The 110,148-nt window shown below is 70.1% G+C and carries 96 protein-coding genes, 4 pseudogenes and 1 riboswitch (1 of these 101 running past the window's edge); of the genes and pseudogenes, 48 read left to right on the top strand and 52 right to left on the bottom strand.

Features of this window, described 5'->3' with window-relative positions; genetic code table 11:
* A pseudogene (locus J7E89_RS41240) lies at positions 1-295 on the bottom strand (hypothetical protein); the annotation flags it as partial.
* Between the two features lie 73 nt (positions 296-368).
* Complete coding sequence (locus J7E89_RS29935; RefSeq protein ID WP_214977586.1) at positions 369-3,467, bottom strand: alpha-N-acetylglucosaminidase; 3,099 nt, start codon at positions 3,465-3,467, stop codon at positions 369-371.
* Between the two features lie 141 nt (positions 3,468-3,608).
* Here J7E89_RS29935 and J7E89_RS29930 point away from each other — a divergent pair, with 141 nt between their 5' ends.
* Complete coding sequence (locus J7E89_RS29930) at positions 3,609-4,064, top strand: hypothetical protein (protein WP_214977585.1); 456 nt, start codon at positions 3,609-3,611, stop codon at positions 4,062-4,064.
* A gap of 51 nt (positions 4,065-4,115) precedes the next feature.
* Here J7E89_RS29930 and J7E89_RS29925 read toward each other — a convergent pair whose 3' ends face one another.
* From J7E89_RS29925 to J7E89_RS29915, 3 genes are all read right to left on the bottom strand, one after another.
* Positions 4,116-5,657, bottom strand: a complete 1,542-nt coding sequence (locus tag J7E89_RS29925) for a DUF1996 domain-containing protein (protein ID WP_214977584.1) — start codon at positions 5,655-5,657, stop codon at positions 4,116-4,118.
* A gap of 229 nt (positions 5,658-5,886) precedes the next feature.
* Positions 5,887-6,225 carry a glyoxalase superfamily protein gene (locus J7E89_RS29920; protein ID WP_214977600.1) on the bottom strand — a complete coding sequence of 113 codons (339 nt, stop codon included), beginning with the start codon at positions 6,223-6,225 and terminating at the stop codon, positions 5,887-5,889.
* A 36-nt stretch (positions 6,226-6,261) separates the two neighbouring features.
* Complete coding sequence (locus J7E89_RS29915; RefSeq protein WP_251061242.1) at positions 6,262-6,825, bottom strand: carboxymuconolactone decarboxylase family protein; 564 nt, start codon at positions 6,823-6,825, stop codon at positions 6,262-6,264.
* 70 nt (positions 6,826-6,895) lie between these two features.
* On the opposite strand from J7E89_RS29915, the gene J7E89_RS29910 reads away from it, so the two are divergent.
* Positions 6,896-7,354, top strand: coding sequence for a MarR family winged helix-turn-helix transcriptional regulator (locus J7E89_RS29910; RefSeq protein ID WP_214977583.1), 459 nt, complete (start codon positions 6,896-6,898; stop codon positions 7,352-7,354).
* A gap of 117 nt (positions 7,355-7,471) precedes the next feature.
* Here the strand turns inward: J7E89_RS29910 and J7E89_RS29905 are convergent, their stop codons facing one another.
* The gene (locus J7E89_RS29905; RefSeq protein WP_214977582.1) at positions 7,472-8,122 is read right to left on the bottom strand and encodes a response regulator transcription factor; all 651 of its coding nucleotides are present in this window, start codon (positions 8,120-8,122) and stop codon (positions 7,472-7,474) included.
* A complete protein-coding gene (locus tag J7E89_RS29900) occupies positions 8,107-9,420 on the bottom strand; it encodes a sensor histidine kinase (RefSeq protein WP_374196912.1) in 1,314 nt (437 codons plus the stop codon). The genes J7E89_RS29905 and J7E89_RS29900 overlap by 16 nt, the downstream gene beginning before the upstream one ends.
* A 132-nt stretch (positions 9,421-9,552) precedes the next feature.
* On the opposite strand from J7E89_RS29900, the gene J7E89_RS29895 reads away from it, so the two are divergent.
* From J7E89_RS29895 to J7E89_RS29885, 3 genes are all read left to right on the top strand, one after another.
* Complete coding sequence (locus J7E89_RS29895; protein ID WP_214977581.1) at positions 9,553-10,179, top strand: hypothetical protein; 627 nt, start codon at positions 9,553-9,555, stop codon at positions 10,177-10,179.
* A 115-nt stretch (positions 10,180-10,294) separates the two neighbouring features.
* Complete coding sequence (locus J7E89_RS29890) at positions 10,295-11,752, top strand: PepSY domain-containing protein (protein WP_214977580.1); 1,458 nt, start codon at positions 10,295-10,297, stop codon at positions 11,750-11,752.
* 278 nt (positions 11,753-12,030) lie between these two features.
* Complete coding sequence (locus J7E89_RS29885) at positions 12,031-13,119, top strand: mechanosensitive ion channel family protein (RefSeq protein ID WP_214977579.1); 1,089 nt, start codon at positions 12,031-12,033, stop codon at positions 13,117-13,119.
* A gap of 58 nt (positions 13,120-13,177) precedes the next feature.
* Here the strand turns inward: J7E89_RS29885 and J7E89_RS29880 are convergent, their stop codons facing one another.
* The 3 genes from J7E89_RS29880 to J7E89_RS29870 all read right to left on the bottom strand — a co-directional run bounded on the left by J7E89_RS29880 (position 13,178) and on the right by J7E89_RS29870 (position 16,266).
* Positions 13,178-13,753, bottom strand: coding sequence for a winged helix-turn-helix domain-containing protein (locus J7E89_RS29880; RefSeq protein ID WP_214977578.1), 576 nt, complete (start codon positions 13,751-13,753; stop codon positions 13,178-13,180).
* A gap of 333 nt (positions 13,754-14,086) precedes the next feature.
* Complete coding sequence (glnII, locus tag J7E89_RS29875; protein ID WP_214977577.1) at positions 14,087-15,118, bottom strand: glutamine synthetase; 1,032 nt, start codon at positions 15,116-15,118, stop codon at positions 14,087-14,089.
* A gap of 140 nt (positions 15,119-15,258) precedes the next feature.
* A complete protein-coding gene (locus J7E89_RS29870) occupies positions 15,259-16,266 on the bottom strand; it encodes a PHB depolymerase family esterase (RefSeq protein WP_214977576.1) in 1,008 nt (335 codons plus the stop codon).
* An 86-nt stretch (positions 16,267-16,352) separates the two neighbouring features.
* On the opposite strand from J7E89_RS29870, the gene J7E89_RS29865 reads away from it, so the two are divergent.
* The 3 genes from J7E89_RS29865 to J7E89_RS29855 are packed head-to-tail and all read left to right on the top strand — an operon-like array spanning position 16,353 to position 19,151.
* A complete protein-coding gene (locus J7E89_RS29865) occupies positions 16,353-17,324 on the top strand; it encodes a LysR family transcriptional regulator (RefSeq protein WP_214977575.1) in 972 nt (323 codons plus the stop codon).
* Positions 17,321-18,217, top strand: a complete 897-nt coding sequence (locus J7E89_RS29860) for a serine hydrolase (protein ID WP_214977574.1) — start codon at positions 17,321-17,323, stop codon at positions 18,215-18,217. The genes J7E89_RS29865 and J7E89_RS29860 overlap by 4 nt, the downstream gene beginning before the upstream one ends.
* Positions 18,218-18,239: 22 nt before the next feature.
* Positions 18,240-19,151, top strand: coding sequence for a Gfo/Idh/MocA family protein (locus J7E89_RS29855; protein WP_214977573.1), 912 nt, complete (start codon positions 18,240-18,242; stop codon positions 19,149-19,151).
* Positions 19,152-19,334: 183 nt separating this feature from the next.
* Here the strand turns inward: J7E89_RS29855 and J7E89_RS29850 are convergent, their stop codons facing one another.
* Together J7E89_RS29850 and J7E89_RS29845 are read right to left on the bottom strand one after the other, a co-directional pair.
* Positions 19,335-20,021: a septal ring lytic transglycosylase RlpA family protein gene (locus J7E89_RS29850; protein ID WP_214977572.1), complete on the bottom strand. Its 687-nt coding sequence runs from the start codon at positions 20,019-20,021 to the stop codon at positions 19,335-19,337.
* Between the two features lie 116 nt (positions 20,022-20,137).
* Complete coding sequence (locus tag J7E89_RS29845; RefSeq protein WP_214977571.1) at positions 20,138-21,568, bottom strand: PLP-dependent aminotransferase family protein; 1,431 nt, start codon at positions 21,566-21,568, stop codon at positions 20,138-20,140.
* Positions 21,569-21,615: 47 nt separating this feature from the next.
* Here J7E89_RS29845 and J7E89_RS29840 point away from each other — a divergent pair, with 47 nt between their 5' ends.
* A complete protein-coding gene (locus J7E89_RS29840) occupies positions 21,616-22,110 on the top strand; it encodes a carboxymuconolactone decarboxylase family protein (RefSeq protein ID WP_214977570.1) in 495 nt (164 codons plus the stop codon).
* Between the two features lie 4 nt (positions 22,111-22,114).
* On the opposite strand, the gene J7E89_RS29835 is transcribed toward J7E89_RS29840, so the two are convergent.
* Together J7E89_RS29835 and J7E89_RS29830 are read right to left on the bottom strand one after the other, a co-directional pair.
* A complete protein-coding gene (locus tag J7E89_RS29835) occupies positions 22,115-22,948 on the bottom strand; it encodes a hypothetical protein (RefSeq protein ID WP_214977569.1) in 834 nt (277 codons plus the stop codon).
* A 77-nt stretch (positions 22,949-23,025) separates the two neighbouring features.
* Entirely contained in the window at positions 23,026-23,385 is a 360-nt protein-coding gene (locus tag J7E89_RS29830) for an arsenate reductase family protein (protein WP_214977568.1), read from the bottom strand.
* A gap of 113 nt (positions 23,386-23,498) precedes the next feature.
* Between J7E89_RS29830 and J7E89_RS29825 the strand changes: the two genes are divergently transcribed.
* From J7E89_RS29825 to J7E89_RS29795, 7 genes and pseudogenes are all read left to right on the top strand, one after another.
* Positions 23,499-23,771, top strand: coding sequence for a hypothetical protein (locus J7E89_RS29825; protein ID WP_214977567.1), 273 nt, complete (start codon positions 23,499-23,501; stop codon positions 23,769-23,771).
* A 211-nt stretch (positions 23,772-23,982) separates the two neighbouring features.
* The gene (locus J7E89_RS29820; RefSeq protein WP_214977566.1) at positions 23,983-24,852 is read left to right on the top strand and encodes an arpA protein; all 870 of its coding nucleotides are present in this window, start codon (positions 23,983-23,985) and stop codon (positions 24,850-24,852) included.
* Positions 24,853-24,924: 72 nt separating this feature from the next.
* The gene (locus tag J7E89_RS29815; protein WP_214977565.1) at positions 24,925-25,758 is read left to right on the top strand and encodes a class I SAM-dependent methyltransferase; all 834 of its coding nucleotides are present in this window, start codon (positions 24,925-24,927) and stop codon (positions 25,756-25,758) included.
* On the top strand, positions 25,755-27,587 hold the full coding sequence (locus tag J7E89_RS29810) for a choline/carnitine O-acyltransferase (protein ID WP_251061240.1): 1,833 nt from the start codon (positions 25,755-25,757) through the stop codon (positions 27,585-27,587). Before J7E89_RS29815 ends, J7E89_RS29810 begins: the two co-directional genes overlap by 4 nt.
* A 63-nt stretch (positions 27,588-27,650) precedes the next feature.
* Positions 27,651-27,968, top strand: coding sequence for a hypothetical protein (locus J7E89_RS29805; RefSeq protein ID WP_214977564.1), 318 nt, complete (start codon positions 27,651-27,653; stop codon positions 27,966-27,968).
* Entirely contained in the window at positions 27,965-29,977 is a 2,013-nt protein-coding gene (locus tag J7E89_RS29800) for a serine/threonine-protein kinase (RefSeq protein WP_214977563.1), read from the top strand. The genes J7E89_RS29805 and J7E89_RS29800 overlap by 4 nt, the downstream gene beginning before the upstream one ends.
* An 80-nt stretch (positions 29,978-30,057) precedes the next feature.
* Positions 30,058-30,958: pseudogene (locus J7E89_RS29795) on the top strand (aminoglycoside phosphotransferase family protein).
* Between the two features lie 227 nt (positions 30,959-31,185).
* Here J7E89_RS29795 and J7E89_RS29790 read toward each other — a convergent pair.
* Both J7E89_RS29790 and J7E89_RS29785 read right to left on the bottom strand, forming a co-directional pair.
* Positions 31,186-31,452 carry a hypothetical protein gene (locus J7E89_RS29790; RefSeq protein ID WP_214977602.1) on the bottom strand — a complete coding sequence of 89 codons (267 nt, stop codon included), beginning with the start codon at positions 31,450-31,452 and terminating at the stop codon, positions 31,186-31,188.
* Entirely contained in the window at positions 31,449-31,637 is a 189-nt protein-coding gene (locus J7E89_RS29785) for a hypothetical protein (RefSeq protein WP_214977562.1), read from the bottom strand. The genes J7E89_RS29790 and J7E89_RS29785 overlap by 4 nt, the downstream gene beginning before the upstream one ends.
* A gap of 272 nt (positions 31,638-31,909) precedes the next feature.
* Here J7E89_RS29785 and J7E89_RS41235 point away from each other — a divergent pair.
* A pseudogene (locus J7E89_RS41235) lies at positions 31,910-32,307 on the top strand (transposase); the annotation flags it as partial.
* Between the two features lie 10 nt (positions 32,308-32,317).
* Here the strand turns inward: J7E89_RS41235 and J7E89_RS41230 are convergent.
* Positions 32,318-32,614: a hypothetical protein gene (locus J7E89_RS41230; RefSeq protein ID WP_251061239.1), complete on the bottom strand. Its 297-nt coding sequence runs from the start codon at positions 32,612-32,614 to the stop codon at positions 32,318-32,320.
* Between the two features lie 634 nt (positions 32,615-33,248).
* Entirely contained in the window at positions 33,249-34,658 is a 1,410-nt protein-coding gene (gene glnA, locus J7E89_RS29775) for a type I glutamate--ammonia ligase (RefSeq protein ID WP_214977560.1), read from the bottom strand.
* A gap of 231 nt (positions 34,659-34,889) precedes the next feature.
* Between glnA and J7E89_RS29770 the strand changes: the two genes are divergently transcribed.
* Complete coding sequence (locus J7E89_RS29770) at positions 34,890-35,357, top strand: RDD family protein (protein ID WP_214977559.1); 468 nt, start codon at positions 34,890-34,892, stop codon at positions 35,355-35,357.
* A gap of 90 nt (positions 35,358-35,447) precedes the next feature.
* Here J7E89_RS29770 and J7E89_RS29765 read toward each other — a convergent pair whose 3' ends face one another.
* The 4 genes from J7E89_RS29765 to lipB all read right to left on the bottom strand — a co-directional run bounded on the left by J7E89_RS29765 (position 35,448) and on the right by lipB (position 38,516).
* Entirely contained in the window at positions 35,448-36,149 is a 702-nt protein-coding gene (locus J7E89_RS29765; protein ID WP_214977558.1) for a DUF4191 domain-containing protein, read from the bottom strand.
* Between the two features lie 10 nt (positions 36,150-36,159).
* Positions 36,160-36,372 carry a hypothetical protein gene (locus J7E89_RS29760; protein WP_214977557.1) on the bottom strand — a complete coding sequence of 71 codons (213 nt, stop codon included), beginning with the start codon at positions 36,370-36,372 and terminating at the stop codon, positions 36,160-36,162.
* A 252-nt stretch (positions 36,373-36,624) separates the two neighbouring features.
* The gene (lipA, locus tag J7E89_RS29755; protein WP_214977556.1) at positions 36,625-37,590 is read right to left on the bottom strand and encodes a lipoyl synthase; all 966 of its coding nucleotides are present in this window, start codon (positions 37,588-37,590) and stop codon (positions 36,625-36,627) included.
* A gap of 122 nt (positions 37,591-37,712) precedes the next feature.
* Positions 37,713-38,516: a lipoyl(octanoyl) transferase LipB gene (gene lipB / locus J7E89_RS29750; RefSeq protein ID WP_214977555.1), complete on the bottom strand. Its 804-nt coding sequence runs from the start codon at positions 38,514-38,516 to the stop codon at positions 37,713-37,715.
* Positions 38,517-38,759: 243 nt separating this feature from the next.
* On the opposite strand from lipB, the gene J7E89_RS29745 reads away from it, so the two are divergent.
* The gene (locus J7E89_RS29745; RefSeq protein WP_214977554.1) at positions 38,760-40,217 is read left to right on the top strand and encodes a regulator; all 1,458 of its coding nucleotides are present in this window, start codon (positions 38,760-38,762) and stop codon (positions 40,215-40,217) included.
* A gap of 247 nt (positions 40,218-40,464) precedes the next feature.
* Here J7E89_RS29745 and J7E89_RS29740 read toward each other — a convergent pair whose 3' ends face one another.
* Together J7E89_RS29740 and J7E89_RS29735 are read right to left on the bottom strand one after the other, a co-directional pair.
* A complete protein-coding gene (locus J7E89_RS29740; protein ID WP_214977553.1) occupies positions 40,465-41,769 on the bottom strand; it encodes an NAD(P)/FAD-dependent oxidoreductase in 1,305 nt (434 codons plus the stop codon).
* 184 nt (positions 41,770-41,953) lie between these two features.
* Positions 41,954-42,856 (bottom strand): TIGR01777 family oxidoreductase, encoded by a 903-nt coding sequence (locus tag J7E89_RS29735; protein ID WP_214977552.1) that lies wholly within the window; start codon positions 42,854-42,856, stop codon positions 41,954-41,956.
* A gap of 183 nt (positions 42,857-43,039) precedes the next feature.
* On the opposite strand from J7E89_RS29735, the gene J7E89_RS29730 reads away from it, so the two are divergent.
* Positions 43,040-44,188 carry a PP2C family protein-serine/threonine phosphatase gene (locus tag J7E89_RS29730; RefSeq protein WP_214977551.1) on the top strand — a complete coding sequence of 383 codons (1,149 nt, stop codon included), beginning with the start codon at positions 43,040-43,042 and terminating at the stop codon, positions 44,186-44,188.
* Here J7E89_RS29730 and J7E89_RS29725 read toward each other — a convergent pair.
* On the bottom strand, positions 44,151-44,816 hold the full coding sequence (locus tag J7E89_RS29725; RefSeq protein ID WP_214977550.1) for a TetR family transcriptional regulator: 666 nt from the start codon (positions 44,814-44,816) through the stop codon (positions 44,151-44,153). The genes J7E89_RS29730 and J7E89_RS29725 overlap by 38 nt on opposite strands.
* Positions 44,817-44,946: 130 nt before the next feature.
* Between J7E89_RS29725 and J7E89_RS29720 the strand changes: the two genes are divergently transcribed.
* Positions 44,947-45,720, top strand: coding sequence for an SDR family NAD(P)-dependent oxidoreductase (locus J7E89_RS29720; RefSeq protein WP_214977549.1), 774 nt, complete (start codon positions 44,947-44,949; stop codon positions 45,718-45,720).
* Positions 45,721-45,758: 38 nt separating this feature from the next.
* On the opposite strand, the gene J7E89_RS29715 is transcribed toward J7E89_RS29720, so the two are convergent.
* From J7E89_RS29715 to J7E89_RS29705, 3 genes are all read right to left on the bottom strand, one after another.
* Positions 45,759-46,277, bottom strand: coding sequence for a DUF4240 domain-containing protein (locus J7E89_RS29715; protein ID WP_214977548.1), 519 nt, complete (start codon positions 46,275-46,277; stop codon positions 45,759-45,761).
* Positions 46,278-46,352: 75 nt separating this feature from the next.
* Positions 46,353-48,041 (bottom strand): hypothetical protein, encoded by a 1,689-nt coding sequence (locus J7E89_RS29710; protein ID WP_251061238.1) that lies wholly within the window; start codon positions 48,039-48,041, stop codon positions 46,353-46,355.
* A 66-nt stretch (positions 48,042-48,107) separates the two neighbouring features.
* Positions 48,108-48,767, bottom strand: a complete 660-nt coding sequence (locus J7E89_RS29705; RefSeq protein WP_251061237.1) for an IS607 family transposase — start codon at positions 48,765-48,767, stop codon at positions 48,108-48,110.
* A 165-nt stretch (positions 48,768-48,932) separates the two neighbouring features.
* Here J7E89_RS29705 and J7E89_RS29700 point away from each other — a divergent pair, with 165 nt between their 5' ends.
* Positions 48,933-49,868: an SDR family oxidoreductase gene (locus J7E89_RS29700; RefSeq protein ID WP_214977546.1), complete on the top strand. Its 936-nt coding sequence runs from the start codon at positions 48,933-48,935 to the stop codon at positions 49,866-49,868.
* A 34-nt stretch (positions 49,869-49,902) separates the two neighbouring features.
* Here the strand turns inward: J7E89_RS29700 and J7E89_RS29695 are convergent, their stop codons facing one another.
* From J7E89_RS29695 to J7E89_RS29670, 6 genes are all read right to left on the bottom strand, one after another.
* Positions 49,903-50,871: a YafY family protein gene (locus tag J7E89_RS29695; RefSeq protein ID WP_214977545.1), complete on the bottom strand. Its 969-nt coding sequence runs from the start codon at positions 50,869-50,871 to the stop codon at positions 49,903-49,905.
* 155 nt (positions 50,872-51,026) lie between these two features.
* A complete protein-coding gene (gene aceE / locus J7E89_RS29690) occupies positions 51,027-53,696 on the bottom strand; it encodes a pyruvate dehydrogenase (acetyl-transferring), homodimeric type (RefSeq protein ID WP_214977544.1) in 2,670 nt (889 codons plus the stop codon).
* Positions 53,697-54,095: 399 nt separating this feature from the next.
* Positions 54,096-54,719, bottom strand: a complete 624-nt coding sequence (locus J7E89_RS29685; protein WP_214977543.1) for a GntR family transcriptional regulator — start codon at positions 54,717-54,719, stop codon at positions 54,096-54,098.
* Positions 54,720-54,817: 98 nt separating this feature from the next.
* A complete protein-coding gene (gene sucB, locus J7E89_RS29680) occupies positions 54,818-56,635 on the bottom strand; it encodes a 2-oxoglutarate dehydrogenase, E2 component, dihydrolipoamide succinyltransferase (protein WP_214977542.1) in 1,818 nt (605 codons plus the stop codon).
* Between the two features lie 53 nt (positions 56,636-56,688).
* Positions 56,689-58,077, bottom strand: a complete 1,389-nt coding sequence (gene lpdA / locus J7E89_RS29675) for a dihydrolipoyl dehydrogenase (protein WP_214977541.1) — start codon at positions 58,075-58,077, stop codon at positions 56,689-56,691.
* 340 nt (positions 58,078-58,417) lie between these two features.
* On the bottom strand, positions 58,418-59,971 hold the full coding sequence (locus J7E89_RS29670; RefSeq protein WP_214977540.1) for a leucyl aminopeptidase: 1,554 nt from the start codon (positions 59,969-59,971) through the stop codon (positions 58,418-58,420).
* A gap of 315 nt (positions 59,972-60,286) precedes the next feature.
* Between J7E89_RS29670 and J7E89_RS41225 the strand changes: the two are divergent.
* Positions 60,287-60,376 (top strand): annotated as a pseudogene (locus J7E89_RS41225) (endo alpha-1,4 polygalactosaminidase); the annotation flags it as partial.
* Between the two features lie 28 nt (positions 60,377-60,404).
* On the opposite strand, the gene J7E89_RS29665 reads toward J7E89_RS41225, so the two are convergent.
* Together J7E89_RS29665 and cobS are read right to left on the bottom strand one after the other, a co-directional pair.
* Positions 60,405-63,044: a hypothetical protein gene (locus tag J7E89_RS29665; RefSeq protein ID WP_214977539.1), complete on the bottom strand. Its 2,640-nt coding sequence runs from the start codon at positions 63,042-63,044 to the stop codon at positions 60,405-60,407.
* A gap of 90 nt (positions 63,045-63,134) precedes the next feature.
* Positions 63,135-63,917 (bottom strand): adenosylcobinamide-GDP ribazoletransferase, encoded by a 783-nt coding sequence (cobS, locus tag J7E89_RS29660; RefSeq protein WP_214977538.1) that lies wholly within the window; start codon positions 63,915-63,917, stop codon positions 63,135-63,137.
* A 78-nt stretch (positions 63,918-63,995) separates the two neighbouring features.
* On the opposite strand from cobS, the gene J7E89_RS29655 reads away from it, so the two are divergent.
* A complete protein-coding gene (locus J7E89_RS29655; RefSeq protein WP_374196910.1) occupies positions 63,996-64,826 on the top strand; it encodes a hypothetical protein in 831 nt (276 codons plus the stop codon).
* Positions 64,827-65,457: 631 nt separating this feature from the next.
* Here J7E89_RS29655 and J7E89_RS29645 read toward each other — a convergent pair.
* From J7E89_RS29645 to J7E89_RS29635, 3 genes are all read right to left on the bottom strand, one after another.
* On the bottom strand, positions 65,458-67,251 hold the full coding sequence (locus J7E89_RS29645; protein ID WP_214977537.1) for a phosphatidylglycerol lysyltransferase domain-containing protein: 1,794 nt from the start codon (positions 67,249-67,251) through the stop codon (positions 65,458-65,460).
* A 75-nt stretch (positions 67,252-67,326) separates the two neighbouring features.
* Positions 67,327-68,448, bottom strand: coding sequence for a nicotinate-nucleotide--dimethylbenzimidazole phosphoribosyltransferase (gene cobT / locus J7E89_RS29640; RefSeq protein WP_214977536.1), 1,122 nt, complete (start codon positions 68,446-68,448; stop codon positions 67,327-67,329).
* A gap of 146 nt (positions 68,449-68,594) precedes the next feature.
* Entirely contained in the window at positions 68,595-69,794 is a 1,200-nt protein-coding gene (locus J7E89_RS29635; RefSeq protein WP_214977535.1) for a bifunctional adenosylcobinamide kinase/adenosylcobinamide-phosphate guanylyltransferase, read from the bottom strand.
* A 100-nt stretch (positions 69,795-69,894) separates the two neighbouring features.
* On the opposite strand from J7E89_RS29635, the gene J7E89_RS29630 reads away from it, so the two are divergent.
* Entirely contained in the window at positions 69,895-70,104 is a 210-nt protein-coding gene (locus J7E89_RS29630) for a hypothetical protein (protein WP_214977534.1), read from the top strand.
* A 194-nt stretch (positions 70,105-70,298) separates the two neighbouring features.
* Here the strand turns inward: J7E89_RS29630 and J7E89_RS29625 are convergent, their stop codons facing one another.
* The 3 genes from J7E89_RS29625 to J7E89_RS29615 form a co-directional block, all read right to left on the bottom strand.
* Positions 70,299-71,420: a S1C family serine protease gene (locus tag J7E89_RS29625; RefSeq protein ID WP_214977533.1), complete on the bottom strand. Its 1,122-nt coding sequence runs from the start codon at positions 71,418-71,420 to the stop codon at positions 70,299-70,301.
* A gap of 75 nt (positions 71,421-71,495) precedes the next feature.
* A complete protein-coding gene (locus J7E89_RS29620) occupies positions 71,496-72,239 on the bottom strand; it encodes a bifunctional 2-polyprenyl-6-hydroxyphenol methylase/3-demethylubiquinol 3-O-methyltransferase UbiG (RefSeq protein ID WP_214977594.1) in 744 nt (247 codons plus the stop codon).
* Positions 72,240-72,298: 59 nt separating this feature from the next.
* Positions 72,299-72,898 (bottom strand): DUF3043 domain-containing protein, encoded by a 600-nt coding sequence (locus J7E89_RS29615; RefSeq protein WP_214977532.1) that lies wholly within the window; start codon positions 72,896-72,898, stop codon positions 72,299-72,301.
* Positions 72,899-73,159: 261 nt separating this feature from the next.
* Between J7E89_RS29615 and J7E89_RS29610 the strand changes: the two genes are divergently transcribed.
* From J7E89_RS29610 to J7E89_RS29590, 5 genes are all read left to right on the top strand, one after another.
* Positions 73,160-73,939 carry a PspA/IM30 family protein gene (locus tag J7E89_RS29610; protein WP_214977531.1) on the top strand — a complete coding sequence of 260 codons (780 nt, stop codon included), beginning with the start codon at positions 73,160-73,162 and terminating at the stop codon, positions 73,937-73,939.
* 33 nt (positions 73,940-73,972) lie between these two features.
* Positions 73,973-74,251, top strand: coding sequence for a hypothetical protein (locus J7E89_RS29605; protein ID WP_214977530.1), 279 nt, complete (start codon positions 73,973-73,975; stop codon positions 74,249-74,251).
* A 60-nt stretch (positions 74,252-74,311) separates the two neighbouring features.
* Positions 74,312-75,583, top strand: coding sequence for a sensor histidine kinase (locus J7E89_RS29600; RefSeq protein WP_214977529.1), 1,272 nt, complete (start codon positions 74,312-74,314; stop codon positions 75,581-75,583).
* The gene (locus tag J7E89_RS29595; protein ID WP_214977528.1) at positions 75,580-76,299 is read left to right on the top strand and encodes a response regulator transcription factor; all 720 of its coding nucleotides are present in this window, start codon (positions 75,580-75,582) and stop codon (positions 76,297-76,299) included. The genes J7E89_RS29600 and J7E89_RS29595 overlap by 4 nt, the downstream gene beginning before the upstream one ends.
* A gap of 151 nt (positions 76,300-76,450) precedes the next feature.
* Positions 76,451-79,615: an efflux RND transporter permease subunit gene (locus J7E89_RS29590; RefSeq protein ID WP_214977527.1), complete on the top strand. Its 3,165-nt coding sequence runs from the start codon at positions 76,451-76,453 to the stop codon at positions 79,613-79,615.
* Between the two features lie 78 nt (positions 79,616-79,693).
* On the opposite strand, the gene J7E89_RS29585 is transcribed toward J7E89_RS29590, so the two are convergent.
* Both J7E89_RS29585 and nadA read right to left on the bottom strand, forming a co-directional pair.
* A complete protein-coding gene (locus J7E89_RS29585; protein WP_251061235.1) occupies positions 79,694-80,095 on the bottom strand; it encodes a YciI family protein in 402 nt (133 codons plus the stop codon).
* 180 nt (positions 80,096-80,275) lie between these two features.
* Positions 80,276-81,463 (bottom strand): quinolinate synthase NadA, encoded by a 1,188-nt coding sequence (gene nadA / locus J7E89_RS29580; protein WP_214977526.1) that lies wholly within the window; start codon positions 81,461-81,463, stop codon positions 80,276-80,278.
* 243 nt (positions 81,464-81,706) lie between these two features.
* Here nadA and J7E89_RS29575 point away from each other — a divergent pair, with 243 nt between their 5' ends.
* A complete protein-coding gene (locus tag J7E89_RS29575; protein WP_069929089.1) occupies positions 81,707-82,063 on the top strand; it encodes an iron-sulfur cluster assembly accessory protein in 357 nt (118 codons plus the stop codon).
* Positions 82,064-82,133: 70 nt separating this feature from the next.
* On the opposite strand, the gene J7E89_RS29570 is transcribed toward J7E89_RS29575, so the two are convergent.
* Positions 82,134-83,606: a hypothetical protein gene (locus J7E89_RS29570; RefSeq protein ID WP_214977525.1), complete on the bottom strand. Its 1,473-nt coding sequence runs from the start codon at positions 83,604-83,606 to the stop codon at positions 82,134-82,136.
* A gap of 131 nt (positions 83,607-83,737) precedes the next feature.
* The gene (locus J7E89_RS29565; protein ID WP_214977601.1) at positions 83,738-83,950 is read right to left on the bottom strand and encodes a hypothetical protein; all 213 of its coding nucleotides are present in this window, start codon (positions 83,948-83,950) and stop codon (positions 83,738-83,740) included.
* Positions 83,951-84,128: 178 nt separating this feature from the next.
* Here J7E89_RS29565 and J7E89_RS29560 point away from each other — a divergent pair, with 178 nt between their 5' ends.
* Complete coding sequence (locus J7E89_RS29560; RefSeq protein WP_214977524.1) at positions 84,129-85,103, top strand: carbohydrate kinase family protein; 975 nt, start codon at positions 84,129-84,131, stop codon at positions 85,101-85,103.
* Positions 85,104-85,206: 103 nt separating this feature from the next.
* On the opposite strand, the gene J7E89_RS29555 is transcribed toward J7E89_RS29560, so the two are convergent.
* On the bottom strand, positions 85,207-86,586 hold the full coding sequence (locus J7E89_RS29555) for a cysteine desulfurase/sulfurtransferase TusA family protein (protein WP_214977523.1): 1,380 nt from the start codon (positions 86,584-86,586) through the stop codon (positions 85,207-85,209).
* Positions 86,587-86,856: 270 nt separating this feature from the next.
* Between J7E89_RS29555 and coxB the strand changes: the two genes are divergently transcribed.
* The 4 genes from coxB to J7E89_RS29535 all read left to right on the top strand — a co-directional run bounded on the left by coxB (position 86,857) and on the right by J7E89_RS29535 (position 91,337).
* Entirely contained in the window at positions 86,857-87,825 is a 969-nt protein-coding gene (gene coxB / locus J7E89_RS29550) for a cytochrome c oxidase subunit II (RefSeq protein ID WP_214977522.1), read from the top strand.
* Entirely contained in the window at positions 87,822-89,561 is a 1,740-nt protein-coding gene (gene ctaD, locus J7E89_RS29545; RefSeq protein WP_214977521.1) for a cytochrome c oxidase subunit I, read from the top strand. Before coxB ends, ctaD begins: the two co-directional genes overlap by 4 nt.
* A complete protein-coding gene (locus tag J7E89_RS29540; RefSeq protein ID WP_214977520.1) occupies positions 89,558-89,956 on the top strand; it encodes a cytochrome c oxidase subunit 4 in 399 nt (132 codons plus the stop codon). Before ctaD ends, J7E89_RS29540 begins: the two co-directional genes overlap by 4 nt.
* Positions 89,957-90,077: 121 nt before the next feature.
* Entirely contained in the window at positions 90,078-91,337 is a 1,260-nt protein-coding gene (locus J7E89_RS29535; protein ID WP_214977519.1) for an Ig-like domain-containing protein, read from the top strand.
* A gap of 18 nt (positions 91,338-91,355) precedes the next feature.
* On the opposite strand, the gene J7E89_RS29530 is transcribed toward J7E89_RS29535, so the two are convergent.
* Positions 91,356-91,751, bottom strand: a complete 396-nt coding sequence (locus J7E89_RS29530; RefSeq protein ID WP_214977518.1) for a hypothetical protein — start codon at positions 91,749-91,751, stop codon at positions 91,356-91,358.
* A 217-nt stretch (positions 91,752-91,968) separates the two neighbouring features.
* On the opposite strand from J7E89_RS29530, the gene J7E89_RS29525 reads away from it, so the two are divergent.
* The 6 genes from J7E89_RS29525 to J7E89_RS29500 all read left to right on the top strand — a co-directional run bounded on the left by J7E89_RS29525 (position 91,969) and on the right by J7E89_RS29500 (position 99,065).
* A complete protein-coding gene (locus J7E89_RS29525) occupies positions 91,969-92,589 on the top strand; it encodes a heme-copper oxidase subunit III (RefSeq protein WP_214977517.1) in 621 nt (206 codons plus the stop codon).
* 68 nt (positions 92,590-92,657) lie between these two features.
* Positions 92,658-93,467, top strand: coding sequence for a c-type cytochrome (locus J7E89_RS29520; protein WP_214977516.1), 810 nt, complete (start codon positions 92,658-92,660; stop codon positions 93,465-93,467).
* Positions 93,464-94,516: a ubiquinol-cytochrome c reductase iron-sulfur subunit gene (locus J7E89_RS29515; RefSeq protein ID WP_214977515.1), complete on the top strand. Its 1,053-nt coding sequence runs from the start codon at positions 93,464-93,466 to the stop codon at positions 94,514-94,516. The genes J7E89_RS29520 and J7E89_RS29515 overlap by 4 nt, the downstream gene beginning before the upstream one ends.
* A complete protein-coding gene (locus tag J7E89_RS29510; protein WP_214977514.1) occupies positions 94,513-96,138 on the top strand; it encodes a cytochrome bc complex cytochrome b subunit in 1,626 nt (541 codons plus the stop codon). The genes J7E89_RS29515 and J7E89_RS29510 overlap by 4 nt, the downstream gene beginning before the upstream one ends.
* 127 nt (positions 96,139-96,265) lie before the next feature.
* Positions 96,266-97,330, top strand: coding sequence for an anthranilate phosphoribosyltransferase (gene trpD / locus J7E89_RS29505; protein ID WP_214977513.1), 1,065 nt, complete (start codon positions 96,266-96,268; stop codon positions 97,328-97,330).
* A gap of 84 nt (positions 97,331-97,414) precedes the next feature.
* Positions 97,415-97,531: riboswitch (SAM riboswitch) on the top strand.
* Positions 97,532-97,691: 160 nt separating this feature from the next.
* Complete coding sequence (locus tag J7E89_RS29500) at positions 97,692-99,065, top strand: aminotransferase class V-fold PLP-dependent enzyme (protein ID WP_214977512.1); 1,374 nt, start codon at positions 97,692-97,694, stop codon at positions 99,063-99,065.
* 127 nt (positions 99,066-99,192) lie between these two features.
* Here the strand turns inward: J7E89_RS29500 and J7E89_RS29495 are convergent, their stop codons facing one another.
* Entirely contained in the window at positions 99,193-99,474 is a 282-nt protein-coding gene (locus J7E89_RS29495; RefSeq protein ID WP_214977511.1) for an Lrp/AsnC family transcriptional regulator, read from the bottom strand.
* Positions 99,471-100,181 carry a rhomboid family intramembrane serine protease gene (locus J7E89_RS29490; RefSeq protein ID WP_214977510.1) on the bottom strand — a complete coding sequence of 237 codons (711 nt, stop codon included), beginning with the start codon at positions 100,179-100,181 and terminating at the stop codon, positions 99,471-99,473. Before J7E89_RS29490 ends, J7E89_RS29495 begins: the two co-directional genes overlap by 4 nt.
* A gap of 140 nt (positions 100,182-100,321) precedes the next feature.
* Here J7E89_RS29490 and J7E89_RS29485 point away from each other — a divergent pair, with 140 nt between their 5' ends.
* The 5 genes from J7E89_RS29485 (at position 100,322) to J7E89_RS29465 (ending at position 105,912) form a co-directional block, all read left to right on the top strand.
* The gene (locus J7E89_RS29485) at positions 100,322-100,564 is read left to right on the top strand and encodes a hypothetical protein (RefSeq protein WP_069929105.1); all 243 of its coding nucleotides are present in this window, start codon (positions 100,322-100,324) and stop codon (positions 100,562-100,564) included.
* A 36-nt stretch (positions 100,565-100,600) separates the two neighbouring features.
* Positions 100,601-101,959 carry an NYN domain-containing protein gene (locus J7E89_RS29480; protein ID WP_214977509.1) on the top strand — a complete coding sequence of 453 codons (1,359 nt, stop codon included), beginning with the start codon at positions 100,601-100,603 and terminating at the stop codon, positions 101,957-101,959.
* A gap of 308 nt (positions 101,960-102,267) precedes the next feature.
* Positions 102,268-103,296, top strand: coding sequence for a C40 family peptidase (locus tag J7E89_RS29475; RefSeq protein WP_214977508.1), 1,029 nt, complete (start codon positions 102,268-102,270; stop codon positions 103,294-103,296).
* Positions 103,297-103,550: 254 nt separating this feature from the next.
* Positions 103,551-104,594 carry an NlpC/P60 family protein gene (locus tag J7E89_RS29470; RefSeq protein ID WP_214977507.1) on the top strand — a complete coding sequence of 348 codons (1,044 nt, stop codon included), beginning with the start codon at positions 103,551-103,553 and terminating at the stop codon, positions 104,592-104,594.
* An 82-nt stretch (positions 104,595-104,676) separates the two neighbouring features.
* Entirely contained in the window at positions 104,677-105,912 is a 1,236-nt protein-coding gene (locus J7E89_RS29465) for a hypothetical protein (RefSeq protein WP_214977506.1), read from the top strand.
* Positions 105,913-105,975: 63 nt separating this feature from the next.
* Here the strand turns inward: J7E89_RS29465 and J7E89_RS29460 are convergent, their stop codons facing one another.
* A complete protein-coding gene (locus tag J7E89_RS29460; protein WP_214977505.1) occupies positions 105,976-107,226 on the bottom strand; it encodes a glycosyltransferase family 87 protein in 1,251 nt (416 codons plus the stop codon).
* 97 nt (positions 107,227-107,323) lie between these two features.
* Between J7E89_RS29460 and J7E89_RS29455 the strand changes: the two genes are divergently transcribed.
* Positions 107,324-108,478 carry a glycosyltransferase family 4 protein gene (locus J7E89_RS29455; protein WP_214977504.1) on the top strand — a complete coding sequence of 385 codons (1,155 nt, stop codon included), beginning with the start codon at positions 107,324-107,326 and terminating at the stop codon, positions 108,476-108,478.
* Positions 108,479-108,567: 89 nt separating this feature from the next.
* Here J7E89_RS29455 and J7E89_RS29450 read toward each other — a convergent pair whose 3' ends face one another.
* Positions 108,568-110,148: the 3' portion of a long-chain fatty acid--CoA ligase gene (locus J7E89_RS29450; protein ID WP_214977503.1), read on the bottom strand. It continues 216 nt past the right edge of the window; 1,581 of the gene's 1,797 nt are visible here — the last part of the coding sequence; its start codon lies off the right edge, out of view; its stop codon occupies positions 108,568-108,570.

Genomic DNA, 110,148 nt, shown 5'->3' with positions numbered 1-110,148 from the left:
CGAACACCCAACCGCCCCGAACACCGCAACCCAACGGACACACACCCACACACATAAATGCACTAATGCGCAGAAAACGGCCAGCCGTTGAACACCCCCGTGCGACGACGCGGTCGCCGTCCGTGGCCACAACGCAGTAGTTCGGGAAGTCCTCAGCCACCCGGCTCAACAGGGCGCCTGCGACCGGCTCATGCGCGATGAACCCCGGCCAGGTCTCGGCAATCTCGTAGACACGGGCGATCAAGGACGGCCGCTCGGCGAGCGCGGTGATGCGGATGCTGCCGATGTCTGTCACAGCGGGGCGCATTGTCGCAGGGGCACCACTAACGGCCACAGCTTTACTCTCAGTTGTTCGGCGACCGAGCCCTTCAGGCCGTACCCCAACCACTGAACTCAACCGTCCCCCGCACCCCACTGCCCCCATGCGCCGCACTCATGAACATCCCCGCGTCCTGAGCCGCCGCCACCCCCGGAACAGCCACCCTCGCGACCGTTCGCCACGTCGTGCCGTCGTCCGTCGAGCACGCCCCCGTGTACGACCCGCCCACCCGCGAAAGCCGCAGCAGCACCGGTGCCTTCACCCCGGTGATGCGCTGGTAGGTGTCCAGCGTGCCGTCGCCGTTCGTGTCGTACGACAGCACCACGCCATTCGCCGGAGTCACCGCGAGGTTGAGGAAGCCGGGCGACCCCGGCGTCGCCAGGCTGTTGCGGACAGCGATACCGGCGCGCGCCCACGCCCCCGTCACCTCCTGCGCGTCCACCCGCACGGTGACGCCACCGCCGTCCCGCAGCGCCCCCTCCCGGTACAGCGCGCCGAATTCCGAGGTCGCCTTCCACAGGTCCTGGCCGCCGCCGTTGACCCCGTGCTGGCCGAGGTCCTGCAACTGGCCGAAGATCGCACCGTTGTTCGTGTACGTCCGCCAGCCCTCGGCCAGCGGCCCCGCGACGTACAGGTCGCCCCGCTGGACGGTGGTCACCCGGGCCCCGCCCTCCGGACCGTACGCCGTGCTCAGCTCGTACGGCATCGGCCTCAGCGGGCGGGTCAGCGGCCCGGCCGGCGCCTTCGCGCGCCACGACACGCTGCTCGTGCCCGCCGCCGGCACGGACCGCAGCGACGCCGGGCCCTGCGGCTGCGCCTCGACGCCCGTGAGCGCGAAGTCGACGCGGCCGGTCGCCCGCAGCCCGTTGACGTTGCGGAAGGCGGCGGTGAGCAGAGCCGAGCCGCCCGGTGGGAAGGCGGCCGGGTCGGCGGTGACGGTGACCGTGCCCTGGTACGGCGCGCGGGCCAGCACGTCGTGGACGCGCCGGGCCGTGCGGTACGCGTCGTTCGGCGGGCGCAGCGGGTACGTCTTGCGCTCACGCGTCCACGGCTCCTCGGCCGCGTACCAGTCGAAGGACTTCGGCGTGCGGTTCGCGGTCAGCGCGTCCTCCAGCTCGTCCAGGTACGCCTGCCACTGCGGAAGGTGGAAGTCGCCGATGAGGCCCTGCCAGTCGCGGTTGGCGTAGTTGGCGAGGCGGCCGGCGTCGGCGGTGGGGCGGGCCGCCCAGGTGGTGACCAGGACGCGCGCTGTGCGTTCCAGCTGCTCCGACTCCGCCGACGTGGACGCCAGGCGCTTCGCGTCCTCGATCCACGGTCCGAGAAGGAACGCGCGGTGCGAACCCGTCATGTCCTCGCTCAGCCGCATCAGCTTCAGCCAGAGGGCGGAAAGGGTACGGAAGGCGATCAGGTCGCCCCGCCCGTACGCCGCCTTCAGCTGCGGCAGAAGCTGCCAGGAGCGGTTGGCGAGTGCCTGGCGGCCGAGGTCGGTCACGTCGTATCGGTACGCGTCCGAGCGCCGCAGTGGTTCGCGTACGCCGAGCAGCGCGCCCAGCGCCTTGTCGAAGTCCGCCGGGTCGAAGGCGGGCGTATGCGTCGAGTAATGCGTGCCCGACGCGGCGGACAGGCTCGGGCGGGACGCGAAGACCGAGTCGTGGGGGCGGCCGTCGCGGCTGGTGATGCGGTACGCCGTCTCGCGCAGCGCGGCGAATGCGGCGCGCGCGTTCGCGTCCCGGCCCCCGTACCGCAGATCGGCGTACCCCTCGAACCACTCCTCGCGGTCCACTGTCTCCCTTCGCCACGCCAGCTCCGAGAACAGCTCCAGCGCGGCCGGGTCGCGCTCGGCGGCCTCCGGCATGTAGGCGGTGCCGGCGAGGGCGGAGCCGGGGCGGTCGCGCCAGGCGGTGAAGCGCTCGGTCCACATGTGCGTCTTGGCGCCGATCGTCGTACGGCCGCCGAAGTTCGGGATGGTGCCGAAGGCGTACGGGGCGCCGCCCCAGTCCTTCTCGCGGTCGGTGACGGTGTCGAGGTCGGACAGGCCGTCCACCACCAGGAGGTGGTTCTTGTCGAGCGCGTCGAGCAGGTCGCGGCGCGGGTTCGCCTGCCAGCCGAGGATGATCCAGGTGGCGCCGGGGCGGGAGGCATGGAGAGCCGTCTCGACCGCCCGGGCCGCCTCGGGGACGGGCACGTCGCCCGCCGAGCCGCCCTCGTGGAGGAGGTCCATCTTGAAGTGCTGGACCGGGCCGAAGAGTTCGTACTGGTGGCGGTAGAACGACGCGGCGACCTCGCGGAACGATGCTGTGCGCGGGTCGAGCCAGTCGGGGCGGCGCAGGCCCGCCCAGTCGCCCTGCGGGACGGTGCGGGCGCCCGGATTGCGGGCGGCGAAACCGTCGGGGACGGTGCCGAAGTAGCCGGGGAGCACCGGCTCCATGCCGAACTCGCGCATGCGGTCGGTGATGCGCCGGCCGAGGGCGGCGCGTTTCGCGATGAGCTCGGGGGAGAGCGGGCCGCCGTACGCGCTCATGTTCTGCAGGAGCCACCACGGCTGGTGGGAGGGGGCGGGAAGCCAGGTGCGGGCCTCGGTGTCGGAGTAACCGAAGTCCTTGAGGAGGCGGTGGTAGACGGCCTCCTGGCCGGTCGTGACCAGCACCTCGTTGAAACCGTGCAGGGCCAGTACGTCGATCATGCGCTCCCAGCGGGGCCAGTCGGCGTACGGCGCGGTGTAGCCGTCGTGGGTGTCGTTGAACGCGAAGCGGTGCGGGACGGTGGCCGAGCGCTCCAGGGGCTCGCGGGGTGCGGGCAGCCGCTTCGGGAGGTTGAGCTGGGTGCCGGACCAGGAGATGTGCGCGCCGCAGACGTACTTGAGGTACCAGTGGACGCCGGTGAGCGCGGCGGCGGGGCCGGTGGCCGCGACCTCGATGCGGCCGGTGGCGCCGCCGACCCGGAAACGGTCGTTGCCGCCGCTGCTTTCGAGCGTGGCGAGGTGGAACTGGCCGGCGTGCTCCGGGAGCAGCCGCTCCAGGGCGGCGCGGGCGGGGGCGGTAGGGGGTTCCGGTGCGGCCATGGCCGGAATGTGCCCGCCCACCGCGGCTCCGACGCCGATGGCTCCGGCGGTGCCCAGCAGCGTACGGCGCGACAGACGGTCGGTCATCGGGAGTGCTCCTCGGTGGGACGGCGACGTCGACAGGGGCGTACCGGGCGCACGTTAATGACGGCGCGGGGGCGCAGCAATGGGGCGTGCGATGTGTTCGTATCCACCCCACCGTGTGGCCCAACGGGGCACGATGAGCAGATGCGCAACCAACGCCGACGTACAGCAAATGCCGCCTCAGCCATAGCCCTTCTGGCCCTGCTCGCCGCGGGCTGCGGCGCGGGCGGTGACGAAGAGAAGCCGGTGCCGGAAACGGCCAGGGGCAGCCTGGAGCAGCTCGCCAAGAAGGTGCGGTGCGAGCCGAACATCCAGACGGACGCGGAGGAACTGCGTCAGGCGAACTGCAAGACTGGCGACGGCCGTTACGTGCTGGCCACCTTCGCGACCGACCGCGGACAGCGCGAGTGGATCAACGAGGCCAAGGACTACGGCGGGGCGTACCTGGTCGGCAGGAAGTGGGTCGCGGTGGGCGACCAGAAGGTGGTCACAGCGCTGCGCGGCCAGCTCGGTGGGACGGTGGAGACTTCCTCGCACCACTCTGGGGACAGTGGCAGTGGGGGGAACGAGGAAAAGCACTCCGGTCACCACGGGAGCTGACCGCGCAGGTGGAGAGGGCGGCCGGTGGGGGACGGCCGCCCTAGGCGTGGGTCAGGTGCACTGGCGTCCGTCGTTCACGCAGGACACCACCTTCTGCATCAGCCGGCTGTTGAAGACGTTGATGAAGTCGCCGTGGTCGGTGCCCGGCTTGTGGAGCTGCTCGGGGAAGGAGTCGACCGCGAACCCCGGGCCCGGCGGGACGTCGTACACGATCCGCTGCACCAGCTGCGGGATGGCCTGGAATCCGTTGGGGCACGCACCGTTCTCGTCCGCGAACGCGACATGCGTGCGGTGGTTGGCGCTGTCGGTGTTCTGGCCGTCCCAGCAGCTCTGGAAGTTGAACGTACGGACGACCTGGCTGCCTTCCGGGCAGATCGGGTATTTGTCCTTGAGCTGGCGGTCCTCGAATCCGGTGCAGCTCCAGGACGCATTGGCGTTGGCGTCACCATTGGTGAATGCCTTGGCGTCACCGGTGATGATCCGAAGGAAGCGCGGCATCGCGGTGACCTTGCTGACGGGACTGCCGACGAATTTCAGCGAGACTTCGGTGGGCGTCTGAATCTCGCCTACGTTGCTGTCCTTTCCTCCGCCGTCGGCATTGGCGTCGTTCTCGTTCTGGCCGTTCTGGAGGCGCAGGACGGGCCAGTAATACGTCGACTTGTCGCCCTGGTTCTGGCAGGTGGTCTGACCGCGGGCCAGGTCGTCGTCGCTCGCGAAGGCGTCATTGGCCTGGTTGCCGACGTAGTCGTGCATATGGTGCGCGCCGTTGCTCACGCCCGGTGCGACGATGACATTGTCCGGGTTGAACTTTCCGTTTTCGTTCGTCCCGCAATTGGTGGTGAACTCGCCGCGGGAGGCGCCACGCTGTTGTTGGGGCTGCTGGACGTTTGGCTGGACGGACTGGATGTCGACGAAGTCGGCGGCGTTGGGGCCGTTGCCGGCCTGCCCGCCGTTGCCGTTGCCGTCGTCCTGGCCGGCGTCGCCCTGACCATCGCCCTGACCACCATCCTGGTTGCCATCCTGACCAGCGTCGTCGTTGTTGTCACCCTGATCGTCACCGTTCTGGCCGTCGTCCTGCCCGTCCCCGTCCTGCCCGTCGACCCCTCCGTTGTCGTCGGCGCGCAAGGTGCAGGGTGCGAGGCTTTCGAGCCCCTGGGGGCGTTCGGCCGCACGGTCGAAGGCGATGGCGATCCGGTCAATGGTGGCCAGCCGCTTGTCCTTCAGCGGTCCGAGAATGGCGTTCTGGGCCAAGTTCGGGTCCTGGGCGATCTGCTGCTGGGAATCAGCGAATCGCTTGTACGCCTCCGTGATCTGGGAGTCGAGAGCCGCGAGCTCCCTGTCGACTTCCTGGCGCGCCGAATCGGGTACCTCTTCGGGCAGGTCGTTCGCCACCTCCGGACAGTCAATGGTCGACATTTGCTGGCCGGTGCTCCGAAGCTCACCGGACTGAACCGGGTCCGGGCTGGACCAGCCTTCACCTGCGGATGCGTAGACATTCACCGCGAGCAGTCCACCCCCGCCCAGGATCAGAGCAGCCGAAGCGGCAATCGCCCGGTTAGCCAGCGTGGAACGTTTTCTTGATGCGCGTCGCATGGAACTCCTCTTAGCTTCGTTGCCGGGTGAAGGTAAGGGGGGTCCCGGCAGGGGAGAAGCGCTCCGTTCCATACGGGCGCGGTTCGCGCCCTGTTCAAACCTCTTCCGGATTCGTAGCTATCTCCATTCGCAAACAGGGACGGACCCCGACATCACAGGATGCGCGCGGCGCGCCATGGGGAGGTACGCCGCGACCGCCTGAGCCCGGCCCGGGAGGGCGCGGCAGTTGTCAGCCGGCCTCGGCCGGCGTGCCCACCCGGAGCCGGTTGCCGTCCGGGTCCCGCAGCTCGACCTCGCGCGCCCACGGCTGGTCCACCACCGTTACGCCGAACTCCGCGGCGACGGCGTCCACGTCGCGCACGCGCAGGTACACCAGCGTGCCGGGGCGCGCGTCACCCTGGTGCTCCGAGAGGAACAGGCGCAGGGGGCCGCGCGCCACCTCCACGAAGGCGGGGAAGCCCGGCTCGAAGCGGTGCTCCCACTGTTTGCCGAAGCCGAGGCGGGCGTACCAGGTGGCTGCCGCGTCGGCGTCTTTGACGTGCAGGATCGGGATGACTTCCTCGTTCATGGCCATGTTCATGAGGGTCATCCTCCCCTCAGGCTCTCAGGCGAACGGTGCGAGCTGCTCGTCCAGGGGAGCGCCGGTCATCCGGTTGGCCAGGGTCGACATCGTGTAGGCGCCTATGCCCAGGACGACCTCCAGGGCGTTCTGCGGGGTGTAGCCGTGGGCTGTGAAGTCCCGCAGGGTGTCGTCGGAGACGGCGCCGGCGGTCGCGATGACGGCCAGCGTGAACTGCCGTACGGCTTCGAGGCGTTCGTCACTGAGCGGCTGCGGCTGCGACTGGTGGTGCTGCGCCCGCAGTGACTTGATCAGGTCGGCGTCCGCGCCGAGCGCTGTCAGCTTGGCCGTGTGCATCGCGACGCAGACGTGACAGCCGTTGCGGGTCGCGATCGTCATGATCAGGACCTCGCGGGAGAGCGGGTCCAGGGTCGTCGACTCGAACATCGCGCTGATCTTCAGGAAGCCGTCGAGGAGGTGCGGGGAGTTGGCCATACGGGCGACGGGGGCGGGCAGGTAGCCCAGGCGCTTGGTGGTCGCCTCCATGGAGCGGCGGGAGGCGGCGGGGGCAGTTTCGGGGGTGTGGTCGGGGAACAGCGTGCCGGTCAAGAGGTCTCCTTGGAGGGTAAACTCGTCAACATGATTGACGAAAAGGTAAACCACATTGACGAGTTCCGCAATGGCTGAGGGGTACGAGCTTCCGCTGCTGCTCTTCGCCGGATTCCGGTCGTTCATCGACGAGTTGCACGCCGAACTGGCCGAACAGGGCCACCCCGACGTCCGGCCCGCCCACGGCTTCGCCCTCCAGGCGGTCGGCCGCGACGGTGTGACCCCAGGGGAGCTGGGCAGGCGGCTCGGGGTCTCCAAGCAGGCCGCGGGCAAGACGGTCGAGCGGCTGGAGCGGCTCGGTTACGTCGAACGGGCCGACGATCCGGACGACGGGCGTCGCAAGCTGGTGCGTCTTACGCCGCGCGGAGTCGACGTCCTCATGCGGTCGGCCGTGATCTTCGACCGGTTGCGTGAGCGGTGGGTCGAGGCGCTCGGCGCGGAGCGGGTGAGTGACCTGGAGGAGGCGCTGCGGGTCATGGTCCCCAGGAACGGCATGCGCCTGGACGCGGCAAGCTGGTTCGGCTCCTAGCGGGGCGCCGCGGCGGCCTCTTCGCCGCCGCAGTTGGCGAATTCGGCCCGTCCGGCGCTTGAGGACCGGGGTTCGGGGCAGAGCCCCGTGGCGCGGTGTGCGGGCGTAGGTGCGGGCTCAGTGGCCGCGGTCCAGGAAGGCCAGTACCGCCAGCACTCGGCGGTTGTCGTCGTCGGACACCGGGAGGCCGAGCTTGCCGAAGATGTTCGACGTGTGCTTGGCCACCGCCCGCTCGGTGACGAAGAGCCGGCCTGCGATGGCCGCGTTCGACCTGCCCTGTGCCATCAGCTCCATGACCTCCCGCTCGCGCGGTGTCAGCCCGCCCATCGGCTTGTCCTGGGCGCGGCGGGAGAGGAGCTGGGAGATCACCTGGGGATCCATCGCCGTGCCGCCGGCAGCCACCCGCCGTACCGCGTCGATGAACTGCTCGGCGTCGAAGACCCGGTCCTTGAGCAGGTAGCCGATGCCACCGTTCCCGTCGGCCAGCAGCTCGCGGGCGTACAGCTGCTCCACGTGCTGGGACAGGACCAGCACCGGCAGGCCCGGCCGCGCCCGGCGGGCCTCCAGCGCGCACTGGAGGCCCTCGTCGGTGTGGGACGGCGGGAGCCGGACGTCGACGACCGCGACGTCCGGGTTCAGCTCGGCCAGGGCCCGGGAGAGTTCAGGTCCCGACTCCACGGCGGCCAGGATCTCGAAGTCGAAGGCTTCGAGCATCCGGACCAGGCCGTCGCGGAGCAGGAAGAGATCTTCGGCTAGGACAACTCGCAAGGGATCTCCATGGTCACCATGGTGGGACCGCCCGCGGGGCTGCTGACGGCCAGGACGCCGTCGAATGTACCGAGCCGGCGTTCGACACCGCTCAGCCCGGAGCCCGGTCCGGCGGCGGCAGCCCCGCCCCGCCCGTTGTCGGTGACGGAGATCCGCAGCATGCCGTCGGCGTGGTGGATGTCGGCGTAGACGCGGTCTGCCCCGGAGTGCTTGACCGCGTTCGTAAGGACCTCGCTGACCGCGAAGTACGCTGCCGACTCGACCGGCGCCTCGGCCCGTCCCCCCGCCAGTTCCACCGTCACCTCGGTCTCGATGGGCAGGCGCAGCGCCAACGCCCGCACCGCGTCCCCCAGTCCGCGTTCCGCGAGCACCGGCGGGTGGATCCCGCGTACCAGGTCACGCAGCTCGGCCAGGGCCTCGGCGGAGGACTCCCGGGCCATCGCGAGGAGCTTCTTCGCCTGGGCCGGGTCCTTCTCGACGAGCGCCTCGATGGTGCCCAGGTTCATGCCCATGGCGACCAGCCTGGCCTGCGCGCCGTCGTGCAGATCCCGCTCGATACGCCGCAGTTCGGCGGCCGAGGTGTCGACGGCGTCGTGCCGCGTCTCGGTGAGGTGGTCGACGCGCTGGGCCAGCGTCATCTCGTTGGTGGGGCCGAGCAGCGACTTCGTGAGCTTGAAGTGGGCGCGCAGCAGCGCCGGGTTGTAGCGGATGCCCACATGGAAGATCACGAGGCCGAAGGCGACGGCGAGGAGCGCGGTCCCCTGGCTGTCGACGCGTACGGGCCCGTACCAGTACGCGTCGCCGCCGTCCGCGAACACCCGCCACAGCCCCGCCGCCAGCACCAGGCTCTCCACCGGGTACAGGAACAGCACCGCCGGCAGAAGCGCGCTGACGCTGCCTACCGTCATGTCCGCCAGCAGCCACAGGAAGTCCCGCCAGGTCGCCGGGTCCTTGAGCATCAGCGTGCACCGCTCGACCTGTCCGACGAAGCCGCCGCGCAGATCGGTGGGCATGGGGCGGTACGGGACCGGGATGCGTACGTCCGACCACTTGGCGGCGAGCAGCCGCCGCTGACTGGCGTAGCCGCGGAGCGCGGTCAGCACGGCAGGGGTGGTGAAGAGGCCGACGCCGATCACGATGAGGACGATGGAGACGATGGTGAACGTGAACAGGATGACGGACCCCGTGAGCGACACGATCATCAGTGCCAGCCCTCGGATTCCGGCAAGGAACGCGTTGCGTATTTTGGTCGCCATCATGGTGTCCAGCCTCTCCTCGGCGGCCCGTCCGCCGGGCATGTGCACAGTTTTGCCTGTGCCGCCCGCCAAGGTCATTGGGCCGGGCACCCCGGTCGGGGTGTACGTAGCACCACCCCCGCGCCGTGCACTTATTCCCCATGACGGCGTGCGGGATGGCAGCATGAGCGGACCATGACGGACGCCCGGTCGCCCCTGCGCGCACTGCGAGCCGCACTCTTCGCGGCGGTGTGCGTCATTACGGCCGCTGTGGGGCATTCGTTCATGTCCGGGCATGAAGTCCCGGTTTCGGGGCTGCTCGCGGCCTTCGCGGTGACGGGCGGTCTCGCCTGGGCCGCCGGTCACCGGCGGCGCGGGGTCTTCGCCGTCGGTGGCGGCCTCCTCGCCGTACAGGGCGTACTGCACCTCATCTTCGGTACGGTGCAGGGGCCGGGCTCCGCACACCACCAGATGCCCGTGGCGCATGATCCGGCCGGCGTCGTGTCGGGCGAGGGTTCGTCGTCGCTCGCGATGACGGCCGCTCACCTCACCGCGGCGCTCGTCTGCGGTCTGTGGCTGGCACGCGGCGAGGCCGCCTTCTTCCGGCTCGCGCGCGCCGTCGGCGCGCTGGCTTTCACCCCGCTGCGGCTGCTGCTCGCCGTCGTACGGGCCACCGGACTGCCGGAGCCGGTACGCCCCCGGGGGCCCCGCACCACGCGCCGCCACGGCCACGGCGTCGTCCTCGCGCACGCGCTGTCGCGGCGCGGGCCGCCGCGGGTGCCGGCAACCCGCGCCACGGCCCCCGCACCCCTCACTGTCTGACCGCTGCCTGACTGCTGTCCGACCGCTGTCGACCGCGTGACCAGGGGGCCGCTCCCCATGCCCCGCGCATGGCCCACCCCACGTCACACACCAGTCGACAACTCCGAGGACAGTCATGGCCATTGACGACCCCGTACAGCCCGCCCAGGAAGCGGAGGCCGCCGGTCCGGCCCCCGCCGCCGGCGAACGCGGAACCACCTGGAGCGCACTGCGCCCCCTCGTCCTGCGCGTCCACTTCTACGCGGGCCTGCTGATAGCCCCGCTCCTGCTGATCGCCGCCGCCAGCGGGCTGCTCTACGCACTCTCCTTCCAGGCGGAGAAATTCCTCTACAGCAATGAACTGCGAGTCCCGGTGGGCGAACGTTCCCTCCCTCTCGCCGACCAGCTCGCCGCCGCCCGCGACGCCCACCCCAAGGGCACAGTGACCGCCGTCTGGCCCTCCGCCGAGGACGGCGCGACGACCAGGGTGCTGATGACGACACCCGAGGTCGAGGAGGGCAAGTCGCTCGCCGTCTTCGTCGATCCGTACACCGCCGAGGTACGGGGCGAACTGACCAGCTTCGGCAGCTCAGGCGCCCTGCCGCTGCGCACCTGGCTCGACGAACTCCACCGCGACCTGCACCTCGGCGACCTCGGCCGCCACTACAGCGAACTCGCCGCCAGCTGGCTGTGGGTGGTCGCACTCGGCGGCCTGCTGCTGTGGCTCGGACGCCGGCGCACCGCCAAGCGTGACCTGGTCGTCCCCGAACGCGGGGCGAAGGGCCGCCGCAAGACGCTCTCCTGGCACGGCACCGTCGGCATGTGGGCCGTGCTCGGACTCGTGCTGCTCTCGGCGACCGGCCTCACCTGGTCCCGGTACGCCGGCGAGAACATCGGCGCGGTACAGGACCAGCTCGGCGGCGCTACCCCGGTGGTCTCCGCCGCACTCACCGAGGGCGCCGACGGTGGCGGCGACGCACACGAGGGTCACGGCGGGGGCGGCGGCGCAGGCTCCCACGAGGGCATGGCCGGCATGGACGTCGGCATCGACAACGCGCTCGCGGCCGCCCGCCAGGCGGGGATCGACGGCAAGATGTCGGTGATCCTGCCGAGCGAGGGCAGCGGTTACGTCGTCAAGGAGACCGACACCCAGTTCCCCGTCCACCTGGACTCCGTCGCCGTCGACCCCGCCGACGGCACGGTCATCGACGAACTGCGCTTCGCCGACTACCCGCTGCTCGCCAAGCTCACCCGCTTCGGCATCGACGCCCACACCGGTGTCTTCCTCGGCCTCGCCAACCAACTGGCCCTGGCAGCCCTCGCGTTCGCCCTCATCATGCTGATCGTCTGGGGCTACCGCATGTGGTGGCTGCGCAGGCCGACGAAGGAACGCAGGCTGAGCGCCGGCCGCCCGATGCCGCGCGGCGCCTGGCGCAAGGTGCCGGTCACGGCCCTGCTGCCGCTGGTGGCGCTCACCGCGCTGGCGGGCTGGTTCGTACCGCTGCTGGGCATCAGCCTGCTGGTGTTCCTTGCGGTGGATGTGGTGCTGGGGCTCGTGGCCAGGGCCCGCGCGCGTACGGGAACGGCGGCCTGACCCGGGGGAGGCCCGTTCGTACCGGTCCAGGGACGGTACGAACGGGTCTTCCCATCGCCGCACATGCCGCAGCGCTCATGACGACAGCGCGCATTCCTCGCGCGCCAGGGCGGACTGACCAGCTGTCAGGACGTCGCGACCGGCGAAGAGCCCAGGTGGGGGCACCTGCGACCGGACCGGCCGCATGCGGCAGGATGACGACCGCGTCAGACCCCATCCGTACATCCGTACGTCCAGACGCGACCGCGCATCCCTCGGACCACGGGAGTGAATCACTGATGTACCGGGCCCTCACACTGCACGACGTGATCGTCGCCGGAATCGCGCTGGCCGTCGGCATCGCGGCAGGCCTGCTCCTGAGAGCGGTTCTGCGGTGGCTGCGAGAACGGGCCAGCCGGACGCGCTGGAGCGGAGACGACGTCATCGTCGACGCCCTTCGTACCCTGGTCCCGTGGGCGGCGATGGCAGCCGGCGCGGCGGCCGGCGCGGCGGCGTTGCCACTGACCCCGACGACCGGGCACAACGTCAACATGGCGCTGACCGCCGTGCTCATCCTGGCCGGCACCCTCACGGCGGCCCGGGTGATCGCGAATCTGGTGCAGTCCGTGGCGCAGTCCAGGTCCGGAGTGGCCGGTTCGGCCACCATATTCGTCAACATCACGCGCGTCGTGGTCCTGGCGATGGGATTCCTCGTCGTACTGCAGACCCTGGGCGTATCCATCGCGCCGCTGCTCACGGCGCTGGGAGTGGGCGGTCTGGCGGTCGCTCTCGCGCTGCAGGACACCCTGGCCAATCTCTTCGCGGGCGTGCACATCCTCGCCGCGAAGACGGTGCAGCCGGGGGACTACATCCGCCTCAGCAGCGGCGAAGAGGGCTATGTCGTCGACATCAACTGGCGCAACACGGTGGTCCGTAACCTGTCGAACAACCTGGTGATCATCCCCAACGCGCAGCTCGCCGGCACCAACATGACCAACTTCAGCCAGCCGGAACAGCAGTTGTCGATCATGGTTCAGGTGGGAGTCGGCTACGACAGCGACCTGGAGCACGTCGAGCGCGTCACGACCGAGGTCGTGGAGAGCGTGATGACCGACATCACCGGCGCTGTCCCCGACCACGAACCAGCCGTCCGTTTCCACACGTTCGGAGATTCCAGGATCAGTTTCACGGTGATCCTGGGGGTAGGCGAGTTCAGCGACCAGTACCGGATCAAGCACGAGTTCATCAAGCGCCTGCACCAGCGCTACCGGGCCGAGGGCATCGCGGTGCCCGCCCCCAAGCGGACCGTGACCGTGCAGCAGGGCGAGGCGCCGATGCCGATGGTGATCCCGCACCAGCGCGAGGCGACGACCGAGCCGGCGCTGTAGCGCCGCTCCCACGTTGCCGGGCGGGGCCGACTCGCCGGTGACCGCCCGGCACCGGCCGTCAGCGCCCGGGAACGGTGTACTTGTACCCGACCCGCCGCACCGTCTGGATCGTGCCGCGGTGCTCGGCGCCGAGCTTGCGGCGGAGCCGGGCGATGTGGACATCGACGGTCCTGCCGTCGCCCACATGCCCGTAGCCCCAGACGGTCGTCACCAACTGGTCCCGCGTGTGGACCCGGTTGGGGTGCGCCACCAAGTGCGCGAGCAGCTCGAATTCGAGGTACGTGAGTTCCAGCGTCCGCCCGTCCACGGTGGCGGCGCGCTGGGCGCCGTCGATGCGCACAGGACCGTCGGCCAAGGACTCGTCCTCCCCGGCCGCCGCCGGCACGACGGCGGGCTGCTGATCGGCCGGTACGAGCACCAGGTAGCCGATCATCGGTGGCTGGCCCGGGAGAGTCGGCAGCGTGTGCTGCGGCGCGGGCAGCCAAGTGGCGCCCGGCGGGAGGAAGTCGCCCACGTCGAGGGCCCTGCCGTTACGCACGACCTCGTCCCGGTCGACGGCTCGCAGCCGGTGGCGGCCGAGGGGGGCGGGGGACTGCGAGGGTGCGGCAGCGGAGAAAGTACGGGTGTTCGCCATGAGAGGTCAGCTCTTTCGCGCGAGGGATTCGTCGAGGAGGTACGGGACGTACCGCTTCGTGCGCGCTGGACCGAAGACCGGTGTGAACGGCTTTAGAGGGCCCGCGCGTTCGTCGCGCGACAACACACCCGGTCGAAGTCGTGATGCTGACGGGAAGGCCAGAACGGCTCGAGGTCGCTGCGACCTGTCGCGGTGTGTTCCTGGAGAAGGCTGGCCATGAAGCCTATTGAAGCAGACGTCCCCCCGCCACGGCACGCGAAGGGGGCGCCCGCCGGATCGGCGGGCGCCCCCAGTCACCTGTGGCGCGGGTGTTGGCGCGGGTGTTGGTGCGGATCAGACCTGGCCGGCCTTCTCCATCGCGGTGCAGCAGGTGTCGACGATCAGGCGCGTCACGACGTACGGGTCGACGTTCGCGTTCGGGCGCCGGTCCTCGATGTAGCCCTTCTTGTCCTGCCCGACCTGCCACGGGATACGGACCGAGGCGCCGCGGTCGGAGACGCCGTAGCTGTACTCGTTCCACGGGGCGGTCTCGTGCAGGCCGGTGAGGCGGTCGTCGATGCCCGCGCCGTAGTTCTTGACGTGGTCCATCGGCTTCGAGCCCTCACCGAGCGACTCGCACGCGGTGATGATCGCGTCGTAACCCTCACGCATCGCGCGCGTCGAGAAGTTGGTGTGCGCGCCCGCGCCGTTCCAGTCGCCCTTGACCGGCTTCGGGTCGAGGGTCGCGGAGACGTTGAAGTCCTCGGCGGTGCGGTAGAGCAGCCAGCGGGCGACCCACAGCTGGTCGGCGACCTCCAGCGGCGCCAGCGGGCCGACCTGGAACTCCCACTGGCCGGGCATGACCTCGGCGTTGATGCCGGAGATGCCGAGACCGGCGGCGAGGCAGTGGTCGAGGTGCTTCTCGACGATCTCGCGGCCGAAGATCTCGTCGGCGCCGACGCCGCAGTAGTAACCGCCCTGCGCGGCCGGGAAGCCGTTGACCGGGAAGCCGAGCGGCCGCGAGCCGTCGAAGAAGGTGTACTCCTGCTCGATGCCGAAGATCGGCTCCTGGTCCGCGAACTGCTCGGCGACCGGACGCAGCAGCGCACGCGTGTTGGACTCGTGCGGCGTGAGGTCGATGTTCAGGACCTCGCACATGACGAGTACGTTGTCGCCGCCGCGGATCGGGTCCGGGCAGGAGAACACGGGCTTCAGCACACGGTCGGACGCGTGGCCCACGGCCTGGTTCGTGCTGGATCCGTCGAAACCCCAGATGGGCAGCTCGTCGAGGCCCGCGGCCGAACCCGGCAGTATCTTCGTCTTCGAGCGAAGCTTGGCGGTCGGCTCGGTGCCGTCGATCCAGATGTACTCGGCCTTGAAGGTCACGGACGCCATCCTTTGTGGTGCTGCGGCTGCTGCTGCGGTACTGCGGCTTGTGAGGGCAGCTTCGCAAGCGCTGATTTCCCGTCCGTTGCCCGATTGTGAACCCCGTGTTACTCAGGTTTCCTACGTATCACGAGTGGATATCAGGAGCGCTTGCCGGTCACAAAGGCCAAGATCGCCGCGGTGGCGTCCAGCGCCTTGCTGGTGGGGCCGAAGGCCGGGTTTCCACTGACGGCCGAGCCGGGCCAGGTGTGGCCGCCGCCGTGTACAACGATCAGCTCGACATCACCGCGGGGCGACGGGGAGTCCCAGATGGTGCGCGTGTAGCCGGTCTTCTTCTCGGTGAGGGGGGCGGAGGGTCCCTTCTTGCCCGCTGCCGCTGCCGCTGACGCTGCCGCGAAGGCCTCGGCGCTCGCCCTCGCGGACAGGGTCGGCGTGGACGGCTCGGCACCCGGAGCGGGCGGGCCCGGCTTGGGCATCCCGGTGATCGGGCGTACGGGGTCCTTGTCGCCGTAGATGAGCAGTGCGGGCACCGCGTCGGTGGGCCGGACCTCGGCGGGCTTGGTGGGCAGCTGGCCCGCTACGGTGCCGGCCGCGGCGACGAGGCCGGGCCGCTGGGCGGCCATGCGCAGGGCCATGGAGCCACCGTTGGAGAAGCCGACGACGTACACGCGCCGGGGGTCGGCCTGCCCGCTGCCGACCAGCTTCTTGATCAGGGCCGCGGTGAACCGTACGTCCGTGTCGGGGTCGGGGCGCTTGGCCGTGGGGGCACCGCCGTCGCCCCAGCCCTTGTTGAGGCCCTCGGGGTAGGCGACCAGGAGGCCGCGGCGGTCGGCGGCCTTGTCGAGGCCGCTGAGCCGGCGTACTTCCTCGGCGGTCTGGCGCCGGCCGTGGAACGCGATCACCAGCGGCTTGCGCCCGTCGCCGCTCTTGGCGGGCCGGTGCAGCAGGTAGTCGCGGGAGGTGCCGTCGACCTCCAACCGCGCCCGGGTGCCGGTGGCGGCGGGCGGGGCGGCGGCGGAGGACGGCGGGCTGGAGGTGGTGGGGGGAGAGGCGCTGTCTGCCGGTGTGGTGGAACAGCCGGTGAGGGCGGTCGTGGCCGCCAGTAACAGGGCGAGGGCGGTGCCCCGGATACGTGAGGTCGTCGTCATGCGCCGATCAGAGCAGATACTGGGCCATCCAGTCCAAGATCCGTATCGGCAACAGATCGATATCCATTTCGGTATCGTCGCTGTTCATGGACCTCCTTCGGCACGTGCGCTGCTTTGTGGCTGTTGCGGAAGAGTCACACTTCGGGCGGGCGGCCGCCCGGCTGAACATGGCCCAGCCGCCCCTGTCCCAGCGCATCCAGCGCCTGGAACGGGAGCTGGGGGTGCGGCTGTTCGACCGCAGCAGCCGCCAGGTGACGATCACCAAGGCCGGCGCTCTCCTGCTCGACGACGCCCGCGCACTGCTGGCCCGCGCCGACGCCCTCGCCGCCACCGCCGTACGGGTGAGGGACGGCGAGAGCGGGGTGCTGCGCGCCGCCCTGCCGGCCGACATCTCCAGCGAGACGGTCGCAGCGATCCTCCGCGCCTTCCAGGAGCGGCAGTCCGGCGTCGAACTGGAGCTGCGCGAACTGTCCACCACCGAGCAGCTCGCCGAACTCGCCGCCCACACCCTCGATGTCGGCCTCGTCCACCACCCGTGCGACATCGCGGGCCTGGAACTGGGTCAGGTCCTGCGCCGCCCGCTCGGCGTACTCCTGCCGCGCGACGCACCCGCGGCCGCCCTCGGCGTCGTGCCGCTGGCCGCGCTCGTCGGGTACGACCTGATCCTCTTCCCGCGTGCTCACGCCCCCGCCCTCCACGACGACATGCTCACCACCTGCGCCCGTAACGGCTTCACACCCCAGGCCGTCCGCCACGGCCACGGCGAACGCTTCACCCGTGGCCTCGTCCTCTCGGGCAGCGCTGTTGCCTTCACCCCCGAGGACGACCAGGCGGCCCGGGGGACCGGCGGAACCGACGCGGACACCGTCTGGCGCCCGCTGGCCGGCGCCCCGTTGGCGTGGCGGCACTCCCTGGCCTGGCCGAGCGGGCGCGGGGACGTCACCGTACGGGCCTTCAACGACATCGCCATGGACGCCCTGTGGAACACTGCCGGGGTGAGTGCCGACCTGCCGCAGCGCTCGCTCCACCTGCGCCCGGCAGCGGAGTACTGGCTGTGAACACCACCCGAGCACCCGACGCCCGCATCCGCGCGGCCTTCGACGAAGCCGGCGTCACGGGGTACTTGCACGCCGTCGACATCGACTCGGACGTGCAGGATTCCGCGACGCAGATTTCCGTCGGTGCGGACTCCTTGGTCGCCACCTCCAGCGTGCACAAGCTGTGCCTGCTCGTCACCCTCTACCGGCAGGCGGCGGACGGTCTGCTCGATCTCACCGAACAGATCGAGTCCCCCGGTGACGCCCGCACAGGCGGCCCCACCGGCCTGGCCGCGATGCTCGACCCGGTGCGCATGTCCATGCGCGACCTCGCCTATCTGATGATGTCGGTCAGTGACAACGCCGCCGCAGACCTCCTCTTCCAGCGCGTGGGCCTCGCCGCCGTCAACGACGCGATGACCGCACTGGGCCTCACCCGCACCCTCGCCACCCAGACGGTGGGCGAACTCTTCGCCACCATCGCCGAAGACACCGGGCAGGCCGGCGTCCGGGCCCTGGCCGATCCACAGGTCGTCGCCCGGCTGCGCGCCCTCGACCCCTCCCGCACGAACCGCGGCACCCCGCGCGACATGACCCGCCTGCTCACCGCCATCTGGCGCGACCGGGCCTGTCCGCCGGAGCACTGCGCCGCCCTGCGCCGGATCCTCGGGCTCCAGGTGTGGCCGCACCGGCTGGCCTCCGGCTTCCCGTTCGACGACGTACACGTCTCCGGCAAGACCGGCAGCCTGCCGACCGTGCGCAATGAGATCGGCGTCGTCGAGTACCCGGACGGCGGCCGTTACGCCGTCGCCGTCTTCACCCGCGCGGCGAGCACCGCCGCGACGCTCCCGGCGGCCGACGCCGTCATCGGCACCGCAGCCCGGATCGCCGTCGAGGCCCTGCGCGCTCCCTGACACCCCGGGCACACTGACAGACATGACCGACTCGTTGACCACACCGCTCAGGCCACGCATCGGACTGCTCGGCACCGGCCCCTGGGCGGCCGGCACCCAGGCACCGGCGCTCGCAGCGCACCCCGAAGCCGACTTCGCGGGAGTGTGGGGGCGCAGGCCTGAGGCGGCCGCCGCGCTCGCCGCCGCCCATGGCAGCACGGCGTACGACGACGTCGACGACCTTTTTGCCACGTGCGACGCGATCGCGATCGCCCTGCCGCCCGACGTCCAGGCCCCTTTGGCGGTACGGGCCGCGGCCGCCGGATGTCACTTGCTGCTGGACAAGCCGCTCGCGACAACGGTGGCGGGGGCGCACGAGGTCGTCGAGGCGACGCGGAAGGCGGGCGTGTCGTCGGTGGTCTTCTGCACGCTGCGCTTCGCGACGGGCACGACGGAGTGGATAGCCGAACAGGCGGCGGTGGACGGCTGGTTCACGGCACACGCGCGATGGCTGGGCACACTGTTCTCACCCGGCGCGGACAGCGTGTACGCCCGATCCCCCTGGCGCGGCGAGAAGGGCGCGCTGTGGGACGTGGGACCACACGCCCTGTCGGTGCTCCTGCCGGTGCTCGGCGACGTTACGTCGGTGAACGCGGCGCCGGGCCCCGGGGACACCGTCCACCTCGTACTGAGGCACACCTCCCAGGCGTCGAGCACGGTCACGCTGAGCCTGAGCGCCCCGGCGGGCGCGGCGGGCGCGACGGTGGAGCTGCGGGGCACGGCGGGCGTGGCGGAACTGCCGGCCTGGGGCGACGGGGTCGAGTCCTTCTGCGCGGCCATCGACGCCCTGCTGCACGCCGTACGCACCGGAGAGCCGCGTCCCTGCGACGCGGCCTTCGGCCTGCGCCTGACGGAGGTCCTGGCCGACGCGGAGACGCAACTAGCACGGCACTGAGCGGGTCTGGTGCTCCGCGCTGCCCTCAACGCCGGCCCCGCGGCGGGCTCGGGCCATTCCGCGCAGCGGCAACCTTCAGCCCGTCCGGCGTTTGAGGACCGGGGTCCGGGGCGGAGCCCCAGTTACGGGAAGGGGCGGGGTGGGGAAGAAAGAGGCCCGCCCCACCCCGCGCCCGAACCCGCCCTACCCCACGCGCTCGATCCGCGCGTTCCGGATCAGGAACTTCCCAGGCTCCCGCACCTGCTCGAACGCCGCGTTGTTGAGCAGCGCACAGCTCCCGGAAGCCGAAGTGACCTCAACCGTCGTCGACTTGGAGTTGTCGAGGTTGGTGACCTTCAGCTGCGTACCGACCGGGAACTCCCCGCTGGAAGCGGCAGGCGCCCCGCCTTCCCCGGACAGCGTGACAGTGGACCCGGCACACACCACTTCGCCGACCGCACCCTCACCCGCGCCACCCTCAGCCGGCGGCGCGGCCTCATCCTCCGGAGGGGCAGTCGCCTCGCCGGGCGGGGCAGCCTCGTCCGCCGGCGGCGCAGTCTCCTCCTCCGGAGGGGCAGCCTCGTCCGCCGGCGGAGCCGCCACGTCCTCCGGCGGAGCCCCCGCGTCACACCCGGACGCCGCCTGCTGGCGCTTGATCTGCTCGATGACGGCCTCCCGGTTGGCGATCCGCGCATCCGACTGCGCATCGGGATTGGCCCGCTGCCCGGCGATGAACTGCTCGTTGTTGCTCAGCGCGGTGGCCAGCCCGTCACAGGCCACCGAGGCCTGGCTCGTACCGGTCATCACCACGGCGGTGCCCGCGACCAGCGCGGCGGCGCCCGCCAGCAGAGCGAACTGTTTCTTACGGCTGAGGGTCTTCTTGCGCGACACGTGCGACTCCTGTCCGCGGCCGTGTGCCGTGTGCACCACGGCCGCATGGGTTTCCGTGCCGTTACGTACGAGTAGCAACCCCATCCGTCTCAATAACCTCAGCAACAACTTCCGCATCAGGCAGGCGGCAGCGCGCGGCACAGCGCGTCGAGCGCACCGGCGTACTCACGCTCAGCCGGCGTCGAATACCCCACCACCAGCCCGTCACGCCCACCACCGCGACCCGTTCCCCCACTGTCCGGATGCCGGTAGTCGGACAGCCCCTCCACCGCCAGCCCCTGCCACGCCGCCGCCCTCACCACCGCCCGCTCGGTGCCGGGCGGCAGCTCCAGTACGGCGTGCAGACCGGCCGCGATCCCAGTCACGCACACGTGCGGCGCACGCTCCGCCAGCACCTCCACCAACTGGTCGCGCCTGCGCCGATGGCGCTGCCGCATCCGCCGCACATGACGGTCGTACGCCCCCGATTCGACGAAGTCCGCCAGCGTCAGCTGCTCCGTCGCGCTCGACCACTGCTCACGCTCGCCCTTCGCCGCCACGACGCCGTCCAGGAGCCGCTCCGGCAGCACCATCCAGCCGATCCGCAGCGTGGGTGACAGGCTCTTGCTGACCGACCCGATCAGCACCACATGGTCCGGGTCGAGCCCCTGCACCGCGCCCACCGGCTGCCGGTCATAGCGGAATTCGCCGTCGTAGTCGTCCTCCAGGACCAGCCCGCCCGTCGCCCGCGCCCAGTCCACGACGGCCGCCCGCCGCTCGGGATGCAGCGGCCCGCCGGTCGGGAACTGGTGCGCGGGAGTGAGCAGCACGGTCCCGGGCCCACTTCCGGGACCGGCCAAGTCACCCACCCGCGCGCCATCTTCGTCGACCCCGACCGGCACGGTACGTACCCCTTCCTCCACCAGCAGCGCGCGATGGAACGGCAGCCCGTACGCCTCCACCGCCCACGTCCCGCCCACCACCCGCGCCAGCAGCCGCAGCGCGTGCGCGGCCCCCGAACACAGCACGATCCGCCCGGCGTCCGCCCGTACCCCCCGCACCCGCGCCAGATACTCCGCGAGCGCCTGCCGCAGCTCGGCCCTGCCCCGGGGGTCACCGGGTCCGAAGGCGTCGTTGGGCGCGGCGGTCAGCGCCCGGCGGGCCGACGCGAGCCAGGCGCTGCGCGGGAAGGCGGAGGGGTCCGGTCTGCCCTGGACCAGGTCGTACGTCGGCCGGGCAGCCCGCGTGGGCGTGCGGGCCCGCTGTGGGGGCGCGGTCGGCGCCGCCCGCTGCGCGACGCGGGTCCCGGAACCCTGCCTGGCCGTCAGCCAGCCCTCGGCGACGAGTTCGGCGTACGCGTCGGCGACCGTATTGCGGGCGAGCCCGAGGTCGGCGGCGAGGGAACGGTACGGCGGCAACCGCGTCCCCGGCGCCAGCCGCCCGCCCCGAATCGCCTCACGCAGCGCCCGCATGAGCGCGGCGCGCCGACTGCCGGAACCAGCCTTTTCCAGCTCCAGATGGAGATCGCTGCCGAGCCCCTCCGCGGAATTGACCCACGATTCTGCCACTCAAATGCACCCCTTCGACGGTCGCCTGCGTCCATAGAGTCGTACACATGACGACGACAGAGATGAAGCAGACGACGCCGGCCCCCGCCTCCACTCGCCTCAACTTCGCCAAGGCCGCCCCCAAGGCGTTCAGGGCCGTGATCGGCCTCGACGCCGCCGCCCGCGAGGGACTCGACCCGACGCTCGTAGAGCTGGTGCAGATCCGCTCCTCGCACCTCAACCACTGCGCGTACTGCCTGCACATGCACACCTCCGACGCCCGCAAGGCGGGCGAGAGCGAGGAGCGGCTGCACATGGTCGCGGTGTGGAAGGAAGCCGCGCACTTCTTCACGGAGAAGGAGCAGGCGGCGCTGGCCCTCACGGACGCGGTGACGCTGATCGCGGACGGCGGACTGCCGGACGACGTGTACGCACGCGCGTCGGCCCACTTCGACGACAAGGAACTGGCCCAGCTCCTGGCCCTGATCTTCACGATCAACACCTGGAACCGCATCGCGCTGGCCACCGCGAAGACTGCAGGCGAGGACGAACGAGTGTCGTGACCACTCAGGGAGTTCCCGGCCCCTTCCCCTGCTCGTGCGCCACGACGTTCTTGTTGACGTACGTCAGGAGCCGAGTGGCCTGCTCGGTCAGCTCCGCCTCGCGCGTCTGGGAGCCGTCCGCCCACTGCCCGTTGGCGAAGACGACCGACCGGACCGTCATCAGCCGCCTGAACACCCCCGCGGATCCGGGCGGTACGGTCGGCAGGCCGGCCCCGGGTGGCGGATCGAGCGAGACGACCTGGTAGGTGACCGGGTCCATCGAGACCATCCCGAAGACCGACGCCGCGTCCTCGGCCCGCTTGAGGCTCAGTACGCCGACGGTCACCTGCGAGCGCCGCTCGGCATCGGTGAACAGGGCGGACGTCAGCTGCAGACACCCACCGCCCTGGGCTATGAGCCCGGCGAGTTCTTGGGACATGCCGCGCTCGCACTCGGTGGTGGTGCCCACGTCGACCCGGTGGTAGACGGTGCCGTCTGCGAGCCGCACGGTCTTCACCGGGAAGGCCTGGGCGGGGCGTACGACGGGACGCGCGAGCAGCGAGGGAAGCGCGGCGGGTGCGTCGGAGGGCAGCGCGGCGCTGACCGAGGGGACCGGGGCGGCCGGGCGCGAGGACGGCGTGCCCTTCGTACGGGCCGTATCGACGAGGGAGCCGGCCCCCTGGGCGACGTACAGCACCGCACCCACCGCCACAGAGGAGAGCACCCCGACCACGGCCACCGCGCTGCCGGCGATGAGCCAGGTGCGGCGCTTGGACCGCGGGGCCGGGGGCGGGGGCGGTGGGGGAGGCGGAAACGGGGGCCGGTAGGAACCGTACGGACCATGATCACCAGAAGTCATGGCCGCGGAGGGTAGCAGCGGTATCCCGCCCAAGTCCCGTCGGGTGACGAACTACCCATATCGCCCCCTGTGCCCCCTCACCGGGACATGGCGTCCCGCACTGCCTCGTCCGTACGCGCCACCACGGCCGTACCGTCCTCCGCCGTGATGATCGGCCGCTGGATCAGCTTCGGGTGCTCGGAGAGGGCCGCGATCCACCGGTCCCGCGAACCGGCGTCCCGCGCCCAGTCCTTGAGGCCCAGCTCCTTCGCCGCCGCCTCCTGCGTACGTGTGATGTCCCACGGTTCGAGCCCGAGCCGCTCCAGCACGGCACGGATCTCGTCCGGTGTCGGTACGTCCTCGAGGTAGCGGCGCACGGTGTAATCGGCGCCCTCCTCGTCCAGCAGATGCAAGGCGCTGCGGCACTTCGAACATGCGGGATTGATCCAGATCTCCATGGCCACAACCGTACCTCCAGGCACCCGTCAAACGGCGTCTGGCCAGGGCCGATTGTCAGTGGTGGGCAGTAAAATCGAGGTAGTCAGAGAGGGTTCCCGACCGCCCCAGGAGGATGCCCATGGCCGCAGCCGCACTGTTCTCGATCGCTCCGCAACCCCTGTCGAAGACCCCACTGCCGGCCGGACGGCCGCGCGCGTGGTACGAGACCCACAACCGCCGCCTCAAGGCGATGCGCCTGGCCATCGCGCTGCTCGACACGGGTGTGTACCACCCGTCGCAGGCACCCAACCGCAAGATACGCACCACCGCGGAGCTCATCGGCATTCACCCGCCGTCGGACACGACGTGCCGGATGGTGCGCACGCTGATCCGCTACGGCCGCTGAACTGAGCCGGGGGGCGCGTCTTCGGCACGGCCGAAGGCGCGCCTCTGGCCGGAAAAGGGCACTCCCCGATCCGCGGTGGGGTCCTCCGCCATGGGAAGTGTGACGCGTCACAGACGCCTTCAACTTCATTACCGATCAGTAAAGTTGCTCGGAAATCGCGATCTGCCCACATGCGGTCTGGAGCACGGGGTATCCACGCAAGGAGATTGGGATGAGCACTTTGGAAGCCGCAGCGCTCGACCAGGTGGTCGACACAGCCCGCTATCCCCTGTCGGAACTCGAAAGCCCCGAGGGGCGGGACATCGTCTCCCGTGCCCGGCACGACCTGTCGGCTCTCGGCTGCACCGTGCTGCCGGACTTCATCCGCCCGTCGCTCCGCGACGTTCTGCGGCAGGAGTGCTCGGCCATCGCCCCCCGGGCCCACTCCGACGTCGAAACGGTCAACGTCTACAACATCGCGGTGGGCTCCGCTCTGCCGGAGAACCACCCCGGCCGGAGAACCTTCCAGCGGGGCAACGCGTTCGTCGCCCGCGACCGCATCCCCGTGGGCTCCCTCATCAGCCGTCTGTACTCACACAAGGTGTTCCAGCGGTTCGTCGCGCGCTGCTTCGGGCTGCCGGCGCTGCACGAGCTGGCGGACCCGCTCTCCGGGCTGGTCCTCAACGTCGTCGCGCCGGGGAAGGAGCACCCCTGGCACTTCGACACCAACGAGTTCACCGTGAGCATGCTCACCCAGAAGCCGCAGTCCGGTGGCGACTTCGAGTACTGCCCGAACATCAGGTCCGCGTACGACGAAAGCTTCGACGACGTCCGCGACGTACTGGACGGCCGGGGCGAGCGCCTCACCCGCCGCCTCCCCCTGCGACCGGGCGACCTCCAGCTGTTCAAGGGCCGCTACTCCTTGCACCGGGTAAGCCCCGTGCGGGGCGAAGTCGCGCGCCACTCCGCGATATTCGCCTACAGCGAGCGCCCCGGCGTCATCGGGAACGTGGCAAGGACCCAGCAGCTCTTCGGCCGGGTACTGCCCGAGCACCTGGCGTCCGAAGGCCGGGCCGTCCGGGGCGACCGACTACTGGACTAGCACTGCGCCACCGAGCCACCGAGTCACCGCGCGACACTTCGCCACTCTGCCGATCCCGGAGGAGCAAGCCCTGTGCGTTTCGACGCGACCGGAAAAGTCTCGCTCGACCACATCTACACGCAGCCCGACCCGCGCACCTACTTCAGCGTCCTGCGGCCGCTCGGCTACTGCGTTCCGCAGCTGGCGAAGCCCTACTTCACGAAGCTCATCAAGGAGTACGGGGAGTCCCAGCAGGTGGCGGAGCCGAAAGTGCTGGACATCGGCTGCTCGTACGGAATCAACGCCGCCCTGCTGAAGTACGACGCGACCATGGACGAGCTGTACGCGCGCTACAGCGACGGGGGAGACCGCCAGGCCCTGCTCGCCCGCGACCGGGAGCTGTCCCGCTCCCGCCGTCCCGTGCGCGGCATCCGCATCGTAGGCCTGGACACCTCTTCAAGCGCCCTGTCCTACGCACTGGAGGCGGGGTTCCTCGACGACGCGGTGAACGCCGACCTGGAGGAGAACGAGCCCACGCCCCAGCAGCGCGCCCAGTTCGCCGGGACGGACCTGGTGATCTCGACGGGCTGCCTCGGGTACGTAACCGAGCGGACGCTCACCCGGGTCGTCCGGGCGCAGGGCGGCCGCCTGCCCTGGATGGCGCACTTCGTGCTGCGGATGTTCCCGTTCGACCCGGTCGAGCACGCGCTGGGCGGCCTCGGCTACCGGACCGTGCGAGTCGAAGAGGTGTTCAAGCAGCGACGGTTCGCCTCCCCCGAGGAGCAGTCGCTCGTACTGGACAGATTGGCGGCCGCCGGGGTGGATGCGCGGGGCCTGGAGGCGGAAGGCTGGCTCTACGCGCAGCTCTACCTGTCCCGCCCCACCACAACCACAGGTCCCCACGACCCGAATCGAGAACAGAATTGAACACGAGCCAGGCAACAGCAGCCGTCGACACGACCTTCTCCCAGGAGGACCGCCTGCCGCGCGTGCCGCTGCCCACGCTGGAGGCGAGCTGCGAGCGGTTCCTCGCCTGGTGCGCACCGCTGCTCACCGCCGACGAACGGGCGGCCACCGAGGCGGAAGTGGCCGCCTTCCTCCGCCCGGAGGGGCCCGGACGGGTCCTGCACAGGGCCCTGGAGGAGTACGACGCCACCGACGGCGTACACAGCTGGCTCGACACCTTCTGGCCGTACCGCTACCTGGGCCGTCGCGACCGGATCGCCCTCAACGCCAACTTCTTCTTCTTGTTCAAGGACTCCGGTGAGGAGCAGGTGGAGCGGGCGGCGGGCCTCATCGCGGGAGCTCTCCACTACAAACAGCAGCTCGACCAGGAACTGATCCCGCCGGTCGTACAGCGCGGCGCGCCCCAGTCGATGGTGCAGAACAAGTACCTGTTCTCCGCGACCCGCATTCCCGGGGCGGAACTGGACACCGTCCGCAGCCCCTACTCCGAAGCGTCCCCGGGCCCGTCCGAGGCGCGCCACATCGTGGTGTTCTTCAGGGGCGGCATGTTCCGGCTGGACGTGCTCGGCCCGGACGGTGTGCCGCACAGCCTGGACGACCTGCGGACAGGCCTGCGCGCCGTCATGAAGGCCGGCGCCGTACCCCCCGCCCCCAATACCTCCGTCGGCCACCTCACCACCATGGCCCGTGCGGAGTGGGCGGCGGCCCGCCAGACACTCCTCTCGTGCCACGCGCGTAACGCCGACGCACTGAACACCATCGAGACCGCCCTGTTCTGCCTCTCCCTGGAATACTTCGCACCGTCGGACACTCAGGCGGTGTGCGACGAACTGCTGTATGGCGACCGGGGCAACCGCTGGTTCGACAAGGCCGTGTCCTTCATCGTCTTCGCAGACGGCCGCGCGGGCATCAACGTCGAACACTGCGAGCTGGACGGCACCACCATCCTCAGCTTCACCGACGCCCTCCTGAGCACCCCCGCCGACGAGCACTCCCGCCGGTCCGGAGCGTGTCCCCAGGGCGCGCCGGCCCCGGAACCCATCACGTTCGACCTGAACGACACCCTCCGCGCCCAGGTACGCTCCGCCGCCAACGCCTTCGCGCAGTACGGGCAGAACACGGCCACCAGCACCGTCTCCTTCGAGGACTTCGGCGCCGACGCCGCCAAGGCACTCGGCGTCTCACCGGACGCGTTCGTCCAGGTCGCCTACCAACTGGCCCACCAGCGCGCGAAGGGCCACCTGGGCGCCACGTACGAATCGATCGCCACCCGGCAATACCGGCACGGCCGCACGGAGGCGATGCGCGTAGTCACCCCCGAGATGCAGGACTTCGTAACGACGATGGACGATCCGACGACGGACGCACACACGCGGCGCACCGCGTTCCGCGCCGCCGCCGCCCAACACGTGACGCGCGCGAAGGAATGCCAGGCGGGCCAGGCACCCGAGCAACACCTGTGGGAACTGGAACTGATCCAGCGCCGCCGCGGCAAGGAACTGGGCGTAACGGAACAGCCGCCCCTCTACCGCACGCCGGGCTGGCTGAAGACGCGCGACGACTACCTGAGCACCAGCTCAGCCCCCTCGGCCAACATCCAGTACTTCGGCTTCGGCTCCACCAGCCCCCGCTGCATCGGCGTCGCCTACGTACTCCTGCCCCACCGCTTCAACCTCTACCTGAGCACCCCGCTCCCGGTGGCCGCCCAAATGCAAACCTTCGCCACCTGCCTCCGCGAAGCGGTAACCGAACTGCGCGAACTGCTCGCGCCCGAGAGGCGGTCGGACTGACCCGCTCCGCGCTGCGCTCGATAACATCCAACGCTCCACCCCATCACAGGAGGCAGGAGCACAGTGAACAGCAGAGCGGCCAAAGCCGAGTTCACCGTAGACGGGACGCGGTACGCCATCACCCGCGACGACGTGGAGGCGGCGGCCTCCCGCTTGGCACCGGCGGACAGTGAGGCGTTCAATCAGCACCGCGCCTGGTATGCCCTCGTAGGAACCGGCCTCTACTACGTCACGGAACTGATAAACGAAGCGGCGCACAGCGAACTGAACGACGTGAAGACCGCCCGGCTCGCACTGGACTCGCTCGGCTTTCCGGTTCTGAGCTGGGCGTGGGGCGACCTGCTCCACACCGGCCACCCCGCCCACACCGCCGCTTCGTGAGCGTCGTGGGCGCGGGCGGGAGAGTCCTGCCCGCCCGGCCGGGCGACCCCGCCCGCATAGGCCCGTACCGGATCGTCGGCCGCCTGGGCTCGGGCGGCATGGGCACCGTCCATGCCGCCCTCGCCCCCGACGGGGTGCGCGTGGCGGTCAAGGTCATTCATCCCGCGCAGGCCGAAGACCCGGAATTCCGGGCCCGGTTCAGGCGCGAGGTCGAACTTTCCCGGCGGGTCACCGGACCGTGCCTGGTCCCGCTGCTGGCGGCCGACCCGGACGCGGCCGCGCCGTGGCTGGCCACCGCGTACGTACCCGGCCCCACCCTTACCGAGCACCTGGCCGCCCACGGGCCGCTGGCCGGCGGCAGCCTGCACGCCTTCGCGACCGGTACCGCTTCCGCGCTCGCCGCCATCCACGCCGCCGATGTGGTCCATCGCGATGTGAAACCGCAGAACGTGATCCTCAGCCCCGCCGGCCCCCGCGTACTGGACTTCGGTATCGCCCACGCCCTCGACGGTACGAGTGTCACCCGTACCGGGGTGATGACCGGTACCCCCGGCTGGATCAGTCCCGAGCACTACCGCAACGGCACCGCCGGACCCGAGGGCGACGTGTTCGCATGGGGAGCGCTGGTCGCCTACGCGGCCACCGGACGGCTGCCGTTCGGCACGGGCGCGCCGGACGTGGTCGCCTTCCGCGTCATGTCGGAACCCGCCCAACTCGACGGCGTACCGGAGGGGCTGCTGGAAATCGTGGAGGGGGCCCTGGCCAAGGCTCCGGACGAACGGCCCCCGGCGGCCGAGGCCGCCGAGGAATGCGCGGGGCTGCTGGCCGCCCAGACGACCCAGGTGGTGAACGCCGGGACGGAGCCGACCATGGTCGGCGAACTCGTGGCCGTCCAATGGGACATGCCGACCCTGGACGACCCGGCCTGGCATGTCCCGCCCGTACGTTCACGCCGGCGCACCGTAGCCATGGTCCTGGCGGCCGCTGCCGTCGTGGGCGCACTGGCCGGCGGCGCGATGGCCCTCGTACCGGAGGACGACACGTCAGGCGCCCGCGCGGGCGCGCCAGGAACCGCCACTCCTGCCATTCCCTCTTCCTCGCCGGGAGCGGAACAGCCGTCGGCGCACACCGCCGACGCCAAGAAGGACGACGGAGGGAAAGGCGACGGCAGGGCGAGCGCGGACGCATGGCGCCAGGCCCGCCCCGCGCAGGGCCGTGGAGAACACGACGTGGCGCGCGCCGTCCTGCACGACATCGGCGTCACTCAGGTCGAAGGGATGGAGATCTCCCCGCAGACGGTGACGTTCCACGAGCCCCGCAAGGAGGTGTACCTCTCCTACCGCCTCACCGGCGACGAGGCGGGGCGGCTGTACGCCGAGACGGAGATCGCCGCGGCGATGTGCCTGACCTTGCAGGATGTGATTCCCCGGCTGCACCCGGACCTTCCGTACCGCAAGTACGTGATGGTGAACGGGACGCCGGGCCGGGACCCGCTGGTGACCTGGGAGGACGATTTCCTCACCAACACCAGGTGCCTGTCGGCGGCCGACGCGGACGCCGCCTCGGACGCCGCACCGGACGAGGAGGCCGCAGGTCAGGACTGGCAGCCGACTGACGCAGGGCTGGCGGAGGCCGGAGTCCCGAGCACGGACCGCACCGAGATCCAGGTCGCGGACCGGACGGCGCGGAAGATCATCGAGGCCACGAACGGGATGCGGCAGACACTCGGCACCGACCGGACGCTGGGCCACGAGGACATCAGCGTCGGCTTCGACCCCGACGGCTCGGCGATGTACGTGTGGTCCAACTACGTCATGTGGAACCAGGAACAGGTCGAGACATGGGGGAACATGGCCGCCGGCGAGACGTGCCGGGCCCTCGTACGACAGCGGCGGGCCGGGGGCAGCACGTGGCCGTACGTCCACTACGCCGTGGCCCAGACCGGTGCGTCCGGCTACCAGATCCTCCACTCGGGCACAGCCACCACCGAGACGGAGTGCCCCACCTGAGCCCCTGACCGGCCTCCGCACGGCTCTCCGGCCGGAAAGCGGTTGACGCCCGCCGGCGTCCGGCGATCGGATGGCGCCCCATGAGTGCAGGGCAGATGCACCCCGGCCAGCACCCCATCGACGACGACCTCGTACGACGGCTGATCGCCGGGCAGTTCCCGCAGTGGGCGGGGTCGGCGGTGGAGCGGGTTGCGTCCGGCGGCACGGTCAACGCCATGTACCGGCTGGGCGAAAGCATGGTCGTACGGCTGCCGCTGGTGAAGGGCGGAGCCACGGACGTATCGCTGGAGCAGGACTGGCTGCCCCGCCTCGCGCCCCGGCTGCCCACGGCCGTCCCCGAAGTGCTCGGGGCCGGGGAGCCGGCGGAGGGGTACCCGTGGCCGTGGTCGGTGTACCGGTGGCTTGGCGGGGGAGAACCCCGAGCCAGGGGCGCTGACCGAGCCCGTGCTGCTGGCCAAGAACCTGGCCGAGTTCGTGGCGGCGATGCGGAGCATCACCCTGCCCGGGGCGCCGCAGGCCCACCGCGGCGGGCCGGTCGCCTCGCTCGATGCGGAGACCCGGGCGGCGATCGAGGAACTGCGCGGGATCCCGCAGGAGGGCGTCGACTGCGATGCCGCTGCTGCCGTATGGGAGGACGCGCTGCGGGCCCCGGGCTGGGACGGGCCGCCGGTGTGGCTGCATGCCGATCTCATGCCGGGCAATCTGCTGGTGGAGGGTGGCAGGCTGCTCGCGGTGATCGACTTCGGGTGCATGGGGGTGGGCGATCCGGCGTGCGATCTGTTCCCGGCGTGGAACCTGCTGCCGGCCGATGCGAGAGACGCCTTCCGCGAGGTACTCGGCGTGGACAACGCGACCTGGACCCGCGGCCGGGGCCGGACGCTCTCGCCGGCCCTGATCGCGCTGCCGTACTACCGGAGGACGAACCCGGCGATGGCACACAACGCCCGGCACGTGATCCGGACGGTGCTGGCAGAGGCCTGAGGCCCGGCACGAAAAATGGCCGTCGGCCGCGCCTTCCGGTGAGGGAAGGGCACGGCCGACGGCCCACAGACGGTCAGCCGGAGCGGAAAACCGCTCTGACCTGCGGCTGGCCTAGAGGTCGTAGTACAGCTCGGGAATGCACTGACGGGAGCACATGCTGGGCGAGGGCGGCCGGGCTGCCGGCTACCACCCGCAAGCGGCTCCTAGCAACGGCGCTGTTGACCGGATCAGCCCTCGTCTCGGTCTGCTTCCGGCTCACCGGATGTATGGCGCCGCATACGGCTGGGGTCGGCCGCGAGTATGCCCGGGTTGGTGGCACTCGCTGGGTGGTCCCGAGAGCCGGAATCGGCACCACCGCTGAGTTCCTGCCGTACTTGCCGCCACGCGCGGATGATCTGTGGCAGCCTCGACAGCACCTCGCTGATCTGCGTCAGCAGTAGCGTGACGCAGCCGAACGCGGCGAGGATGAGCAGGGTCAAGTCGTCCCACTTCATAGCGCCGCCTCCGCCTTATGCCGAGCCGGGGCGCGCCGCGCGGACAGGCGCAGGACCGCGCGGCCGAGTCTGACGTAGATGTAGTCGCCGTCAACACGCGCGACGGCACCGGGAAGACCGACCGGCCCGCTGGTCAGCGAGGCGGCCACATCGTCGGCATAAGGGAAGCCGTTCCACCGGAGCATCCATTGGTGACCCGACCCGCTGAGCTGCTTCTCGTCCTTCGTCTCCGTTGTGGTGCCAGCCGGGGCGTTCGAGCGGGTCGGAGAACCAGTTGCCGATCGCCCATCTGCCTTGGGGTTCCTTGGCTGCGATGCGACAGACGAGCCCGGCCAGCAGCCGTTCTGCCTCTTTGCTGACCTCGGGTACCTGGTCCAATTGCGAGCGCTCGGTCTTCGTCAAAGGTCTGCTGACGGTGTGGAAATCCCATTGGGGCGAAGGACACGGTGTGCCATTCATCACACCCGGTCAGGCCGGTGACGCACCTGCATTCCCGCAGGTCATGGCGCGCTTGCGTGTTCCCCGGGCACTCGGCAGGCCCAGGACGACACCGGATCTTGTCCTGGCGGACAAGGCTTACTCCTCCCGCGCGATCCGCACCTATTTGCGTCGTCGCGGGATCCGTGCGGTGATCCCCCAGCCCGCTAACCAGATCGCCAACCGAAAGAAGCGCGGCCGGGCAGGCGGCAGGCCGCCAGCCTTCGACCGCGACGCCTACAAGCGGCGAACATGGTCGAACGGTCCATCAACAAGCTCAAGCAGTGGCGCGGTCTTGCGACCCGCTACGACAAGACCGCCACCGTCTACCTCGCCGCCCTGCACATCGCGGGCATCTTCATCTGGTCCGCGAGGTGATCCGGAAGACCTAGGTGACAGGAGCCGACTTCGGCCTCAGGCCGGCAGGGCGGTCGGCGAATGCTTTCTCCGCGTCGACCTCGTAGCACACGTTTACGCTCGAGTCACCGAGAGTTGTATCGGCGAAGCCCTGGACGTCTGCTACGGATTTCGTCTCCCAGAGGCACGTCACGACGGATCCGTCGACGTGCGGGTAGAACTGCAGCACGCGGGTGCCGTCGGGCGCTCCGGTGCCGTCGATAAGGGCCTGGCCACGGGGAAACGCCGTCTCCGGGTTCAAGATCTTGTGCTGGACCACGACGTACATGGGGTCCTCCTCGTTCGGTGTCGTGTCGTTCGACGATTCGACGCAGGCGTTCGGAGGTGGCGCCGCGTCGCACTAGTCACCAATTCCATTGTGGGCTGGATGGTCACGCCTGGCTAAATCTGCGTGCGGGGCAGACCGCCAGCCTGCCAGCAGGGGGCCGCAAGGCCGCTCGCGCGTAACCCGTGCCTCTCCACGACCTCGTCGCCGACCGCGCCGAGGAGGTCGACCGCTCATGACCGAGGGCGGCGCTACTGATGCTGTGGCCGAACGAACGTCTGCTACACCGCGCCGACCATCAGGTCGAGGAGTTCCTCTCCGTATCCACGTAGCGGTAGAGCCGCATCGGCCCCGCGTCGGGCGCCAACGACACCCCCAAACCAACGATCAGGTGATCGGAAAGAAGCGCCCTGGCGTCCGTCTCTCCAATCAGCGTCCTGTCCAGCCGAGAGGGTCAGCAAGGCTGCTGTGTGGCCGGCTAGCGATGGCCGATCGGATCAGTCGGTCGCTAGACGTTCGTACGGCATGAGTCCACGAAAAATGGCCGTCGGCCGCGCCTTCCGGTGAGGGAAGGGCACGGCCGACGGCCCACAGACGGCTCAGCCGGAGCGCAAAAACCGCTCCCGCCGGGGCCTTCCTAGATGTCGAAGTACAGCTCGAACTCGTGGGGGTGCGGGCGGAGCTGGATCGGGGCGATCTCGTTCACGCGCTTGTAGTCGATCCACGTCTCGATCAGGTCGGGGGTGAAGACGCCGCCGGCCAGCAGGTAGTCGTGGTCCGCCTCCAGCGCATCGAGGACGGCCGGGAGCGAGGTCGGGACCTGCTGGACGTTCGCGTGCTCCTCCGGAGCCAGCTCGTACAGGTCCTTGTCGATCGGCTCGGCCGGCTCGATCTTGTTCTTTACGCCGTCCAGGCCCGCCATCAGGAGCGCCGAGAACGCGAGGTACGGGTTCGAGGACGGGTCCGGGGCGCGGAACTCGACGCGCTTGGCCTTCGGGTTCGAGCCCGTGATCGGGATACGCATGGCCGCCGAGCGGTTGCGCTGCGAGTAGACCATGTTGACCGGGGCCTCGAAGCCGGGCACCAGGCGGTGGTACGAGTTCACCGTCGGGTTCGTGAAGGCCAGGAGCGACGGGGCGTGCTTCAGGATGCCGCCGATGTAGTACCGGGCGATGTCCGAGAGGCCCGCGTAACCCTGCTCGTCGTAGAACAGCGGGTTGCCGCCGGACCACAGGGACTGGTGGACGTGCATGCCCGAGCCGTTGTCACCGAAGATCGGCTTCGGCATGAAGGTCGCGGTCTTGCCGTTGCGCCAGGCGACGTTCTTCACGACGTACTTGAAGAGCATCAGGTCGTCGGCCGCGGCGAGCAGCGTGTTGAACTTGTAGTTGATCTCGGCCTGTCCGGCCGTGCCGACCTCGTGGTGCTGACGCTCGACCTGGAGGCCGTTCTTGTCCAGCTCCAGGGAGATCTCGGCACGCAGGTCGGCGAAGTGGTCGACCGGCGGGGTGGGGAAGTAGCCACCCTTGTAGCGGACCTTGTAGCCACGGTTGTTCTCGACCGCACCGGTGTTCCAGGCGCCGGCCTCGGAGTCGATGTGGTAGAAGGACTCGTTCGCGGAGGTCTGGAAGCGCACGTTGTCGAACACGTAGAACTCGGCCTCGGGGCCGAAGTACGCCGTGTCGGCGATGCCGGTGGACGTGAGGTAAGCCTCGGCCTTCTTCGCCACGTTCCGCGGGTCACGGCTGTACTGCTCGCCCGTGATCGGGTCGTGGATGAAGAAGTTGATGTTGACCGTCTTGTCCTTGCGGAAGGGGTCAACACGGGCGGTCGACAGGTCCGCGCGGAGCGCCATGTCGGACTCGTGGATGGCCTGGAAGCCGCGGATCGACGATCCGTCGAAGGCCAGCTCCTCGTTCGGGTCGAACGCCGCGGCCGGGATCGTGAAGTGCTGCATCACTCCGGGCAGGTCGCAGAACCGGACGTCGACGAACTTGACGTCTTCGTCGGCGAGGAACTTCTTCGCGTCGTCGGCGTTCTGGAACATCCAACTCCTCCTACTCCCACCCGGTGGGGATGGGGTTGCAGCTCTCCGTGCGGCCAGTGCGGTGGCACACGCTGGACCCGACCATAGGCAGACCGGATTTCTCAAGCATGACCCATTTGTTTCGCGCAAGTTAACCGGACCGGCTCCGGACCGGCTCCGGACCGGCTCCCGGCCGGCCGACGAAGGGGCCCGACCTCCAGGGTACGAAAGCGGTCGCAGTACCTTGTACGGGTGGACAACAGGCAAGCAATCGGATCGTGGCTCTCCGGGCCGGGCGAAGCCGCCAAGCAGATGGGTGCCGACACCGGGTACCGGGGCGAGCGGCTCGGACTACCGGAGCAGGGGCCGGGTGCCATCGCCCCGCTCGGCCGGCGCTTCGGCGCCCTCTTCGTCGACTGGGCCCTGTGCATGCTGATCGCATACGGGCTGCTCACCGGGGGTAACTGGCAGGCCTCGGGCAACTGGGCGCTGGGCGTTCTGCTCGTACTGAGCGTGCTCACCGTCGGCACGGTCGGCTCGACGCCCGGCAAGCGCCTCCTCGGCCTGCGCGTCGTCGCGGAGAACGGCGACCGCCTCGGCCTCTTCCGCGTCCTCGTTCGCAGCGTGCTGCTGTGCCTCGCCATCCCGGCCCTGGTCTGGGACCGTGACGGCCGCGGCCTGCACGACCGCCTCGCACGCGCCGTCCAGGTCAGGATCTGACCGTACGAACGACAGAAACGACAGAAGGGCGGCCCGGAACCTCACGGTTCCGGGCCGCCCTTCGAAGTGTGTCGTACGGGTGTGGAGGAGTCAGCGCATCTTTCCGCGCGGCATCTTCCCGCCCTTGGGCATGGGCCCCTTCGGGAGGGGCATGTTCGACATCAGGTCGCCCATCGCGCGCAGCCGGTCGTTGGTCTTCGTCACCTGGGGGCCCTGGAGGACGCGCGGCAGCTTGAGCATCGTGGTGCGCAGCTTCTTCAGCGGCACCTGACCCTCGTCGTTGCCGATGATGATGTCGTGGACCGGTACGTCCACCACGATGCGCGCCATCTTCTTCTTCTCGGCCGCCAGCAGGGTCTTCAGCCGGTTCGGGTTGCCCTCGGCCACCAGAACAATGCCGGCCTTGCCGACCGCCCGGTGTACGACGTCCTGGTTGCGGTTCATCGTCACCGCGGGAGTCGTCGACCAGCCGCGCCCGACGTTCTGCAGCACGGAGGCCGCAGCGCCCGGCTGTCCCTCCATCTGCCCGAAGGCCGCCCGCTCGGCGCGGCGTCCGAAGACGATCGCCATCGCGAGGAAGGCCAGCAGGAAGCCCAGAATGCCCAGATAGACCGGGTGATCGATCAAGAAGCCGATTCCGAGGAAGACACCGAACGTGACGATGCCCACGCCCGCGAGAACGAGACCGATCTTGGAGTCGGCCCGCCGGGTCATCTTGTAGGTCAGGGCAATCTGCTTGAGTCGCCCGGGGTTCGCAGTGTCCGCGTTGTCTGCGCGTTCCTTCCTCGCCATGCTGTGAAGTTTACGTTGCCTGGGAAGCCCGGTCGGCCACGGCCTCCAGTACGTGCTGAGCCTCGACCCGGTCCTTGGCCCTGCGCCGGTCTTCGAGCACCGATGTCCAGGCGTTGCGGCGTGCGGTGCGCTGTCCGCCGCGCATCAGGAGGGACTCGACCGCGCGCAGAGCGTCGGTGACGGACGGGATGGCGTGAGCACGGACGGGGGTCGCGGCCTGCATGGTGTGGGTCCCTCCTCGGGGCGGTGACTCGGGAACGACGGCGACTGCTGTGTGCAGCTGTGCGTAAACCTAGGGTCACTGATTGGTGTTACCAGCGCATGACCGGGCGGTCAAACACCCATGAACCCTTAACACGTACGGCTGAAAGCCCGGCCAACACCGACGCGGCCCGCGCGGTCCCCCTTACCTGCGGGGACTGTACGGGCCGCGTCATACCGGCCATTACTGGCCAGTAATGGCTTGTGCTCAGATTCACACAGTCGGCGTGGCCGCCAGCTGCTCGCGCCGCTCCATCGCCTGGCCGAACAGCCGGCCCGCGCGGTACGACGAACGGACCAGCGGCCCGGACATCACACCGGAGTAGCCGATCTCGTCGGCCTCCTCCTTCAGCTCCACGAACTCGTGCGGCTTCACCCAGCGCTCGACCGGGTGGTGCCGCGGCGAGGGCCGCAGGTACTGCGTGATCGTGATGAGCTCGCAACCCGCGTCGTGCAGGTCCTGGAGCGCCTGGCTGACCTCTTCGCGCTCTTCGCCCATGCCGAGGATGAGGTTCGACTTGGTGACCAGGCCGGCCTCGCGGGCGCGCGTGATCACTTCCAGGGAACGCTCGTAACGGAAACCGGGACGGATGCGCTTGAAGATGCGCGGCACCGTCTCGACGTTGTGGGCCAGGACCTCCGGGCGGGACGAGAAGACCTCGGCCAGCTGCTCGGGGACCGCGTTGAAGTCGGGGATGAGGAGCTCGACCTTGGTACGCCCGGCCTCGCGCTCCGCCGTCATTGCGTGGATCTGGCGCACGGTCTCCGCGTACAGCCAGGCTCCGCCGTCCTCCAGGTCGTCGCGCGCGACGCCCGTGATGGTGGCGTAGTTCAGGTCCATCGTGACGACGGACTCACCCACGCGGCGCGGCTCGTCCAGGTCGAGCGCGGCGGGCTTGCCGGTGTCGATCTGGCAGAAGTCACAGCGCCGGGTGCACTGGTCACCGCCGATGAGGAAGGTGGCCTCGCGGTCCTCCCAGCATTCGTAGATGTTCGGACAGCCGGCCTCCTGGCACACGGTGTGCAGTCCTTCGCTCTTCACGAGCGCCTGCATCTTGGTGTACTCGGGGCCCATCTTCGCCCGGGTCTTGATCCACTCGGGCTTGCGCTCGATGGGCGTCTGGCTGTTCCGGACCTCCAGGCGCAGCATCTTGCGTCCGTCGGGTGCGACTGCGGACACGTCCGGCTCCCTACGACTTCGATTCTTCGGCGCCCACCAGGGTACGCCCGATATTTGTATGGGGATTACGTCTCGCCAACCTATGGCCAGCGGTCCGCATTCCCCGGGCACTGGACGGCCCGCTAGACGGTGGCCGTCTCGACGGGGCGAGGGGCCAGGTCCGCGTTCTCCAGAACGTCGCGCAGGTGCTTCTCGACGACCGGCAGAACCTCGCCGATGCTGACGTCACGGCCCAGCTCGCCCGCGAGCGAGGCGACGCCCGCGTCGCGGATGCCGCACGGCACGATCCGGTCGAACCAGGTGTTGTCCGGGTTCACGTTCAGCGCGAAGCCGTGCATCGTGACGCCCTTGGCGACCCGGATGCCGATGGCGGCGAGCTTGCGGTCCTCGCGGCGCTGGCCGGCGTTGGACGGGGCGTACTGGGGACCGTTCAGCCTCGGGTCGAACTCCTCGTCCTGGAGCCGCGGGTCGAAGTCCAGCGACAGGCCGCCGACCGAAACCGACGGGCGCTGCTCCACCGGGTCGCCCAGCACCCAGACACCGCTGCGGCCCTCGACCCGGCTCGTCTCCACGCCGAAGTCGGCGCATGTACGGATCAGGGCGTCCTCGAGGCGGCGTACGTGCGCCACCACGTCGACCGGGCGCGGCAGCTTCATGATCGGGTAGCCGACCAGCTGGCCGGGGCCGTGCCAGGTGATCTTGCCACCGCGGTCCACGTCCACCACAGGGGTGCCGTCCAGCGGGCGCTCGCTGTCCTGCGTACGCCGCCCGGCCGTATAGACCGGCGGGTGCTCAAGGAGCAGGCAGGTGTCCGGGACCTCGTCCGCGAACCGTGCCGCGTGCACCTCGCGCTGCTTCTGCCAGGCCTCCTGGTACTCGACGGCTTCCGCGCCGAACCCCAGTCGGACAAACCGCAGCTCACTCACGGCAACGCCTCCCTCGAACGAACACCCGGCACGTTTCGCGCGCCTCAGCCACTGTACGGCCGCTGCGAATCCGGTCACCGGCCAGGTCGTTTTCGTCAGTGTTCGTCAGCGTTCCCACGAATCCTCACACGATCGGATGAATGTGGGCCGAAGGGGCCGGGACGGATGGCATATGTCGCTAAATTCGCGCCGTTCCATGAGGGCTGCTGCCCGGCGCCCAGAAGGCAGGAGACCGCACAGCTGATGACGGAACGACCCCCGCAGCGCACCCCCAACCGCCAGCTCGCCGCGCTCATCGCGGAAGCGGGATTCTCCAACGCGGGCCTTGCCCGACGGGTGGACCAGCTCGGCCTGGAACACGGCCTCGATCTCCGGTACGACAAGACGTCGGTGACCCGGTGGCTGCGTGGCCAGCAGCCGCGCGGCACCACCCCCGCGCTGATCGCCGAGGTCTTCACCCGGCGCCTCGGGCGGCGGCTGACCGCTCAGGACCTGGGACTCGACGCCTGCGCGCCCGTCTACGCGGGGCTGGAATTCGCGGCCACACCCGAAGAAGCTGTCGACATCGTCAGCGGGCTGTGGCGCAAGGACTCGGGCAGCCACGCCGAACTGCGCAAGATCGCGTTCACCCCGGCCGGGCTCGTCGTCCCGAGCCGGGACTGGCTGATCGGGCGCGCGGACGACCGGGTCGCCCGCGGTGATCCGCCGCCGGTGAACGGCGTACGGGTGCCCCTCCAGGGGCGCGTTCCCGCCGTGCCCCGGCAGCGCCAGACCGGCCAGACCGACCGCAGCCCCGGGCAGCGCGTCTCCACGGGCGACATCGCGGCGCTGCGCTCGGTCGGCGAGCTGTTCCGGACGCTGGACGACGCGTACGGCGGCGGGCACGCCCGGCAGGCGCTGGTGCGCTATCTGGAGCACGAGACTGAGCCGATGCTGCGCGGTACGTACGGGGAGGCGACGGGTCGGCGGCTCTTCGCGGCCGCCGCCGATCTGACCCGGCTGGCGGGCTGGACGTCGTACGACATCGCGGCGCACGGCCTCGCCCAGCGGTACTTCGTCCAGGCGCTGCGGCTCGCGCAGGCGGCGGGCGACCGCCCGTACGGCTCGTACGTCCTGGTCACCATGAGCCGTCAGGCGGTCTATCTCGGCCACGGGCGGGAGGCGGTGCAGCTGGCGCGGGTGGCGCAGCAGGGCGTGGGGAGTGCGGCACCCGCGGTGGTGCAGGCGCTGCTGCATTCGGCGGAGGCGCGTGGGCACGGGGTGCTGGGTGAGGTGCGGGCGTGCACGGCCTCGCTCGTACGGGCCGAGCGGGCGATGGAGTCGGCGCGGCCGGGGGACGAACTGCCCCACTGGGCGCGGTTCTTCGACCAGGCGCAGCTGGCGGACGAGTTCGGCCACTGCCACCGGGACCTCCAGCAGTACCGGGCGGCGGCGCAGCACGCGGAGCGGTCGCTGCAACTGCGGGCGCCCGGCTATGCGCGGAGCCGGCTGTTCTGCCGGGTGGTGCTGGCGACCGCGCGGCTGGGGCTGGGCGAACTGGACCAGGCGTGCGCGCTGGGGGCGGAGTCGGCGCAGCAGGCTTCGGAGATGCGGTCGGCTCGGGCGATGGAGTACGTACGGGACTTCGAGAAACGGCTGGAGCCGTATCGGGACGCGGCGGCGGTGCGGAACTATCGGGACCGGGTGGCGGCGCTGGGGTGACCTTGGCCCCGGCGGGCGTGGGGTGCGGGTGCGGGTGCCTGCGGCACTGTTCCCCTACCCGCCCCTTCCCGAAACTGGGGCAAGCCCCAGCCCCCAGACAACGCAGACGCCCTTCGGGCGTGTCCTCAAACGCCGGACGGGCTGAATTCGGCCGCACCCATCCAGCCCCTCCGGCGTTTGAGGAGCGGGGTCTGGGGCAGCGCCCCAGTTCGGGAAGGGGGCGGGGTGAGGAAAAGCCCCGCAGGGATCACGCGGCCTCGCGAACCGCTTCCGCCGCGTAGCCGGGCTGGATGCCGAAGTCCATAAGGATCTCGTGCGCGGCCCGGCGGCCCGAGTGAAGCGCGCCCTGCACCGTGCTCGTCTCGCGGTGGTCCCCGCAGACATACAGGCCGGAAAGCAGCCGGACGGGACGGCGCAGGTCGTGCGGCGCCGGCATGGCCGGGACCGCCTCCCTGTCATGGTGGACCGCGAGGAGCTCCCAGTCGTCGGTGGATACGCCGTAGAGCCGGGCCAGGTGGGCGCGTACCGCGCGGTCGGGGTCCGGCGGGGGCGTGCCCAGGACCGTGGAGGAGATCAGCGACCGGCCGCGCGGCGCGCGCGACGGGTCGACCTCGCTGAGCACGGCCGTGTGCGAGACGGGGCCGCTCCGGTCGGCGTCCAGCAGCAGGGCGGGGTCCGCCAGCGGGGAGGCGGGCGCGGCATGGTGCAGGACTGTCACCCGGTGGAAGGCCGGCACCCGCAGCCCGGGCAGCAGGTTGGCGGCGGCGCGGGCCCCGGTGGCCAGCAGAAGGGAGCGGCAGCCGAACGCGCCGTGTTCCTCGGTGGTGACCGAGGTGGTGGAAGCGCCGATCACTCGTACGCCCGTACGTACCGCTCCTGGCGGCAGCGTGGCCGCCAGCAGCTTGGGCAGCGCGGAGGCCCCGCCCTCGGGCACGCACAGCCTGCCGCGCGCGAAGCCGCGCAGCGCGAGATCGGCGCACCGGCTGGAGGTGGTGAGCTCCGGGTCGCTGAGCAGCGCCGAGAGCAGCGGGCGCAGGAAGCCGTTGACCGTACGAGGCGGGAGTCCGCGCCCGGACAGGGCTTCGGCGGCGGGCCGTTCGGGGCGGGCCATCAGCCGGTGCACGGGTGTGGCCGCGAACCGCCCGAGCGCCGCGCCGAGGCGGGCCTGGTCGAGCGCGCCCCCGAACGGCGGTCGCGAGGTGCCTGCCAGGGCGCGCGCGGCGCTGAGCGCGCCCCGCGCGCTTCCGGCCTCTCCCGCGCGGTAGCGGCGGCCCTCGCTGTGCACGAGCACGCCGGGCGAGAACGTGCGCAGCGCGAGCCCTTCGAGGCCCGGTGTGCGGAGCAGCTCCGGATACGCGGTGCTGAGGACCTGGCCGATGCGGTCGAGGCGGAAACCGTCGACCTCGTCGGTGGCCATCCTGCCGCCCACGTAAGGGGCCGCCTCCAGGACGCCGACCGTTACTCCGGCGCTGGTGAGCTGGTGGGCGGCGGAGAGTCCGGCGACCCCGGCCCCCACTATGACGACGTCCGCGTGGTGTGCGGTGGTGAGCACGTGCCCCTCCCCGAGGTCGGCGCGACTGTGGGGGACTCATGCCCTCAACAGATCCACGGAATGCCCGAGTTCGAGTTGAAGCGTAGAAGCGGATGCGGGCGGGCACAGTCGCGCACCGACCGGGGCATCGGAGCACAACCGGAGCACAATGGTCGTACGACGGACAGAAAGCGATGAGAATCGGTCAGTTGCGCAGTGCCGCCCGCAGCGTGTCGTCGATCCCCGGGAACGCGAACGAGAAGCCCGACTCCTCCAACTGCCGCGGCAGCACCCGCTGGCTTCCCAGCACGTCCACGGAGAGTTCGCCCAGCACGAGCCGCAGCGCCGGCGCGGGGACCGCGAAGAGCGTAGGCCGCTTCAGCAACCGCCCCATCGCCGCTGTGACCTCCCGGTTGGTGACCGGCTGGGGCGCCGTGAGGTTCACGGGGCCCGAGAGCGACTCGGTGTCGATCAGATGGCGCAGCGCCGCGATGTGATCGTGCATCGCGATGTAGCTCCAGTACTGGCGGCCCGACCCCAGCCGCCCGCCGAGCCCCGCCCTGAAGAGGGGAAAAAGCCTTCCCCAGGCCCCGCCCTCGCGTGCCACCACAAGTCCCGTACGGGCGAACACTGTCCGTACGCCCGCCTCCTGCGCCGGAGCCGCTGCCTCCTCCCACTCCACGCACACGGACGGCAGGAAACCGTCGCCGGGCGGCGCTTCCTCGTCCACCGCGCGTTCCCCGGTGTCGCCGTAGAAGCCGATCGCCGAACCGCACACGAGAACCTTCGGCGGCGCGTCCAGGGAAGCGAGGGTTTCGGCGATCGCGGCCGTACCGAGGACCCTGCTGTCGCGGATCTCCTTCTTGTACGTCGCGGTCCAGCGGTGGTCGCCTACGCCCGCCCCCGCGAGGTGGACGACCGCCTCGCACCCGGCGAGCCCGTCGGCGTCGACATACTGCCGTTTCGGGTCCCACGTCACTTCCTCCCGGGTGCTCGCCGCACGCCTGACGAGGCGCACCACCTGGTGTCCGTCCGCGCGCAGCGAGCGCACGAGCGCCGTACCGATGAGACCGGTCGAGCCGGTGACCGCAATCCGCATGCCGCCCATCCTGCCCCGCATTCCGCCGCACCGGGGTGCGGGGGTACGGGGTGCGGAGGTGTATGACGTGTTTCATGGGTCGTGCGCTGAGGGGCGTGCGGTAAGCCGCTGAGCCATAGTGGGAGGGGTGAAGGAGCTCCGGATGCCGCCCACGTCAGCGACCCGCGCGATGTCACGCGGGCCCTTGGCCCGATGAGTTCGGCGCGGGCCAGGGGCGCGGAAGAGGCCCCCGGCTGGCTGCGCGGAACGCCGCAGCCGCGCTGGCTCAGGGCTTTGCCCGCAGTGATCCTCGCACTGCTCGTCGTCGCCGAGATCGTCACCCCCCAGACCATCGAGCTGGGCTTCTTCGTCGTCGCCGTGACACCGCTCGCGGCCCTCACGTACGGCCCGGCAAGCGTCGCGGCGCTCGGCGTCTGCACCCTCCTGGCGCTCGGCCTGCCGTACGGCCGCCGGATCTGGGACGTCGAGACCCCGGACCTGCTCGCGGTGCTGGTCGTCGTCGTGCTCAGCGTGGTCATCTCGTGGGTACGCGCCCGCCGCGACCAGCAGCTAGTGACGGTCCGCACGGTGGCGGAGGCCGCGCAGCTCGCCGTACTGCCGCCGCTGCCCGCCGCTGTGGGTCAGGTGCGGTGCGCGGGGCTGTACCGGTCGGCGCAGCGCGGGCTGCTGGTGGGCGGGGATCTGTACGACGTACGTGAGGGCCCCCACGGCGTACGGGCGCTGGTGGCCGACGTACAGGGGCACGGGCTGGAGGCCGTCGCGACAGTCGCCGCGCTGCTGGGCGCCTTCCGTGAAGCCGTGCTGGACGCGGGGGACCTCGCGCTGGTCGCGGCGCAGCTGGACAGGCGGCTGGTGGTCGACTCCGTCGCCGTGGAGCACGCGGAGCTCTTCGCCACCGCGGTCGTGCTGGAGTTCCCCGCCGACGAAGCCGTTGTACGGGTGGTCAGCTGCGGCCACCCGCCGCCACTGCTGCTGCGGGGCGGGACCGCGCGCGAGATCGCGGTGGATCCGGCGCCGCCACTGGGTCTGGGCCTGGCCGCGACGGTGCCGGTCACGGCAGTGTCCGTACCGCTGGAGCCGGGGGACCGGATTCTGGCCCACACGGACGGGGTGACGGAGGCACGCGACGCCGAGGGCACCTTCTATCCGCTCGCGCAGCGACTGCCGGCGCTGGCCGCCACCGTGCCGGCGGATGACCTGATGGCACTCAACGAGGCCGTTCGCGAGGACCTTGTGCGCTTCGCCGGCAACGCGGAGAACGTGCAGGACGACATGGCCCTGCTCACCCTCGGGCACGGAGAGATCATCGACCGGGAGCCGGCAGCCGCATCCCGCCCATGAGCTCGTTCAGGCAGCGCGCGGCGAGTTCGGCGGGGGAGCCGGGGCCCGAGACGGGGGCGTCCGACACCGACCACGTCTCCAGGGCCGTACGGACCGCTGCAGTGGCGGCGGCCGCGGCGAGCCGGACCTCAAGGGGGTCGGCCCCGGCGCCGGCCAGCCGGCCGAGGACAGGCACCAGCAGCTCCTCCGACTCCTGATTCACGCGGTACCAGACGGCGCGCAGCGCCGGGTCGCTCTCGGCCGCGCGGAGCAGGCCGCGCGTCCAGTCGAGCTGCTCGGCGGCCTGCGCGTCGGGCGTGGCGAGCGCTTCCGCGACGGCGCCCTCGAGGGCCGTGAGGACGCCGGTGCCGGGCTCGGCGGCTGCGAGCAGGCCGCGCCACCGGTCGGCGCCGCCGGAGAGCAGCGGGGCGACGGCGTCCTGTTTGCTGCGGAAGTAGCGGTAGAAGGTGCGCAGCGCCACACCTGCGCGGTGCGCGATGTCCTCGGCCGTCGTCGCGTCGGGGCCACGCTCGGCGAAGAGCTCGGCGGCGGCGCGGGCGATGTCGAGCTGGGTGGCGGCTTTCCGGCGCTCGGTCAGGGAGGGCTGCGGCGCGAGTGGCGGGGGCTCGGGGGGCGGCTGGGTGCTCACCCCGGAAGAGTACGCCCGGCCCTCCGTGAAATGCGCGAAATGACGCTATGGCAAAACGTGCCATGTAGGCGTACCGTGGGATGTGGGCAGGTGAGAGAGTCCGCCGCCATCAGCAGACCGGAGAGACAGCATGAACCGCTACGAAGGCCGTCGGGTACTGATCACGGGCGGCGGCTCGGGCATCGGCCAGGCCACTGTGCACCGCATCCTCGCCGAGGGCGGCCGCGTGGTCGCCGTCGACGTCAACGAAGCAGGCCTGAAGGCGACCGCCGAGCGGGCCGTCGCCGACGGCGTGGCCGAGCGCCTCACCACCGCCGTCTTCGACATATCCGACGAGGCGGCGGTCCGCGAGGGTGTCGCGGCAGCGCTTCCGGCGCTGGGCGGCGGCCTTGACGTGCTGGTCAACGCGGTGGGCATCCTGCGTTCCGAGCACACCCACAAGACCACGCTGGACCTCTTCAACAAGATCATCGCGGTCAACCTGACCGGGACCTTCATGATGATCCGCGAGGCGATCCCGGCGCTGCTGGCGGGGGACAAGCCGGTCGTCGTCAACTTCTCCTCCACCTCCGCCTCGTTCGCGCACCCGTACATGGCGGCGTACGCGGCGAGCAAGGGCGGCATCCAGTCGATGACCCACGCCATAGCGAGCGAGTACAGCAGGCAGGGGCTGCGCGCGGTCGCCGTCGCGCCGGGGTCCATCTCCTCGGACATGACCAGCGGCAAGGGCCCCGGCCTGCCGGAGGACGCCGACCTGTCGCTCTTCATGAAGCTGGCCCCCGCCATCGGCGAGGGGTTCGCGGCCCCGGAGACCGTCGCCGGCGTTGTTGCCATGCTTGGCTCGGAAGACGGCGCGTTCATCACCGGCACGGAGATACGGATCGACGGAGGGACCCACTTCTGACATCTGGCTTCCGGCGGTTGTAGGGACCCGCGGGCCGGCTACCCGCCGAACCGCTCCCACAGCCGGGGGAAGCGGTCGGCCAGGGCCTCCTCGTCCTCGAAGTCGAACGGCGTGTCCTCCGGCTCCGGCGTTTGCGCCGGGACGCCCAGGTCGGGGGCGACCGCGCCGGTGAGCTGCTCGTACGCCTCGTCTGCGGCGTACCCCAGCTCCTCGGCGTCGCCGTCGACCTCCTCGTCGAACTCGTTGAGGAGGTTGGCCAGGTTGTCCGGGTCGTGCAGCGCCCCCTCGAAGACCTCCCGGCCCTGGCCGATCAGCCAGCAGCGGAAGTAGTCGAACGCGTCGTCGCTCGCACCGCCGAGCAGCACGGCGGCCGCGCCCCACAAGTCCCAGCGGTACGCGCGGTTGTAGCGGACCTCGAAGTGTCTGGCGAAGTCGAGCACGGAGTCGGGGTCGAGCTGGAGCAACGCGTCGACCAGCAGGTCGGCATGATCCTCGGGGTCGCCCTCGGCGGCCTCGCGGGTGTGGTCGATGATCTCCCAGAATTCCGTCTCGTCCATCACGGGACAAGCATCGGCCTTGCCACAGGCCCGCGCACGCGGAGTACCCCGGATGCGGCTGTGTCGTTACCGTTCCTAGCGATGTTGGCCAGTGTTGGCCGAATCGCTTGAATCCGGACAGGTGGTCCGGTGACCTCGCGAACGGTCTTCGAGGTCGGGGAACAGCGTGAGCTGGTCGCCTCGGCTCCAGCAGGTCTTGTCGCCTCTGTTTAGCGTGCCTGTGGTCCTGGGTGGGCTCACGGTCCCGCGTGGCCTGGGAACGGTGACGGTCTGGCCGGTAGCTCTCCCCGCGCTCATCCTCTGGTGAGCGGGGGTCACACCTGGCCGACGCCGTACCCGGTAGCCCAGACCACGCCTGCGGATCGCCACCGAGGCACCGTGGTGCCTGGTGACGGAAGTCTTGGATTGGGTCTGGAGGGGCTTCTTCCAATGCTGCTCGCCCCAGATGCTGGTGTACGCAGGGTCCACGGCGACGACGATGAGGCCCTGGTGGTAGGCCATGCCACGCAGCCGTTCCCGGAATCTGGCGGTCGGGATACCGGCGACGGTGCGGCGGAACTTCTTGCCCCGCTTGCCCCGGCCCATGGTCTCGCGACCTGTGGTGCGTGCGTCGTCGAAGCCGAGGTTCTCGATCGCGATACCGGCACAGTCGTGCTGCCTCGCGAGAGCCAGCAGCTCGCTGATCGCGGCCCGCAGGCGTCCGTCCCGCTGGGAAGCCGGGCCGGTCAGGTCGATGGGGATCGTGTGTGGTTCGCCGACCGGATTCCCGTGCGGGTCGAGCACGGCCACGGCCAGGTGGTCGGCGTTCAGGTCGACGCCGAGCAGCCGTTGCCCGAACTGCTTGAGTTCGTCGGGGGTGGGCAGGACGGCCGGGTCGGCGGACCACGACGCATCGAGGTACCAGCGGTCTCGCTGCGACTCGTGGACGATGTCGTAGCGCACGGCCCGGTTCGCGGTGGCCCGGTCCAGCCACTCCTCGCGGCGGTGGCTGAAGGCCACCGTGCAGGACAGCCGGTACCGGCCGCGAGGCGCGTTCGCCAGATGCCGCAAAGGTTCGGGCAGCACGATCGTGACCGCGCCCGTGCCCGGCTCGACGGTGATCGTGTAGTTCCCGTGCGGGGCTCCGGACTCGCCATCGGCCGTGAGAAACAGCCGGGAGGCATCCCAGCGTTCTCGCCATCCGGCCTCGGTGAGCTGGGCGTCGGCCAGGTTGTGCCGCGTCTTCGCCAGGCGACGACCGCCGACCACGATCGCCGGACGGCCCTGCTCGATGCGTTCCTCCACGCGGGCCAGCCGAGCGGTGAGCGCTGCCATGCGGCGCTGCTTGTGGGCTCGTTCCCCCTGGCCCGAGTAGCCGCGCACCTTACCTACGCGCTCACCGCACGGGACATCCAGGCGCTTGCTGATCGTCGTGATGGCCCTGCGGAGCGAAGCCCGCTCGTCGTACAGGGCCCGCAGAGAAAGCTGGTACTGGTCCTGCGATACGCGGGTGATCGCCCCGGCCCACCGCGACGACGACACCGCCGTCAATGTCTTCTTGCGGCGTGCCCGCTCAGTGTCCTGCGCCCTGGCCTGGCCGATACGGACACGCTCAGCGAGATCGGCGCGGGCGTGGCGGCCCAGGTGCTCACCCACCAGGCGCACAACTTTCGCGTCGGCTGAGGTGACACGGAGCCGGTCCCGAATCCGGGCACCGGAAGGCGCGGCGACGGTGAAGGGGGCCGCGAGCGTACGCAGCTCGCGCTTCTTCTTGCGCCTGGGCATGCTCCTGGCCTCCCTCCCGTCGTCCCTCAACTCGCAGACAGAACACTACACATGGCCATTCCTGGCCTACAAATCACGTTCCCTGACGGTGGATTTGACTGCCCGCGTGAGTGCGCGTGCCCGCGCCGAGCGGGACCCGTACAACCGACCGGAGAACGAGGTGACGACCGCGAGCATGTCCCGCACCAGATCCCCGTCCCCCGCCCCGTCCAGTTCCTCATCCCCGCCCGCGATCTCCAGACGGCAGCCCCACGACGGCAGCACCACCTCCGCCAGCAAGCCGGTGCTGAACCGGGCCAGTCGTTCCTCATGCGTCACCAGCAGCGCGGACACAGTCTCGGCCTGGCAGGCCCGAAGTGCCCGGCGCAAACCCCTGCGCCGGTCCGACAACCCAGACGCCACATCCGTGAACTCCCCGACCACAACCCGGCCACCGACAGCCTCACGCAGCCGGGCCATCTGCCGGTCCAGATCCCCCTCGACCCGCTGCCGGTGCGACGAGACCCGCCCGTAGAGCACCACGCCACCCACAGGCGGCAACACAGGCTCACCCCGCCGCCGCGACAGCGCATCCAAGTCCCCGACACGGAAGACGCGCCGCCCACCAGGAGAACGCCGATCCTCCAACACACCTTCAAGGGTGTAACGGCGAAGGGTCCGCGTAGACACCCCCAGCCGCTTCGCAGCCCTACCCGCAGAGATCCAATCCTCAGCCTTCTCACTCATGTGGGGGACCCTATGACCCACCGTGACCTACAACGCAATCAACAATTGGCAACCCGGCTGCGTCCCGGCGTGCGGCGGGATACGGAAAACAGGACAGAAGGTGTCTGCTTTTAGTGTCAGTCTTGATCCGTACGGCACGGACACAGCAGCACGCGAGGAGTAGGTATGAGCGCACAGGACGCACAGGACGCACCCCTCAAAGGCAGGATCGCACTCGTCGCGGGTGCCACCAGAGGCGCGCGACGGGCGATCGCCGTGCAGCTCGCAGCGGCGGGAGCGACGGTGTACGTCACCGGGCGCACCACTCGCGAGCACGTCAGCGAGGTCGGCCGACCCGGCGAGACCATCGAGCAGACGGCCGAACTCATCAACGACGCGGGCGGCGAAGCCATCGCCGTACCCACCGATCACCTCGAAGAGGACCAGGTCAAGTCGCTCGTCGAACGCATCGACCGGGAGCACGGGCGGCTGGACATCCTGGTCAACAGCCTCTGGGGCGGCGATCATCTGCTCGAATTCGGCAAGAAGATGTGGGACATCGAGCTCGCGCGCGGACTGCGGATGCTGGAGCTCGGCGTGAAGACCCACGCCATCACGCTCAGCATCGCGTTGCCCCTGCTGGTGCGGAACCGGGGCGGCCTGGTGGTGGAAATGACCGACGGTACGGACGAGTACAACCGCACTCACTTCCGGGAGAACTTCTACTTCGACCTCGCCAAGAACGCGCCGATCCGGATGGCGTTCAGCCTCGGTCATGATCTGGCGGACGTGGGCTGTACGGCGGTCTCCGTTACCCCGGGGTTCCTCCGCTCGGAGGAGATGCTGGACGCATTCGGCGTCACCGAGGAGAACTGGCGCGACGCGATCGCCAAGGTCCCCGACTTCGTGATCGCCGAGTCACCGGTGTACGTCGGCCGGGCGGTCGCGGCCATCGCCGCCGACCCGGAACGGGCGCGCTGGAACGGTCAGTCGCTGTCCAGCGGGCACCTCGCGAAGGAGTACGGCTTCACGGACACGGACGGCAGCCGGCCGGACGGCTGGCCGTACATCATGGAGGTCTCGCAGGGCGGCAAGGACGCCCCGGCGAGCGACTACCGCTGACGGGCCGGCGAAGAGCAGAAGCCGTCCAGTCGCACTAGTCGTAGAGCCGCGCTGTCCGGGCCGCCGCCTCCGCGAATCGTTCGCGGAGGGCCGGCGGCTCCAGGACCTCCAGCTCCGGCCCGAGGGAGAAGAGCTGGCTGAAGGCGACCTCGTACGACTCGACCGGCAGGGTCACCGTGACCCGCCCCAACTCGTCCGGCGGCCCTGCCACCGCCAGGGCCTCGGCCGCCGCGGCACGGTCCACGGCGTACGGCAGCCGCCGCGCACCCGACTCCGACAGCCGCACCACCACCTCGGAACGCAGTATCGAGCGGGCGAAATCCGCCGCCCGCTCCTCCCAGAAGTCCGGCAGCACAAAGCTCTCGTCCCGCACGAAACGCTCCTCGGACACGACCACCGCGGCGAAGCGGTCGATCCGGTACACCCGGAAGTCCCCGCCCGAGCGGGCGCAGAGGTACCAGACCCCGGCCTTCAGCACGAGGCCGTACGGCGCCAGTTCCCGTTCGACCTCGCGGTCGTGACCGCGCCGGTAGCGGCCCGTCAGCATCCGGTCGTCCCAGACCGCCTCCGCGATCGTGGGCAGCAACTCGGGCGTCTTCGGCTCCTGGTACCAGCCGGGCGCGTCCAGATGGAACCGCTGCGCCGCTGTGTCCGACGCGTCCCGCAGGGACGGGAGCAGCGCCGCCGACACCTTGAGCCGGGCCGCCGACGCGGCGTCGTCGAGGCCCATCTCGCGCAGTGCGCGCGGCAGTCCGGACAGGAACAGGGCCTCGGCCTCGCTGCGGGCGAGGCCGGTCAGCCGGGTGCGGTATCCGCCGATCAGGCGGTAGCCGCCGGTCCGGCCCCGGTCGGCGTACACGGGAACGCCCGCTTCGGACAGGGCCTGTGCGTCCCGGGTGATGGTCCGCTCGGAGACCTCCAGCTCACGGGCCAGTTCGGCGGCTGTCATGGAGGGGCGGGACTGGAGCAGAAGCACCATTTTGATGAGGCGGGCTGCGCGCATGGCGGCCATTGTGCCGGGTGGCGGGGCCGACGGGGGAGAGCTGCTGGGGCTCCGGCCCCCAGACCCCGGTTCTCAAACGCCGGAGGGGCTGGATGGTGCCGCGTTGCGGCAGCCACCAGCCCCTCCGGCGATTGAGGGCTGTCAGAGGGTACGGCTCACAGGCCGTAGCGCTCCCGCGCTTCCTTGACCGCCGAGGCCGGTACCTCGCCACGGCGGACGAGCTGGGCCAGGGCGGCGACCACGATCGACTGGGCGTCGACGCCGAAGTGGCGGCGGGCCGCCTCGCGGGTGTCCGAGAGGCCGAAGCCGTCCGTACCGAGCGAGGAGTAGTCCTGCTCGACCCACTGGCTGATCTGGTCGGGGACCTGACGCATCCAGTCGCTCACCGCGAGGACGGGACCCTGCGCGCCTTCGAGCGCGCGGGTGACGTACGGCGTGCGCATCTCGCCGCGCAGCAGCGCCTCGTCGCACTCCAGCGCGTCGCGCCGCAGCTCGCCCCACGAGGTGGCGGACCACACGTCGGCCGCCACGCCCCAGTCGGCGGCGAGGAGTTCCTGCGCCTCCAGGGCCCAGTGGATCGCGGTGCCGGATGCGAGCAACTGTGCGCGGGGGGCATCGGCGGCCGGTGCCGCTGCCTCCTTGAAGCGGTAGAGGCCCTTGACGATGCCCTCTTCGACACCCTCCGGCATCGCGGGCTGCGGCTTCGGCTCGTTGTAGACGGTCAGGTAGTAGAAGACGTTCTCGGCCTCGGGGCCGTACATCCTGCGCAGACCGTCCTTGACGATGACGGCCACCTCGTACGCGAACGCCGGGTCGTAGTTGAGAGACGCCGGGTTCGTGGACGCGATCAGGTGCGAGTGGCCGTCCGCGTGCTGGAGACCCTCACCCGTCAGGGTCGTACGGCCGGCCGTCGCGCCCACGATGAAGCCGCGGCCGAGCTGGTCGCCGAGCTGCCACATCTGGTCGGCGGTGCGCTGCCAGCCGAACATCGAATAGAAGATGTAGAAGGGGATCATCGGCTCGCCGTGCGTCGCGTACGACGTCGAGGCGGCGATGAAGTCGGCCATGGCGCCGGCCTCGGTGATCCCCTCGTTGAGGATCTGGCCGTCCTTGGCTTCCTTGTAGTACATGAGCTGGTCGCGGTCGACCGGCTCGTACGTCTGGCCCAGCGGGGAGTAGATGCCGGCCGAGGGGAACAGCGACTCCATGCCGAAGGTCCGCGCCTCGTCGGGCACGATCGGCACCCAGCGCTTTCCGGTCTCCTTGTCCCGCATCAGCTCCTTCGCCAGGCGCACGAACGCCATGGTGGTGGCCATCTCCTGCTTGCCCGACCCCTTGAGGAGGGCGCTGAAGGCGCGGTCGGCGGGCTCGGGCAGGGCCACCGCGTGCACCCGGCGGGCCGGGGCGGGACCGCCGAGGGCGGCGCGGCGCTCCTGGAGGTAGCGGACCTCGGGCGAGTCGGCGCCGGGGTGCCCGTACGGTACGAGCTCCTCGTCCAGCTTCGCGTCGGGGATCGGCAGCTCCAGCAGGTCCCGCATGGCGCGGAACTCCTTGCCGGAGAGCTTCTTCATCTGGTGGTTGGCGTTCTTCGACTCGAAGCCCGGGCCGAGGGTGTAGCCCTTGACGGTCTGCGCGAGGATCACCGTCGGCGCGCCCTTGAACTCCACGGCCGCCTTGTACGCCGCGTACACCTTGCGGGCCTCGTGGCCGCCGCGCGAGGTGTGGAAACACTCGGCGATCTTCGCGTCGGTGAGCAGCTTGCCCAGCTCGGCCAGCGCGGGCTCGGCGCCGAAGAAGTGCTCGCGGATGTACGCCACGTCGCGGGTCGCGTACGTCTGGAACTGCGCGTCCGGCACCTCACGGAGCCGGCGTACCAGCGCGCCCTGGGTGTCGAGCTGGAACAGCTCGTCCCAGGCGGAGCCCCACAGCGTCTTGACGACGTTCCAGCCGGCGCCGCGGAACTGGGCCTCCAGCTCCTGCACGACACGGAAGTTCGCGCGGACCGGGCCGTCGAGGCGCTGGAGATTGCAGTTGATGACGAAGGTCAGGTTGTCGAGCTGCTCGCGGGCGGCGAGGGTGATCGCGGTGGTCGACTCGGGCTCGTCCATCTCGCCGTCACCGAGGAACGCCCAGACGTGGGAGTTGGACGTGTCCTTGATGTTGCGGTTCTGGAGGTAGCGGTTGAAGCGCGCCTGGTAGATCGCGGAGAGCGGGCCGAGGCCCATCGACACGGTCGGGAACTCCCAGAGCCAGGGCAGGCGGCGCGGGTGCGGGTACGACGGCAGTCCGTCGCCGGCGGCCTCCTGGCGGAAGCGGTCGAGCTGGCCCTCGTTCAGGCGGCCGTCGAGGAAGGCGCGGGCGTAGATGCCGGGGGAGGCGTGGCCCTGGATGTAGAGCTGGTCGCCGGAGCCGTCGCCCTCCTTGCCTCGGAAGAAGTGGTTGAAGCCGGTCTCGTACAGCCAGGCCGCGGAGGCGAAGGTGGCGATGTGGCCGCCTACGCCGAAGCGGGAGCCGCGGGTGACCATCGCGGCGGCGTTCCAGCGGTTCCAGGCAGTGATACGGGCTTCCATCGCCTCGTCGCCGTCGAAGGCGGGCTCGGCGGAAGTCGGGATGGTGTTGACGTAGTCCGTCTCCAGCAGCTTCGGCAGCGCGATGCCGGCGCCTTCGGCGTGCTGGAGCGTGCGGCGCATCAGGTAGGCCGCCCGCTGCGGGCCTGCGGCCTTGGTGACGGCGTCGAGGGAGGCCGCCCACTCGGCGGTCTCCTCGGTGTCACGGTCCGGGAGCTGGTCGAGCTCGCTCGGAGAAATGCCTACGGGGTCGGTCATGATGGCCGCCTTCCGGAGAGGAGGGGGGTGAAGAAAAGGGGGGCCTTGTCTGGCAGGACAGGGCGGTGGGGTCGGTGGACCCGCCGATGACTGTAAGTCCCTGATCGATGATCGATCAAAGCCTGGAGGCTAAAAACTTCTCCGTAGAACGAAATTGGCATTCCGTGCCGCGAAATGGGGCACCGGGTGCCGAGGTGTATGGGGCATTTCGGGCGCGGGCGCGGACGCTGGTGGGATGGCGTGGTGCCGGTTGCCTGCGGCGCTTTCCCCGACCCGCCCCTTCCCGCTGTGACACATTGCGGCTCCGCCGCGTGAGGGGCTCCGCCCCAGGCCCCGCTTCTCAAACGCCGGAGGGGCTGGATGGTGCCGACCAGCCCGTCCGGCGCGCAGCGGTACGGCTTACGCGCGCGGCGCACAGCCCAGGACGTGTTCCTTCACCAGGGTTCCGATCGCCGGGTCGCGGCGGCGGAAGGCCTGGACGAGGGCGTCGTGCTCCTCCGCGTACGACTTCTGCACCGTGCCGAGCCACCGAATGGACAGCGCCGTGAAGACCTCGATGCCCAGGCCCTCCCACGTGTGGAGCAGGACGCTGTTGTTGGCCGCCCGCACCAGCTCGCGGTGGAAGCCGACCGTATGACGCACCTGAGCCGTCCCGTCAGCGGTGCGGTCCGCCTCGTACAGGGCCGCCACATGGGGTTCCAGCGCCGAGCAGTCCTCCGCCAGGGCGGCCGCCGCCAGCTCGGCCGCGATCTGCTCCAGGCCGGCCCGTACCGGATAGCTCTCCTCCAGGTCGGCCGCGGTCAGATTCCTCACCCGTACGCCCTTGTTCGGCGCCGACTCGATCAGGCGCAGGGACTCCAGCTCGCGCAGCGCCTCCCGCACCGGAGTCTGGCTGACCTCCAGCTCCGTGGCGATCCGGCGCTCCACGATCCGCTCGCCCGGCTTCCAGCGCCCACTGACGATCCCCTCCACAATGTGCTCGCGGATCTGCTCGCGCAGCGAGTGGACGACGGGCGGGGTCATGAAGCGCTCCTTCAAGCCGTGTTCGGTCTCTAGACCATACGGCGGCGCCCCCGCCCGGATAACTCCGGACGGGGGCGCAGACGCTGGTGAGACGAGCGTTACAGGCCGAGCTCGACCTCGAACTCGCCGGCCTCCAGGATCGCCTTGACGGCCGTCAGGTAACGGGCCGCGTCGGCGCCGTCCACCAGGCGGTGGTCGTAGGAGAGAGCCAGGTAGGTCATGTCACGGATCGCGATGGTTTCGCCGAGGTCCGGGTGGTTGATGACCACGGGACGCTTGACCGTGGCACCGATGCCCAGGATGGCGACCTGGTTCGGCGGCACGATGACCGTGTCGAACAGCGCACCGCGCGAACCGGTGTTGCTGATCGTGAACGTCGCGCCGGACATCTCGTCCGGGCTGATCTTGCCGGAGCGGGCCTTGCCGGCCAGCTCGGCGGTCTTCTTGGAGATACCGGCGAGGTTGAGGTCGCCCGCACCCTTGATGACCGGGGTCATCAGACCCTTTTCGGCGTCCACCGCGATACCGATGTTCTCGGTGTCGAAGTAGGTGATCGTGCCCTCGTCCTCGTTGATCCGGGCGTTGACGACCGGGTAGGCCTTCAGCGCCTGGGCCGCGGCCTTGACGAAGAACGGCATCGGGGACAGCTTGACGCCCTCGCGGGCGGCGAACGCGTCCTTCGCCTTGTTGCGCAGCTTCATCAGCTTCGTGATGTCGACCTCGACGACCGAGGTCAGCTGGGCCTGCGTGTGCAGCGCCTTCATCATGTTGTCGCCGATGACCTTGCGCATGCGGGTCATCTTGACCGTCTGACCGCGCAACGGCGACACCTCGAGGGACGGAGCCTTCGAAGCGGCGGCAGGGCCTCCGGCAGTCACGGCCGGAGCCGGGGCGGCGGCAGCGGCCTTGGCGGCCTCCGCTGCGGCCACGACGTCCTGCTTACGGATACGGCCACCGACGCCGGTGCCCTTGACCGTGCTCAGGTCGACGCTGTTCTCGGCCGCGAGCTTGCGGACGAGAGGCGTCACGTACGCGCCGTCCGCCTCGGGGGCGGAAGGGGCGACGGCGGCGGGAGCAGCCGGAGCGGCAGGAGCCGGAGCGGGAGCGGCGGGAGCCGGCGGGGCCTGGACCGGCGCCGGAGCCTCCACAGCGGCCTCGGCCGGAGCCGGAGCCGGAGCCGGTGCGGGGGCCGGAGCCGGAGCAGCAGCCGGCGCGGGCGCCGGAGCGGCGGCCGGGGCCGGAGCGGCCGGAGCGGGGGCGGCGGCCGGGGCAGCGCCCGCGGCACCGATGACGGCGAGCTTCGCGCCGACCTCGGCGGTCTCGTCCTCGCCGACCAGGATCTCCAGCAGCGTGCCCGCGGCCGGGGAGGGGATCTCGGTGTCGACCTTGTCGGTCGAGACCTCGAGCAGCGGCTCGTCCTCCGCGACCTCCTCGCCGACCTCCTTCAGCCAACGGGTGACGGTGCCCTCGGTGACCGACTCGCCCAGTGCGGGCAGTACGACGTCAGTACCGGAGGCGCCGCCGGCCGGAGCGGCGGCAGGGGCCGGTGCCTCGGCGGCGGGCGCCGGAGCGGCCACAGCCTCCGGCTGGGGCTGAGCGGCGGCCGGGGCGGGAGCCTCGGCAGCAGGTGCGGGGGCCTCGGCGGCAGCCGGGGCCGGGGCGGCAGCGGGCGCACCCGTGCCGTCGTCGATGACGGCCAGCTCGGCGCCGACCTCCACCGTCTCGTCCTCGGCGACCTTGATGGACGAGAGGATGCCCGCGGCGGGGGCCGGGATCTCGGTGTCGACCTTGTCGGTCGACACCTCGAGCAGCGGCTCGTCAGCCTCGACGCGCTCGCCCTCGGCCTTCAGCCAACGGGTGACAGTGCCCTCGGTGACGCTCTCGCCGAGCGCCGGAAGGGTTACGGAAACCGGCATGGTTTCGGTTGCTCCTTACGAATTGCGGAAGTGGTCGTCGCGCCCGGACTGAACTAGTCGTGGGAGTGGAGCGGCTTGCCGGCCAGGGCCAGGTGGGCCTCGCCGAGCGCCTCGCTCTGCGTCGGGTGTGCGTGGATGAGCTGCGCGACCTCGGCCGGCAGCGCCTCCCAGTTGTAGATCAGCTGAGCCTCGCCGACCTGCTCGCTCATACGGTCACCGACCATGTGAACGCCGACCACGGCACCGTCCTTGACCTGGACGAGCTTGATCTCGCCACCGGTCTTGAGGATCTTGCTCTTGCCGTTGCCCGCGAGGTTGTACTTGAGAGCGACGACCTTGTCCGCGCCGTACACCTCCTTGGCCTTCGCCTCGGTGATGCCGACGGAAGCGACCTCGGGGTGGCAGTACGTCACGCGCGGCACACCGTCGTAGTCGACCGGAACGGTCTTGAGACCGGCCAGACGCTCCGCCACCAGGATGCCCTCGGCGAAGCCGACGTGCGCGAGCTGGAGCGTCGGGACGAGGTCACCGACGGCGGAGATGGTGGGCACGTTCGTCTGCATGTACTCGTCGACGAGGACGTAGCCGCGGTCCATCGCGACGCCGGCCTCCTCGTACCCGAGACCCTGCGAGACGGGGCCGCGGCCGATCGCGACGAGCAGCACCTCGGCCTCGAACTCCTTGCCGTTGGCCAGGGTGACCTTGACGCCGTCGGCGGTGTACTCGGCCTTCTCGAAGAAGGCGCCGAGTGAGAAGTTGATGCCGCGCTTGCGGAACGCGCGCTCCAGCAGCTTCGAGCTGTTCTCGTCCTCGACCGGTACGAGGTGCTTCAGGCCCTCGACGACGGTGACGTCGGTGCCGAAGGACTTCCACGCCGAGGCGAACTCGACGCCGATGACGCCGCCGCCGAGGATGACCGCGGACTTCGGAACGCGGTCCAGGACCAGCGCGTGGTCCGAGGAGATGATGCGGTTTCCGTCGATGTCCAGGCCCGGCAGCGACTTCGGCACGGAGCCGGTCGCCAGCAGGACGTGGCGGCCCTGGATGCGCTGGCCGTTGACGTCGACGGACGTCGGGGAGGACAGCCGGCCCTCGCCCTCGATGTACGTCACCTTGCGCGAGGCGACCAGGCCCTGGAGGCCCTTGTACAGGCCCGAGATCACGTCGTCCTTGTACTTGTGGACGCCCGCCATGTCGATGCCGTCGAAAGTGGCCTTGACGCCGAACTGCGCGGCCTCGCGTGCCTGGTCGGCGACCTCGCCCGCGTGGAGCAGAGCCTTCGTCGGGATGCAGCCGTTGTGCAGGCAGGTGCCGCCGAGCTTGTTCTTCTCGATCAGGGCGACGTCCAGGCCCAGCTGCGCTCCGCGCAGTGCCGCGGCGTAACCGCCGCTGCCACCGCCGAGGATCACTAGGTCGAAAACGGTGCTGGCGTCGTTCGCCACGTCACGTCCTCCATGCATGTGCGCCGGTCGCCGGTCATCGACCGGGCGGCGGCTGGTATCGGCCGCTTTATATTCGGCCCTGTGGTGGGGGCCCTGTCCTGCCGAGAACCCATCTTCGCACTTGTCGACGGACGGCGGGACGCGGGGCCAGGGTGCGAGACGGTCCTGGGACCGCTCGCCAAGGGTTACTGCGACGTACGGATGTACGGATTTCGTTGAAGGCGAAATTGGACGTAGGTATTCCGACATACGTTCCGGCATGCGTTCCCACGTACGTTCCCGCGTGAGTACGGCCCCGGACGCGTGCCCGGGACCGTACTCACGAAGCCGCCTCGACAGCTCAGCCGAGGTCGCCCGCGGCGGTGTGCTCGGCGAGCGCCACCAGGGTGCGGATCGCGGAACCGGTGCCGCCCTTCGGGGTGTAACCGAACGGTCCGCCGTCGTTGAAGGCGGGGCCCGCGATGTCCAGGTGCGCCCAGGCGATGTCGTCGCCGACGAACTCCTGCAGGAACAGACCGGCGACCAGGCCGCCGCCCATCCGCTCGCCCATGTTGGCGATGTCGGCGGTGGAGGACTCCATGCCCTTGCGGAGCTCGGCCGGCATCGGCATCGGCCAGGACTGCTCGCCGGCCTCCTCCGCGATCTCGTGGACGGCGGTACGGAACGACTCGTCGTTGCCCATGACGGCGAACGTGCGGTTGCCGAGCGCCAGCACCATCGCGCCGGTCAGCGTCGCCACGTCGACGATCGCGTCCGGCCGCTCCTCGGATGCGCGGGTCAGCGCGTCACCCAGCACGAGACGGCCCTCGGCGTCGGTGTTGAGCACCTCGACGGTCTTGCCGCTGTACATGCGCAGCACGTCACCGGGGCGGGTGGCGCTGCCGGACGGCATGTTCTCGGCGAGCGCGAGCCAGCCGGTGACGTTGACCTTCAGGCCCAGGCGGGCGGCCGTGATGACGGCGGCGAACACGGCGGCGGCGCCGGCCATGTCGCACTTCATCGTCTCGTTGTGGCCGACCGGCTTGAGCGAGATGCCGCCCGAGTCGTAGGTGATGCCCTTGCCGACGAAGGCCAGGGTCTTCTCCGCCTTGGGGTGGGTGTAGGCGAGCTTCACCAGGCGCGGACCGTGCTCCGAGCCCTGGCCGACGCCGAGGATGCCGCCGTAGCCGCCCTTGATGAGCGACTTCTCGTCGAGCACCTGCACCTTGAGACCGTGCTCCTTGCCGGCGGCGGCGGCCACGGCGGCGAAGGACTCGGGGTAGAGGTCGTTCGGCGGGGTGTTGACCAGGTCGCGGGCGCGGTTGATCTCCTCGGTCAGCGCCAGAGCGCGCTCCGCGGCGGCCTTGAACGCCTTGTCGCGTGGCTTGCCGCCGAGCACGGCGATCTCGGCGAGCGGCTGCTTCGGGCCGTTGCCTGCGGGCTTCTCGCCCTTCCCCTCCTTCTCCCCACCCTGGTACGCGGTGAAGGAGTACGCACCGAGCAGCGCGCCCTCGGCGATGGCGGCGGCGTCCTCGACGGCCTCGACGGGCAGCGCGAAGCCGGCCTTCTTGAAGCCGCTGAGCGCGCGGGCGGCCGCACCGGCCGCGCGGCGAAGCGACTCGGCGCTGTACGAGTCGTCCTTGTCCAGGCCCGTGCCCAGGCCGACGGCCAGTACGACAGGAGACTTGAAGCCCGACGGCGCGGGCAGCTTGGTCACCTCGCCCTCGCCGCCCGTGGCGCCGAGGGTCTTCAGGACGGAGGCGAGCTTTCCGTCGAACGCCTTGTCCACGGCCTCGGCGCCCGGTGCGACAACCAAGTCCCCGGACTTGGAGCCGGCGCCCTTCGCCACGCCGACGACGATGGCGTCGGCGCGCAGCGCCGCCGCGCCGGAAGTGCTGAGAGTGAGAGCAGTCACGGTGGTGAAATCTCGCTTCCGTTGAGTTCTTCGGCCGATGGGGTGGGGCCGGCCGTGCCCGGCGCGACAGTATCCCGGTGGCCCGGCATCCCGGTGCCCGGCGGCCCGCCGGACCGGTTGAGCGCCGGGAATGAGCCTACGCGCGGTTCCCCCCTTCGATCACAGCAGCGAGCACTTCACTCATCAGAGGTGTCCTTTTCGTGTTTACGGTGCACGGAGTGAGGCCTGCGTCACACTCGTGGCAATCCGGCAAGTGACTATCACCTTGCTTTGCATGATTTCCACAGATCTTCCTCGAATTCTCCGCAGGGAGCGAGCCGCTTCTGCCCCCAGGCGCGCAAGCTGCGGCTCAGCTCGATGCTGAAGAAGTACGACCTGGGGGTGTGGCGCGAGCCCTGCGAGTAAGGCGAGTAATGCGAGCAACCGGCCGCGCCTACTCGTCCTTGGGGCAGTCGTACGACGTACCGCCCTGCCGCCACTCCTTCCCGGCATCGATGTTCTTCCCGGAGTCCCCGCACATCAGCACCGGCGCCGAGCCGTCCTTCCCGTGGTGCAGGACGGTCAGCAGTTTGTTGAGCGGCCGCTGGAGCGAGCCCGCCGCGAACAGCAGACGGCCACTGGCCCCCTCCAGGTCGAACGAGCCGCTGTTGATGATCTGCTGCACATTCGGCCGGGTCAGTTCGACACCCGCCGCGTTCGCCTGACTTGTCGCCTGGGCTAGCACCTGCACCGCGTCATGGGCGAGCGCGGCGTGCCCGTCGTTCAGCCACAGATCGGACCCGGTGAATTCCTCGGTGTAAGCGTCGTTGAACGCCTTCGCCGTCGCGCTGCGGTCCGGATGTCCGGCGGGCAGCATATGGGCCGTGTGATAAAGGTGCAGCCAGGACTTCCCCACGAATCCGCCGGAGAGCGCCGCATTGGTGAGCTCGTTCCCGCCCATCACGGTGAGGTCCTTGTTCGCGCATTTACTGAGGCTCTGATAAGTCTCCAGGAAATTGTCGAACTCCCGTACCCGAGACGTCCAGTAGACCAGCGTCTTGTTCTTTCCCGCGACCCTGCTGCACACCGCTTCCGCCACCTCCGACATGCTGAACTTCATGTCGAGGTCGGGCTCGTTCGGTACGACGACTCCGCTGTTCCCGCCGGGGATGTAGCCGATACGGCTGCCCGCTGAGGGGAAGGCCATGGCGAACTCCTTGCCGAGTTCGTCGCTGTACACATCGGTCGGATCGGTCACCACGGCAACGCTTTCCGCGGGTGCGCAGGAATTCTCTCCCGTACGCACCGTATTCGCGTTCTTCACGAACTCCGACACGACCCGCGCCTCCCGCTTGTTGTTCGGCGCGGCGCCGTGGTAATAACGCCCGACCTCCATGGCTTTCGCCGTGGCCGTGGAGCTGACAATGGGTATCCGGGCCGAGTTGAGCACGCGCAGCGCTCCGACCGTTTCCTTCCGGCTTTCGGTGAATCCCGTGACCCCGATGAGGTGCTGGTCCTTCTCCGCCTCGCGGACGATCTGCGCCGCCACCTTGCGGGCGTTCTTGAACTGCAATCCGGCGTCGTACGTCTTGATCCGCACCCATATGCCGTTGTCGTTGGCGGGCGCCAGCCGGTGCAGCGACTGCTGGGCCAGCGCGAGGCCGCGCAGTTCGGGGATGGCCGCGCCGGACTGCCGCTCGGCCGCGTTCGGCGCCACCGAGGCGCGGACGTGGGCGATGGTCACCGTCCGCTCGGGCTTCCCCCCGGTCTCCGCGATCTTGTTCTGCTCGGCGATCATCTTGAGCGCGTCGGCGTACTGGGCGGGGAGCGCGGGCGCGGCCGCTTTGGACTGCTGTACGTAGTCGGAGCCGGTGAGGCACTGCGTGTACGTATCCATGAAAGGGCTGCCGAGGTACGGGACGAAGGCGAGCTGTCCGGTGAGCCACAGGGCGACGGCGAGCGCCCCCGCTTCGAGGGCCAGTTCCCCGCCGGGCCGCAGCCGCACCCACGGTGTCCAGACCGGCAGCACCGTCACGCTGCGACCGCCCGGCTCCGGGCGCGGGAGCCGCACCTCGTAGGGCGTGGGGATCGCGCCCTTCGCGGGGTCGAGCCGGCGCGCCGCCTCCTCCAGCGTGCCGCTGCCGGGCGCCGCGTCGTGCGTGTCCGGCAGCGCGGCGATCACCACCGTGGCCGCGTTGGGACTCGGCCGCTGCTGGGCGCCGTACAGCCTGACGAAGCCCGCTACGGCCGTGCTGCCCCCGTCGCCGCCGTCGGCCGCCGGCCGCGTGCCGTTGAGCAGCAGCGCGTGGCGCGGGCGGCGGCGTCTGCGGCCCGGGTGGAGCAGCCCCTGGCGGGCGTGAGCGTACAGATCGGTCATCAGGGCCGCGATCAGCAGCCCGTCCCACCGGTCGATGTCCCGCGGAGTGCTGTCGGGCCGGACAGCCGCCTCCCACGTCCGGTGGAACTCGACGAGCGCGTCGGCGTACGTGCGCTTGCCCCGGTAGTTCTCCGGCCACAGCAGGCGGTAGCGTCTGCGCCGCGCGAGACGCCATTCCCAGCGGCGCTCCCAGAACTTGAGGTAGACGCGCTCCGCCACCGACCAGACGGAGCGGAGCGGCACGGTCATGAACCCCGCGTTGATGGTGGGGCCCGTGGTGTCCCTGGCCGGCAGTACGGCGGTCGCGCGCCCCCGGTGCCTGGCGAACACCCGGTCCGCCAGCTGGGCATCCGTGCCCGCCTGGTTGTCGGCGACGCATCGGAGCAGGTCGTAGGCGGGCAGCCGCAGCCTGCCCGCCTCGTCGGGAGCGTTCTTCTTCAGCTCCTCGGCGACCTTGGCGATCAGCTCGGTCCGGGAGCCCGCGCGCCAGTCGACATGGGCGTACGGAGTGCACGGCACGGTGCCCCGCGCCCTCGACGAGCGCTGAAGGCCCAGCTCCAGGGCCTCCAGGGCCTGCTGCGCCTCCTCCGCGCCGGTCCGCAGCACGATGGGCGGGTGCTTCGGGCCGCGTTTGGACAGCCGTGACCGGCTGCGCACCGCCTTGCGATAGGCCTCAGTGAATTCGCTGCTCTGGTCCCAGCCTGGAAACTCGGGCATCTTCTGTCTCCCCCGACAGCCGTGGGGGAAGAGCGTGCACCTTGCGATGACGGGCAGTCAACTGCCCTACGTTTCACTGGTGTTCATCTGTCACCCCAGCATCAGGACCACCAGCGCGGCCGTCGCCGCGGTCTCCGCGACACCGCCGAAGACGTCGCCCGTGACCCCGCCGAAGCGGCGCACGCAGTGGCGCAGCAACAGCTGCGCGGCGGCGAGTGCGGCCAACACGGCGGCGGCGTGACGCAGGGCGGCGTACGGGCCGAACAGCGCACCCGCGACGCCCGCGCAGGTGGCGGTCACCAGGACGGTGACCGCCACCGCGGTACGCACCGAGACCGTGCCCGCGACCGCCGCGCCCAGCCCGTCGGGCCGGGCCGGGGGCACGCCCGTACGGGAGGCGAGTGTCAGGGCGAGGCGGGCGGCGACGGCCGAGACGGCCGCGCCGACCGCGCCGTGGGCCCACCCGGCGGCGTACAGCTCGAAAAGCACCGCGACCTGGGCAAGCAGCACGAACAGCAGCGTGATGACGCCGAAAGGACCGATGTCCGACTGCTTCATGATGCGCAGCGCCTCTTCGGCCGGTTTGCCGCTGCCCAGGCCGTCGGCCGTATCGGCGAGTCCGTCGAGGTGCAGGCCGCGGGTGAGGGCGGCGGGTACGGCTGCGCCGGCCACGGCGGCGAGCAGCGGCCCCGAGCCGAGCAGCAGGAGTACGCAGCCGAGCGCCGCCGCGCACAGGCCCACGACGAGCCCGGCGAGGGGAGCGCACAGCATTCCGGCGCGCGCCGCCTCGCGGTCCCACCGGGTCACGCGCACGGGAAGCACGGTGAGCGTGCCGAAGGCGAAACGTATGCCGTCGCTGAGAAGAGAGGTCACGGCGCGCACGCTAGTCGCCGGAGACGGCCGGTAGGTTGCGCATAGCGCACAAAACCACACAGAGGGGGAGCGAGTGGCATGGGTCACTGGTGGTACCGCAACATCCTTGAGCCGGGAAAGCTCCCGCTGCTGCTGGCACTGCTGTCCTTCGTCCTCACGTTCGCGATCACCCGCACCATCACCCGGCTGATCCGGGCGGGCCGCGGCCCCTTCAAGAACGTCTCGCCCGGCGGTCTGCACATCCACCACGTGGTCCCCGGCATGATCCTGATGACGATCGGCGGCTTCGGGGCGGTGGCGACCAGCGCACACGGCGTCAGTTCGGCGCTGTGCGCGGTGATCTTCGGGATGGGTGCGGGTCTGGTCCTCGACGAGTTCGCGCTGGTCCTCCATCTCGACGACGTCTACTGGAGCGAACAGGGCCGGCAGAGCGTGGAGGTCGTGGTCGTGACCGCCGCCGTGGTGGGACTGGTCCTCATCGGATCCGTCCCGTTCGGGGTGGACCAGCTGACGCCGGACGAGCGGCAGAGCCGCGCCGCACTCATCCTCAACGTGTGCTTCAACTTCCTCCTCGCGGTGGTCGCGCTCAGCAAGGGGAAAGTCCTCACGGCCCTCTTCGGCACGGTCGTGCCCGTCGTGGCGCTCGTCGGCGCGATCCGGCTGGCGAAGCCCGGCTCCCCATGGGCGAAGCACCTCTACCGCCGGCGCCCCAAGGCCCGCGCCGGAGCGGCGCTGCGCCTCTGGCACCACGACCGCCGCTGGTCGGGGATCAGCCGCAAGGTTCAGGACGTGATCGGCGGGACGCCGGACCGGGCGCCGGAAGGGGTGCGGGACGGAACGCCGGACGGGACGGCGAAGGGGACGGCGGACGGAACGCCGGACCGGGCGCCGACGCGCGACGAGAAGTGAGCGAGCGCGCACAGCACCAGCACCGCGGCGATCGCCGCCAGATGCTCCTTGCCCGCGAGGTTGTTCTTGACGAACACCTCGACCACCATCGCCACGACCACCAGTCCCCCCGTCCAGTACGCCCCGTACCGCCGGCACACATAGACGGCGAGGCCGACGACCGCCGCGGAAGGGCCGGTGTCGACCACCTGCGCGTCGGAGGCGGGCAGCCCGAGCGGGCCGCCGGGGCCGAGCGCGATGCCGGCCCGCGCGTACAGCGTCCCGGCGAGCGTCGCGACGTACGCGACCATCAGCGTGCGCGCCCGCCCGACGCAGATCTCGGCGACGCCGAAGACCAGCAGGACCTGCGCGAGCGCGCCCCACACCGGCAGGTCGAGCGCGGGCACGAACAGCGACAGCGGCGTGCGCAGCAGCGACAGCCACAGCGGGTCCTCGGCGCGCACGAAACCGATGTCGTGGACGGGGCCGTGGCCCCAGGACTGGTGCTGTACGGCCTGGAAGAGCGCCGTAAGAGCGACCGCCACGAGCGTCAGCGGGACGGCCCGCCACGTCCGGGCGACGAGTGCGGTGCGTACGTCGGCGTACAGCGGACCCCACTCGCGGCGCGCGAAGCGCAGGGCCGTCGTCACCGTCACCGCCTCGTCTCCAGGTGCTTGCGGTGCATCCACTTGGGCAGGCCGGGCGCTTCGAGGAAGCCCTCGGCGCGGGCCGCCGCGATGCCGATGCGCAGCAGGTCGGAGCTCTTCTCGAAGAGCAAGAATCGGGGCTCCCAGATCGGCCGGTACTTGGCGTTGGCGCGGTACAGCGACTCGATCTGCCACCAGCGCGAGAAGAAGCTGAGCAGCGAGCGCCACATCCTCAGCACCGGCCCCGCACCGAGCTTCGAGCCACGTTCGAAGACCGACCTGAACATCGCGAAGTTCAGTGAGACCTGCGTGATCCCCATCTCCTTGGCGTGCTGGAGCAGCTCGATGACCATGAACTCCATCAGCCCGTTCTCGGAGTCGCGATCGCGCCGCATCAGGTCGAGGGAGAGCCCGCGCGGCCCCCACGGCACGAAGCTCAGCACCGCCCTGAGCTCCCCGGCGCCGTCGGTGCATTCGAGCATGACGCACTGCCCGTCCGCCGGGTCGCCGAGCCGCCCGAGTGCCATCGAGAAGCCGCGCTCCGTCTCCCCGTCGCGCCAGTCGTCCGCCTTGCCCAGCAGCTCGGCCATCTCGTCGTCGGGGATGTCTTCGTGGCGACGGATGCGGACGGTGTAACCGGCCCGCTTCACCCGGTTGTAGGCCTGGCGCACGGTACGCATCGCACGCCCTTCCAAGGTGAACTCGTCGATCTCGACGATCGCCTCGTCGCCCAGCTCCAGCGCGTCCAGTCCGTGCCGGGCGTAGATGGTGCCCCCTTCTTCGCCGGCGCCCATCACGGCGGGAATCCAGCCGTGCTCGCGCGCTTCCGCCAGCCACGGCTCGATGGCGCCCGGCCAGGCTTCCGGATCGCCGATCGGGTCGCCGGACGCGAGCGATACGCCGCCGACGACCCGGTAGGTGACGGCGGCCTTGCCGGTGGGGGACCACACGGCGCTCTTCTCGCGGCGCAGCGCGAAGTAGCCGAGGGAGTCGCGCTCGCCGAACTTGTCGAGGAGGGTACGGAGGCCGGCCTCGTCCTCCTCGGTGAGAGGCTCGACGGTCCTGCGTGAGCGGAAGGCGGCGTACAGGACGGCGAGGAGCAGCAGGGTGCTCATGACGTTGATGGTGACGTTGACCCAGCCCGGTGTGGTAATGCCCGCGAACCGGGCGTCTTCGGGGGCCAGAGACACCAGCCGCATCACGCCGTAGTGCCAGCGGTCCAGGAACGAGGCCCGGGTGTCGTCGGGCGCGGTGTTGCTGGCCGTGACGAGCAGGGCGGCGATCAGCGAGGTGACCAGCAGCCCGCCGACGGCGACGACGGCGGCCAGGGCGGGGTTTGAGCGGTCACCCTTGGCGTAGAACTCGCGTCGGCCGAGCAGCAGGGACAGGACGAAGGCGCCGGTCAGGACCAGGGAGACCCAGTTCTGCCAGTACTGCCGTACCTCGGGGAACAGCATCGCAAGGGCGAAGAGCAGGAAGAAGAGCCCGCCGAGTACGAGGTTGAGGATCCAGGCGGCGCGTTTGCGGCGGCGCATGGTGATCGCGAGGAAGAGCGTGAAGGCGCCGGAGGCGAAGCCCGCTGTCAGCAGGTACGGGGTGAAGTAGTCGTCGGTGTTGTGGCGTCGCAGATCCTGACCGAGCGAAACCCAGACGGCGCTCAGGAAGTTGATGAACGTGACGATACGCAGATACCAGACGGCGAATGCCGCGCTGCGGCGTGACCGGGGGGTGCGCCGGTTCCGCCGGTTCGTCGGGCTCGTTCGGTTCGTGCCTTCGGTGGCCAAGCGGACTTCTCCCATGAAACGCGATGATATGGGGCACCGTGCCGCGAAAGGTGCGGATGAGCGGCCGGCGGTGGCCGGCCGCACACACGGTCAGTCCGTTGAGTTTCCGGCCTCGCCGACGGTCTCTTCGACCGCCCCTTCGACCGTCTCTTCCTCTTCCTCGTCCGCCGCCCGCTCGGGCAACTCCGCCGCAAGGGCGGCGGCGGCCTGTACGAGGGGGAGGGCGAGCAATGCCCCAGTGCCTTCCCCCACAGTGACGCCCTGATCGAGCAGAGGGTTGAGTGCCATCCGGTCCAGTGCCTTGGCCTGGCCCGGCTCGCCGCTCACCTGACCCGCGAGCCACCAGTCCGGCGCCCGGAAAGCGGCGCGCTGGCCCACCAGGGCGCAGGCCGCGGACACCACGCCGTCGAGGATCACCGGCGTACGCCGCACTGCGCACTGCAGCAGGAAACCGGTCGCCGCGGCGAGGTCGGCGCCGCCGACGGTGGCCAGCAGCTCCAACTGGTCCCCGAACACCGGCCGGGCCCGGCGCAGTGCGTCGCGGATGGCGGCGCACTTGCGCATCCAGGCCAGGTCGTCGATGGGGGCGCCGCCGCGGCCGGTGACGACGGAGGCGTCCGTGCCGCACAGGGCGGCGATGAGGGTGGAGGCGGCGGTCGTGCCGCCGACACTCAGGTCACCGAGTACGACGAGATCGGTCCCGGAGTCGGCCTCTTCGTCGGCGATCGCCATCCCGAGACGCACGGCCTGCTCGGCTTCGTCGAGCGTGAGCGCGTCTTCGACGTCGATACGCCCGGAACCGCGCCGCACGCGATGGCGTACGACGTCGTCGGGCAGCAGCTCCGGGTCGCAGTCGAGCCCGGCGTCGACGATCCGTACGGTGGCGCCGGCACGGCGGGCGAGCACGGCGACGGGGCTCTCACCGTCCAGCACGGAACGCACCAGCCGGTGGGCGCCGCCGGCGGGACGGGCGGAGACCCCCAACTCGGCGACGCCGTGATCACCGGCGAAGAGAACGACACGGGGCCGCTCGATGGGCTTGACCCGTACGGACGCCTGTGCGGCCGACAGCCACTCACCCAGCTCGTCGAGCCGGCCGAGCGCGCCGGGCGGCACGATCAGCCGCTCCCGGCGTTCTTCGGCATCGCGCCGTACGCCGCCGTCGGGGCGCTCGATCAGGTCGGAGAAGTCGTCGAGGTTAAGCGAGCTCATTCGCCGAACAGTACCGGCACACTACCTGACGCCCAGTCAGGGGTACGGCCTCCCTGCGGGACGCTCCCCGCCCCGCGCCGCACCGCAAACCAGCCCGCCCGGAGGGCGTCCGGGGTCTGGGCCGGGGCGGGGGAAGGGAACCGCCCTCACCCCCGCAGCACAATCGTCTGCCCCGCCACAACCATCAACACCTGCTCGCACTCACCCGCGAACGCCGCGTTCAGCCGCCCAAGTTCGTCCCGGAACCGCCGCCCGCTCGCCGTAGCCGGCACAACCCCCGAGCCGACCTCGTTGCTCACCGCCACCACCGTCCGCCGAGTCGCCCGCACCGCCGCCACCAGCTCCGCCACCCGTTCCCCCAGCGCCCGCCGCCCGTCCGCCGCCCACTTCGCGTCGTCCCACGCCCCGACCCGGTCCATCGCGTCGGTCAGCCACAGCGCCAGGCAGTCGATCAGCAGCGGCGGCCCGTCGGCCGCCAGCAGCGGAGCCAGCTCGCACGTCTCCTCCGTACGCCAGGCGCCCGGCCGGCGGTCCCGGTGCAGACCGACCCGCTCCGCCCACTCCCCGTCACCTTCCCGCGTGCCGCTCGTGGCGACGTACACGACCTCGGGAAACGTCTCCAGGCGCCGCTCGGCCTCCACCGACTTGCCCGACCGCGCCCCGCCCAGCACCAAGGTCCGCCGCAGAACGTCGGGCACCGCGTGGTATTCCCCCACCACCACAGTCGTGCCGTCCGGCACAGCCCGCGCACCCGCCGCCGCGATCCGCCGCTCCAGCTCGGGGCCGGGCGGCACGTCGTGATCCAGGTGTACGGCGATGACGTCCGTCGTCGCACCCACCGCCCCCGCCGCCCGCAGCCGCGCCAGCGCGTCCGGCCGGCCCGTGATGTCGGCGACGACCATGTCGTACGTACGGCCGTCCGGGGTCCCCCCGGCCGGACCCCCGCCCGGCGGCAGGTACAGCAGCAGCTCGCCCTCGGGCGAGGTCACCTCGTACCCCGTGCCGGGCGAATCCATCGGGACGGCCCGCACCCGGTGCCCGCTGATCAGCGTCAGCACCCGCCCGTCCGGCACCCGCCCGGCCGCCGGCAGCCCGGCCGGCAGCTCCATCGGCGGCCCGTCGTGCGGGTGCGTCAGCAGCACCTGCCGTACGCCGGTGAGCGAGTGCCCGGCACGGGCGGCGGCCAGCGCGGCCCCCGGCGTCAGATCGAGCAGCAGCGCGTCGTCCACGAGCAGCGCGGTCGCCGCCCTGGCCAGCCCGCCGCGGGCGGTGGCGCACGAGGCGCAGGGGCAGTCGGGGCGGGGCAGGCCTGCCGGGGCCCCGGTGCCGAGGAGAGTCAGTTCCACGAGGACGATCCTCCCGCGTCCCCGCCGGTGATGCGCGCCCGGCTACTCTGCGGGGCAGGCTGTGCTGGACAAAAGCACGGGTGGGACCCGGGAGGCGAACATGGCGTGGACGTGGCGGTTCGAGAAGGCCGACGGTACGGAGGTCCAGCCGGCGGTGGTGCCGGAGGAGTTCACCACGCAGGGCGACGCGGAATCGTGGATCGGCGAGGTCTGGAAGGACCTGGTCGAGGGCGGCGCCGACCAGGTGGTGCTCTTCGACGACGGCACGAAGATCTACGGCCCGATGAACCTGCACGCAGAAGAAGCATGAGGGCTCAACTGCCCGAGGGCCTGATGACGGCCTGATCGCTCGCCCCGATCGCCGGAGAGGCTCCAGCAGAGCCTCTCCGGCGATCGAGGACTCGGGCCGCGTGCCCGCCTGCGCCGATGAATCGACGCTATTCGCAGAGAGCCGCCCGGCAGAACGCGGTGGTGGTGCCCCGGAACTGAGGGCCGCACCGCACCCTAGAGCTCGCCCAGCGTGACTTCCGCCGTGCGTCTGTTGTCGTCGCGTACGTAGTTCACCCGTACCTCGTCGCCCGGCTTGTGTGTGCCCAGGGCCTCCGCCAGCGAGGTGATCGTGGTGATCTCGGTGTCGTCGAGCGCGGTGATGATGTCCCCGGCCCGCAGGCCGGCTCTTGCCGCCGCGCCGCCCGGCTCGGCCGATACGACGGCGACCCCGGACGGTTCGAAGTCGTCGTCCACGACCGTACGGCCCGTGATGTCCAGCGCCGCCCGCCCCGAGTGGGTGACTCTGCCGTCCCTGACGATCTGGTCGGCGATGGTCCTCACCGTCGAGGACGGGATCGCGAAGCCGATCCCCGGCGCCGCGCTGCCGCCCATGCGGGGGTCGGTGGCCGCCAGGGTCGGGATGCCGATGACTTCGCTGTCGAGGTTGACCAGGGCGCCGCCGCTGTTGCCGGGATTGATCGCGGCCGAGGTCTGCACCATGTTCGCGATGGTCGCGCCCGTGCCGCCGCCAGGGCGCCCTTCGCTCACAGTCCTGCCGACGGCCGAGACGATGCCCTGCGTGACGCTGCTGGAAAGGCCCAGCGGGCTGCCCATCGCCAGCACGATCTGCCCCACCTCGACCCGGGACGAGTCCGCGAACCTCGCCGCTCTCAGTCCGTCCGGGACTCTCTCCAGCTTGATGACGGCAAGGTCCTGCTCCGGGTAGGCGGCGACCAGCCGCGCGCCGAGCACGGCGCCGCCCGTGGCCGACGTGACCTTGAAGTCTCGCTCCCGGCCGACCACATGGGCGTTGGTGACGACATGGCCCTTGTCGTCGTAGACGACACCCGAGCCCAGGCCCTCGGACGCGTCGATCTGGACGACCGAGGGCAGCACGTCCCTGATCACCTTCTGGTAGTCGCTCTCCAGGTCCTGCCGCGCGGCCATGGGCGCGCCCGCCTCCGCCGTTGACTTCATCGACGGCGGCGCCTGCGCCGACGCCGCACCCGAGTCGGAACACCCGCTCAGACACGCCAGTACGACCGCACAGGACGCGGCGGTCAGCGGCAGTGGAAGTGGCAGTGGCAGCGGAATCCGGCGGCGTGGTCTGCGGCCGTGGTCAGGTGATCCGTCCATGCCTGGAGTGTCCCTTTTGGGGGAATTCGAGGCCCGTGGGGAGGGTCCATCGGAGGGGCGTCGCCGGGGCTCGCTTCAGCCCCGTACGCCGCAAAGGTGCAGCAAGGCCGCGACCCGGCGGTAGGGATCGGTCCGGCTCGCGCGGTCCTCCAGGGCGAGCACCCGGTCCAGCTCCTCCGCCGGAAGCCGCGACGCGTCATTCGCGTCGCCCTCGACGTTGTCGGTGAAGACCCGCACGCCGTACCAGGCGTGCAGCGGGGCGGCGATCCCCGCGAGGGTCGCCGTCAGGGCGTCGAGACGGTCGGCGCGCACCGGCAGACCGAGCCGGTTGGTGTACGCGTCCGAGTCGAACGCGGCGAGCGCCCCGGCCCAGTCCCCGGCAAGGCCGGGCCGCATCGCGAGCGCGTCGGCGTTACGTACCAGGAGGGAAAGCAGGCCGCCGGGCGCCAGCATGCGGGCCAGGCCCGCGACCATGGCGTCGGGCTCCTGGACGTACATCAGCACGCCGTGGCACAGCACCACGTCGAAGCTTCCGGGCAGGAAATGCACCCCGGTCTCCAGGCCGTCGCCCTCGACCAGGCGCACCCGCTCGCGGATGCCCTCCGGCTCGCCGGCCAGCGCCTCGCGCGCCGCGACCAGCATGTCGGGGTCGGACTCCAGGCCGGTCACCTTGTGACCGGCCCGGGCCAGGCGCAGGGCCTGCGTGCCCTGGCCCATGCCGACGTCGAGGACGGCGAGCCGCCGGCCCACCGGGAAGCGGGCCGATATCTGCTCGTCGAGCTGACGCGCGACCAGTTCCTGGCGGACGATGTCGCGCAGCCCGCCGGTGACCTTCAGCCAGTCGGCCGCAGCACCCGCGAATCCGGAGATGTCAGCGCTCAGGGTCGTTCCCCGCGCTTGACCTGGGGCTTCGGCAGGCGCAGGCGGCGCATCTGGAGCGTACGCATCAGGCCGTAGGCAACGGCGCCGCGCTTCGGCTCGTTCGGGAAGCGCTCGTTGAGCTGCTTCTTGAGCCGGATGACGAGGCCGATCGAGTCGACGACGATCATCACGATCACACCGAGCCACAGCAGCAGTGCGATGTTCTGGATGTTGCTGACGCGGACCATGCTGAGGACGAGGATCACCACCGCGAGGGGCAGGAAGAACTCGGCCACGCAGAAGCGGGAGTCGACGAAGTCGCGCACGAAGCGACGGACGGGGCCCTTGTCGCGGACCGGCAGGAAGCGCTCGTCTCCGCTCGCCAGTGCCTCCCGCTGCCTTGCCAGGTCCGCACGGCGGGCCTCGCGCTGACGCTTCATCGCCTCCTTGCGGTTCGACGGAGCCGCCGCCCCGTTGCGGCGCTGCGACTGTGCGACAGCGCGCTTCGGGGTGGGGCGGCCCTTCGGGGCCTGCGGATCACGGGACGCTTTGGAGAGGTCCACCTGCACCTTGTCGGTGGGGGCCTTCTCTTCCTTGGAGGAACGGCTACGGAACACAAAGACCAAGGGTACGGGGTACGGCGCATGGACACCGGCCCGCAGGGGAACGATCCCGCAACGGTCCGTTTCCCCGACTGTCATCGACCGTCACCTACTCCCTGAGCTGGAGTCCGGCGGACGGTAGTCGTCCTGGAGGAGGAGCGCATCGGCCCGCGAACAGTGCGGTAATGGATGCAGGGCCCGTAGTGTGGGTTCAAGTGCTGGAGCTGGAGTCCGTAGTCCGTCAGAAGGGGGCGCGCGAAGCCCATGAGCGGTGTCATGAAGCGTATGGGGATGATCTTCCGCGCGAAGGCAAACAAGGCCCTTGACCGGGCCGAGGATCCGCGCGAGACCCTCGATTACTCGTACCAGAAACAGCTTGAGCTGCTTCAGAAGGTACGTCGCGGTGTCGCCGACGTGGCGACGTCGCGCAAGCGGCTCGAACTGCAGCTGAGCCAGCTGCAGGGTCAGTCCTCCAAGCTGGAGGATCAGGGACGCAAGGCGCTCGCGCTCGGCCGGGAGGACCTCGCCCGCGAGGCGCTGTCCCGCCGTGCCGCGTTGCAGCAGCAGGTCACCGACCTGGAGACGCAGCACCAGACGCTCCAGGGCGAGGAGGAGAAGCTGACGCTCGCCGCGCAGCGCCTCCAGGCCAAGGTCGACGCCTTCCGTACGAAGAAGGAGACCATCAAGGCGACCTACACCGCCGCGCAGGCGCAGACCCGGATCGGCGAGGCCTTCTCGGGCATCTCCGAGGAGATGGGCGACGTCGGCCTGGCGATCCAGCGGGCCGAGGACAAGACCGCGCAGCTCCAGGCGCGGGCCGGCGCGATCGACGAGCTGATGGCGTCCGGCGCCCTGGACGACCCGACCGGGATGGCGAAGGACGACATCACCGCCGAGCTGGACCGCATCTCCGGTGGTACAGATGTAGAGCTGGAGCTGCAGCGCATGAAGGCCGAGCTGGCGGGCGGTCCGGCGGCGCAGCAGCAGGCGCTCGAAGGCGGCTCGCAGGACGGGACGCAGGCGCCGCAGACCCAGCACAAGTTCGACAAGCAGTAGTCCGGGCCGCCGCACTCCGCGAAGGAGCACGTCGTGATCGTACGGATCATGGGGGAGGGCCAGGTGAAGGTGGCCGACAGCCACTTCACCGAGCTGAACAAGCTGGACGACGAACTGCTCGCCGAAATGGAGAGCGGGGATGAGTCCGGCTTCCGGAGGACGCTCGGTGCGCTCCTCGACGCGGTACGCCGCTTCGGGGAGCCGCTGCCGGACGAATCCCTCGAACCGTCCGAGCTGATCCTCCCGTCCGAGGACGCGACGCTGGAAGAGGTCCGCGAAATGCTCGCCGGCGACGGCTTGATCCCCGGTTGATCCCCGGCTGACCGTCCGCACAGCGGCCCCGTCCACCCGAACGCCGTACCGTTGCGTGACATGACTGCCCTCGGTACGGGATTCACCCGCTCCCGGTGCTGGCTCCGCGCACATCCCCTCGCCCTGGACGCCGCTCTGGCGCTCGGCGTCCTGGTGACGATCGTGATCGGCTCCTTCGCCGACCCGCACGGCGGCCCCAACGGCCCGACCTTCGGCACCCGGACCCCCGGACTCCGCAGCATCGTCCTAATGGTGCTCGGCTCCGCCGCCCTGGTTTTCCGCCGCCGCAGGCCCATGGCCGTTCTCGCCTTCACCGGCGTCGTCACGGTCGCCGAGCTCGTCGCGGGCGACCCGCCGGCCCCAGTGGTGAGCGCCGTCATCGCGCTCTACACGGTCGCCTCCCGCACCGACCGCCCCACCACCTGGCGCGTCGGCCTGCTGACGATGACCGGCCTGACCGCCGCCGCGATGTGCTTCGGCAGCGGCCCCTGGTACTCCCAGGAGAACCTCGGGATCTTCGCGTGGACGGGGATCGGGGCGACCGCCGGTGACGCCGTACGCAGCCGCCGGGCCTTCGTCGACGCCATCCGCGAGCGCGCCGAGCGAGCGGAGAGGACCCGCGAGGAAGAGGCCCGCCGCCGCGTCGCGGAGGAGCGCCTGCGCATCGCCCGCGATCTTCACGACGTCGTCGCCCACCACATCGCGCTGGTCAACGTCCAGGCGGGCGTCGCGGCCCACGTCATGGACAAGCGCCCCGACCAGGCCAAGGAAGCCCTCGCGCATGTACGGGAGGCCAGCCGCTCCGCGCTGAACGAGCTGCGCGCCACCGTCGGCCTGCTCCGCCAGAGCGGCGACCCCGAGGCCCCGACCGAACCCGCCCCCGGTCTCGGCGTGCTCGACCAGCTCCTGGACACCTTCCGGCACGCGGGCCTCCCGGTGGAGGTCGCCAGGCCCGACAAGGAGGTCGCGGCGCCGCTGCCCGCCGCCGTCGACCTCGCGGCGTACCGGATCATCCAGGAGGCCCTGACCAACGTCCAGAAGCACGCGGGCGCGCACGCCAAGGCCGAGGTCAGCGTGGTCCGCGTCGGCTCGTCCGCCGAAGTCACCGTGATCGACAACGGTGGGGGGACGGAGAGCGCGGGCGACGTGTCTGAGGGTGGCGGCCACGGCCTCCTCGGCATGCGCGAGCGCGTGAGCGCACTCGGGGGGACCCTGACGACGGGGCCCCGCTACGGCGGCGGCTTTCGCGTACATGCGATCCTGCCGTTCAAGGCGCGCACGGGGGACAACACGGGGGAGAGCACAGTGGAGAACACGGTGGAGACCGCATGACGACGGCCACGAGCAGCATCAGGGTGCTGCTCGCCGACGACCAGGCGCTTCTGCGCAGCGCGTTCCGTGTCCTGGTCGACTCCGAGCCGGACATGGAGGTCGTCGGCGAGGCCGCGGACGGCGCCGAGGCCGTCGAACTCGCCCGCTCGCTCGGCGTCGACGTCGTCCTGATGGACATCCGCATGCCGGGTACGGACGGCCTCGCCGCCACCCGCATGATCAGCGAAGACCCGGAACTGTCCGCCGTGCGCGTCGTCATGCTGACGACCTTCGAGGTCGACGAGTACGTCGTGCAGTCGCTGCGCGCCGGTGCCTCCGGCTTCCTCGGTAAGGGCGCGGAGCCGGACGAGCTGCTGAACGCCATCCGTATCGTCGCGGCCGGTGAGGCGCTGCTTTCGCCCGTGGCGACGACGGGCCTGATCGCCACGTTCTTGAAGCAGGCGAGTGCCCTTGGGCAAGGCGGCACCGCGGACGACGACGAAGCCGCGGCGGCCCGCACCGAACGGCTTTCGGCACTGACCGTGCGCGAGCGCGAGGTCCTCGTCCAGGTCGCGGGCGGCCACTCCAACGACGAGATCGCCGAACAGCTGGTCGTCAGCCCGCTCACCGTCAAGACCCATGTGAACCGGGCGATGGCGAAGCTCGGGGCGCGCGACCGCGCCCAATTGGTGGTAATCGCGTATGAATCGGGCCTCGTACGGCCGAGGGTGGAGTGAAGGTGTAGCGGCGCGTACTCCAGACGCGGTATGCGCCGCATAAGAAAGGGACCTGGGAGCGAGGAATCGCCCTCCCCGTGTGGCTGATCGTATAAACGGGGCGCGCTCGACTGCCTCTCCTGCCTCGCACGCCACAGAAGAGAGACCACCCATGTCCTGGCTGTCCAGATTCAGCCTCGCTCAGCGGGCGCTGATCGGTCTGATGTCGATCATCGCGATCGTCTTCGGCGCCATCGCGATACCGCAGCTCAAGCAACAGCTGCTGCCCACCATCGAGTTCCCGATGGTGTCCGTGCTGGCGCCGTACCAGGGCGCGTCCCCCGATGTGGTCGAGAAGCAGGTCGTCGAACCGCTCGAAAGCACCATCAAGGCAGTCGACGGCATCACCGGCGTCACCTCCACGGCGAGCGAGGGCAACGCCGTGATCATGGCCCAGTTCGACTACGGCAACGACACCAAGCAGCTCGTCGCCGACGTCCAGCAGGCCGTGAACCGCTCCCGCGCCCAGCTCCCCGACGACGTCGACCCCCAGGTCGTGGCCGGCTCGACGGACGACATCCCGACCGTCCTGCTCGCCGTGACCTCCGGCCAGGACCAGCAGGCGCTCGCCGAGCGGCTGGAGAACTCCGTAGTCCCCGTACTCGAGGACATCGACGGCGTCGGCCAGGTCACCATCGACGGTGTGCGCGACCTCCAGGTCGCCGTCACCCCCGACGACAAGAAGCTCGCGGCGGCCGGCCTGAACGCCGCCGCGCTCGGCCAGGCCCTCCAGGCGGGCGGCGCGACCGTCCCGGCCGGTTCCTTCGCCGAGGACGGCAAGAGCCGCACGGTCCAGGTCGGCGGCGGCTACACGTCGCTGAAGCAGATCGAGGACCTGCGCGTCACCGCGACGCCCACGGGTGAGGGCAAGCCGCCGAAGCCGGTACGCCTCGGTGACGTAGCCACCGTCAAGGAGCAGCCCGCCACCGCGGTTTCCATCACCCGTACCAACGGCAAGCCCAGCCTGTCCCTGGCCATCACCATGGACCAGGACGGCAGCGCCGTCGCCATCTCCGACGCGGTCAAGGACAAGCTCCCCGACCTGCGCGACAGTCTCGGCTCCGGCAGCGAGATCGCGGTCGTCTTCGACCAGGGCCCGGCCGTCTCCAAGTCGATCTCCGGCCTGACCACCGAGGGCGCCCTCGGCCTGGTCTTCGCCGTCGTCATCATCCTGGTCTTCCTCGCGTCGGTCCGCTCGACGCTGGTCACCGCCATCTCCATCCCGCTGTCGGTCGTCCTCGCGCTGATCGTGCTGTGGACCCGCGACCTGTCGCTGAACGTCCTCACGCTCGGCGCGCTGACCATCGCGATCGGCCGCGTCGTCGACGACTCGATCGTGGTCCTGGAGAACATCAAGCGTCACCTGGCGTACGGCGAGGAGCGCCACTCGGCGATCATCACCGCGGTCAAGGAGGTGGCCGGCGCGGTCACCGCCTCGACGCTGACCACCGTCGCCGTCTTCCTGCCGATCGGCCTCGTCGGCGGCATGGTGGGCCAGCTGTTCGGCTCGTTCTCCCTCACCGTCACAGCGGCCCTGCTCGCCTCGCTGCTGGTGTCCCTGACCGTGGTGCCGGTCTTCTCGTACTGGTTCCTGCGTCCGCCCAAGGGTTCCGAGGGCGTGTCCGCCCCGGCAGACGCAGCCGAGCTGCGCCGCAAGGCGGAGGAGAAGGCGGCGCGCAGCCCGCTCCAGCGGATGTACGTCCCGGTCCTGCGCTTCGCGACCCGCCGCCGCCTGATGAGCCTGGCCATCGCGGTCGTCGTTCTCATCGGTACGTTCGCCATGGCCCCGCTGCTGAAGACCAACTTCCTGGACGAGGGCGAGCAGGACACCCTGTCCGTCACCCAGGAGCTGAAGGCCGGCACCAGCCTGGCGGCCGCCGACGAGGCCGCCCTGAAGGTCGAGAAGGCGCTCGACTCGATCGACACGATCAAGGACTACCAGGTCACGGTCGGCTCCTCGGGCTTCGCGGCCGCCTTCGGCGGAGGCACGGGCGCCAACCAGGCGACGTACCAGCTGACCCTCAAGGACGCCTCCGAGTCCGAGGCCACCCAGAAGCGGATCGACGAGGAACTGGGCAAGCTCGACGGCATCGGCGACACCACGATCGGCGCGGGTGGCGGCTTCGGCAGCCAGGACCTGAGCGTCGTGGTCAAGGCCGGTGACGGCGAGGTGCTGAAGAAGGCGTCGGAGCAGGTACGGGACGCCATCGCCAAGCTCGACGACGTCACCGACGTACAGAGCGACCTGGCCCAGAGCGTGCCGCGGATCTCCGTCCAGGCCAACGACAAGGCGGCCGCGGCAGGCTTCAACCAGGCCACGCTCGGCGCGGCCGTCACCCAGGCGGTGCGCGGCACCACCTCGGGCAAGGCGATCATCGGCGACACCGAACGCGAGGTCGTCGTGAAGTCGGCCCGGCCGGCGACCACGATGGACGAGCTGAAGAAGCTGAACCTCGGCCAGGTCAAGCTCGGCGACATCGCCGACGTGAAGCTGGTCGCCGGGCCGGTCTCCAAGACCCGGATCGACGGCGCCCGCGCCGCGACGATCACGGCCAAGCCGACCGCCGACAACACGGGCGCGGTGACCGCCGCGCTCCAGACGAAGATCACCGAGCTGAAGAAGGAGCTGCCGGCGGGCGCGAGCGTCGAGATCGGCGGCGTCTCCTCCGACCAGAACGAGGCGTTCGCCCAGCTCGGCCTGGCCATGCTGGCGGCCATCGCGATCGTCTTCATGCTGCTGGTCGCGACGTTCCGCTCGCTCGTCCAGCCGCTGATCCTGCTGGTCTCCATCCCGTTCGCGGCGACCGGCGCGATCGGCCTGCTGCTCGCCACCGGTACGCCCATGGGCGTACCGGCGATGATCGGCATGCTGATGCTCATCGGCATCGTGGTCACCAACGCGATCGTCCTGATCGACCTGATCAACCAGTACCGCGCCCAGGGCCTGGGCGTCGTCGAGGCGGTCCTGGAGGGCGGGCGTCACCGCCTGCGGCCGATCCTGATGACGGCACTCGCGACGATCTTCGCGCTGCTGCCGATGGCACTGGGCATCACCGGCGAGGGCGGCTTCATCTCGAAGCCGCTGGCGATCGTGGTGATCGGCGGTCTGATCACCTCGACGCTGCTGACGCTGCTCCTGGTGCCGACGCTGTACGCGATGGTGGAGCTCCGCAAGGAGCGCCGCGCCAAGAAGAAGGCGACCAAGCGCGCGGCGAAGGCGGGCGCCTGGGCCCAGGCGGACTCCGCCTCGGACGAGCCGGAGCCGGCGAAGGTCTGACCGGCGTACGCCACCTGATTCCGCACAGCAGCGAGCCCCGGCTCCCCTCACCAAGGGGGGCCGGGGCTCGCCCCGTTCTCAGTCTTCGGGTACCTCGGGCGGTCCCTCGGGGATGGCGTGCACCTCGACCGGATCGTTTCCGGGCTTGCCGCCAGGGCCGGGACAGGCCGACGCCCGCGCGGCGATCTCCAGGGCCCGGTCCTCGTCTTTGACGTCGACCACCCAGTAGCCGGCCAGGATCCGCCCGGGCGCCGCAGGCCCGTCGGTCACCTTCGCCCGCCCGTCGTCCGTCGCCCGTACGGTCTTGACCATCGCGGGGCCGCCGAGACCGCGCGCCTCCACCAGCTCGCCTGCCGCTCCGATCTCCTGGTTGAGCGCGTCCATGTGCGCGAACATCGCCAGCATGTCTTCCTTGGAGAACGACGACATCATGCCGTCCCACTCATCGGCAGGCACGTTCATCTGGATCATGTACTGCATGTTCCTCACCCTTCCGGGGTGGTGATGGCCTTGTGCAGTGGTAGACGTCCGGGCGCCGCAGAACTCATCGCCTCCAACGGTTGCAGGTAAGCCACAGCCCCGCACCCGGTAACGCAGGTAAGGGGCACCCCGCATTGCGGGGTGCCCCTTACCTGGACGTACAAGAAGCGGGAGACGCGGCTACGGCAGCGCCAGCATCCGCTCCAGCGCGAGCTTCGCGAACTGCTCGGTCTCGCGGTCGACCTCGATGCGGTTGACCAGGTTGCCCTCGGCCAGCGACTCCAGGGTCCACACCAGGTGCGGGAGGTCGATGCGGTTCATGGTCGAGCAGAAGCAGACCGTCTTGTCGAGGAAGACGACTTCCTTGTCCTCGGCCGCGAACCGGTTGGCGAGCCGGCGCACCAGGTTGAGCTCGGTGCCGATGGCCCACTTGGAGCCGGCCGGGGCCGCCTCCAGCGCCTTGATGATGTACTCCGTCGAGCCGACGTAGTCCGCTGCCGCCACGACCTCGTGCTTGCACTCGGGGTGCACGAGGACGTTGACGCCCGGGATGCGCTGGCGTACGTCATTGACGGACTCGACCGAGAAGCGTCCGTGCACCGAGCAGTGCCCGCGCCACAGGATCATCTTCGCGTTCCGCAGCTGCTCGACGGTCAGGCCGCCGTTCGGCTTGTGCGGGTTGTAGAGCACGCAGTCGTCCAGCGACATGCCCATGTCCCGCACGGCGGTGTTGCGGCCCAGGTGCTGGTCGGGCAGGAAGAGAACCTTCTCGCCCTGCTCGAAGGCCCAGTCCAGCGCGCGCTTGGCGTTCGACGACGTACAGATCGTCCCGCCGTGCTTGCCGGTGAACGCCTTGATGTCGGCGGAGGAGTTCATGTACGAGACGGGCACGACCTGCTCGGCCACTCCGGCCTCGGTCAGTACGTCCCAGCACTCGGCGACCTGCTCGGCGGTGGCCATGTCGGCCATCGAGCAGCCGGCCGCCAGGTCGGGCAGTACGACCTTCTGGTCGTCGGAGGTGAGAATGTCCGCGGACTCGGCCATGAAGTGCACGCCGCAGAAGACGATGTACTCGGCCTCCGGCTTGGCGGCCGCGTCCTTGGCCAGCTTGAAGGAGTCCCCGGTGACATCGGCGAACTGGATGACCTCGTCACGCTGGTAGTGGTGACCGAGGATGAAGACCTTGTCCCCGAGCTTTTCCTTGGCGGCGCGGGCGCGCTCCACCAGGTCCGGGTCGGAGGGCGACGGCAGGTCGCCGGGGCAGTCGACACCCCGCTCGCTCTTGGCGTCGGCCTCGCGGCCGAGCAGCAGCAGAGCGAGCGGCGACGGCTGGACATCCAGTGGCTGGGCGGTGGTCACGACACGCACCCTTTCTTGTCTGCGAACACGCTTTTCGTCGATTTGACGTTATCTATCATAACCGCTTCATGTCACTTTGACGATGTCGATGTCGTCGATGTGACGAATTCCCGTTGCCACGCGCGCCGTGCCCCTGTGGATGGGTGTGTGCGAGCATGAATGGGAAGACAGGCGCTCAGGCCTGGAATGAATCCGCGGCCGCGCCGGTTGCACAGGTCGGCAAGCAGTCCGTACAACCCGGGAGAGATGTAGATGTCCGTTCAGGACGACAAGACCACCGTGAGCGACGGCATTCTCCTGTCCGACGCCGCCGCCTCCAAGGTCAAGGCCCTGCTGGACCAGGAAGGCCGGGAGGACCTGGCGCTGCGCGTGGCCGTCCAGCCCGGTGGCTGCTCGGGCCTGCGGTACCAGCTCTTCTTCGACGAGCGCTCGCTCGACGGCGACGTCGTCAAGGACTTCGACGGCGTCAAGGTCGTCACCGACCGCATGAGCGCCCCGTACCTGGGCGGCGCCTCCATCGACTTCGTCGACACCATCGAGAAGCAGGGCTTCACGATCGACAACCCGAACGCCACGGGCTCCTGCGCCTGCGGCGACTCGTTCAGCTAAAACGCGCAGCGAAAGAAGGCGGCGGCCCCGGACCGGGACCGCCGCCTTCTTCGTGCGCGCACGTACGGCCCTACGTGTGCGGCACGGTCTCACCGCTCCGCGCGTCCACGACCTTCCGGCCGTCCAGCGGCTTGTCGAGCGTCACGGTCTCCTTGAGCTCCTTGGCGATCATGATGCAGGCCCGCCCGGGGTCCGGATTGGTCTCGGTGATCTTCACCTTCACCACCCCGTTCTCCTCGCTCGCCTTCGCCGCGTAGTCGCTGCACACTCCGCCCCAGAAGTGCAGGGTGAGCTTGCGCCCGTCGGCGCTGTACGACTCAACCTGCCGCGGCTCCGTCGACGGCTTGCCGCTCTCGGGCGGAGCCGGCGAGGCAGGCGGCTTGGCCAAATAGTCGGGATCGACCGCGGGGTGCGTGATCGTGAACGGCTGTGCGCCGCCTCCGAGCTTTACCTCGAAGAGCCACGAAGGTACGAGCGCCTGCCGCCCGTCGACGTACTGCGCGGCCAGCCCGAAGACCGCCCCGCCCACGGCCACGGGCTCCGGGGAGGCCGGCGGCTGCCCGACGTCCGTCCCGCAAGGCGATTGGACCTTGTCGCCCTTCTCGTCGGCCTTGTTGCTCTCGGGCCCGTGCGGCACGGGCGTGGCGCAACCGCCGATGCCGATCTTGCCGGCACCCTCCCCGGCCTTGTTCAGCTGCTTCAGCGCCTCGTCGGCGCTGATGACCGGGTACTCGGCGCCCTTCGTCAGGCTCTTCAACTGCCCGCTGCCGCCGACCGGTTGCCCGTCGGAGCCGATCTGGATACCGGTCGCCCAGCCGTACGTCGGCAGCCCGCCCACCTCCGGGTCGGCGTTCACCACCCGTACCGCGCCCATCAGTTGGCGGGCGTCCAGCTTGGCGTCGTCCTGGCCCAGCGCCTTCAGCACGGGCGCCGCCGCCTCCTTCGCGGCCTTCTCGCTCACCGCGGGCCCTTCGCCGCCGGGCCGGTAGGTGTCGGGGCACTTGTCGACCTTGGCGCAGTTGTCGCCGCCGCCCGGCCCGTACCTCGCGAACGTCCAGGTGCCCGGCGCCTGTTTGTTGACCTGGAGCACGGGCCCCGAGCCGTCTTTGGTGACCCCGACCTTCCAGGCCGTGCCCTCGACGCGCGGTTTGCCCGGTACGCCGAGTGCCTCGGCCAGCCGTGCCACCTCCGCCTCGGTGACCGCGCCCGACGCCCGGTACACGTGGGCGGAGTCGGGGCCCTGGGGCAGCTTCCCCTCGGCGCGGTAGGTCACCCCGCCGTTCGGGTCGGGTTCGCCGGGGGCGATGCCCGGCGCACTGCCGTCCGTATGGCCATCGAGGTTGAGCGGCGGCGGCGGCGGCGTGCCGTCGCCCGCTGCCGCGCCGCTCCTCGTACCGCTGCCTCCGCCGTCCGCGGCGGTCGACGCCCAGTAGGCGGCGCCGCCCCCGGCCAGCAGCACCGCTGCGGCCACTGAGGCGGCGGCCAGCGGGGAACGCCGCCTGTGGACGCTGACCGCGTCCTCTTCCGGTCGCTCGGTGCTCACCGCATCGCTCCTTCGGCTGCTCTGCCGTCCTGTGCCGTATGTGTATCCCCTTTACGGGGGACACCGGTGGGACGGAGCGGGGGAGCGCACGGTTCCCCTCGTACTCCCCTCGTGTGCCTCGGGGTCCGGGATCAGCCCCCGTATTCGGACATCCCGCCCACCAGGCGTGCCGAGGCGGGCGGCACGGTGATGCCGTGGATGAGCGAGGCCGGTACGGGAGCGGCCGCCGCGGCGGCGGGTACCGCCCAGTGCGGGACCATCCGGGCGCAGTCCCCGCGCAGTTCCTCCAGGCCGCTGTCCTGCTCGGCGGCGCGGGCGGACGACGTAACGCTGTGCTTCTGCATTCGGGATGCTCCCGTTGCTATGGGGGCCGCCACACCGCGGACCCGATGTTGGCACCGTAGACACCAGCGACGTCCGAAAAAAAGCCCTACTATCGGGTAGTTTTGCCGCTTAGTGCGAGCGGCTACGACCAGGTAGCGTGAACTGTCAACGCCACCCCTCCACAGGAGCGTCCTCGTCGTGCGTATCGCAGTCACCGGCTCCATCGCCACCGACCACCTCATGACCTTCCCCGGCCGCTTCGCCGACCAGCTGGTCGCGGACCAGCTGCACACGGTCTCGCTCTCCTTCCTGGTCGACAACCTCGACGTACGCCGGGGTGGTGTCGGCGCCAACATCTGCTTCGGCATGGGCCAGCTCGGCACGGCGCCGATCCTGGTCGGCGCGGCCGGCTCGGACTTCGACGAGTACCGCGCGTGGCTCGACCGGCACGGAGTGGACACCGGCTCGGTGCGCATCTCCGAGGTCCTGCACACGGCCCGCTTCGTGTGCACCACCGACGCCGACCACAACCAGATCGGCTCCTTCTATACGGGCGCGATGAGCGAGGCCCGCCAGATCGAGCTCCAGGCGGTCGCCAAGCGCGTGGGCGGCCTGGACCTGGTCCTGATCGGTGCGGACGATCCCGAGGCGATGCTGCGCCATACGGAGGAGTGCAAGGCCCGGTCCATCCCGTTCGCGGCGGACTTCTCGCAGCAGATCGCCCGCATGACGGGGGAGGACATCCGCACGCTGCTCGACGGCGCGACGTACCTCTTCTCCAACGAGTACGAGAAGGGGCTCATCGAGTCCAAGACCGGCTGGACCGACGAGGAGATCCTGGGCAAGGTCGGCCACCGCGTCACCACCCTTGGCTCGCGGGGTGTGCGCATAGAGCGCGTCGGGGACGAGCCAGTGGTCGTCGGCTGTCCCGAGGAGGATGGCAAGGTCGACCCGACCGGCGTCGGCGACGCGTTCCGTGCGGGGTTCCTGTCCGGGCTCGCCTGGGGGGTCGGCCTTGAGCGCGCCGCGCAGGTCGGGTGCATGCTGGCGACGCTGGTGATCGAGACGCTGGGCACGCAGGAGTACACGCTGCGCCGCGCCAATTTCATGGACCGCTTCACGAAGGCGTACGGCCACGCAGCGGCGGAAGAGGTCCGGGCGCACCTGTCCTGACCCCTGGGACGCCTGCGGGCGTGTCCTCAATCGCCGGACGGGCTGCTTTGGAGCCCGTCCGGCGATTGAGGAGCGGGGTCTACCCGCACCGCACCCGCACCCGTCAGGCAAGCCGCCGAACCACGTACGCCGTGCCCCGCTCGGCCGGGCGCTCGCCCACGTACTCCTGCCCCCGCATCCCGCACCACGCCGGAATGTCCAGCCGGGCCGCCTCGTCGTCCGAGAGCACAGTCACCGTCCCCCCGACCGGCACATCGCCGATCACCTTCGCCAGTTCGATCACCGGGATCGGACACCGCTTGCCGAGCGAGTCCACGACCAGCGACTCCACATCGGCCGGCCCCGACGACGCGACCGGCGCCCCCAGCCGCTCCCGCACCCCCGCCACCGCCCCCGGCAGCACCTCCAGGAAGCGGTCCACGTCCACCGCCGCCGTCCCCGGCGGGAGTGAAATCCGGACGTTGCCCTCCGTCAGCACCCCCATCGCCCGCAGCACATGGCTTGGAGTGAGCGTGCTGCTCGTGCAGGACGAACCGGACGACACGGAGAAACCGGCGCGGTCCAGCTCGTGCAGCAGCGTCTCCCCGTCGACGTACAGGCACGAGAAGGTGACCACGTGCGGCAGCCGCCGCACCGGATCGCCGACCACCTCCACATCCGGTACGAGCTCCGGCACCCGGGCCCGGATCCGGTCCACCAGTGCCCGTAGCCGCACCGCCTCGGCGGCCGCCTCCGCCCGTACGGCCCGGAGCGACGCCGCAGCCGCCACGATCGCGGGCAGGTTCTCGAAGCCGGCCGCCCGCCCGGACTCCCGCTCGTCGGCGGGCCCTTGCGCGGCGAACCGCACGCCCTTGCGTACGACCAGCAGCCCGACCCCCGCCGGACCACCCCATTTGTGGGCACTTGCCGTAAGCAGCGACCAGTCGCCTTCCACCGGTCCCCACGCCAGCGACTGCGCCGCGTCCACCAGCAGCGGCACACCCACCGCCCGGCACTCCTGTGCGATTTTGGCCACCGGCTGCTCGGTGCCGACCTCGTGGTTGGCGGACTGCAGGCAGGCCAGCGCGGTGTCGTCGCGAAGAGCTCGCGCGTACGCCGCGGGGTCCACCCGGCCCGCCCGGTCCACCGGGACCTCGGTCGTCGTACCGCCCGCCGCCTCGTGCTCGGCGGCCGAGTGGAGCACCGAGGAGTGCTCTACGGCGGAGACGACCAGGTGGCGGCCGACACGCCGACGGGCGGCGAGCACGCCGGAGACTCCGGAGTGCACCGCGCGGGTGCCGGAAGAGGTGAATACGAGCTCGTCGGGGCGGCAGCCCACCGATTCCGCCGCCGCCTCCCTCGCCGCGTCGAGCAGCATCCTGGCGCGCCGCCCCTCGCGGTAGAGACGGGAAGGGTCGGCCCATCCCTCGTCGAGCGAGGCAAGCAGGGCCTGCCGGGCGACGGGGTGCAGCGGGGCTGAGGAGGCGGCGTCGAAGTAGGGCACACTGCCACGCTAATCCCCAATTCGCGCCGCACCGGTACGGCCCCTCGGACGGCCGGTCAGATGGTGGGCGGAGGCCGGGATTCCACCGATAAGCCATCCCTTCGGGGAGGGGTACGGCGCGTTGGGCACCCTCCCCGCGCGACCCCAAATAGCGTCCAGTAGGGTTTGGTCCGCATAAACATCCAAACCCCTGCCCGCGTCAGGGCCGGCGACCGACCAGCGAGACGGCCGCAACCAACCGCGCGGGCGAGACTCTCGGGAAGGCGCTACGTGAGTCCCAACGGCTCCGACCGCTCGTCGCGGCGCCCGATGCGGCGGAAGCTGCTCCAGGTGCTGACCGCGGGCGTGGTCCTGGCGACCGCCTCTGGTTGCTCGTACACATGGGAAGACTTCCCCCGCCTCGGGATGCCTACCCCGGTCACCGAAGAGGCTCCCAGGATTCTCTCCCTCTGGCAGGGCTCGTGGGCGGCAGCGCTCATTACGGGCGTCCTGGTATGGGGCTTGATCCTGTGGAGCGTCATCTTCCACCGGCGTAGCCGCACCAAGATCGAAGTACCTCCGCAGACCCGGTACAACATGCCCATCGAGGCGCTGTACACCGTGGTTCCGCTCATCATCGTCTCGGTCCTCTTCTACTTCACCGCGCGCGACGAGTCGAAGCTCCTCGCGCTCTCGGACAAGCCGGCCCACACCGTCAACGTGGTCGGCTTCCAGTGGAGCTGGGGATTCAACTACGTGGAGAACGTGGACGGCGACGCCGCCACGGGCGTGAAGCCCCCCAAGGAGCTCAACGCCATCCCGGACATGTACACCAAGCAGTTCCCCGAAGGTGCCGAAGGCGTCTACGCGGTCGGTACTCCGGGTGAGCGGAACCCGCAGAACGGCAACCCGGGTCCGACCCTGTGGCTGCCGAAGGGCGAGAAGGTCCGCTTCGTCCTGACTTCGCGCGACGTCATCCACTCCTTCTGGGTGGTGCCGTTCCTGATGAAGCAGGACGTCATCCCCGGCCACACCAACGTCTTCGAGGTGACCCCCACGCGTGAGGGCACCTTCCGGGGCAAGTGTGCCGAGCTCTGCGGTGTCGACCACTCCCGGATGCTCTTCAACGTGAAGGTCGTCTCCCCGGAGCGTTACCAGCAGCACCTCAAGGAGCTGGCGGAGAAGGGCCAGACCGGCTACATCCCGGCCGGTATCGAGCAGACCGACCCGGCCAGGAATGCGGAGACGAACAAACTGTGAGCATCCTCAATCAACCCCAGGGTGCCGCGGCGGCAGACGGCTCGTACTACGAGAACGAACTGCCGGTACGGCGCAAGCAGCCGGGAAATGTCGTCATCAAGTGGCTGACCACCACTGACCACAAGACCATCGGCTCGCTCTACCTGATCACGTCGTTCATCTTCTTCTGCGTCGGCGGCGTAATGGCGCTCTTCATGCGCGCCGAACTCGCCCGCCCCGGCACACAGATCATGTCGAACGAGCAGTTCAACCAGGCGTTCACGATGCACGGCACGATCATGCTGCTGATGTTCGCGACGCCGCTGTTCGCCGGATTCGCGAACTGGATCATGCCGCTGCAGATCGGCGCGCCCGATGTGGCGTTCCCGCGGCTGAACATGTTCGCGTACTGGCTGTACCTCTTCGGTTCGCTGATCGCCGTGGCCGGCTTCCTCACCCCCCAGGGTGCGGCCGACTTCGGCTGGTTCGCCTACGCCCCGCTGTCGGACGCGGTCCGTTCGCCGGGCATCGGCGCCGACATGTGGATCATGGGTCTGGCCTTCTCCGGCTTCGGCACGATCCTCGGTTCGGTCAACTTCATCACCACGATCATCTGCATGCGCGCACCCGGCATGACGATGTTCCGTATGCCGATCTTCACCTGGAACGTGCTGCTGACCGGTGTTCTGGTCCTGCTCGCCTTCCCGGTGCTGGCTGCCGCGCTCTTCGCGCTGGAGGCGGACCGTAAATTCGGTGCGCACATCTTCGACGCGGCCAACGGCGGATCGCTTCTGTGGCAGCACTTGTTCTGGTTCTTCGGGCATCCCGAGGTCTACATCATCGCGCTGCCGTTCTTCGGAATCGTTTCCGAGATCATCCCGGTCTTCAGCCGCAAGCCGATGTTCGGTTACATCGGTCTGATCGCCGCGACGATCGCGATCGCGGGCCTCTCGGTCACGGTGTGGGCGCACCACATGTACGTCACGGGCGGCGTCCTACTGCCGTTCTTCTCGTTCATGACCTTCCTTATCGCGGTACCGACCGGTGTGAAGTTCTTCAACTGGATCGGCACCATGTGGAAGGGCTCGTTGTCCTTCGAGACACCGATGCTCTGGACCGTCGGCTTCCTGATCACCTTCGCCTTCGGTGGTCTGACCGGCGTCATCCTGGCGTCGCCCCCGATGGACTTCCACGTCTCCGACTCGTACTTCGTCGTCGCGCACTTCCACTACGTCGTCTTCGGCACCGTGGTCTTCGCGATGTTCGCCGGATTCCACTTCTGGTGGCCGAAGTTCACCGGCAAGATGCTGGACGAGCGCCTGGGCAAGATGACCTTCTGGACGCTGTTCGTGGGCTTCCACGGCACGTTCCTGGTGCAGCACTGGCTCGGCGCCGAGGGCATGCCCCGTCGTTATGCCGACTACCTCGCGGCCGACGGCTTCACCCTGCTGAACACGATCTCGACGATCGCCTCGTTCGTGCTGGGCCTGTCGATCCTTCCGTTCTTCTACAACGTCTGGAAGACCGCGAAGTACGGCGAGAAGATCGAGGTCGACGACCCGTGGGGCTACGGCCGTTCGCTGGAGTGGGCGACTTCCTGCCCGCCCCCGCGGCACAACTTCCTCACGCTGCCGCGGATCCGTTCCGAATCTCCGGCGTTCGACCTGCACCACCCTGAGATCGCCGCTCTCGACCAGCTCGAGAACGTCGGCCACAAGGACACCGCGCTGCTCGGCGGCAAGGAGGCCGGCAAGTGAAGATCCAGGGCAAGATGTTCATCTGGCTGAGCGTCTTCATCCTCGCCATGGCGATCGTCTATGGCGTGTGGTCGAAGGAGCCCGCCGGAACCACGGCGCTCTTCCTGGCCTTCGGCCTGAGCATCATGATCGGCTACTACCTGGCCTTCACGGCCAAGAATGTGGACGCCATGGCTCAGGACGACAAGGAGGCCGACGTGGCGGACGAGGCCGGCGATGTCGGCTTCTTCTCGCCGCACAGCTGGCAGCCGCTCTCGCTGGCCATCGGTGGCGCGTTCGCCTTCCTGGGCGTCGCCCTCGGCTGGTGGCTGCTGTTCTTCTCGCTGCCGCTGATCCTGATCGGCCTCTTCGGCTGGGTCTTCGAGTACTACCGCGGTGAGAGCCAGAACCAGTAGAACCAGCAGAGGCACTCGCAACACGCCCGAGGGACCCGCCCACCTGTACGTCAGGTGGGCGGGTCCCTCGTTTGGCTTCTCCCGGCGCGCCGTACGCGTGAAATATTCCTAATGTGTGATCATGGCCCACGCACTTCGACCCCGGACGGTTCTGAGCTGCTCCTTGCTGATCGCGTCCCTCGCGGCGGCCGGGACGGCGTGCAGTGGAGCCGGCGGGGGACATCCGCTCTCCGCGGCGCCGTACGACGCCGCGGACCAGGTCTCTTTCAATACGGACACCGGCACAGCCAAGGTGGATCCCGAGAAGCCCCTGGAGATCACCGCCAGGAACAGCGACAGCCGGATCACGGATGTGACGGCCTCCGACGCCACAGGGCGCTATCTGGCGGGCGAGCTCAACGCCGACGGCTCCCGCTGGCACAGCACCGCCCCACTGGCGGCAGGAGCGCGCTACACGGTCAAGGTCGCCACCGAGGACGAGGACGGCGCGCCCGGTGCGCGGACCCTCGCCTTCGAGACGTCCGTGCCCCCGAGGAAGCGCCTGCAGGTCACCTTCGGCCCCAAGGCCGGCAAGTACGGCGTCGGCCAGCCCATCACCGCCGAACTCAGCGCCCCCGTCAAGGGCGACGCGGCCAGAGCGGTCGTCGAGCGCGCCCTGAAGGTGCGCTCCCAGCCCACGGTGCAGGGTTCCTGGCACTGGGTGGACGACAAGAAACTGCACTTCCGCCCCAAGGAGTACTGGCCCGCCAACGCCACCATCACGGTGCGCAGCACCCTCGAAGGCATCAAGGTGGCCGACAGGTTCTACGGCGGCCCCGCGAAGCCGTTGCGGCTCACCATCGGGGACCGGCTGGAGGCCATCACGGACGCCGGCTCGCACCAGATGACGGTGAAGCGCAACGGCAAGGTGATCAACACCATTCCGGTGACCACGGGCAAGCCCGGCTTTTCCACCCGCAACGGCGTCAAGGTCGTACTGGGCAAGGAGTACTTCGTACGGATGCGCGGTACGACCGTCGGCATCGCGGAGGGCACAGCGGACTCGTACGACCTGCCCGTCTACTTCGCGACGCGGGTCACCTGGAGCGGTGAGTACGTCCATGCCGCGCCCTGGTCGGTCGGCTCGCAGGGGTCGGCCAACGTCAGCCACGGCTGCACCGGCATGAGTACGAGCAACGCCGAGTGGTTCTTCAAAACCGTCCGCGAGGGCGACATCGTCCAAGTGGTCAACAGCGCGGGCAGCATGATGGACCCGTTCGGCAACGGCTTCGGCGACTGGAACGTGCCCTGGGACAAGTGGCGCAAGGGCAGCGCCGTGCTGGCCGGTATCGGGGAAGGCGCAAGCCCCGTCGACGCGGCCAGGCTGCGGCCGGAGGTCTGACGGGGCCTCGCGCGGGTGTCACGCCTCGACGGCGAGCCTGCCGCGCAACAGGGCGGCCAGTGCGTCCGCGAACTCCACGGGGTCGACCGGAAGGGTCACAGCGCTCTCGGCGCGGCTCCAGGTGGCCAGCCAGGAGTCCTGCGGGCGCCCGATCAGCAGCAGCACGGGCGGGCAGTTGAAGACCTCGTCCTTGATCTGCCGGCATACGCCCATGCCGCCCGCGGGCACCGCCTCGCCGTCCAGGACGCAGACGTCGATGCCGCCCTTGTCCAGCGCCGTGAGGACGGCCGGCAGCGTGGCGCACTCGAAGAACTCGACCGGCGGGACGTCCGCGGCGGGCCTGCGACCCGCCGCCAACCGCACCTGTTCGCGGGTGTTCGCGTTGTCGCTGTAGACCAGGACCGTGGCGGTCATTGTTCCTCCATGCATCTGAAAGCCCTCGAAGGCTCGGTGTTGGATCAGGAACCGATGCGCGGATGCTACTCCGTCCGACAGCCAGTCAGCAGGGGTTCGTATCTGCCTTCGACGGTACTCCCGATGGGCCGTTCGGCTCAGGTCACAGGGCCTTCTCAGAGCATGGACACACCGAATGGCACCCCCGGGAGTGAGGGCGGGATAAGCGACCGACATAATGTCGGTCGTGGCGACAGCAACGACAGTAGACAAAGGGCTCGCGCACCCGTCGGTCAATCGACCGAACCTCACCAGCGTCGGAACCATCATCTGGTTGAGTTCCGAGCTGATGTTCTTCGCGGCCCTCTTCGCGATGTACTTCACCCTGCGATCGGTGACGGGTCCCGAGTTCTGGAAGCAGCAGGCGGAACACCTGAACTTCCCGTTCTCGGCGACGAACACCACGATCCTGGTGCTCTCCTCCCTCACCTGCCAGCTCGGCGTCTTCGCCGCCGAGCGCGGGGACGTGAAGAAGCTCCGGGCGTGGTTCATCCTTACGTTCGTGATGGGTGCGATCTTCATCGGAGGCCAGGTCCTCGAGTACACCGAGCTGGTGAAGGACGCGGGCCTCTCGCTCTCGTCCGACCCGTACGGCTCGGTGTTCTACCTGACGACCGGCTTCCACGGACTGCATGTGACGGGCGGACTCATCGCCTTCCTGCTGGTCCTCGGCCGCACCTACGCGGCCAAGAGATTCACCCACGAGCAGGCAACCGCCGCCATCGTCGTGTCCTACTACTGGCACTTCGTCGATGTCGTCTGGATCGGCCTCTTCGCCACGATCTACATGATCAAGTAGGTCGGGTCCGTAACCCGGCCCACATCCAGCACCCATCGACGCAGAAGATCCTGACACCGGGGTAATCCGTGAAAAAGCTCTCCGCACGACGACGCCATCCGCTGGCGGCGGTCGTCGTACTACTCCTCGCGCTGGCGGCCACCGGGGGGCTGTACGCCGCGTTCGCGCCCGCGGGCAAGGCCCAGGCCGATGAAACCGCCCAGTCCCTCGCCATCGAGGAGGGCAAGAAGCTCTACGCCGTCGGCTGCTCCAGCTGCCACGGCACCGGCGGTCAGGGCAGTTCCGACGGCCCGTCCCTGGTGGGCGTCGGCTCTGCCGCAGTGGACTTCCAGGTCGGCACCGGACGTATGCCGGCGCAGCAGCCCGGCGCCCAGGTGCCGGAGAAGAAGAAGATCTACTCGCAGGCCGAGATCGACCAGCTCGCCGCGTACGTCGCTTCGCTCGGCGCCGGCCCGATCACGCCGACCGAGAAGCAGTACGACCCCAAGGGTGCGGACATCGCCAAGGGTGGCGACCTGTTCCGTACCAACTGCGCCCAGTGCCACAACTTCACGGGCGAGGGCGGTGCCCTGACGAACGGCAAGTACGCCCCGAGTCTCGAAGACGTGGACCCGAAGCACCTCTACGAGGCCATGCAGACCGGCCCGCAGAACATGCCGTCCTTCCCCGACACCACGCTGCCGGAGCAGCAGAAGAAGGACATCATCGCGTACGTCAAGACCGTGAACGGTGAGGAGACGGAGACGCCCGGCGGCGTCGCGCTGGGCGGCCTCGGCCCCGTCAGCGAGGGTCTCTTCGGCTGGATCTTCGGTCTCGGTTCGCTGATCGCTGTCGCCGTCTGGGTCGCGGCCCACACCGCTAAGGCCAAGAAGTCATGAGTAGCCAAGAGATTCCAGAGAAGAACCTGCCCAGTGAGCAGGACACCGCGCACGGCGCTGTAGCCGTGGCGGAAGACCCGTTCGCGGACCCGGGGCTGCCGCCCCACAAGCCGCGTATCCAGGACATCGACGAGCGGGCCGCCAAGCGCTCCGAGCGCACGGTCGCCCTGCTGTTCACGCTGTCCATGCTGTCCACGATCGGCTTCATCGCCTCGTTCGTGGCGTTCCCCATCGACCAGATCGTGTACGTCTGGCCGCTCGGGCACGTGAGCTCGCTGAACCTCTCGCTGGGCCTGACCCTCGGTCTCGCGCTCTTCTGCATCGGCGCGGGGGCGGTCCACTGGGCACGCACCCTGATGTCCGACCACGAGATCGCCGACGAGCGTCACCCCATCGCGGCCGAGCCCGAGGTCAAGGCCAAGGTCATGGCCGACTTCAAGGCAGGCGCCGAGGAGTCCGTGATCGGCCGCCGCAAGCTGATCCGCACCACGATGTTCGGCGCGCTGGCCATGGTGCCGCTCTCCGGTGTGGTGCTGCTGCGCGACCTGGGTCCGCTGCCCGAGGAGAAGCTGCGCCACACGCTGTGGGGCAAGGGCAAGCAGCTCATCAACATGAACACGGATGAGCCGCTGCGTCCCGAGGACATCGCGGTCGGTTCGCTGACCTTCGCCAAGCCGGAAGGCCTGGAGGAGGACGACCACGAGTTCAACAACGAGATCGCCAAGGCAGCCCTGATGATCGTCCGGCTTCAGCCGCAGGACATCAAGGACAAGCGCGAACTCGACTGGTCCCACCAGGGCATCGTGGCGTTCTCGAAGATCTGCACCCACGTCGGCTGCCCGATCAGCCTGTACGAGCAGCAGACACATCACGTGCTCTGCCCGTGCCACCAGTCCACCTTCGACCTCTCCGACGGTGCCCGCGTCATCTTCGGCCCGGCCGGTCACGCCCTCCCGCAGCTGCGGATCGGTGTGAATGACGAAGGATTCCTCGAAGCGCTCAGCGACTTCGAAGAGCCCGTCGGTCCTAGTTTCTGGGAGCGCGGATGAGCACCGCTGACGACAAGCGCAAGCAGGCACCCGCGGGTGAGCGGGTAGCCGACTGGGCGGACGGCCGGCTGGGTATCTACACCCTCGCCAAGGCCAACATGCGCAAGATCTTCCCGGACCACTGGTCCTTCATGCTGGGTGAGATCGCGCTCTACAGCTTCATCATCATCATCCTCACGGGTGTGTACCTGACGCTGTTCTTCCACCCGAGCATGAACGAGGTCGTGTACCACGGCTCGTACGTGCCGATGCAGGGCATCCGCATGACGGAGGCCTTCGCGTCGACCCTGGAGATCAGCTTCGACGTCCGTGGCGGTCTGCTCATCCGGCAGATCCACCACTGGGCCGCGCTGATCTTCCTCGCGGCGATGTTCGTGCACATGATGCGCGTGTTCTTCACGGGCGCGTTCCGCAAGCCGCGTGAGATCAACTGGCTGTTCGGCTTCCTGCTGTTCGTCCTGGGCATGTTCACCGGGTTCACCGGCTACTCGCTCCCGGACGACCTGCTCTCCGGCACCGGTGTCCGCTTCACGCAGGGCGCGATCCTGGCGACGCCCGTCGTCGGCACGTACATCTCGTTCTTCCTGTTCGGCGGGGAGTTCCCCGGCCACGACATGGTGGCCAGGTTCTACTCCATCCACATCCTGTTGCTGCCGGGCATCATGCTCGGCCTCGTGGTGGCGCACCTGATCCTGGTCTTCTACCACAAGCACACGCAGTTCGCGGGTCCCGGCCGTACGAACAAGAACGTCGTCGGCATGCCGCTGCTGCCGGTCTACATGGCCAAGGCCGGAGGCTTCTTCTTCCTGGTCTTCGGTGTCATCGCGGCCATCTCGGCGCTGTTCACGATCAACCCGGTCTGGGCGCTCGGCCCGTACCGTCCGGACCAGGTGTCCACCGGCGCCCAGCCCGACTGGTACATGGGCTTCGCCGAAGGCCTGATCCGTGTCATGCCCGGCTGGGAGATCAACCTGTGGGGCCACACGCTCGCCCTGGGCGTGTTCATCCCGCTGACCGTCTTCGGTCTGGTCCTCGTCGCGATCGCGGTCTACCCGTTCATCGAGTCGTGGATCACCGGCGACAAGCGCGAGCACCACATCCTGGACCGGCCGCGCAACGCGCCGACCAGGACCGGTCTGGGCGTCGCCTGGATCACCGGGTACATGATCATGCTGCTCGGTGGTGGCAACGACATCTTCGCCACCCACTTCCACATGTCGCTGAACTCGATCACCTGGTTCGTCCGGATCACCTACTTCGTGGGACCGGTCCTCGCGTTCATCATTACCAGGCGGATCTGCCTCGGCCTTCAGCGGCGCGACAAGGACAAGGTGCTGCACGGACGCGAGTCCGGCATCATCAAGCGCCTGCCGCACGGTGAGTTCGTCGAGATCCACGAGCCGATCAGCCAGGCGCAGCTGCACGGCCTCACGGCGCACGAGCAGTACGCGCCGGCCGAGATCGGCCCGGAGGTCGACGAGAACGGTGTCAAGCGCAAGGTGACGCGTGGCCAGAAGCTGCGGGCCAAGCTCAGCAAGGGCTACTACGGCGAGGGGAACCAGATCCCCAAGCCGACCGCCGACGAGTACAAGGAGATCACCAGCGGCCACGGCCACCACTGATCTCTGACCTGCCACACAGGTCGCCACAGCAGGAGCCCCGTCCAATCGTCGGACGGGGCTCTTCGCTGTCCGCCCGGCTGGATAGGGTAGGAGGCATCCTTACTGGCTGTGGACCCTGGAGCGGACCATGAACGTTGTGACCCCGGTTGGCGGCGACAGCGTGGCGGCCGGCTCCTGGCCGGGTGTGCTGAACCCCCTGCTGCGCGGCGAGAATCTCTCCGCGGACGACACCGCCTGGGCCATGGACCGCATCATGAGCGGTGAGGCGACGGACGCCCAGATCGCGGGTTTCGCGGTCGCGCTGCGCGCCAAGGGTGAGACGGTCGACGAGGTCACCGGTCTCGTACGGGCGATGTACGCGCACGCCAACACCATCGAGGTGCCGGGCCGTACGGTCGACATCGTGGGTACGGGCGGCGACCTGGCCAAGACGGTCAACATCTCCACGATGTCCGCGATCGTCGTGGCCGGCACCGGCGCCAAGGTCGTCAAGCACGGCAACCGGGCGGCCTCGTCCGCGAGCGGGGCCTCGGACGTGCTGGAGAAGCTCGGCGTCAATCTGGAACTGACGCCGCAGCGCGTCGCCCAGGTCGCGGAGGAAGCGGGCATCACCTTCTGCTTCGCGGTGAAGTTCCACCCCGCCCTGCGGTATGCCGCGAAGGCACGCAAGGAGCTGGGCGCGCAGACGACGTTCAACATCCTCGGCCCGCTGACCAACCCGGCGCAGGTGAAGGCGCAGGCGGTCGGTGTCGCGGACGCCCGGATGGCCCCCATCGTGGCGGGTGTTCTCGCCGACCGGGGGAACTCCGCGCTCGTCTTCCGGGGCGACGACGGTCTCGACGAGCTGACCACGACCGCAACCTCGCGGGTGTGGATCGTACGGAACGGAGCGGTCACGGAGCAGGCCTTCGACCCTCGCGACGTGGGCCTGGAGATGGTGCCCGTCGAGGCGCTGCGCGGCGCGGACGCGTCGTACAACGCGGACGTCGCGAGGCGGCTGCTGGGCGGCGAGACCGGTCCGGTGCGCGATGCGGTGCTGCTGAACACGGCGGCGGCGCTGGTCGCGCTGGATCCGACGGACGCGTCCCTGAACGACCAGCTCGCGGCGGGGATCGCCAAGGCCGCCGAGGCGATCGACTCGGGGGCGGCGCGGGCCGCGCTGGAGCGCTGGGTGGCTGCCAGCAACAGCTGAGTGCGGATGGTGTGTGACGCGAGCGTAGTCCAAAGTCTGGACTACGCCTTGCGTCTTCTTGATCGTGTGGCAAGATGCTTACCAGGTCATGAGTGACAGCGTTTTGGCCCCGGCTTGCTGTCCGGCAACCCTCCGTCCGTGGCGGGGTGCCCCGGGTGAAGACCAGGCCGTAGACAGAAAGGTCTACGGCAAGCGCGGACCCCTCGAAGACTTGGGGTCCTGGTTCTCAGGGAGCCTCTTGTGAGCAAGCGAATGCGATAGGGCCTTTTCGCCCCTTCTTCGCACACCCCTTTCTTTTTCTCCAGCGCTGCCGCGTATCCGCCGGCGCGGGGAATTCGCCTGCCTTTTTCGGGAGTTCGCCATGTCTGTCCCCACCGCTGCCGCCGACCAGACTGTTTGTCGTGATATTTCAGGGACCCTGCCCGTTCTCGGGCGAGATGTCCTCGTGCCGCTCGTGACGGGTGGCGAGGTCACCTACGCCGCTCTCGACTACGCGGCCAGCGCCCCGGCCCTCCAGCGCGTGTGGGACGACGTCGCGGCGTACGCCCCGTACTACGGCAGCGTGCACCGCGGCGCCGGGTACCTCTCGCAGCTGTCGACGGACCTCTTCGAGAACAGCCGCGCCACCGTCGCCGAGTTCCTTGGCTGCCGCGAGAGTGACCAGGTCGTCTTCACCCGCTCGACGACCGACTCGCTCAACCTGCTGGCCGCGGCCCTCCCCGCCGACTGCCAGGTGTTCGTCTTCGAGACCGAGCACCATGCCTCGCTGCTGCCCTGGCGCGACGCGGAGGTCAACTTCCTGAACGCGCCCCGCACTCCGGCCCAGGCCGTCGAGACCCTGGAGCGCGCCCTGGCCGACCGTGACCCGTACGGCCCCGCGCTCGTCTGCGTGACCGGCGCGTCGAACGTCACCGGCGAGCTGTGGCCGGTCAAGGAGCTCGCCGCCGCCGCTCACGCCCACGGCGCGCGGATCGTGCTGGACGCCGCGCAGCTCGCGCCCCACCACCCGCTGAACATCGCGGAGTTGGACGTCGACTGGGTCGCCTTCTCCGGGCACAAGCTGTACGCGCCGTTCGGCTCCGGAGTGCTCGCGGGCCGCGCCGACTGGCTCCAGAGCGCCGAGCCGTACCTCGCGGGCGGCGGCGCCTCGCGCAAGGTCGCACGCCGCGCCGACGGCGGCGTGGACGTCGAATGGCACACCACGGCCGCCCGCCACGAGGCCGGTTCGCCCAACGTCATCGGCGTGTACTCGATCGCCTCCGCCTGCAAGGCGCTGACAGAGGCGGGCTTCGACTCGCTGGTGGAGCGCGAGCAGCAGCTCGTGACGAAGGTGCTGGAGGGGCTGGCCGAGGTCGACGCGGTGAGGGTGCTCTCCCTCTTCGGTGACGACGCCCCGCGCGTCGGCGTCATCTCCTTCGTCGTCGACGGCTGGAACAGCTCGCACTTCGCCGCCGCGCTCTCCGCCGAGTACGGAATCGGCGTACGGGACGGCCTCTTCTGCGCCCACCCGCTGGTCCGCACCCTGCTCGGCAGCGACCCGCAGGACCCGGGGGAGTGCGGTGCGCCGGAGGCCGAGCCGGGCGAGCGCTCGCTGAACGCGATCCGCGTGAGCTTCGGCGCCGGTACGCCCGACGAGCACGTCGAGCGGTTCGTGGGCGCCGTCAAGGAGCTCGTCAAGGACGGCGCGAAGTGGAACTACCGTACCGAGGAAGGCCGTTGCGTCCCGGCGGTCTGACGCCGTACAAGCTCTCGAAGCACGCAGTACCCGCTCGGCCGCGTCTGTGAGGACTCACCGACGCGGCCGAGCGGGTTTCGGTCAGCAGCCGGGTGTCCGGAGCAGCCGGGTGTCCGGAGCGCGGGCCTTACGCGTCGAGACCGATCGCGAAGGCCGCTTCCAGGTCGTGCTGCGAGTACGTACGGAAAGCGACATGCGTGTCGGTGCCCTCGACGCCGGGGATCTTGCTGATCCGGCCGGGGATGACATCCGCCAGGTCGTCGTGCTTGGCGACGCGGACCATGGCGATCAGGTCGTACGTACCGGTGACCGAGAAGACTTCGCTGACGCTTTCCAGCGCGGCGATCGACTCGGCGATCTCGGGGATCCGGTCCACGCTGGTCTTGATGAGCACGATCGCGGTGATCACGGTTGGCTTTCTCCCTCGGTGGCCGGCGCTGAGGCTCTCACTCTAGTCGTACGCCGGCTACGCCCCCAGGCGTAGAGGAAGCCCGCGCAGAACCCCGCCACATGCGCGAGATACGCCACCCCGGGGCCCGAACCGGCGCTCCGCGCGGCCAGCCACTGCAGGACGAACCAGAAGATCAGCACGATCCAGGCGGGTAAGCGCAGCGGCAGGAAGAAGAGGAAGGGAAACAGGCTCGTGACGCGTGCTCGGGGAAAGAGATAGAGGAAGGCGCCGAGCACCGCCGAGATCGCTCCCGAGGCCCCCACCAGCGTCTGGTCCGAGCCGGCATGGGCGACGGCGTACACGACGAGGGCCAGGTAGCCGCAGCCCACATAGAGCAGGGCGAACTGCATGCGGCCCATCCGTTCCTCGGCCATCGCCCCGAAGACGAACAGGAAAAGCATGTTGCCCAGCAGATGCAGCCAGCTGCCGTGTACGAACAGGGCGGTCAGCGGGGTGACGAGCGCGGCCGGGGCGCCGCTCAGCAGTTCGCTCGGGATGACACCCCAGCGCTCGAAATATCCGCTCTGCGCGGCGAGGAGGAAGTCGCCGGTGCCGTAGACCGCATTGAGCCCCGAGAGAGGGCCGATGACGAAGATCAGGCAGCACAGACCGATCGCGCCGTGTGTCACCACGGGCCCCCGCGCCGCTTCTCGCCAATTGATCATGCCCGGATCATCCCGTAACGGGACCGGCCAGGACAGACCGCCTCGCCGGGCCCCGTCCCGCACCGTGGACGGTCCGCCGCAGGGGGTACCCGTGAGGCCGTAGGGTTACGGGCAGTAGGCACGATGAAAGAGGACGCACGATGACCACGGTTCCCCTGCCGACTGCCGAGACCCGGTGGCGCTGCGCCCTGTGCGGCAATCTCACGCGTTTCGATGTGACCCGCTCGTCGAAGGTGATCGAGTACGTCCACCTCGACCTGGCCGGAGAGCCGAAGGTCGAAGAACGCGAGGTGGTCAGTGAGACCATCGAGTCCGTGCGCTGCCGCTGGTGCAACGCGGTGGACCAGATCGAACTGGTGGACAGGCCGGGCGCCGGCTCCTGAGCGGACCGGCCCGAAAGGGTAGTGGGGTGACGGATTGTGGAGCATGCAAGCGGCGCTGAACCGGCCGGACCGGCCGGGGACGACGCCGAGGTGCTCGACCGCCCGCTGCCCGAAGGTGTACGGCACAAGGTCGTCGCACTGGTCTCGGACGCGTTCGGCGGCCTCACCGTCGCCGAACTTCCGTCCCAGCTGAGGCAGTACGCCCGTTTTACCCCGACCCGGCGCGCCAAGTTCGCCGGCAACGCGATGGCGGCTGCCCTGGAGGGCGACTCGCTGTTCCGCCAGCGCATCGGCGAGAAGCTGCGCGAGGCGCAGCCCGAGCTGTGTCGCGCGCTGGAGTCCGGCTCCCCGCCGGCCGCCGCCGACCCCGCCGATGTGGCCGCCGCCGCGTACGTCCTGCGTCCCGTCGGCTGGGTCAAGCTGGTGGCCGCCGCGGGCGAGGAGGCCCTGCGGGCGGATGCCGAGCGTGCCGACGAGGCCGCCCAGCGGGAGCTGGAGCGGCTGCGCGAGGAGCTCGCGCACGCGCGCGAGCACACGAAGAGCGAGACGGAGCGGCTCCGCACGGAGCTGGAGGCCGCCCGCAAGGAAGCCGACGTACTCAGCCGGAAACTGCGCAGCGCGCTGAGTGATGTGAAGCGCGGCGAGGCCGCCTTGCGACGTACGAACGCCGAGACCGAGGCACTCAAGTCCGATGCCGCCGCCCGGGTCACCGCCGCCGAAAGCGAGTCCCGGCGGCTGCGGACCCGCCTCGGCGAGGCGGAGGCGTCCGTCGAGGCGAGCCGCAGGGCGGTGCGCGAGGGCCGCAGCATCGAGGACATGCGGGTGCGGCTGCTGCTCGACACGGTGCTGGAGGCCGCCCAGGGGCTGCGCCGCGAGCTGGCCCTGCCGCCCGCGTCCGTGCATCCCGCCGACACGGTGGACGCCGTCGAGCCGGGCCGTATGACCCCCAAGGACATCGCGGCCAGGGCGCTGTCCGAGACCGACCCGGCGCTGCTCGACCAGCTCCTCGAACTGCCGCAGTGTCATCTGGTCGTGGACGGCTACAACGTCACCAAGACGGGCTATCCGCAGATGCCGCTCGACAAGCAGCGGCTGCGGCTCCTCGGCGGCCTCTCGATGCTCGCGGCGCAGACGGGCGCCGAGGTGACGTGCGTCTTCGACGGCGCGGAACTGGTGGCGCCGGTGCTGCTCGCGCCGCCGCGCGGAGTGCGGGTGCTGTTCAGCAAGCCGGGGGTGACCGCTGACGAGCTCATCAGGCAGCTCGTACGGGCGGAACCGCCGGGGCGGCCCGTGGTCGTGGTGTCCACGGACCGCGAAGTCGCCGACGGAGTCGCCAAATCGGGCGCGAGGCCCGTCGCGTCCGCCTTGTTGCTGAAGCGGCTTTCGCGCGTGTAATAACTTCTCGGCGTAATGCCCGAATTGGGGAAACGCGCTGTCAAGTGACCATTACTACGCGTGTGATGTAAGTAAAGATTGTGACCACTGGGTGAGTTTTTACACCTGAGGATTTGAACTGATCACAAGAAGGTCACTAAGGTCTGCCCTCGAACCTTCGAACGGTTGATCACCCACCCGGGGTGTCAGCGAAGGTACCGCCGAGTCCACACAATTCGGTCCAATTTCCGCGGGGGAACCGAATCGTGGAGCCGGGGATCACGTCCCCGACCCCGGTAGGCGGCTCGAGGAAGAAGGAGCTCGCCTTCGTGGCGTCCCACCGTCGTCCCAAGCAGCCGAGCCGCACTCGTGTGACTGTGCTCACCGCGACCGCAGCCGCAGCTGTCGCTCTCACGTCCCAGACCGCTCAGGCCGACCCCAAGCCGACCAAGAGCGAGGTCAAGGCCAAGGTCGACAAGCTCTACCACGAGGCCGAAGCCGCGACGGAGAAGTACAACCAGTCCAAGGAGCGGCAGGACAAGCTCAAGGAAGAGGTCGACAACCTCCAGGACAAGGTCGCCCGCGGCCAGGAGGACCTCAACGACCTGCGCGGCGAGCTCGGTTCGGTGGCCAGCGCGCAGTACCGCTCCGGCGGCATCGACCCCTCCGTGCAGCTCTTCCTCTCCGCCGACCCGGACAGCTACCTCGACAAGGCCGGCGCGATCGACCAGTTGAGCGCCAAGCAGGCCGAGTCGCTCCAGAAGATCCAGGCGAAGCAGCGCACCCTCGCGCAGCAGCGGGCCGAGGCGACGGACAAGCTCGACGACCTCGAAGACGTACGCCAGGAGCTGGGCGAGAAGAAGAAGAAGTTCCAGGGCAAGCTCGCCGAGGCGCAGCGGCTCCTGAACACGCTCACCGCCGCCGAGCGTGAAGAGCTGCGTGAGAAGGAGCAGCGCGCCAGCCGCGCGGCCAGCGAGCGCGTCAACCTCGGCAACGAGGTACCGGCCTCCCAGCGCGGCGGCGCCGCGCTGAGCGCCGCGGCCACCCAGATCGGCAAGCCGTACATCTCCGGCGCGACCGGGCCCAACGCGTACGACTGCTCCGGGCTGACCCAGTGGGCGTACGCCCAGGCCGGTGTCTCCATAACCCGGACCACCTTCACCCAGCACAACGACGGCCGGAAGATGTACAGCAAGAGTCAGCTCCAGCCGGGCGACCTGGTGTTCTTCAACAACCTGGCGCACGTCGGCCTCTACGCCGGCAACAACCAGATCCTGCACGCCCCGAAGCCCGGCGCCAACGTGCGATACGAGTCGATGGACTACATGGGCACCTTCCAGTTCGGTGTGCGTATCTGACGAACGCCAGTCCCAGGGGCCGTTGCCGGCACCGCCCATTCGGGCGAATTCCGGCAACTCCCGCTGACTGTCCGCCCCGCCGGTGACCTGGTTCTCCGGTGGGGCGTCACTGTTTGCGCCCGGTCCGCCCCCGGTGAGATCTTTGGCCGCCGCGTGATCGCACCGCTACTGTCTGCTCGCGCAGCTCCCCGGTCCATTGGTCCGCCCGCCCGGGCGGCAGGGGGCTGCACGCAGTGGAAGGAGTGCGGCTTCCTGTGGCGACCCACCGGCGTCCCTCACAGTCCGGCCTCACGCAGAGCGCCCGGGTCACAGTTCTGTCCGCTGCCGCGGCGACGGCGGCGGCGCTTGTCACGTCCCCGGCGAGCGCCGACCCACACGACACGTCCTCGGACACCGCCACGACCACCCAGGCGCGGGTCGACCGGCTCTTCGAGCAGGCCGAGCAGGCGACCGAGCGGTTCAACAAGGCCGACGAGCTCGCGGACCAGTTGCGCGAACAGGTCGGCCAGGCCCAGGACATGGCCGCGCGAGGCCAGGAGCGCATCAACCGCATGCGGGGCGCGCTCGGTGCGGTCGCGGGCGCCCAGTACCGGGCGGGCGGCCTGGATCCGGCCCTCGCCCTGCTGCTGTCCGAGAACCCCGACAGCTACCTCTCCAAGGCCGCGGCGCTCGACCGCATCGGCGCCCGCCAGGTGAGCGCCCTGAGCCAACTCAGGGACGCGCAGCGCAAGCTGGGCCGGCAGCGCGCCGAGGCCGCCGTCAAGCTCGGCGAGCTGGAGCGCAGCCGGGCCGCCGTCGCCCGCCACAAGCGCACCGTGGAGCGCAAGCTCGCCGCGGCGCGGCGGCTGCTCAACTCGCTGCCGAAGGCCGAGCGCGAGGAGTACGACGACCGGTCCTCGCGTTCCGGCGGGCGCGGCGAGGTCCTGCCCGCGCTAGGCGGCGCACCCGTCTCCGGGCGCGCCGCGGCCGCCGTGCTGGCGGCGCAGCAGGCCGTGGGCAAGCCGTACATCTGGGGCGCGAACGGCCCTTCGGGCTTCGACTGTTCGGGCCTCACCCAGTGGTCGTACGCGCAGGCGGGCGTCTCCCTGCCGCGCACCTCGCAGGCGCAGCGGTACGCCGGACGGCAGGTCTCCCTCGACCAGGCGCAGCCCGGGGACCTCGTGGCGTACCGCGACGACGCGAGCCACATCGGGATGTACGTGGGCAACGGCCAGGTCGTGCACGCGCCCTACCCCGGCGCCCCGGTGCGCTACGACCCGGTCGGCATGATGCCGGTCTCGTCGGTGACCCGGGTCTGACCGGTGAACCGGGTCTGACCGCGGTCTGGCCGGTGACCCGGGTCTCAGCTGAGCGTGTCGCTTTGCCCGTACGATCGGCGGGGTGGCAGGCCGGCGGCGCGGGACTCGGTGGAAGCGGTGGGCGGGACCCGGTCTCGCCGCGCTGCTGCTGGCGTCCGCGTGCACGACGCCCGGCAAGCCCGCGGACACCGCTGCGCGGGACATCCAGCGGACGCTGGACCGCAGGGCGGCCGCTGTCGTCGACCGCGACGAGGCGGCGTACCTGGCGGAACTCGACCCGGCGGCGACGCGACTGCGGGCCGCCGAGCGCGCGGAGTTCGCGAACCTCGCGCAGGTGCCGCTTCGCTCCTGGGAGTACCGGCTGACCGAGCTCGACCGTACGGGCACGGGACGCGCCACCGCCCTGATCGAGCTGCGGTACCGGTTCGACGGGTACGACGAGGCCCCCGTGAAGGCCGCCGAGCGGCTGGACCTGACGCGACGGGACGGGCGCTGGTACGTCGCCGCCGAGCGCCCGCAGCGCAGCGGGGGGCGTCAGCTCTGGGAGCAGGGCAAGGTCACGGTCGTACGCGGCGCACACAGCCTGGTCCTCGGCGCCGGCCAGGACGAGAAGCGGCTGCGCGCCATAGCGGACGCCGCCGACCGTGCGGTGCCGGCGGTGGACCGGGCCTGGCCGGGCCGGTGGGCGCGGCGGCTGCTGATCCTGGTGCCGTCGTCGCTCGACGACATGGGTTCGCTGCTGGGCGCTCCGGCGGCCGGGTACCGGGGCATCGCCGCCGTCACTACGGGGGAGGCGGGCGCGGGCCGTTCGGGTGCGGCGCCGGCGGACCGGGTGGTCGTCAATCCGCAGGCGTACGCGGTGCTGGGCGAGTTCGGGCAGCAGCTCGTCCTCACCCATGAGTCCACGCATGTCGCGACCCGCGCCCACACCTCGGCCGCCACGCCGATGTGGCTCTCGGAGGGCTTTGCCGACTGGGCGGCGTACCGGGGGACGGGACGCGGCGCCGGCCAGGCCGCGCCTGAGCTTCAACGGGCGGTACGGGCCGGGGATCTGCCGGCAGCGCCGCCGAGCGACGAGGACTTCGGCTTCGGCGGGGACGCGGGGGCGCTGGGGCGGGCGTACGAGGGTGGGTGGCTGGCGTGTGCGCTGATCGCGGAGGAGTGGGGGGAGGAGCGGTTGACCGACTTCTACCGGGCGGTGGGCGGGCACGGGCGGCGCGACGGCGCGGTGGAGAAAGCGATGCGTGAAGTGCTCGGCACGACGCCGGAGGACTTCACGGTGCGGTGGCGGGAGTACGTGCGGCAGCAGCTGGCGTGAGGTGACCCCGGACGACCCTCCGGCGTTTGAGGAGCGCGGTCTGGGGCGGAGCTCCAGTTCGGCCTACGACGCCAGCTGCTTCGGCTTTTCGGTGGCCCCGTCGCGCTGGGCCGGCAGCGGGCTCGCATCGTGGGCGCGCGGCCCGGACACCGTGTCCTGCCACAGCCGGCGGCACGCCATCAGCATCGCGGCCACCAGCAGCCCATTGCGCACCACGAGCAGCAGCAGGCCGAGCGCGTCGCTCGTCACGACGTGCGAGAACCACACCGGGAACTCCAGCAGGGTGACCCCCGTCGCGGCCAGGACCAGCTGCGCGGGCCGGTCCATCCGGCTTCCCCGGAAGACCAGGCAGGCGGCGGCCAGGCCGACCAGCCACAGCAGATACTGCGGGCTGATCACCCGGCTGGTCGTCGTGAACAGCAGGACGGCGGCGAAGGCGGCGTCGCACGGCGTCGACGCCCGGAACCGCCCCGCCCGCAGCCGCCACAGCAGCAGCCAGCCGAAGGCAACGGCCGTCAGGCCCATCGCGGCCGTGCTGACCATCGGGACGTACGGGCCGACGAACTCCACCGAGCCGTAGTTCAGCAGCACCTCGCCCTCCCAGCCGAAGTGCCGGGCGACATGGAACACGAGCGCGCCGAGCGACTCGACCTCCGTGCCCCGGTCGCGCTGGAAGGTGAGGAAGGCGAGCGCCCCCGGCATCGTGGCGCAGAACAGCACCACCAGGCCGGCCCCGGCCGCTGCCGCCGCCGTCCACGCGGTGCGGGTCCCGCGCCCCCGAACCGTGCCGACGAGCAGCAGGACGGGCCACACCTTCAGGAGCGCTCCGAAGCCCGCCAGCGCCCCCATGACGCGCGGATGGCGCGCCCCCGCCAGCAGCGCGGCGACGGCGACCGCGGTGACCATCACGTCGTATCTGGCATACGCCGTCGGGCCGAGCAGCGGCACGCCGGCCACCCACACCCACGCGCCCGCGAGCCGCTTTCCGGGGCGCTGCCCGGCGTACAGCAGCAGGCCCGTGACCAGGGCGTCCGCCAGACACGCCAGTACGAAGAAGGCCGTCGCGTAGCCGAGGAACGGCAGCAGGGCGGGGGAGAGGATCGCCAGGGCGGCCGCGGGCGGGTACTGCCAGGTGATGTCGTCCAGCGGGAAGGTGCCGGTCCGCAAGACCTCGTACCAGCCCTGGTAGATCACCGAAACGTCACTCGTGACGTCCGGGCCCGGCACCGTGAGCACCTTGAAGACACACAGCAGCAGCAAGCTTCTGGTGAGTACCCACACCGCGATGGGCTTTGCGCTGCCTGCGCCCGTCATGACCACCTCATATATTTCCCGTACAGCTGCCGGAGACATGATGCAGGGCCCGGCTGTGCGAGCCAAGGAGCTGGGCCGTTCGGTACTGTCTGCGGCGATGCACAAGACCCTGATCGTGACCAATGACTTTCCGCCCCGCCCCGGCGGCATCCAGGCGTTTCTGCACAATATGGCGCTGCGCCTGGACCCCGAACAGCTCGTCGTCTACGCCTCCACCTGGAAGCGCGGCGCCGAGAGCGCGAAGGCCATCGCCGCCTTCGACGCCGAGCAGCCGTTCACCGTCGTACGCGACCGGACGCCGATGCTGCTGCCGACGCCGCGCGTTACCCGGCAGGCCGCCGGGCTGCTGCGCGAACACGGCTGTACGTCGGTGTGGTTCGGGGCGGCCGCCCCGCTGGCCCTGATGGCTCCCGCCCTGCGCAAGGCGGGCGCGCGGCGGATCGTCGCCACCACGCACGGCCACGAGGCGGGCTGGGCCCAGCTGCCCGCCGCCCGGCAGCTGCTGCGCAGGATCGGCGAGGGTACGGACACGATCACCTATCTCGGTGAGTACACGCGCTCGCGCATCGCCGCCGCGCTCACGCCGGAAGCCGCCGCACGCATGGTCCAGCTGCCGCCCGGCGTCAACGAGAAGACGTTCCACCCCGGCTCCGGCGGCGACGAGGTCCGCGAGCGGCTCGGGCTCGCCGGCCGGCCCGTGGTGGTGTGCGTGTCCCGCCTGGTGCCCCGCAAGGGCCAGGACACGCTGATCCTGGCGATGCCCCGCATCCTGCGCGAGGTGCCCGACGCGGTGCTGCTCATCGTGGGCGGCGGACCGTACGCCAAGGAGCTGAAGAAGCTGGCCGCCGAGACCGGCGTCACGGACTCGGTGCGCTTCACCGGGCCCGTGCCGTGGGCGCACCTGCCGGCGCACTTCGGCGCGGGTGACGTCTTCGCGATGCCGTGCCGTACGCGCCGGGGCGGGCTCGACGTCGAAGGGCTCGGCATCGTCTACCTGGAGGCGTCGGCGACCGGACTGCCGGTGGTGGCGGGCGACTCGGGCGGGGCGCCCGACGCCGTACTGGACGGGGAGACCGGGTGGGTGGTGCGCGGGGGGCCCGCGGCCGTCGCGGCCGATGAGTCCGCCGACCGGATCGTCGCACTGCTCCAGGATCCGGAGCTGCGGCGCCGGATGGGTGAGCGGGGCCGGGAGTGGGTCGAGGAGAAGTGGCGCTGGGACCTGCTCGCGGAGAAGCTCAAGACGCTGCTCTGAGGGCCGGGCCGACGCCGTAGTGGGACGCCGTAGTAAAGCGGCGCGGCCCCCCGGATCTGTCCGGGGGGCCGCGCCAAGTCGTGGGCTGCTCAGCCCTGATAGAGCGCCTCGATCTCGTCGGCGAAGTCCTTCGCCACCACATTGCGCTTCAGCTTGAGCGAGGGCGTGATGTGACCGGCCTCTTCGGTGAACTGGGCCGGCAGCACGCGGAACTTCCGCACCGACTCCGCCTTCGACACCGCCGAATTACCGTCGTTCACCGCCTGCTGGACGACCGCCAGCAGCTCCGCGTCGTCGCGCAGCGACGCCGCCGTCGAACCGGCCGGCTTGCCGTTCTCGGCGGCCCAGCGGCCCAGGAATTCCTCGTCGAGGGTGACCAGCGCGCCGACGAACGGCCGCCCGTCGCCGACCACCATGCACTCCGCGACCAGCGCGTGCGCCCGGATACGGTCCTCGATCACCGCGGGAGCGACGTTCTTGCCGCCCGCCGTGACGATGATCTCCTTCTTGCGTCCGGTGATCGCGAGGTAGCCGTCCTCGTCGAGCGTGCCGATGTCACCGGTGTGGAACCAGCCGTCGGTCAGTGCGTCGGCGGTGGCCGCCTCGTTGTTCCAGTACCCCGAGAAGAGATGCTCGCCGTGCAGCAGCACCTCGCCGTCGTCCGCGATCCGTACGACCGACCCGGGCAGCGGCTGGCCGACCGTACCGATCTTCTGCCGGTCCCACGGGTTGAACGCGGTGGCCGCGCACGACTCCGTCAGGCCGTACCCCTCAAGCACCGTGAAGCCGATGCCCCGGAAGAAGTGGCCCAGGCGCTCGCCCAGCGGGGCGCCGCCGGAGATCGCGTACTCGCCGCGACCGCCGAGCACCGCGCGCAGCTTGCTGTAGACCAGCTTGTCGAAGACCTTGTGCTTGAGCTTGAGGCCGAGCGGCGCGCCCTGCGGGCTGCCGATCGCGCGGCTGTAGGCGATCGCGGTGTCCGCGGCCTTGTCGAAGATCTTACCCTTGCCGTCCGCCTGCGCCTTGGCGCGCGCCGAGTTGTAGACCTTCTCGAAGACGCGCGGCACGCCCAGGATGAGCGTCGGCCGGAAGGCGGCGAGCTCGTCGGTGAGGTTCTTGATGTCCGGTACGCAGCCGAGCTTGATCGGCGCCATGACCGACGCCACCTCGACCAGCCGGCCGAAGACATGCGCGGCCGGCAGGAAGAGCAGCACCGAGCACTCGCCCGTACGGAACAGCGGCTTCAGGCGCTCGACGACATTGCCGCACTCCGCGAAGAAGCTGCGGTGCGTCAGCATGCAGCCCTTGGGGCGGCCGGTCGTGCCGGAGGTGTAGACGATCGTGGCCGGGTCGTCGGCCTTGGCGCTCGTGCTGCGCTCGTCGACCGTCTCCTCCGTGACCTCGGCGCCCGAGGTACGCAGCTGCTCCACCGCTCCCTGGTCGAACTGCCAGACGTGCTTCAGAGCGGGCAGCCGGTCGCGTACGGACTCGACGGCGGCGGCGTGTGCCTCGCTCTCGACGATCGCGGCGACCGCGCCGGAATCACCCAGGATCCACTGCACCTGCTCGGCGGAGCTGGTCTCGTACACCGGCACGGTCACCGCGCCGGCGCTCCAGATCGCGAAGTCCATCTGCACCCACTCGTAGCGGGTACGGGACATCAGGGCGAC

This window comes from Streptomyces sp. ISL-100 (assembly GCF_018614615.1).
In the GTDB taxonomy this organism is placed as follows: Bacteria; Actinomycetota; Actinomycetes; order Streptomycetales; family Streptomycetaceae; genus Streptomyces.
Note: the sequence above shows the minus strand (reverse complement) of the source record. Positions and strands in the feature narration are given on the sequence as shown.

Excerpts from the sequence above, each read along its gene's own strand:
- J7E89_RS29595 (WP_214977528.1), top strand. The coding sequence starts at position 75,580 with ATGACGACGGCCACGAGCAGCATCAGGGTGCTGCTCGCCGACGACCAG.
- glnA (WP_214977560.1), bottom strand. The coding sequence starts at position 34,658 with ATGTTCCAGAACGCCGACGACGCGAAGAAGTTCCTCGCCGACGAAGAC.
- J7E89_RS29485 (WP_069929105.1), top strand. The coding sequence starts at position 100,322 with ATGACCACGGTTCCCCTGCCGACTGCCGAGACCCGGTGGCGCTGCGCC.
- J7E89_RS29900 (WP_374196912.1), bottom strand. The coding sequence starts at position 9,420 with ATGCCCGGCGGACGGGCCGCCGAGGAGAGGCTGGACACCATGATGGCG.
- J7E89_RS29790 (WP_214977602.1), bottom strand. The coding sequence starts at position 31,452 with ATGAAGTGGGACGACTTGACCCTGCTCATCCTCGCCGCGTTCGGCTGC.
- J7E89_RS29870 (WP_214977576.1), bottom strand. The coding sequence starts at position 16,266 with ATGACGACGACCTCACGTATCCGGGGCACCGCCCTCGCCCTGTTACTG.
- J7E89_RS29700 (WP_214977546.1), top strand. The coding sequence starts at position 48,933 with ATGAGCGCACAGGACGCACAGGACGCACCCCTCAAAGGCAGGATCGCA.
- J7E89_RS29600 (WP_214977529.1), top strand. The coding sequence starts at position 74,312 with ATGACTGCCCTCGGTACGGGATTCACCCGCTCCCGGTGCTGGCTCCGC.
- J7E89_RS29590 (WP_214977527.1), top strand. The coding sequence starts at position 76,451 with ATGTCCTGGCTGTCCAGATTCAGCCTCGCTCAGCGGGCGCTGATCGGT.
- J7E89_RS29920 (WP_214977600.1), bottom strand. The coding sequence starts at position 6,225 with ATGAACGAGGAAGTCATCCCGATCCTGCACGTCAAAGACGCCGACGCG.
- J7E89_RS29525 (WP_214977517.1), top strand. The coding sequence starts at position 91,969 with ATGTCGGTCGTGGCGACAGCAACGACAGTAGACAAAGGGCTCGCGCAC.
- J7E89_RS29935 (WP_214977586.1), bottom strand. The coding sequence starts at position 3,467 with ATGACCGACCGTCTGTCGCGCCGTACGCTGCTGGGCACCGCCGGAGCC.
- J7E89_RS29730 (WP_214977551.1), top strand. The coding sequence starts at position 43,040 with ATGAGTTCGGCGCGGGCCAGGGGCGCGGAAGAGGCCCCCGGCTGGCTG.
- J7E89_RS29895 (WP_214977581.1), top strand. The coding sequence starts at position 9,553 with ATGACGGACGCCCGGTCGCCCCTGCGCGCACTGCGAGCCGCACTCTTC.
- J7E89_RS29455 (WP_214977504.1), top strand. The coding sequence starts at position 107,324 with ATGCACAAGACCCTGATCGTGACCAATGACTTTCCGCCCCGCCCCGGC.
- aceE (WP_214977544.1), bottom strand. The coding sequence starts at position 53,696 with ATGACCGACCCCGTAGGCATTTCTCCGAGCGAGCTCGACCAGCTCCCG.
- J7E89_RS29765 (WP_214977558.1), bottom strand. The coding sequence starts at position 36,149 with ATGGCGAGGAAGGAACGCGCAGACAACGCGGACACTGCGAACCCCGGG.
- J7E89_RS29925 (WP_214977584.1), bottom strand. The coding sequence starts at position 5,657 with ATGCGACGCGCATCAAGAAAACGTTCCACGCTGGCTAACCGGGCGATT.
- J7E89_RS29625 (WP_214977533.1), bottom strand. The coding sequence starts at position 71,420 with ATGGACGGATCACCTGACCACGGCCGCAGACCACGCCGCCGGATTCCG.
- J7E89_RS29610 (WP_214977531.1), top strand. The coding sequence starts at position 73,160 with ATGAAGCGTATGGGGATGATCTTCCGCGCGAAGGCAAACAAGGCCCTT.
- J7E89_RS29885 (WP_214977579.1), top strand. The coding sequence starts at position 12,031 with ATGTACCGGGCCCTCACACTGCACGACGTGATCGTCGCCGGAATCGCG.
- J7E89_RS29710 (WP_251061238.1), bottom strand. The coding sequence starts at position 48,041 with ATGCCCAGGCGCAAGAAGAAGCGCGAGCTGCGTACGCTCGCGGCCCCC.
- J7E89_RS29655 (WP_374196910.1), top strand. The coding sequence starts at position 63,996 with ATGGGTCACTGGTGGTACCGCAACATCCTTGAGCCGGGAAAGCTCCCG.
- trpD (WP_214977513.1), top strand. The coding sequence starts at position 96,266 with ATGAACGTTGTGACCCCGGTTGGCGGCGACAGCGTGGCGGCCGGCTCC.
- J7E89_RS29665 (WP_214977539.1), bottom strand. The coding sequence starts at position 63,044 with ATGCCCGAGTTTCCAGGCTGGGACCAGAGCAGCGAATTCACTGAGGCC.
- J7E89_RS29835 (WP_214977569.1), bottom strand. The coding sequence starts at position 22,948 with ATGACTTCTGGTGATCATGGTCCGTACGGTTCCTACCGGCCCCCGTTT.
- J7E89_RS29745 (WP_214977554.1), top strand. The coding sequence starts at position 38,760 with ATGACGGAACGACCCCCGCAGCGCACCCCCAACCGCCAGCTCGCCGCG.
- J7E89_RS41230 (WP_251061239.1), bottom strand. The coding sequence starts at position 32,614 with ATGTACGTCGTGGTCCAGCACAAGATCTTGAACCCGGAGACGGCGTTT.
- J7E89_RS29695 (WP_214977545.1), bottom strand. The coding sequence starts at position 50,871 with ATGCGCGCAGCCCGCCTCATCAAAATGGTGCTTCTGCTCCAGTCCCGC.
- J7E89_RS29460 (WP_214977505.1), bottom strand. The coding sequence starts at position 107,226 with ATGACGGGCGCAGGCAGCGCAAAGCCCATCGCGGTGTGGGTACTCACC.
- J7E89_RS29630 (WP_214977534.1), top strand. The coding sequence starts at position 69,895 with ATGGCGTGGACGTGGCGGTTCGAGAAGGCCGACGGTACGGAGGTCCAG.
- J7E89_RS29735 (WP_214977552.1), bottom strand. The coding sequence starts at position 42,856 with ATGGGCGGCATGCGGATTGCGGTCACCGGCTCGACCGGTCTCATCGGT.
- J7E89_RS29855 (WP_214977573.1), top strand. The coding sequence starts at position 18,240 with ATGACCGACTCGTTGACCACACCGCTCAGGCCACGCATCGGACTGCTC.
- J7E89_RS29830 (WP_214977568.1), bottom strand. The coding sequence starts at position 23,385 with ATGGAGATCTGGATCAATCCCGCATGTTCGAAGTGCCGCAGCGCCTTG.
- cobT (WP_214977536.1), bottom strand. The coding sequence starts at position 68,448 with ATGAGCTCGCTTAACCTCGACGACTTCTCCGACCTGATCGAGCGCCCC.
- J7E89_RS29840 (WP_214977570.1), top strand. The coding sequence starts at position 21,616 with ATGACGACGACAGAGATGAAGCAGACGACGCCGGCCCCCGCCTCCACT.
- J7E89_RS29705 (WP_251061237.1), bottom strand. The coding sequence starts at position 48,767 with ATGAGTGAGAAGGCTGAGGATTGGATCTCTGCGGGTAGGGCTGCGAAG.
- J7E89_RS29865 (WP_214977575.1), top strand. The coding sequence starts at position 16,353 with ATGGACCTCCTTCGGCACGTGCGCTGCTTTGTGGCTGTTGCGGAAGAG.
- J7E89_RS29880 (WP_214977578.1), bottom strand. The coding sequence starts at position 13,753 with ATGGCGAACACCCGTACTTTCTCCGCTGCCGCACCCTCGCAGTCCCCC.
- sucB (WP_214977542.1), bottom strand. The coding sequence starts at position 56,635 with ATGCCGGTTTCCGTAACCCTTCCGGCGCTCGGCGAGAGCGTCACCGAG.
- J7E89_RS29825 (WP_214977567.1), top strand. The coding sequence starts at position 23,499 with ATGCCCATGGCCGCAGCCGCACTGTTCTCGATCGCTCCGCAACCCCTG.
- J7E89_RS29490 (WP_214977510.1), bottom strand. The coding sequence starts at position 100,181 with ATGATCAATTGGCGAGAAGCGGCGCGGGGGCCCGTGGTGACACACGGC.
- J7E89_RS29910 (WP_214977583.1), top strand. The coding sequence starts at position 6,896 with ATGGCTGAGGGGTACGAGCTTCCGCTGCTGCTCTTCGCCGGATTCCGG.
- J7E89_RS29685 (WP_214977543.1), bottom strand. The coding sequence starts at position 54,719 with ATGACCCCGCCCGTCGTCCACTCGCTGCGCGAGCAGATCCGCGAGCAC.
- J7E89_RS29530 (WP_214977518.1), bottom strand. The coding sequence starts at position 91,751 with ATGACCGCCACGGTCCTGGTCTACAGCGACAACGCGAACACCCGCGAA.
- J7E89_RS29645 (WP_214977537.1), bottom strand. The coding sequence starts at position 67,251 with ATGGGAGAAGTCCGCTTGGCCACCGAAGGCACGAACCGAACGAGCCCG.
- J7E89_RS29715 (WP_214977548.1), bottom strand. The coding sequence starts at position 46,277 with ATGGACGAGACGGAATTCTGGGAGATCATCGACCACACCCGCGAGGCC.
- J7E89_RS29565 (WP_214977601.1), bottom strand. The coding sequence starts at position 83,950 with ATGCAGAAGCACAGCGTTACGTCGTCCGCCCGCGCCGCCGAGCAGGAC.
- J7E89_RS29820 (WP_214977566.1), top strand. The coding sequence starts at position 23,983 with ATGAGCACTTTGGAAGCCGCAGCGCTCGACCAGGTGGTCGACACAGCC.
- J7E89_RS29515 (WP_214977515.1), top strand. The coding sequence starts at position 93,464 with ATGAGTAGCCAAGAGATTCCAGAGAAGAACCTGCCCAGTGAGCAGGAC.
- J7E89_RS29535 (WP_214977519.1), top strand. The coding sequence starts at position 90,078 with ATGGCCCACGCACTTCGACCCCGGACGGTTCTGAGCTGCTCCTTGCTG.
- J7E89_RS29890 (WP_214977580.1), top strand. The coding sequence starts at position 10,295 with ATGGCCATTGACGACCCCGTACAGCCCGCCCAGGAAGCGGAGGCCGCC.
- J7E89_RS29720 (WP_214977549.1), top strand. The coding sequence starts at position 44,947 with ATGAACCGCTACGAAGGCCGTCGGGTACTGATCACGGGCGGCGGCTCG.
- J7E89_RS29575 (WP_069929089.1), top strand. The coding sequence starts at position 81,707 with ATGTCCGTTCAGGACGACAAGACCACCGTGAGCGACGGCATTCTCCTG.
- J7E89_RS29785 (WP_214977562.1), bottom strand. The coding sequence starts at position 31,637 with ATGCTCCGGTGGAACGGCTTCCCTTATGCCGACGATGTGGCCGCCTCG.
- J7E89_RS29760 (WP_214977557.1), bottom strand. The coding sequence starts at position 36,372 with ATGCAGGCCGCGACCCCCGTCCGTGCTCACGCCATCCCGTCCGTCACC.
- J7E89_RS29500 (WP_214977512.1), top strand. The coding sequence starts at position 97,692 with ATGTCTGTCCCCACCGCTGCCGCCGACCAGACTGTTTGTCGTGATATT.
- J7E89_RS29585 (WP_251061235.1), bottom strand. The coding sequence starts at position 80,095 with ATGCAGTACATGATCCAGATGAACGTGCCTGCCGATGAGTGGGACGGC.
- J7E89_RS29510 (WP_214977514.1), top strand. The coding sequence starts at position 94,513 with ATGAGCACCGCTGACGACAAGCGCAAGCAGGCACCCGCGGGTGAGCGG.
- J7E89_RS29930 (WP_214977585.1), top strand. The coding sequence starts at position 3,609 with ATGCGCAACCAACGCCGACGTACAGCAAATGCCGCCTCAGCCATAGCC.